This is a genomic window from Parabacteroides merdae ATCC 43184, assembly GCF_025151215.1.
GTDB classification, from domain to species: domain Bacteria; phylum Bacteroidota; class Bacteroidia; order Bacteroidales; family Tannerellaceae; genus Parabacteroides; species Parabacteroides merdae.
The window spans coordinates 2,422,202-2,537,544 of the sequence record NZ_CP102286.1; the positions used below are offsets into that span (position 1 = coordinate 2,422,202).

98 protein-coding genes (2 of these 98 running past the window's edge) are annotated in these 115,343 nt (G+C 45.1%); 53 read left to right on the forward strand and 45 right to left on the reverse strand.

From position 1 onward, the window contains the following. A protein-coding gene (locus NQ542_RS10050) for a DNA alkylation repair protein (RefSeq protein ID WP_005636694.1) crosses the window boundary here: on the reverse strand, window positions 1-373 show its 5' portion. 311 nt of this gene lie to the left of the window's left edge; the window shows 373 of its 684 coding nt (coding positions 1-373); its start codon is at window positions 371-373; the stop codon falls past the left edge of the window. 8 nt (window positions 374-381) lie between these two features. Further along, a complete protein-coding gene (locus tag NQ542_RS10055; RefSeq protein ID WP_005636696.1) occupies window positions 382-2,439 on the reverse strand; it encodes a dipeptidyl-peptidase 3 family protein in 2,058 nt (685 codons plus the stop codon). Between the two features lie 224 nt (window positions 2,440-2,663). On the opposite strand from NQ542_RS10055, the gene NQ542_RS10060 reads away from it, so the two are divergent. The 3 genes from NQ542_RS10060 (at window position 2,664) to NQ542_RS10070 (ending at window position 5,764) form a co-directional block, all read left to right on the forward strand. Continuing rightward, window positions 2,664-4,454 (forward strand): aminopeptidase P family protein, encoded by a 1,791-nt coding sequence (locus NQ542_RS10060; protein WP_005636699.1) that lies wholly within the window; start codon window positions 2,664-2,666, stop codon window positions 4,452-4,454. A gap of 93 nt (window positions 4,455-4,547) precedes the next feature. After that, window positions 4,548-5,069 (forward strand): gamma carbonic anhydrase family protein, encoded by a 522-nt coding sequence (locus tag NQ542_RS10065; RefSeq protein WP_005636701.1) that lies wholly within the window; start codon window positions 4,548-4,550, stop codon window positions 5,067-5,069. 38 nt (window positions 5,070-5,107) lie between these two features. Next, a complete protein-coding gene (locus NQ542_RS10070; protein ID WP_005636703.1) occupies window positions 5,108-5,764 on the forward strand; it encodes an HAD hydrolase-like protein in 657 nt (218 codons plus the stop codon). On the opposite strand, the gene NQ542_RS10075 is transcribed toward NQ542_RS10070, so the two are convergent. Beyond that, window positions 5,758-6,348, reverse strand: coding sequence for a YIP1 family protein (locus NQ542_RS10075; RefSeq protein WP_005636705.1), 591 nt, complete (start codon window positions 6,346-6,348; stop codon window positions 5,758-5,760). The two genes, NQ542_RS10070 and NQ542_RS10075, sit on opposite strands and share 7 nt — an antisense overlap. Window positions 6,349-6,351: 3 nt before the next feature. Next, complete coding sequence (locus NQ542_RS10080) at window positions 6,352-6,633, reverse strand: DUF2089 family protein (protein WP_005636707.1); 282 nt, start codon at window positions 6,631-6,633, stop codon at window positions 6,352-6,354. Between the two features lie 263 nt (window positions 6,634-6,896). Between NQ542_RS10080 and NQ542_RS10085 the strand changes: the two genes are divergently transcribed. Continuing rightward, entirely contained in the window at window positions 6,897-8,291 is a 1,395-nt protein-coding gene (locus NQ542_RS10085; protein WP_005636709.1) for a C1 family peptidase, read from the forward strand. Window positions 8,292-8,386: 95 nt separating this feature from the next. Here NQ542_RS10085 and NQ542_RS10090 read toward each other — a convergent pair whose 3' ends face one another. The 5 genes from NQ542_RS10090 to gltX form a co-directional block, all read right to left on the reverse strand. After that, the gene (locus tag NQ542_RS10090; protein ID WP_005636710.1) at window positions 8,387-10,252 is read right to left on the reverse strand and encodes a RagB/SusD family nutrient uptake outer membrane protein; all 1,866 of its coding nucleotides are present in this window, start codon (window positions 10,250-10,252) and stop codon (window positions 8,387-8,389) included. Between the two features lie 30 nt (window positions 10,253-10,282). Further along, window positions 10,283-13,348 carry a SusC/RagA family TonB-linked outer membrane protein gene (locus NQ542_RS10095; protein WP_121955710.1) on the reverse strand — a complete coding sequence of 1,022 codons (3,066 nt, stop codon included), beginning with the start codon at window positions 13,346-13,348 and terminating at the stop codon, window positions 10,283-10,285. Between the two features lie 738 nt (window positions 13,349-14,086). After that, window positions 14,087-16,411, reverse strand: a complete 2,325-nt coding sequence (locus NQ542_RS10100; RefSeq protein ID WP_005650854.1) for a GH92 family glycosyl hydrolase — start codon at window positions 16,409-16,411, stop codon at window positions 14,087-14,089. 104 nt (window positions 16,412-16,515) lie between these two features. Then, on the reverse strand, window positions 16,516-17,742 hold the full coding sequence (locus NQ542_RS10105) for a 3-deoxy-D-manno-octulosonic acid transferase (RefSeq protein ID WP_005636722.1): 1,227 nt from the start codon (window positions 17,740-17,742) through the stop codon (window positions 16,516-16,518). A 20-nt stretch (window positions 17,743-17,762) separates the two neighbouring features. Continuing rightward, on the reverse strand, window positions 17,763-19,289 hold the full coding sequence (gene gltX, locus NQ542_RS10110; RefSeq protein WP_005636724.1) for a glutamate--tRNA ligase: 1,527 nt from the start codon (window positions 19,287-19,289) through the stop codon (window positions 17,763-17,765). 172 nt (window positions 19,290-19,461) lie between these two features. Here gltX and NQ542_RS10115 point away from each other — a divergent pair, with 172 nt between their 5' ends. Then, a complete protein-coding gene (locus tag NQ542_RS10115; protein WP_005636727.1) occupies window positions 19,462-21,492 on the forward strand; it encodes an HD family phosphohydrolase in 2,031 nt (676 codons plus the stop codon). Here NQ542_RS10115 and NQ542_RS10120 read toward each other — a convergent pair. The 3 genes from NQ542_RS10120 to NQ542_RS10130 form a co-directional block, all read right to left on the reverse strand. Further along, window positions 21,467-21,976, reverse strand: coding sequence for a low molecular weight protein-tyrosine-phosphatase (locus NQ542_RS10120; protein WP_005636733.1), 510 nt, complete (start codon window positions 21,974-21,976; stop codon window positions 21,467-21,469). The genes NQ542_RS10115 and NQ542_RS10120 overlap by 26 nt on opposite strands. 77 nt (window positions 21,977-22,053) lie before the next feature. Beyond that, window positions 22,054-24,516, reverse strand: a complete 2,463-nt coding sequence (gene priA / locus NQ542_RS10125) for a replication restart helicase PriA (protein ID WP_005636736.1) — start codon at window positions 24,514-24,516, stop codon at window positions 22,054-22,056. 113 nt (window positions 24,517-24,629) lie between these two features. Then, a complete protein-coding gene (locus tag NQ542_RS10130; protein WP_005636741.1) occupies window positions 24,630-25,217 on the reverse strand; it encodes a porin family protein in 588 nt (195 codons plus the stop codon). 484 nt (window positions 25,218-25,701) lie between these two features. On the opposite strand from NQ542_RS10130, the gene NQ542_RS10135 reads away from it, so the two are divergent. Both NQ542_RS10135 and NQ542_RS10140 read left to right on the forward strand, forming a co-directional pair. Continuing rightward, entirely contained in the window at window positions 25,702-27,045 is a 1,344-nt protein-coding gene (locus tag NQ542_RS10135) for an AAA family ATPase (protein ID WP_005636744.1), read from the forward strand. Between the two features lie 209 nt (window positions 27,046-27,254). Further along, on the forward strand, window positions 27,255-28,475 hold the full coding sequence (locus NQ542_RS10140; protein ID WP_005650368.1) for an IS256 family transposase: 1,221 nt from the start codon (window positions 27,255-27,257) through the stop codon (window positions 28,473-28,475). A 2,698-nt stretch (window positions 28,476-31,173) separates the two neighbouring features. Here NQ542_RS10140 and NQ542_RS10145 read toward each other — a convergent pair. From NQ542_RS10145 to mobA (NQ542_RS10175), 7 genes are all read right to left on the reverse strand, one after another. Beyond that, complete coding sequence (locus NQ542_RS10145; protein ID WP_005636754.1) at window positions 31,174-32,496, reverse strand: sigma-54-dependent transcriptional regulator; 1,323 nt, start codon at window positions 32,494-32,496, stop codon at window positions 31,174-31,176. After that, complete coding sequence (locus NQ542_RS10150) at window positions 32,489-34,798, reverse strand: hybrid sensor histidine kinase/response regulator (protein ID WP_005636755.1); 2,310 nt, start codon at window positions 34,796-34,798, stop codon at window positions 32,489-32,491. Before NQ542_RS10150 ends, NQ542_RS10145 begins: the two co-directional genes overlap by 8 nt. Further along, window positions 34,795-35,421, reverse strand: a complete 627-nt coding sequence (locus tag NQ542_RS10155; RefSeq protein WP_005636756.1) for a CatB-related O-acetyltransferase — start codon at window positions 35,419-35,421, stop codon at window positions 34,795-34,797. The genes NQ542_RS10150 and NQ542_RS10155 overlap by 4 nt, the downstream gene beginning before the upstream one ends. A gap of 12 nt (window positions 35,422-35,433) precedes the next feature. Continuing rightward, a complete protein-coding gene (locus NQ542_RS10160) occupies window positions 35,434-36,723 on the reverse strand; it encodes an MATE family efflux transporter (protein ID WP_172676538.1) in 1,290 nt (429 codons plus the stop codon). Between the two features lie 250 nt (window positions 36,724-36,973). Beyond that, window positions 36,974-37,594: a CatA-like O-acetyltransferase, family 2 gene (locus NQ542_RS10165; protein WP_005636760.1), complete on the reverse strand. Its 621-nt coding sequence runs from the start codon at window positions 37,592-37,594 to the stop codon at window positions 36,974-36,976. A gap of 80 nt (window positions 37,595-37,674) precedes the next feature. Then, window positions 37,675-38,496 carry a helix-turn-helix domain-containing protein gene (locus NQ542_RS10170; protein WP_005636762.1) on the reverse strand — a complete coding sequence of 274 codons (822 nt, stop codon included), beginning with the start codon at window positions 38,494-38,496 and terminating at the stop codon, window positions 37,675-37,677. Between the two features lie 252 nt (window positions 38,497-38,748). Further along, complete coding sequence (gene mobA, locus NQ542_RS10175; RefSeq protein ID WP_005636763.1) at window positions 38,749-39,171, reverse strand: conjugal transfer protein MobA; 423 nt, start codon at window positions 39,169-39,171, stop codon at window positions 38,749-38,751. A 790-nt stretch (window positions 39,172-39,961) separates the two neighbouring features. On the opposite strand from mobA (NQ542_RS10175), the gene NQ542_RS10180 reads away from it, so the two are divergent. Together NQ542_RS10180 and NQ542_RS10185 are read left to right on the forward strand one after the other, a co-directional pair. Further along, window positions 39,962-40,273: a helix-turn-helix domain-containing protein gene (locus NQ542_RS10180; RefSeq protein WP_039849936.1), complete on the forward strand. Its 312-nt coding sequence runs from the start codon at window positions 39,962-39,964 to the stop codon at window positions 40,271-40,273. Between the two features lie 53 nt (window positions 40,274-40,326). After that, window positions 40,327-40,632: a helix-turn-helix domain-containing protein gene (locus NQ542_RS10185; protein WP_005636771.1), complete on the forward strand. Its 306-nt coding sequence runs from the start codon at window positions 40,327-40,329 to the stop codon at window positions 40,630-40,632. A 150-nt stretch (window positions 40,633-40,782) separates the two neighbouring features. Here the strand turns inward: NQ542_RS10185 and NQ542_RS10190 are convergent, their stop codons facing one another. The 5 genes from NQ542_RS10190 to NQ542_RS10210 all read right to left on the reverse strand — a co-directional run bounded on the left by NQ542_RS10190 (window position 40,783) and on the right by NQ542_RS10210 (window position 46,567). After that, window positions 40,783-41,007 carry a hypothetical protein gene (locus NQ542_RS10190; RefSeq protein WP_167454922.1) on the reverse strand — a complete coding sequence of 75 codons (225 nt, stop codon included), beginning with the start codon at window positions 41,005-41,007 and terminating at the stop codon, window positions 40,783-40,785. Further along, a complete protein-coding gene (locus NQ542_RS10195) occupies window positions 40,976-41,350 on the reverse strand; it encodes a hypothetical protein (RefSeq protein ID WP_005636776.1) in 375 nt (124 codons plus the stop codon). The genes NQ542_RS10190 and NQ542_RS10195 overlap by 32 nt, the downstream gene beginning before the upstream one ends. A gap of 2 nt (window positions 41,351-41,352) precedes the next feature. After that, window positions 41,353-42,588 (reverse strand): site-specific integrase, encoded by a 1,236-nt coding sequence (locus tag NQ542_RS10200; protein ID WP_005636778.1) that lies wholly within the window; start codon window positions 42,586-42,588, stop codon window positions 41,353-41,355. A gap of 603 nt (window positions 42,589-43,191) precedes the next feature. Continuing rightward, window positions 43,192-45,594, reverse strand: a complete 2,403-nt coding sequence (locus NQ542_RS10205; protein WP_005636783.1) for a S8 family peptidase — start codon at window positions 45,592-45,594, stop codon at window positions 43,192-43,194. Window positions 45,595-45,607: 13 nt separating this feature from the next. Continuing rightward, window positions 45,608-46,567, reverse strand: coding sequence for an AAA family ATPase (locus NQ542_RS10210; protein ID WP_005636785.1), 960 nt, complete (start codon window positions 46,565-46,567; stop codon window positions 45,608-45,610). 323 nt (window positions 46,568-46,890) lie between these two features. Here NQ542_RS10210 and NQ542_RS10215 point away from each other — a divergent pair, with 323 nt between their 5' ends. Then, window positions 46,891-47,754: a toprim domain-containing protein gene (locus tag NQ542_RS10215; RefSeq protein ID WP_005636787.1), complete on the forward strand. Its 864-nt coding sequence runs from the start codon at window positions 46,891-46,893 to the stop codon at window positions 47,752-47,754. A 96-nt stretch (window positions 47,755-47,850) separates the two neighbouring features. Here NQ542_RS10215 and NQ542_RS10220 read toward each other — a convergent pair whose 3' ends face one another. Next, entirely contained in the window at window positions 47,851-48,630 is a 780-nt protein-coding gene (locus tag NQ542_RS10220; protein ID WP_032558345.1) for a DUF4121 family protein, read from the reverse strand. Window positions 48,631-49,046: 416 nt separating this feature from the next. Here NQ542_RS10220 and NQ542_RS10225 point away from each other — a divergent pair, with 416 nt between their 5' ends. Further along, the gene (locus NQ542_RS10225) at window positions 49,047-50,345 is read left to right on the forward strand and encodes an ATP-binding protein (protein ID WP_005636793.1); all 1,299 of its coding nucleotides are present in this window, start codon (window positions 49,047-49,049) and stop codon (window positions 50,343-50,345) included. A gap of 11 nt (window positions 50,346-50,356) precedes the next feature. Beyond that, window positions 50,357-53,212 carry a TOTE conflict system archaeo-eukaryotic primase domain-containing protein gene (locus NQ542_RS10230; protein WP_171030713.1) on the forward strand — a complete coding sequence of 952 codons (2,856 nt, stop codon included), beginning with the start codon at window positions 50,357-50,359 and terminating at the stop codon, window positions 53,210-53,212. A 219-nt stretch (window positions 53,213-53,431) separates the two neighbouring features. Here NQ542_RS10230 and NQ542_RS10235 read toward each other — a convergent pair whose 3' ends face one another. Then, complete coding sequence (locus tag NQ542_RS10235; protein WP_005636797.1) at window positions 53,432-54,535, reverse strand: hypothetical protein; 1,104 nt, start codon at window positions 54,533-54,535, stop codon at window positions 53,432-53,434. A gap of 16 nt (window positions 54,536-54,551) precedes the next feature. Next, window positions 54,552-54,878, reverse strand: a complete 327-nt coding sequence (locus NQ542_RS10240) for a hypothetical protein (RefSeq protein WP_005636798.1) — start codon at window positions 54,876-54,878, stop codon at window positions 54,552-54,554. 233 nt (window positions 54,879-55,111) lie between these two features. Between NQ542_RS10240 and NQ542_RS10245 the strand changes: the two genes are divergently transcribed. Beyond that, on the forward strand, window positions 55,112-55,360 hold the full coding sequence (locus tag NQ542_RS10245) for a hypothetical protein (protein WP_227945676.1): 249 nt from the start codon (window positions 55,112-55,114) through the stop codon (window positions 55,358-55,360). Window positions 55,361-55,537: 177 nt separating this feature from the next. Here NQ542_RS10245 and NQ542_RS10250 read toward each other — a convergent pair whose 3' ends face one another. Then, window positions 55,538-55,837: a helix-turn-helix domain-containing protein gene (locus NQ542_RS10250; protein WP_005636800.1), complete on the reverse strand. Its 300-nt coding sequence runs from the start codon at window positions 55,835-55,837 to the stop codon at window positions 55,538-55,540. A 7-nt stretch (window positions 55,838-55,844) separates the two neighbouring features. Continuing rightward, complete coding sequence (locus tag NQ542_RS10255; protein ID WP_032558344.1) at window positions 55,845-56,129, reverse strand: helix-turn-helix domain-containing protein; 285 nt, start codon at window positions 56,127-56,129, stop codon at window positions 55,845-55,847. Between the two features lie 469 nt (window positions 56,130-56,598). Between NQ542_RS10255 and NQ542_RS10260 the strand changes: the two genes are divergently transcribed. Next, window positions 56,599-56,892: a helix-turn-helix domain-containing protein gene (locus tag NQ542_RS10260; RefSeq protein WP_005636803.1), complete on the forward strand. Its 294-nt coding sequence runs from the start codon at window positions 56,599-56,601 to the stop codon at window positions 56,890-56,892. Between the two features lie 56 nt (window positions 56,893-56,948). After that, window positions 56,949-57,653: an NYN domain-containing protein gene (locus NQ542_RS10265; RefSeq protein WP_005636805.1), complete on the forward strand. Its 705-nt coding sequence runs from the start codon at window positions 56,949-56,951 to the stop codon at window positions 57,651-57,653. Window positions 57,654-57,736: 83 nt separating this feature from the next. On the opposite strand, the gene NQ542_RS10270 is transcribed toward NQ542_RS10265, so the two are convergent. From NQ542_RS10270 to NQ542_RS10315, 10 genes are all read right to left on the reverse strand, one after another. Then, window positions 57,737-58,528, reverse strand: coding sequence for a PRTRC system ThiF family protein (locus NQ542_RS10270; protein ID WP_005636807.1), 792 nt, complete (start codon window positions 58,526-58,528; stop codon window positions 57,737-57,739). Beyond that, window positions 58,525-59,226: a prokaryotic E2 ligase family D protein gene (locus tag NQ542_RS10275; RefSeq protein ID WP_011965215.1), complete on the reverse strand. Its 702-nt coding sequence runs from the start codon at window positions 59,224-59,226 to the stop codon at window positions 58,525-58,527. The genes NQ542_RS10270 and NQ542_RS10275 overlap by 4 nt, the downstream gene beginning before the upstream one ends. Before the next feature lie 10 nt (window positions 59,227-59,236). Further along, window positions 59,237-60,346 (reverse strand): hypothetical protein, encoded by a 1,110-nt coding sequence (locus NQ542_RS10280; RefSeq protein WP_005636810.1) that lies wholly within the window; start codon window positions 60,344-60,346, stop codon window positions 59,237-59,239. Between the two features lie 36 nt (window positions 60,347-60,382). Continuing rightward, window positions 60,383-60,604: a PRTRC system protein C gene (locus NQ542_RS10285; protein WP_005636813.1), complete on the reverse strand. Its 222-nt coding sequence runs from the start codon at window positions 60,602-60,604 to the stop codon at window positions 60,383-60,385. 22 nt (window positions 60,605-60,626) lie between these two features. Beyond that, a complete protein-coding gene (locus NQ542_RS10290) occupies window positions 60,627-61,682 on the reverse strand; it encodes a PRTRC system protein E (RefSeq protein ID WP_005636815.1) in 1,056 nt (351 codons plus the stop codon). Window positions 61,683-61,701: 19 nt separating this feature from the next. Beyond that, a complete protein-coding gene (locus NQ542_RS10295) occupies window positions 61,702-61,911 on the reverse strand; it encodes a hypothetical protein (protein WP_005636817.1) in 210 nt (69 codons plus the stop codon). Between the two features lie 18 nt (window positions 61,912-61,929). Next, window positions 61,930-62,142, reverse strand: coding sequence for a hypothetical protein (locus tag NQ542_RS10300; protein WP_005636819.1), 213 nt, complete (start codon window positions 62,140-62,142; stop codon window positions 61,930-61,932). Window positions 62,143-62,443: 301 nt separating this feature from the next. Further along, complete coding sequence (locus tag NQ542_RS10305) at window positions 62,444-64,216, reverse strand: DNA topoisomerase (protein WP_005636823.1); 1,773 nt, start codon at window positions 64,214-64,216, stop codon at window positions 62,444-62,446. 72 nt (window positions 64,217-64,288) lie between these two features. Further along, window positions 64,289-64,564 carry a DUF4099 domain-containing protein gene (locus tag NQ542_RS10310; protein ID WP_005636825.1) on the reverse strand — a complete coding sequence of 92 codons (276 nt, stop codon included), beginning with the start codon at window positions 64,562-64,564 and terminating at the stop codon, window positions 64,289-64,291. 54 nt (window positions 64,565-64,618) lie between these two features. Next, a complete protein-coding gene (locus NQ542_RS10315; RefSeq protein ID WP_005636827.1) occupies window positions 64,619-66,457 on the reverse strand; it encodes a DUF3945 domain-containing protein in 1,839 nt (612 codons plus the stop codon). Window positions 66,458-66,551: 94 nt separating this feature from the next. Here NQ542_RS10315 and NQ542_RS10320 point away from each other — a divergent pair, with 94 nt between their 5' ends. The 26 genes from NQ542_RS10320 to NQ542_RS10445 all read left to right on the forward strand — a co-directional run bounded on the left by NQ542_RS10320 (window position 66,552) and on the right by NQ542_RS10445 (window position 97,642). Beyond that, window positions 66,552-66,734 carry a hypothetical protein gene (locus tag NQ542_RS10320; protein WP_005636829.1) on the forward strand — a complete coding sequence of 61 codons (183 nt, stop codon included), beginning with the start codon at window positions 66,552-66,554 and terminating at the stop codon, window positions 66,732-66,734. 580 nt (window positions 66,735-67,314) lie between these two features. Further along, window positions 67,315-68,538 (forward strand): tyrosine-type recombinase/integrase, encoded by a 1,224-nt coding sequence (locus tag NQ542_RS10325; protein WP_005636834.1) that lies wholly within the window; start codon window positions 67,315-67,317, stop codon window positions 68,536-68,538. Between the two features lie 493 nt (window positions 68,539-69,031). After that, on the forward strand, window positions 69,032-69,580 hold the full coding sequence (locus NQ542_RS10330) for a UpxY family transcription antiterminator (protein ID WP_005636842.1): 549 nt from the start codon (window positions 69,032-69,034) through the stop codon (window positions 69,578-69,580). 24 nt (window positions 69,581-69,604) lie between these two features. Beyond that, window positions 69,605-70,711, forward strand: a complete 1,107-nt coding sequence (locus NQ542_RS10335) for an MraY family glycosyltransferase (RefSeq protein ID WP_005636844.1) — start codon at window positions 69,605-69,607, stop codon at window positions 70,709-70,711. Between the two features lie 26 nt (window positions 70,712-70,737). Beyond that, complete coding sequence (locus NQ542_RS10340) at window positions 70,738-71,532, forward strand: polysaccharide biosynthesis/export family protein (RefSeq protein WP_005636845.1); 795 nt, start codon at window positions 70,738-70,740, stop codon at window positions 71,530-71,532. 41 nt (window positions 71,533-71,573) lie between these two features. After that, a complete protein-coding gene (locus tag NQ542_RS10345) occupies window positions 71,574-73,940 on the forward strand; it encodes a GumC family protein (RefSeq protein WP_005636847.1) in 2,367 nt (788 codons plus the stop codon). Between the two features lie 59 nt (window positions 73,941-73,999). Beyond that, window positions 74,000-74,704: a tyrosine-protein phosphatase gene (locus NQ542_RS10350; RefSeq protein WP_005636849.1), complete on the forward strand. Its 705-nt coding sequence runs from the start codon at window positions 74,000-74,002 to the stop codon at window positions 74,702-74,704. Window positions 74,705-74,785: 81 nt separating this feature from the next. Beyond that, window positions 74,786-75,991 (forward strand): UDP-N-acetyl-D-mannosamine dehydrogenase, encoded by a 1,206-nt coding sequence (gene wecC, locus NQ542_RS10355; RefSeq protein ID WP_005636852.1) that lies wholly within the window; start codon window positions 74,786-74,788, stop codon window positions 75,989-75,991. Between the two features lie 818 nt (window positions 75,992-76,809). After that, complete coding sequence (locus NQ542_RS10360) at window positions 76,810-78,153, forward strand: lipopolysaccharide biosynthesis protein (protein WP_005636855.1); 1,344 nt, start codon at window positions 76,810-76,812, stop codon at window positions 78,151-78,153. Next, window positions 78,141-79,343: a hypothetical protein gene (locus NQ542_RS10365; protein ID WP_005636858.1), complete on the forward strand. Its 1,203-nt coding sequence runs from the start codon at window positions 78,141-78,143 to the stop codon at window positions 79,341-79,343. The genes NQ542_RS10360 and NQ542_RS10365 overlap by 13 nt, the downstream gene beginning before the upstream one ends. A 6-nt stretch (window positions 79,344-79,349) precedes the next feature. Continuing rightward, the gene (locus NQ542_RS10370) at window positions 79,350-80,519 is read left to right on the forward strand and encodes a glycosyltransferase (RefSeq protein WP_005636860.1); all 1,170 of its coding nucleotides are present in this window, start codon (window positions 79,350-79,352) and stop codon (window positions 80,517-80,519) included. Window positions 80,520-80,524: 5 nt separating this feature from the next. Continuing rightward, the gene (locus tag NQ542_RS10375; RefSeq protein WP_005636862.1) at window positions 80,525-81,598 is read left to right on the forward strand and encodes a polysaccharide biosynthesis protein; all 1,074 of its coding nucleotides are present in this window, start codon (window positions 80,525-80,527) and stop codon (window positions 81,596-81,598) included. A 174-nt stretch (window positions 81,599-81,772) separates the two neighbouring features. After that, window positions 81,773-82,927 (forward strand): capsular polysaccharide biosynthesis protein CapF, encoded by a 1,155-nt coding sequence (locus NQ542_RS10380; RefSeq protein WP_005636864.1) that lies wholly within the window; start codon window positions 81,773-81,775, stop codon window positions 82,925-82,927. Between the two features lie 6 nt (window positions 82,928-82,933). After that, window positions 82,934-83,332: a WbuC family cupin fold metalloprotein gene (locus NQ542_RS10385; RefSeq protein ID WP_005636866.1), complete on the forward strand. Its 399-nt coding sequence runs from the start codon at window positions 82,934-82,936 to the stop codon at window positions 83,330-83,332. A gap of 6 nt (window positions 83,333-83,338) precedes the next feature. Further along, the gene (wecB, locus tag NQ542_RS10390) at window positions 83,339-84,520 is read left to right on the forward strand and encodes a non-hydrolyzing UDP-N-acetylglucosamine 2-epimerase (protein WP_005636869.1); all 1,182 of its coding nucleotides are present in this window, start codon (window positions 83,339-83,341) and stop codon (window positions 84,518-84,520) included. A gap of 31 nt (window positions 84,521-84,551) precedes the next feature. Beyond that, window positions 84,552-85,733 (forward strand): glycosyltransferase, encoded by a 1,182-nt coding sequence (locus NQ542_RS10395; RefSeq protein ID WP_005636871.1) that lies wholly within the window; start codon window positions 84,552-84,554, stop codon window positions 85,731-85,733. Between the two features lie 209 nt (window positions 85,734-85,942). Beyond that, window positions 85,943-86,143, forward strand: a complete 201-nt coding sequence (locus NQ542_RS10400) for an acyltransferase (protein WP_005636874.1) — start codon at window positions 85,943-85,945, stop codon at window positions 86,141-86,143. A gap of 4 nt (window positions 86,144-86,147) precedes the next feature. Continuing rightward, window positions 86,148-86,552 (forward strand): serine O-acetyltransferase, encoded by a 405-nt coding sequence (locus NQ542_RS10405; protein ID WP_005636876.1) that lies wholly within the window; start codon window positions 86,148-86,150, stop codon window positions 86,550-86,552. 440 nt (window positions 86,553-86,992) lie between these two features. Continuing rightward, the gene (locus NQ542_RS10410; protein WP_005840881.1) at window positions 86,993-87,115 is read left to right on the forward strand and encodes an LbetaH domain-containing protein; all 123 of its coding nucleotides are present in this window, start codon (window positions 86,993-86,995) and stop codon (window positions 87,113-87,115) included. A gap of 6 nt (window positions 87,116-87,121) precedes the next feature. Next, window positions 87,122-88,315 (forward strand): glycoside hydrolase family 88 protein, encoded by a 1,194-nt coding sequence (locus NQ542_RS10415; protein ID WP_005636881.1) that lies wholly within the window; start codon window positions 87,122-87,124, stop codon window positions 88,313-88,315. Window positions 88,316-88,327: 12 nt separating this feature from the next. After that, the gene (locus NQ542_RS10420; protein WP_005636883.1) at window positions 88,328-89,026 is read left to right on the forward strand and encodes a WecB/TagA/CpsF family glycosyltransferase; all 699 of its coding nucleotides are present in this window, start codon (window positions 88,328-88,330) and stop codon (window positions 89,024-89,026) included. An 11-nt stretch (window positions 89,027-89,037) separates the two neighbouring features. Beyond that, entirely contained in the window at window positions 89,038-90,198 is a 1,161-nt protein-coding gene (gene wecB, locus NQ542_RS10425; protein WP_039849930.1) for a non-hydrolyzing UDP-N-acetylglucosamine 2-epimerase, read from the forward strand. 895 nt (window positions 90,199-91,093) lie between these two features. Then, window positions 91,094-91,402: an Arm DNA-binding domain-containing protein gene (locus tag NQ542_RS10430; RefSeq protein WP_005636892.1), complete on the forward strand. Its 309-nt coding sequence runs from the start codon at window positions 91,094-91,096 to the stop codon at window positions 91,400-91,402. A 24-nt stretch (window positions 91,403-91,426) separates the two neighbouring features. Beyond that, window positions 91,427-93,688, forward strand: a complete 2,262-nt coding sequence (locus NQ542_RS10435; RefSeq protein ID WP_005636894.1) for a Helicase associated domain protein — start codon at window positions 91,427-91,429, stop codon at window positions 93,686-93,688. 329 nt (window positions 93,689-94,017) lie between these two features. Then, window positions 94,018-96,393, forward strand: coding sequence for a hybrid sensor histidine kinase/response regulator (locus NQ542_RS10440; RefSeq protein ID WP_227945677.1), 2,376 nt, complete (start codon window positions 94,018-94,020; stop codon window positions 96,391-96,393). After that, complete coding sequence (locus NQ542_RS10445) at window positions 96,338-97,642, forward strand: sigma-54-dependent transcriptional regulator (protein WP_005636898.1); 1,305 nt, start codon at window positions 96,338-96,340, stop codon at window positions 97,640-97,642. Before NQ542_RS10440 ends, NQ542_RS10445 begins: the two co-directional genes overlap by 56 nt. A gap of 5 nt (window positions 97,643-97,647) precedes the next feature. Here the strand turns inward: NQ542_RS10445 and NQ542_RS10450 are convergent, their stop codons facing one another. The 4 genes from NQ542_RS10450 to mobA (NQ542_RS10465) form a co-directional block, all read right to left on the reverse strand. Continuing rightward, entirely contained in the window at window positions 97,648-98,142 is a 495-nt protein-coding gene (locus NQ542_RS10450; RefSeq protein WP_005636900.1) for a dihydrofolate reductase family protein, read from the reverse strand. A gap of 221 nt (window positions 98,143-98,363) precedes the next feature. Next, window positions 98,364-100,400 (reverse strand): conjugal transfer protein MobC, encoded by a 2,037-nt coding sequence (gene mobC, locus NQ542_RS10455; protein WP_005636903.1) that lies wholly within the window; start codon window positions 100,398-100,400, stop codon window positions 98,364-98,366. 36 nt (window positions 100,401-100,436) lie between these two features. Beyond that, window positions 100,437-101,684 (reverse strand): conjugal transfer protein MobB, encoded by a 1,248-nt coding sequence (mobB, locus tag NQ542_RS10460; RefSeq protein WP_005636905.1) that lies wholly within the window; start codon window positions 101,682-101,684, stop codon window positions 100,437-100,439. Beyond that, on the reverse strand, window positions 101,669-102,091 hold the full coding sequence (gene mobA / locus NQ542_RS10465; protein WP_005840900.1) for a conjugal transfer protein MobA: 423 nt from the start codon (window positions 102,089-102,091) through the stop codon (window positions 101,669-101,671). The genes mobB and mobA (NQ542_RS10465) overlap by 16 nt, the downstream gene beginning before the upstream one ends. Before the next feature lie 724 nt (window positions 102,092-102,815). On the opposite strand from mobA (NQ542_RS10465), the gene NQ542_RS10470 reads away from it, so the two are divergent. From NQ542_RS10470 to NQ542_RS10485, 4 genes are all read left to right on the forward strand, one after another. Further along, window positions 102,816-103,610, forward strand: coding sequence for a ParA family protein (locus NQ542_RS10470; RefSeq protein ID WP_005636912.1), 795 nt, complete (start codon window positions 102,816-102,818; stop codon window positions 103,608-103,610). A 7-nt stretch (window positions 103,611-103,617) separates the two neighbouring features. Continuing rightward, on the forward strand, window positions 103,618-104,067 hold the full coding sequence (locus NQ542_RS10475; protein ID WP_005636914.1) for a DUF3408 domain-containing protein: 450 nt from the start codon (window positions 103,618-103,620) through the stop codon (window positions 104,065-104,067). Then, entirely contained in the window at window positions 104,055-104,723 is a 669-nt protein-coding gene (locus NQ542_RS10480; RefSeq protein ID WP_005636916.1) for a DUF4122 family protein, read from the forward strand. Before NQ542_RS10475 ends, NQ542_RS10480 begins: the two co-directional genes overlap by 13 nt. A gap of 397 nt (window positions 104,724-105,120) precedes the next feature. After that, on the forward strand, window positions 105,121-106,284 hold the full coding sequence (locus tag NQ542_RS10485; RefSeq protein WP_005636919.1) for an IS4 family transposase: 1,164 nt from the start codon (window positions 105,121-105,123) through the stop codon (window positions 106,282-106,284). Between the two features lie 239 nt (window positions 106,285-106,523). Here the strand turns inward: NQ542_RS10485 and NQ542_RS10490 are convergent, their stop codons facing one another. Together NQ542_RS10490 and NQ542_RS10495 are read right to left on the reverse strand one after the other, a co-directional pair. Further along, window positions 106,524-107,663 (reverse strand): AbiH family protein, encoded by a 1,140-nt coding sequence (locus NQ542_RS10490; protein ID WP_005636924.1) that lies wholly within the window; start codon window positions 107,661-107,663, stop codon window positions 106,524-106,526. Between the two features lie 32 nt (window positions 107,664-107,695). Beyond that, window positions 107,696-108,706: a hypothetical protein gene (locus NQ542_RS10495; RefSeq protein WP_005636926.1), complete on the reverse strand. Its 1,011-nt coding sequence runs from the start codon at window positions 108,704-108,706 to the stop codon at window positions 107,696-107,698. A 556-nt stretch (window positions 108,707-109,262) separates the two neighbouring features. Here NQ542_RS10495 and NQ542_RS10500 point away from each other — a divergent pair. The 8 genes from NQ542_RS10500 to NQ542_RS10535 form a co-directional block, all read left to right on the forward strand. Then, window positions 109,263-109,649, forward strand: a complete 387-nt coding sequence (locus tag NQ542_RS10500) for a DUF4134 domain-containing protein (protein WP_080707039.1) — start codon at window positions 109,263-109,265, stop codon at window positions 109,647-109,649. 5 nt (window positions 109,650-109,654) lie between these two features. Further along, entirely contained in the window at window positions 109,655-109,981 is a 327-nt protein-coding gene (locus tag NQ542_RS10505) for a DUF4133 domain-containing protein (protein WP_005636934.1), read from the forward strand. Beyond that, a complete protein-coding gene (locus NQ542_RS10510) occupies window positions 109,978-112,512 on the forward strand; it encodes a TraG family conjugative transposon ATPase (RefSeq protein ID WP_005636936.1) in 2,535 nt (844 codons plus the stop codon). Before NQ542_RS10505 ends, NQ542_RS10510 begins: the two co-directional genes overlap by 4 nt. Continuing rightward, entirely contained in the window at window positions 112,509-112,865 is a 357-nt protein-coding gene (locus NQ542_RS10515; protein WP_005636939.1) for a DUF3876 domain-containing protein, read from the forward strand. Before NQ542_RS10510 ends, NQ542_RS10515 begins: the two co-directional genes overlap by 4 nt. After that, window positions 112,862-113,491: a DUF4141 domain-containing protein gene (locus tag NQ542_RS10520; protein WP_005636941.1), complete on the forward strand. Its 630-nt coding sequence runs from the start codon at window positions 112,862-112,864 to the stop codon at window positions 113,489-113,491. The genes NQ542_RS10515 and NQ542_RS10520 overlap by 4 nt, the downstream gene beginning before the upstream one ends. 2 nt (window positions 113,492-113,493) lie before the next feature. After that, complete coding sequence (gene traJ / locus NQ542_RS10525; protein ID WP_005636943.1) at window positions 113,494-114,507, forward strand: conjugative transposon protein TraJ; 1,014 nt, start codon at window positions 113,494-113,496, stop codon at window positions 114,505-114,507. Between the two features lie 123 nt (window positions 114,508-114,630). After that, a complete protein-coding gene (gene traK, locus NQ542_RS10530) occupies window positions 114,631-115,254 on the forward strand; it encodes a conjugative transposon protein TraK (RefSeq protein WP_005636947.1) in 624 nt (207 codons plus the stop codon). Further along, window positions 115,251-115,343, forward strand: partial view of a TraL conjugative transposon family protein gene (locus tag NQ542_RS10535; RefSeq protein ID WP_005656892.1) — the beginning only. It continues 207 nt past the right edge of the window; only the first 93 of its 300 coding nucleotides appear in the window; its start codon is at window positions 115,251-115,253; its stop codon lies beyond the right edge, outside the window. Before traK ends, NQ542_RS10535 begins: the two co-directional genes overlap by 4 nt.

The window sequence follows — 115,343 nt, forward strand, 5'->3', positions numbered from 1 at the left end:
CCACATTAAAAATCAACCCGAGCAGCAAATCCTCCACATCCGGCAACTTATAAAACAAATTGTGGCTGCACTGCTCTGCAATTTCCAAATAAGGGATTTCTTTCACCCATTGCTTCGCCTCTTGGGACGAGAACTCGTCTACCGGCTGCAAGAAAGAAGCCAATATCTTGAATTCACGGATGTCTTCTTTCCACAAAGCAGCGGCCAGCTCAGAGTCCGGTTTATGTGTAGTGGCAATCTGCTTGATTTCAGGCAAAGGAACACCGAAATTCAGCTTATAGACAATACCCTTCTCGCGCATGCTGGTAGAGATCACTCCATTCATCGCCAGGCGAAGCTGGGTCCGTATTTCTTTTAATTCATTCTGTAACATACGCTTTATTATTCATTATAGGAAGGTAAAAACGAATACTCCTTGCTGTAACGAAGCATCTGATCGGTATACCCTTCGGTATAATCCAGCACAATATCCGTTACATCTCCCTTATCGTTCTTGACTTCCTTCATCACCGGATTCACGAATCCCTTATACGGAGCCAGGTTCAATTTGGCATAGCGTTCGAGCACTTCGGCATGAAGAGCTGGGTCGACCTTTACGGCATACTCTTCCACCAGTTTCTTTCCGGCGGAAAAATCACCTTCACTCTTGATACGCTGCACTTCCGCCAACAAAGTTCCGAACAGTTCACGCAGCTTGGCATAGTCATTGACCACCACGTATGTCTTGCCATCCCGCTGTTTCAGTTCAATCACGTTATCAGCCTTTCCTTTTTCATATACCCATTTGGCAATCAGCTGACGGTTGCGCATATGGGCTTCTTCAACATTCTTGCCTTGCTCGATCCGGACCAGCTGTGTCATCAGGCCATTCATTATATATTTATAGTATTCAGCCTTATAAGCCTCTGCATCCGGCACAAGTCCGAGTTCCACCAGCTTGGCATCTCCGAGATAGTACAAACCGAAAAGATCGGCACGCGCCTCTTCCAAAGTCGAACTGTAGGCCTTCAAAGCATCCGGATCGGTATCGGGAAGCAATTTACCGGAACCATGTCCCAAGCATTCATGCAAATCGGTATGCAGATTGTTGGTGATGAATCCGTATTTCTTCAATCCTTCGCGCTCCTTATCGCTCCAGACAAATTCATCATTGAAACCATTTCCCTGAGAAGCTTTGTCATATGCCTCAGTGATATTCTCGATCGTAACGGATTTCGAACCATGATCGCGGCGAATCCAGTCGGCATTCGGCAAGTTGATGCCAATCGGAGTTGCCGGATAGCAATCACCTCCCAACATGGAAACCGTAATTACTTTGGCACTGACTCCTTTTACTTTTTCTTTCTTAAACCGTTTATCTACAGGAGAATGATCTTCGAACCACTGCGCATTATCGCTGATCACTTTTGTTCGCTTCGTTGCCTCCTTATTGATAAAGTTCACGGTCGACTCCCAGCTGGCTTTCATTCCTAACGGATCTCCGTATGTTTCGATAAAGCCGTTCACAAAGTCAACATCCGATGCCGTATCTTCCACCCATAGGATCGAATAGGCATCGAAGATTTTCAAGTCGCCGGTCTGATAATATTCGATCAGTTTCCCGATGATTGACTTTTGCGCATCGTTCTCGGCAAAAGCCACGGCTTTCTGCAATTCCGACACGATCTTTTCGAGTGCCGGCGAATAGAGGCCGCCTACCTTCCACACTTTTTCGACCAACTTGCCGTTCTCTTTTACCAAACGGCTGTTCAAGCCGTAAGAGATCGGAGAAATCGTGTCTTTCCCAGCTTTCATCCGGGCATAGAAATCCTCAACTTCTACCTGGGTAACTCCTTCGCCATAATAATTGTTGGCCGAAGCCCGGATCAGGTCGACATCGCCACTCTGCACCGTACGCTTCGCCATCACAGCCGGATCAAAGATCACGGGACTGATCTCGGCGACAAACTGTTCCACCGTCTGCCCTTCACGTAGCGGAAGTGCGGAAGAACCGATCTGCGAGATACAAGTCCGGAAGAACTCAGGCGTAAAGCCGGGAACAAATTTGTCTTCCGCATAATGGTGATGGATGCCGTTGGCAAACCAAACCCGTTTCAAATAAGTTTCCAAAGCAACAAACTGCGGATCCGTACGATCTCCTTTATAGCCGGTATAAACAGCCTCCAGCGCACGGCGGATCGGCAGATTATAACGACAGTTCTGGTCGAACAAAATATCCCGGCCCATCAGGGCAGCTTCCGACAAATGATATAATAATTGTTTCTGCTTCAAAGAAAAGGATTCAAATCCCGGAACCTGATAACGCAATATCTGAAGATCAGCAAACTGATCCACGACATAATTGAAATTATCCTGAGTAGCTTCCACCTTCTCAGCCTTCTGCCCCGTACAGGCAGTCATAACCATTGCAGTCATAAGCGATAACATTATATTTTTCATATACTAACTTTTAGCTTTTCCTAATATTATTATTAAAAAGGTTTTCTCGCAAAGGTACAGATATTTCAGAAATTATACTAGTCATCTTCCTTTATTGCAATCTGAATACAGATAACTTATAAAGCAGAAATATGAGTAGATTTGATTTTTTTATTCCAAGGACATAGAAAGAGAAGAAATTTAATAACTTTGCCAATAGTAATGTTGACATAAAACAAAATGCGATGAAAACAAACATTCCTGAACGTATTGCCGCCCTAAGGGAAGCAATGAAACAGCATAAAATCGATGCTTATATTATTCCGACTTCCGACCCTCACATGAGTGAATATCCTGCCGACTGCTGGAAATACCGTGAATGGATTTCCGGATTCACAGGTTCGGCCGGAACAGTTATAATCACAGCCGATAAAGCCGGGCTTTGGACCGACTCCCGATATTTCCTGCAAGCCTCCACCCAACTGGAAGGGACAGGTATCGAACTTTTCAAAATGATGTTACCCGAAACCCCGACAATCCCGGAGTTCCTGACACACGAACTGAAAGAGGGACAGACAGTCGGCCTGAACGGCGAGACATACAGCCTGGCAGATGCCCGCTCACTGGAAAAGGCATTAGCGGAAAAAGAGATCAAACTGAATACAAACGCTTCGCTGATCGATCCGATCTGGAAAGAACGTCCCGCCATCCCTGAAGCTCCGATGTTTGAAATGCCGATCGAACTCAGCGGAAAATCAACAGAAGACAAACTGATAGATATCAACAAGATGCTACACAAGGCAGGAGCCGACTGCACCATTCTCTCCGCATTGGACGAAGTGGCCTGGACCTTCAATATCAGGGGTACGGACGTTGCCTATAATCCGGTCGTCATCAGTTATGCATTCGTTTCCGAGAAGGAAAGCGTACTGTTCGTGAATCCGAAGAAGATACCCGCTGAAATAGCAGAACATCTAAAGAAAGAAGGAGTGACACTAGCCGACTACGGCATGTTGGCAACCTTCCTGTCACGACTGCCGGAACGGACACGGGTGTTCATCGACAGCAAACGAACCAACGTAGCCATCTACAATGCACTGCCCAAAAGCAGTATCCTGATAGAAGGAACCTCGCCCGCCAATCACCTGAAAAGCATCAAGAACGAGACAGAGATAAAAGGATTCCGCAACGCCGTCCTGAAAGACGGCATCGCCATGACCAAATTCTACTTCTGGCTGGAAAAGATGCTTAAAGCCGGAGAAAAGGTGACGGAGCTGAGTGCCGCTGCCAAGTTGACGGCTCTGCGCTCCGAACAGCCCCAATATGTCATGGACAGCTTTGCCAGCATATCTAGCTACGGTCCTCACGGAGCGGTCGTACACTATTCTCCCACACCCGAAACGGACACGGAGTTGAAAACGGACAGTTTGTACCTGCTCGACTCCGGAGCCCAGTATTTGGACGGAACGACCGACATCACCCGTACGATCGCCCTTTGCGACGAGCCGAGCGAGCAAATGAAGAAGGACTTTACCCGCGCCCTGAAAGGCACTATCGGAATTGCCAAATGCAAATTCCCCGCAGGCATACGGGGCTGCTTGATCGACGCCTTCGCCCGTAAAGCTTTGTGGGATGCCGGCATCAACTATCTGCACGGAACCTGCCACGGCATCGGCCATTGCTTGAACGTACATGAAGGGCCGCAAAGCATCCGCATGGAAGAAAACCCGGTAATCCTGGAACCGGGCATGGTGATGAGTGACGAACCGGCCATATACCGCCCCGGCGAATACGGCATCCGTACCGAGAATATGATCCTGATCCATGAAGACAGTGAAACGGAATTCGGAAAGTTCCTCGGTTTCGAAACTTTGACGTTATGTTACATCGATACGAAGCTGGTTATCCCGTCCATGCTTTCTGTACGCGAGCATGCATGGCTGAACAAATACCACCAGATGGTATACGACTTGGTAAGCCCGCATTTGACTGAAGAAGAGAAGGCTTGGTTAAAAGAAAAAACGGCAGAAATTTAATCAACAGACGATTGACAATTGACAATAGGTTTGTCGTTCTCTCTTAAATTGTCAATTGTCAATTGTCAATTATTAATTGTCAATTAAAAAGTTATGGCTTTAATAAAATCAGTAAGAGGCTTTACTCCCCAAATAGGTAAAGACACGTTTTTAGCAGACAACGCCACTATTATCGGCGATGTAGAGATAGGCGAAGGTTGCAGTATCTGGTTCGGGACTGTGTTGCGAGGCGATGTAAACTCCATCCGGATCGGCAACGGGGTGAATATACAGGATGGTTCCGTCCTGCACACCTTATACGAAAAATCGACGATTGAGATCGGCGACGATGTGTCGGTCGGTCATAACGTCACGATCCACGGGGCAAAGATATGCAACGGCGCCCTGATCGGGATGGGCTCGGTCGTACTGGACCATGCCGTGATCGGTGAAGGAGCGATCGTCGCTGCCGGTTCGGTCGTACTGAGCAAGACCATCGTCGAGCCGGGAAGCATCTACGCCGGCATACCGGCCAAGTTCGTAAAGAAGGTGGACCCAGAACAGGCAAAAGAGATCAACCAGAAGATAGCCAAGAACTATCACATGTACTCATCCTGGTATAAAGAAGAGCACTGACCCGCTATCACGGGACAGGATAAACAATACAATTGCAAATGAAAGAGTACAAATACATCCTGCTGGACCTGGACGGGACGATTACAGATCCGATGATCGGCATCACCCGATGCGTCGAATACGCATTGAATCATTTCGGCATACAAGTGAATGACCTTCGCGAGTTATGTCCTTTTATCGGTCCTCCTCTTCTGGACTCGTTCCGGGATTTCTATCATTTCACAGACGAACAGGCCAAAGAGGCTACAGAAAAGTACCGGGAACGTTTTGCCGACACCGGCATTTATGAGAACAAACTGTATGACGGCATGAAAGACTTTTTAGAAGAGGCAACCCGGCAAGGGCGCATCCTGATGCTGGCGACATCCAAACCGACAGTCTTCGCCAAACGCATCCTGGACTATTTCGATATCGCCCGTTACTTCACTTTCGTCGCGGGCAGTGGCCTGGACGGTTCCTTCTATACAAAAGGAGATGTGATCCGTCATGTATTGGAAAGCAATAACCTGACGGATCATCTATCAGTCGTCATGATCGGCGACCGCAAACATGACATCATCGGGGCCAAAGAGAACAGGCTCGATTCGATCGGTGTGCTTTACGGTTACGGTGACCGGGAAGAGTTATCGCAAGCCGGGGCGGACTATATCGTAGAGGATATCGCCGGACTGCGCAATCTGCTGTTCCATCAATAGCACACCCATTTTATCAGATAGCGGCAAAACACGTCTCCGCCGAAGATCCCCACGCAGTAGAGGATTCCCAACCTGTAGCCTTTCAGGTTACAGGACACTTTCAATGCCTGGAACATCCAGACCAGTGCCCAGATCAAAAAGACAAAAGAGACCAGCGACAGCCATATTCCGACAAGGAATCCGGGCTGTTGCATGATCTCTGCCGGAGGCATGTTCACATCTATCTGTGCGAGTTTCTGCATAGGCGGCAAGAAGTTGAAAAGGTTCATGACGATCAACGGCAATTGTGCGAAAACGACCGTTCCCAACACATCGACCATCCGTATGCGTGAACGGGAAAGCAGCAATCCTCCCAAATAAAACATAACAGCCGGAATCAGCCAGACGGCAAGGTGCTCCACCGCATAACACCACCACGCCGGATTCGGAGCCGGACCAAAATGCAGCAACCCGTGATAATGCCAGCCGGAATAAAAAGAAAGAGCTGTCGATACCACCATTCCAGCCAGTCCCCAAAGCAATGCTTCCAGACCGGCAATCCGTTCAAAAGGATTAATCAATCCATAAAGATGTTGTTTGTTCATAACCTATTCGATTTTATTTAGTTTATCAATCAGATCGTCTAATACATTCCGGACAGTAGGGTAACTGACTCCCATATTCTTCGCCATATCCTTCAGGCTTCCGCTGGATTTGATGAAGTCGATTACAAACTGCTGTTCCTTATCCGTCAGTTTTGCCAGTACAGGCTGTTCAAATGTACCGCACACCTCCGTATCGCATTGCCCACAAAACATCCGACCCACTTTCAAAGGCGCGTCACAAGCCGGGCACTGCAAGGGGAGTCTTCTTTTGATCTCGTTATTCATAGATTTATTTCTTATTCTTGTTTATACTTGACTAAAAGATTACTTTACAACAAAAGTATTCAATAATTTATAAACATGCAATAAATAATAAATATTATTCATTACAATGTAAATATTATTCAAATACATATACAATTATATCATTCATCCTCGTTCCAACATGAACCAGGCAAGGGAGCTAAATGAGCCACCGAGTAACCTCCATATAAAGAAATTAAACTACTTTTGTGACAAAACACTTAAAAAACTAAACAAATTATATCATGAGAAAGAACAATCTGTGGATAACAGCCCTTGCATTCGGGCTATCGTTATCGGCTTACGGACAGCAGGCAGAGGGCGGCATCTCGTCCGGAATGTTGCAGGAAATCAAGCAAGCCTACAAAGGAACGCCGGCCGACAAAGCCATTCACAATGCAATCGCGGGCAACGACATCAACAAACTGGCAGTCAACAATGACAGCAAAAACAATTTCGACACCTACTTTTCAAACAAAGTGAACAGTAAAGGGATCACGAACCAGAAATCCTCCGGCCGTTGCTGGTTGTTTACAGGATTGAATGTTATTCGTGCGCAGGTCATCGCCAAGTATAACCTGCCGGAATTCGAACTCTCGCAGAACTACAACTTCTTCTGGGACCAGCTTGAAAAAGCAAACCTTTTCCTGCAAGGAATCATTGATACACGGGAAAAGCCGATCAACGACAAAATGGTGGAATGGCTGTTCAAGAATCCGATCGGAGACGGCGGACAATTCACCGGCATATCCGACAACCTGATGAAATACGGCATCGTTCCTTCCGGTGTCATGGTCGAAACCTATAGCAGCGACAATACCAGCCGTATGTCCAACCTGATCGGACTGAAATTGAAAGAATACGGATTGGAACTACGCGACGCAAAAGGCTCGAAACCGGAAGCGCTGGCAAAACGCAAAACCGAGATGCTGGGCGAAATCTACCGTATGCTGGTCCTCAACCTCGGAGAACCTCCTACGAAATTCACCTGGACACGCAAAGACGCAAGCGGAAAACCGGTCGAGACAAAAGAATACACCCCGCAATCATTCTATCAGGAATTCGTGGGCGAAGATTTGAAGAACAACTATGTCATGCTGATGAACGATCCGAGCCGCGACTTCTATAAACTATATGAGATCGACTTTGACCGCCATGCCTATGACGGCAAGAACTGGACATACGTCAACCTTCCGATAGAAGATATCAAAGAGATGGCGATCGCCTCCATCAAGGACAGCACCATGATGTATTTCTCCTGCGACGTGGGCAAATTCTTCGACCGCAACCGCGGAGTGCTCGATGTCAACTATTATGACTACGGCTCGTTGATGGGCACGACTTTCGGTATGGACAAGAAACAACGCATCCAGACATTCGCCAGCGGCTCTTCCCATGCCATGACACTGATGGCGGTAGATTTGGATGCCAACGGCCAACCTAAAAAGTGGATGGTGGAAAACAGTTGGGGACCGGGTGCCAACAACGGCCACCTGATCATGACGGACGAATGGTTCAACGAATACATGTTCCGCTTGGTTGTCAACAAGAAATACATCACCGACAAAGTCCGGGAAGTATTGAAACAGACACCGACACGGTTACCGGCTTGGGACCCGATGTTTGCAGAAGAAGAGTAATGGAAATTGAAAGTTGAAAATTGAAAATTATAAAAACGGTCATTGTTCTTGGAACGGAATTTAATTTTCAATTTTCAACTTTCGATTTTCAACTATCAATAGTATCCTTCATTCTGCGCCTCTTCGGCAGATGGCTTCGGAGACAGGCGGTCGATATGGTTCTGCGGAATCGGACGTAGTTTGTGATATTCCTTTATGTTCGGAGCGGCATCCGGATTAAACTCTTTCACACGCTCGTACAACGTTTCCGTACGCACCAAGTCTTCCCAGCGGTTCATCTCGCCGTATGTTTCACGGGCACGCTCATCCAGCATAAAACCGATAAAATCGTCACTGATCTCTGCCGGCGTCACCAGCATCGACTTTTCAGTCGAACCAGCCAGGTTAGCCATATCGCCACCATCTATCTGCCACCACTCCTGCGGTTTGGCTTCTCCTTCTTTGTAGGCGGCACGTTTACGGACGACGTTGATCAGCGAAGCCGCTTTCTCGAAATCCCCCTTTCTGCCATAAGCTTCGGCAGCTATCAGATACGTCTCACCCAGCCGCATACGGACAAAGTTACGTCCTCCCTGTTCATAGTTCATATCCGGACGTTGCGTATCGAGCCATTTCTTCAGGCAAGGGAAAAAGTGGTTCGTGTTTTCATCGATCGGAATCAATGTATAAGGCGCCTTTGCGATGTCCAATTGCATCTGGCGGTCTTTCGCTTTGTCGATCACAGCACCTTTATAATCTTTCGCGCCATAATATTTCGGGATAAAGTAAGCCGCCGTATCTCCTAAAGCGAACTTTGGTTTGCCAACCAGTTCAGCAGGCGTTTCATAAAGCAAATCACCCGTCTCCTCTCCATTTTCATTTACGTAATAATATTTGTCTTTCCAGACAGGGATGGAAGATTCTTTATTCGCATAGAACACCCAACTGAACATCTTATACATACGGGAGTCATTCAGGTGGTCGAACAACTGGGTTTGCAAATAAGGAGTCGGCCGCATACGTTTCCAAGCACGCCCTTGCTGAAGGTCGCGTTGCAAACCCGGCAATTTTTCGTAAGTCGGAACCCAATACAGGTGCATCTTGTTTCCTTCCGAACCGTTAAACAACACATCGTTTGTAAACTCGACACCCCAGATTGTTTCAGAAAACACCTTCTGTCTGTCCTGATCGAATGTCATTGAATAATCCGAATCCAAGGCGAACTTTCCGGAGTTGATAACCGCTTCGGCAAAATAAGCCGTACTATCCATATCGGTTGGTTGTTGTCCGCGCTGATCTTTGATAGCGCTCCCCCTTGTCAAATAAACTTTCGACAACAAATTAGCCGCCGACCATTTGGTTGCACGACCACGATCCGCCTGCATGGCCACATCAGGCAACACTTCATAAGCCTGACGCAAATCGCTAATAATAAACGCATACACATCCGCCACCGAAGCACGTTTAAAGTCGGTCTTGATTTCAGAAACGTTTCCTTCCGTCAATAAAGGAATACGTCCAAATTGCTGAACCAGATCAAAATAGAAATAGGCACGCATGAAACGAAGTTCACCTTCACGCGCCGTTTTCTCGGCATCGGTCATATCTCCCACTTTCGGCAGATACATCAAAGCCGTATTGGCCCGTGTAATACCTTTATAAGCATTTTCCCAAAATTCATACAACATACCGAAAGAAGAGTTCAACTGATTGCTGTATTTATTGAAAGCATCCTTATTACCGCCATCGGCCCCTTCCCAGACATAATCCACGCCATACTCGGTCAGGCAATAATAACGCTCGCCACCGACATACCAGCGCATAGTCGAATAAACGCCGTTCACAGCAGTTTCTATACCGGTCTTTGTTTCCAGATAATCATACGACACCCCGCTGACCACCTTTTCATTCAGGAAAGATTCACACGACACGCCGGCCGCTGCCACTAAAGACAGCAAACCATATTTTATTATATTTTTCATACTATCGTCTATTTATCATGTTAGTTATTATCAAAAGCTCAGGTTCACACCAAACAGATACGTCCTCGGCATCGGTTCATTGAAGTCACCGCCACTTTCCGGGTCCGTACCTGAATAGCCCGTAAAGACATACGCATTCTGTACGGTTGCATATACACGCAACTTCTGGATACCGACATTCTGCAACAATGCCTTCGGCAACGTATAGCCCAATGTCACCTGGCCGATTCTCAGGAACGAAGCGTCTTCCTTATAAAGGGAAGAAATGTAGTTCGGGTTCTCGAAGTCGATATTCGGGCGCGGAGCTTCGTTACTGCGGTTACTGATCGGGTTGCCGTTTTCATCCTCGCCGATAATACGCCAGTAATTTACTTTCGCACCACTATAACGTCCGCTCAAACGGAGTTCACGGTTGAAAGATTTCGTCTGTCCGAAAGCACCATTCAGGAAGAAACTGAAATCAAAATCCTTATAATTAAAATAATTACTCATGCTCAACGTCACGTTCGGATTCTCATGACCGAGAATAAAGCGGTCTTCGGAAGTGATCTTATAGTCGCCATTGCGGTCGACAATCTTGATATCGCCGGGCTTAAAGACGCCTCCCCACTTTTCGAGTTCGGCAGCATCTTCCAGTTGCCAGATACCGTCGGCCTTATAATCATAGAACACTTTCACGGGCTGGCCGATAAACCATTTATTTCCTTCGTCGTCGACTTTCCCGTTATAGAGTTCCACGATCTCTTCCTTGTTGACGGAGAACATGAAGTCGGTCGTCCACTTGAAATCTTTCGTATCGATATTGACCGTATTCAAGGTTACTTCCAGACCTTTGTTACGAATCTGCCCGATATTGGTCGTCACATTGCCGAAACCGGAAACGATCGGTAACTGCCGGTCCATCAAGAGGTCGTTCGTATTCTGAAGATACAAATCCACGCTCCCACCTATCCGGCCGTTCAAGAAACCGAAATCGATACCGGCATTCCATTGCTCGGTCTTTTCCCATGACAAGTTCGGGTTCGGCATCTCCTTCTGATAGAAGGCCAGCACACCGTTCGAACCATAGCTGTAACGCCCGTACTCAAGGTTACCCTGCGTCTTATAGGGATCGATAGCCGTGTTGCCGGTGATACCCCAACCCAGGCGGAGCTTCAAATTGCTCAGACAGTCGACATCTTTCAGGAACGATTCTTCCTTGACACGCCATGCAAGGGCAGCAGAGGGGAACAACACCCATTTATGCCCCGGAGCCAGACGGGAAGAACCGTCGTAGCGGGCAGATACCGTCAGCAGATATCGGTCCTTATAGTTATAATTCACACGTCCCATGAAAGAAGCCAGATTCCAACGCTGATAATCGCTCGATACGGACTCGATCGTCTGGGCCGAACCGACATTGTTCCAAGTCTGGTTCTCGTAAGGCAGGTCTTTCACTTTGATTTCCGACTTCTCGTATGTTTCCTGCTGGATGGATTGCAGGAAAGTCAAGCCCAGGGTATGATCTTTTTTGAAGGTCTTGTTATAGAACAACAGGTTTTCCCACGTGTACATACGGCGGTTGTCACGGGCATTGACAGCACGCGCCGGACTGCCGGAACGGTCCGAACTCAACGCTCCGTAGAACTCGTTGCCGTACCAGGGACCTATGTCGATACCGACATTCGAACGGTATTTAATATCGAACGGAAGCGTAACATCCAGATAATAACTTCCCAGGAAACGGTCTTTCTTTATCTCCTTCTTCTCATGTTCTATATTCAGGAATTTATTCCACAGCTGCGGATCATTACCGGGACGGGCTTCAATAATGTTTCCATTTGCATCATAAATGTCAGCCAATGGATATGTCAGTTTCACTCCATCATAAAGATTCCCCCCGTTGTTACGATCAAGATGAGAGAAAGAGGTTGAACCGCCGACCTTCACATATTTATTCAAAGTCCAGTCGAAATTGACGCGAACCGAATAGCGCCGATAATCTTGTCCCTTCACGACACCATCTTGTCCGAAATAAGTTGCGGAAGCGAGCATCTTCAGCTTCTCCGTACCACCTCGAACACTGACTTCATGATTGTGGATCGGAGCAACACGCAAGGCCTCCTCTGTCCAGTCGGTGTAAGGGACACGGTCAGAATGCCAGACACCGTTTTCGTCATATCCCTGTTCGATCTTGTTCATTATACTCGGATCTGCATTGAAATAACCGATCTTACGATCCCAATCCAATGTCGGGACAAGCGGATACGGAGTAGTCTTGTTTGTGGCACGATTCGCCTCGCGTACCATTTCGACCCACTCTCCGCCATCAAACATTTCAATCTTACGGGCAGCTTGCTGTACACCTACATAGCCGTTATAATCGACCTGCACCTTACCCTCTTTCCCCTTCTTTGTTGTTACCAGAATAACACCATTCGCACCACGCGACCCATAGATAGCCGTGGCAGAAGCATCTTTCAACACTTCGACCGATTCAATATCGGATGGACTCAATTCGCTCAATGCCACCACGATAGGAATACCGTCCACGACATATAACGGATCGTTTGTCGCTTTTAAAGAACGGTTACCACGCACACGAACCTGCACATCCTCGCCCGGTTTTGCACTCGTTGACAAAATCGTCACACCGGCAGCCCTTCCTTGCAACGCCTGTGCCGCACTGAAAGAAGCCGTCTCCTGCAACTTCTCTCCCTTCACGGAGGCAACCGAACCGGTCAAGTCCCGCTTCTTGGCCACACCGTAGCCGACAACCACGACTTCGTCCAGATTTTGCAGGTCCTCTTTCAAGATGATAATCACACTCCCTTGTCCTTTGTAAGCATAGTCTTGCGGCTGATACCCGATGTAGGAAACAGACAACGTAACAACCGGTTTAGAGATGGAAAAAGAGAATTTACCGTCGATGTCGGTAATGGAACCATTCGTAGTCCCTTTCTCGACTACGTTCGCCCCGATGATAGGCTCACCGGTCACATCCTTGACTACGCCGGAAACCATATGCTGGGCATAGGAAAGCGTGGTCGTGCACACAAAAAACAAAAAGACTAACATGGGCAGATGCAGCCTTTTAAACGTTTTCGTTTTGTTCATAATAATAAAGAATTAAATTATCCGGCAATTCCCGAACCGGATGATTTTTTCATAAAAAGAGGCGTGGGAACTGTTGATATACCTGATATTGAGGCCTTCGACTGCCCGACCAGTGATATAAACAACAGCCCACGCCCTTCTATTCTTGAAGACATACCCATGCCAGGCATGAATATATATAACAAGGAAGGTACGTGAGCGTTCAGTTGCCTATTATCCTCTGGTCTGAAAGTGTCGAAGTTTCAATATCCGGATAATATCTTTTAAACGCTTCTTGTAATCAATAAAATGCAGGGACCTGCAACGCCATGCAAGTGTACGGACACAAATATAGAGAGAAGAAACTATACAGGCAAACAAAAGTAAGTATTTCTCGTTTTTCTTACGAACAGGCTATATTTAGAGGATAGCAATCATATTACTATTGCAAAACCATGCAACCTATAAACATTTGACCTTTGTCGAATACGTTTTTGACCTTAGTCAAAAGGGCTTTCGACCTTAGTCAAAAACCTTTTCGACCAAGGCCGAAAACTAAAGAAGTTAGCAAAAACGACATAAATATCCATATCATTGCATATTATACAATATCAAATACCACTTTAGGACGGGACAGTTTGTCTGTTGTTTACATTTATGAATAACCTATAACAGGATTTTTTAATACACAGTCAACCTATTTCAGGACGAGACAGGGTGAAGCCAGAAAACGCCTCTCCGCCGAAAGGTATCATCCGATCAATCTTTTCCCCAATCCGAAGGTTTGACACCCATTTGGAGGACAAGCGTTCCACCGGCCGCCAGATCATCGTGCGTCAGGTAACATTTATCATACTTCTTCCCGTTGAGCGTCGCACTTTGGATATAGATATTCTCCGGACTGTTGTCACGGGCTTCGATCACAAAAGAGCCACCGGCAGCATAAGCCGGGTCCAGACGGAACTCCACCCGGTCGAATACCGGACTGGTGATCTCATAGCGGCCATCGCCCGGACATATCGGATGTATGCCGGCAGCCGCCAACACATACCAAGCCGACATCTGCCCGACATCTTCGTTTCCTACCAAGCCGGTCACTTTGTCGTGATAAGCGTTTCGGCAAATGTCGCGTGTCCATTTTTGGGTAAGCGAAGGCATCCCTAACCTGTTGAACAGGAAAGGCACATGATGGACCGGTTCATTGGCATGGTTATAATAGTCATTCCAGAGATAGTCGCCCGGTGTTTTCTCAAACATATCCGTCAGGTCGGCCAAAACCTTTTCACGGCCTCCCATCAGGCGGATCATCCCCTCGACATCGTGCGGCACGAACCATCCTTGCTGGTAAGGATTGGATTCCACGCAGCCATAGCCCTCTTGCAAACGTCCTTTTTCAGGCAAAGAAGAAAAGACGCCTTTCTCATTACGCGGACGGAACCATCCCGATTCAGGATCGAAGATAGTTGCATACGACAGGGCACGCTTGTCAAAATGAGCCCGGTCGCCCTCTTTCCCCAACCACTCGGCCAAACGGGCCATGCACCAATCCGTATAATCGTATTCCAGCGTGCAGGATATATTGCCGGGCGTATAGCCGTCGTCATTATTGCTAAAGCGCCGGGAGGTGTTCAGAGCATAGCGGTATGCTTTCTCCACGTCATAATCCCGAATACCTTTCCGGTAAGCATCACACAAAACCGAAATGGCGGGATTGCCCACCATGCAGCCGGAGTAAGCATTCAAGAGCTCCCACCGTTCGAGATATTCGTTACCACTCTGGTCGGCTATCTCCACAAGCGAGTTGACAAGATCGTTCACCATCTCCGGGTTGATGATGGTCTGAAGAGGCATCTGGCTACGGAAGACATCCCATCCGCTGAAGATCGTCCGTTTACGGAACTTGCCAGTCTGATGGATCTTTTTATCCGCCCCGGTGTACTCACCGTTGATGTCGCTGCAAAGGCGCGGATCAATCAACGTATGATAAAGAGCCGTGTAGAAAACCCTCTTTTCCTCGTCGGTTCCTCCCTCGACGGAGACTTTCGCCAACTCGTCATTCCAAAGACGGACACACTCGGCATGCGTCCGGTCAAAATCGAAGTCTTTCATCTCCGCCGCCAAATTCTCCTCCGCATTCTTCAAACTGGTATAAGAGATACCACTCTTTAGCAAGATCACTTCATCTGGTTTGGTTTCAAAATTGGCATAAAAGCCTAAGTGCTTGCCTTCAAATGCCGAAACGGAAGGATGGATGGCTGCTTGGCGGATTGCTTCGCGATAGCGCTCGCTACAAACATCTTCACGTTTACGTCCCCAATCGTCCGGAATATCGGCAGACCAAACGCCATGTCCGGAAAAAGGTTTGGAAAATTGGGCATAGAAATAGACCGTATAGTCGGCCTTACCGTCACCGTTTCCCCAACCGCCTCCATCAGGCGTACATTGCATCCAGCCCTTGATGGTATGGTCGTCCACCACCTCTACGCTCTGAAGTGTCGATGTTCCTCCTACCCGCCGGGCCAGATCGACTTGTATGCGGGCCTCCTTGCTTTCCGGGAAAGTGAAACGAAGCATTCCGCTATGAGGCAAAGCGGTCGCTTCCGCCTGAATCTTATAATCGGAAAGAAAAACAGAGTAATAGCCTGCCGAGGCTTTTTCGGTCGACTTGTCATACCGGGAACGATATCCTTCTTCCGGCTTGTCTTCCGTGCCGGCGAATGTATGCAAATCCCCGATTGTAGGCATCACCAAGAAGTTCCCCAAATCGCCGTACCAGCCGATACCGGACATTTGCGTAAATGCGAATCCTTCGATAGTCGTATGCTCATAACTATAGCCGGGACCGTTGTCGCCTCCGGTAATCGTGTTGGGGCTGACCTGCACCATACCGAAAGGAGCTGTCGCCCCGGGAAACGTTTTTCCAAGTCCATGACTCGCGCCCGCCAGTTCTGTATTCGTTGAAGCTCCTACAAACGGATTTACATAAGAGGACAAAGGACGCCCGACTGCTTCCTTCTCCACCGTATGGCAGGAAAACAAAGAAAGGGGCAAGAATAGCCCCAACAAAGAATGTCTAATATTCATTATTACCAGATTAAAAAAAGGCGGCATCAAAAGTCGTCATCCGTCATCCCCGGATCAAGTCCGCCATGACAGAACACTTTTGATGCCGCCTCGTTCTACAAAGCTTATAAAGCCAATTCCTTCAATATCCCATCCGTCGCACCCGCATTGCCTTTCACAAACTGGCCGGCACTCTCGCCGGCAGCCTTCAAGACCTCTGCATAGGTCAACAGCTCATCCATCTTGGCCACGAACTCATCTTTTGATGCGACCGAGAATCCTCCGCCCACTTTGATCAAGTCACGGGCCTCCTTGAACTTCTGAAACCGGGGACCGAACAACACCGGAATACCGTAAACCGCCGCCTCCAACGTATTATGGATGCCGGCTCCGAAACCGCCGCCGATATAGGCGATCGTCCCATACCGATAGATGGAAGACAACAGCCCGAAACTATCCACGATCAAACAATCTTTCCCTTCGAGCAGGCTCTTGTCCTGCATCACATCGGACAAGCGGACAGACGGGCGTTTCAACAACGACTCGATATACATCAGATGTTCCCGGTGAATCTCGTGCGGGGCGATGATCAGCTTCATCTCCGGATGCTCGTTGAAATAAGGGATCAGTATCTCCTCATCCTGCGGCCAGGAACTCCCGGCGATCAGCGTCTGACATCTTTCCCCTACAAACCGTTCGAATTCTGGCAACTCACGCGCCTGATTACGCACGTCCAACACACGGTCGAAACGGGTATCGCCGTAGACCGTCACGTTACGGATGCCATATTGCCCAAGCAGTTCCTTCGAACGTTCGTCCTGCACAAACAAATGCGTAAAGCAGTACAGCATCTTTCGATAAGGAACTCCGAACCATTGAAAGAACAACTGGTCGGGACGGAAGATCGCTGAAATGATATAAACCGGGATTCCCCGCTTCTTCAACTCACGCAAATAGTTTCCCCAAAACTCATACTTGATGAAAACAGCCACAGCAGGATTCGCCAGATTCAGGAACTTCTTTACCCGGTAAGGCGTATCGAAAGGCAGATAGCAAACGATATCCGCCCCGTTATAGTTTTTCCGCACTTCATAGCCTGAGGGAGAAAAGAATGTAAGCAATATCTTATATTCCGGATATTGCGCCTTGACCTTTTCGATCATAGGACGCCCTTGCTCAAACTCTCCCAACGAAGAAGCATGAAACCAGATGTACTTCGCATTCCGGTCTATCTTCTCACGCAAAATGCTATTCGTCTTCCACTGGCCGAAACGCATCAGGCGTGCCTTCCGGTGGAAAGGAGAAATCATAGCGACAATAAAGGCATAGAAATGTATGAGTAAGCTGTACATGATAAAAGAATTGTCAATTATCAATTGTCAATTGACAATTTATCTATCGCTCTCTGGATGCGGCGGATAGACTCTTCCTTACCCAAGGCTTCCGTTATGTCGAAGATATGCGGACCTTTGCCTTCACCGACAAGGGCCAGACGAGTCGCATTCATTATATTTCCCAAATGGTAGCCTTTGCTTTCGATCCAGGCTTTTACCTCTTCTTCCGTACCTTCGATATCGAACGGTTCACGTGCGCGAAGCACTTCGATCAGTTCGGCAAGCTGGGCGGCACTGTCTTCCTTCCAGCGTTTTTTGCGTGTCTTTTCATCATATTCCGTCGGAGCGATGAAGAAGAACGAGCAAAGATCCCACAAGTCCTTGATAAAGGTGGCACGGTCTTTCATCATGGCTACGACCTTCTCCACATAGGCTGGGTCTGCTTTCACACCGTGGCTTTCGAGGATCGGCATAAAGAGGGCGGCTGCTTCCTTATTGTCCATAGCCTGGATATAATGATGGTTGAACCATTTTCCCTTTTCATAATCAAATTTGGCTCCGCTCTTGCTGCAACGGCTCAGATCGAAGCTATGGATCAGTTCGTCCATGCTCATTACTTCCTGATCATTACCAGGATTCCATCCCAACAAGGCCAGAAAGTTGACAACCGCTTCGGGCAGGTAACCGCTCTCGCGATAACCAGAAGAAACCTCACCGCTCTTCGGGTCATGCCATTCCAACGGGAACACCGGGAAGCCCAGGCGGTCACCGTCACGCTTGCTCAACTTGCCGTTGCCTTCCGGTTTCAAAAGCAAAGCCAGGTGTGCAAACCGGGGCATCGTGTCTTCCCATCCGAAATAACGGTACAACAGTACGTGAAGCGGGGCACTCGGCAACCATTCTTCACCACGGATCACATGCGTCACTTCCATCAAATGATCGTCCACGATATTGGCCAGATGGTAAGTAGGCAACTGGTCGGCTGATTTATATAAGACTTTATCGTCCAGGATAGAAGAGTTGATAATCACTTCGCCACGGATCAGGTCGTTTACATGGATATCTTCATCCGGTTCGATCTTGACGCGGACCACATACTGGTTGCCGGCATCGATCAAGGACTTCACTTCTTCTTCGGAAAGAGTCAGCGAGTTGCGCATCTGCATACGGGTAGACGCATCATACTGGAAATTGGGGATTTCCTTCCGTTTGGCATCCAGCTCTTCGGGGGTATCGAATGCGATATAAGCACAACCGGCGTCCAACAACTGATCGACATACTTCTTGTAAATATCCCTGCGTTCGCTCTGACGGTAAGGCCCGTATTCGCCTCCGAAGCCGACACCTTCGTCAAACTTGATCCCCAACCAGGTAAGCGCTTCTATAATATAGGCTTCCGCTCCGGGAACAAAACGCTGCGAGTCGGTATCTTCAATACGGAGAATCAGATCTCCACCATTCTGTTTGGCAAATAGATAATTGTATAAAGCTGTACGAACACCTCCGATATGCAAGGCCCCAGTGGGACTCGGTGCAAACCGGACTCTAACTTTCCTTTGAGTCATAATCTTTCTATGTGATTTATGATTTGTGATTTATGAATTGTGATTTATAACGACGCATAAATCACAATTCATAAATCATAATTCCGTTTACTGCGGCAAAAGTAGCCCTTTTTTTTCTCTTAGTAAACTTTTTTATGTACATTTCGCCTTTCAATACATAAAACAGAACATTATGAAAGCAAATAACTATAGCATACATCCGAGTGTCTATTTTATTGTGGCGGCCTTGTTGATCGCTTACTTCTTTCCGAGGGAAGGAAAATTCCGTTACCAATTCTATGAAGGAAAACCTTGGCGGTACGGGTTGCTTACCGCTCCGAGCGACTTCCCGATCTACAAGACTGATGCGGAAGTACAGGCCGAACGCGACAGCGCTCTCAAAAAGTTCGAGCCTTATTACCGACTGGATACCACAATCGAATCTGAAGAGATAGACAAACTACGCGCCGACTATCAGGGCACGCTGAGGAACCGGGCGACTCCGGCCTATATGCAGTATATCGAAAACAGCTTGCAAAAGCTATACCGGGATGGTATCATTTCTACCCAGGACATGGATGAACTCAAGAAGGAGGAATATCCCCGCATCAACCTGCTCGCGAGCAGCGTAGCGCACCCCCATTACAGTAGCGATTTTTTTACAGTCAAGACGGCGTATGAGTTTATCATCAACAATTGCCCCTCTTATCTGGACAAGTCGGTATTGCAATCTTGCGATATCAACAATTATTTGGTGGAAAATATCACATACGACAAGACGATGTCGGAAAAAGTCAGGGAAGATATCCTGAACAGCATCCCGCTGGCCAACGGCATGATACAGGCAGGAGAACGTATCGTCGACCGGGGCGAAATCATCGACAACCATACTTACAATGTGCTCCGTTCCCTTAAGATCGTACACGAGACCAAGTCCGGAGGAGCCCAACGGCAAGGTATCATCATGGGAGGCCAGTTCGTGCTGGTATTCGGTATTCTCTTCTGCTTCTGGCTGTACCTGTGGTCTTTCCGGTTGAAAATCCTGCATAACAGGAGGAATGCGCTTTTCCTCGTACTATGCGTATTCGTGAGCTGCATACTAACAGAGCTTTGCGTGACGTACGGGTTGTTCAATGTCTATATCCTCCCGTTCGCTATCGTGCCGATTGTCGTGCGCACGTTCTTCGACTCGCGCACGGCGCTGTTCACACACCTGATCATCGTGCTGATCTGCTCACTAATGGTGCCTTTCCCACACGAATTCCTGTTGCTACAGGTGATTGCCGGCATGGTCGTGACATTCAGCTTGAGGGATTTATACGAACGTTCCCAACTGATCCGCTGCGCTTTCTTCATCTTCATGTCCTATGCGCTCTGCTACATCAGCCTGTCCATCTACCAGGAAGCGGACTTCAAGAAGATCAACTGGATGATGATGCTCTATTTCGGCATCAATTTTATCCTGCTGATGTTTACTTACATATTAGTCTATATGCTGGAAAAGACATTCGGTTATGTGTCCAGCATTACGTTGGTCGAACTCTCCAACATCAATACGCCGATCCTAAAAAAGCTGTCCGAAATATCTCCGGGAACCTTCCAACATTCTTTGCAGATGTCGATCTTAGCGTCGGAAGCGGCTGCCGCTATCGGAGCAAACGCGCAGCTCGTACGTACAGGAGCCATGTATCATGATATCGGTAAGATGGCGAATCCGGCATTCTTTACCGAAAACCAAAGCAGTATCAATCCGCACAGCCAGCTATCGTTCGACCAAAGCGCGAAAATCATTATCAATCATGTGAACGACGGTGTCAAGATCGCAGAAAAAGCAATGTTGCCAAAAGCCATCATCGATTTTATCCGTACCCATCACGGACGCGGAAAAGCCAAATACTTCTATAACTCTTTCAAAAACCAGTATCCCGACCGCGAAATAGACGAAGAGGCTTTCACCTATCCGGGGCCGAACCCGTTCTCGAAAGAGACTGCCGTCCTGATGATGGCTGATTCCGTAGAAGCGGCCTCCCGTAGCCTGAAAGAACACACGGAAGAAAACATTCGTGCCTTAGTCGACAAGATCATAGACGGACAGATTGCCGACGGACTGATGCGTAATGCCCCGCTGACGTTCAAGGATGTGGAAACGGTTAAGAATGTCTTTGTGGAAAAACTGAAGATCATGTACCATACACGAATCAGTTATCCGGATTTGAAGAAATAAACTGTACAAGCTCATCCAGTAGCCCAGCGCAAGCATCCTCCAGCAGATCAAGGACCAGCTCGAAACCTTCCGCTCCACTATAGTACGGATCGGGGACATGGTCATACAGCTTGTTCTGGGAATATTCCGTCATCTGATGTATCTTTTCCACGGATTCCAAATCCGGGGCTTTCCGTTTCAGATCGTCTATGTTACGGTTGTCCATTCCGATAATCAGGTCGAAGTCGAAAAAGTCTTCCGTACATACCGGACGGGAGACCGAATCTAACTTATATCCCCTACGGGCCGCATGCGAGCGCATACGCGGATCGGCTTTTTCTCCTGCGTGATACCCAATAATACCGGCAGAATCGATCTTGATCCGGCCATCCAGTCCCGCATCCTGAACCAACTTCTTCATCACGGCCTCAGCCGACGGTGACCGGCAAATATTTCCCAGACACACAAACAATATCTTATATTCTCCTTTCTTCTCTTCCATCATTCTTAATTTACAATTTACACCGGGGGATTAATCCCCCGGCTATTGACTCGGGATTAATTTCTCCTGACAACCGACTCTCAAGCCGGATCTACATCATAGTGCACGATCAACTGCTTAAACGGCAAGTAGCGTTGCATTTCAGTGTGTACCGATTCCAGTATCTCACGTACCGGAGCAATCGCGGCGGCAATCTCTATCTTTAAAACGATTTTCCGGATATGGAGAGTTTGCACACGGGTTATCGGCGGAGTGACCGGACCCAGCACGCGTTCGCCCAAACGACGGCGCAGGTTCTCGGCATACAAAACAGATAGTTCCTGCAGGATCGAATCATTCCGGCTACGCAAGACTATCACTATCAAACGATAGTAAGGCGGATAACGGAACATGCTCCGCTCACCCAATTGAAGACGTACCATTTCCTTATAGGCGAAACGTTCTACCATCCTGATTAGCGGATGGTCAGGCTGAGAAGTTTGCAGGACAACCGTTCCCCGCTTATCCCGTCTTCCGGCACGGCCGCTCACCTGTACCATCAACTGGAAGGCGCGCTCATGGGCACGGAAATCCGGGAAGTTCATCAGGCTATCGGCATTCAGGATACCGACCACACTGACGTTCCCGAAATCCAGACCTTTCGAGAGCATCTGAGTTCCGATCAATATCTGTGTCTTACCTTTCTCAAAGTCCGCGATGATCCGCTCATAGGCCGCACGGGTGCGGGCGGTATCGAAATCCAGACGCTCGACCTTGGCGGAAGGGAAGAGAGTAGCAATCTCTTCCTCCACCATCTCAGTCCCGAACCCCATCGTACGAAGTTCCGGGCTCTGGCATTCCGGGCAGTGATGAGGCAACTGGATTTTATATCCGCAATAGTGGCATACCAACTCATTACGAAACTTATGGTATGTCAGGCTGACATCGCAATTGACACAATGGGGAACCCAACCGCACTCCTTGCACTCGATCACCGGAGCGAATCCCCGGCGGTTCTGGAACAGGATCACTTGCTCTCCCTTTCCTAACGCCTCGCTCAACTTTTCTACCAAGACCGGCGAAAAAAGCGTGTCTTTCATTATCTTCTTACGCCTCAACTCCTTGATATCGACCGTCAGTATTTCCGGCATCAGCCGGTCGCCATAACGGGTAGTCAGTTCCACCAGGCCATATTTGCCGATAGTGGCATTAAAATAAGAATCAATGGAAGGGGTAGCGGAGCCCAACAATGTTTTCGCCCCATGCATACCGGCTAACACCAAGGCTGCATTGCGAGCATGATAACGCGGAGCCGGGTCCTGCTGCTTATAGGTATTCTCATGCTCCTCGTCTATAATAATCAGACCTAGATCCTTGAATGGCAAAAACAAAGAGGAACGAACGCCTAACACTAGCATCGGCTCGCCCGTATGCAGCAAACGGTTCCAGACTTCCACCCGTTCGTTATCAGAAAATTTGGAATGATAAACCAGCAACTTGTCGCCGAACAACTTGGCCAGCCGTTCCGTGATCTGGGTGGTGATGGCAATCTCAGGCAGCATATACAAAACCTGGCGTCCCATCTTCAGCACCTCATCGATCAGCCACACATAGACTTCCGTCTTTCCACTGGAAGTAACACCGTGCAAGAGACAGACTTCTTTCTCCCGGAAAATATCATGTATTTCCCCGTAAGCCTTCCTCTGCGCCTCACTTAAAGGGTTCAAGGGCTGTAAACGGCAAACCGGAACCTGCAACCTTCCTACCTCTTTTTCATAACTTTCCAGCACACCTCGCTTCAGCACACCGTCCAATATGGCTGGAGAACAACCGCAGTTCTCCAACAATTCCTTCTTCGACAATTCGCGTACCAGTGCCGGATTAAGCGCATGACTGAGTTCTAGAAAACAGATCAGCAAGTGTTCCTGCTTCTTCGCCCGCTTGAAGTCCGCAAACACGGCCTGTAATTTTTCTTCATCCTTATACACCTCGGCAAGACGAATAAAGGTCTGCATTTTCGGCATAAAGCCCCGTTTCAATTCCTCGCTCACCTCAACCGCACCTTTAGCCATCAGGGAGGCGACAACAGGTACGACATTCCGTAGCCCGGTTTTCTTTTCCAATTCGGAAACCGTCAGTTTCAAAACACCGGTAAAGGCATCCAGCACAGCCTGCTCATTTGGACGCAAGGACCCATCGGCTTCGAAATCTTCATTATAAGTAACAGCCGTTTCACTCTCCAGTTTTAGCCCGGAAGGCAAAGCGGCCTTGTAAACATCTCCTAATTTACACAGATAATAGGATGCGATCCATTTCCAAAAACGAAGTTGCGGACGACGGAGCACAGGCGTGGCATCCAGCAAAGCATAAATCTCCTTTGTCTCGTACTGGCTATCGATCCCACACTCATGCACATCCATGACGATAGCCGTATAATAACGCTTCTTTCCAAAATGGACGATCACTCGGCAACCGGGTATTACCGCTTGTTCCAGATCGGATGGTATGCTATAGGTATAGCTATTCTCCAACGGGAGCGGGAGTATAACGTCTGCGTACTTCATTCTTATTCTTATTTATACGAACAATGTTCATAGCGATGCCAAAAGTAACAAAAAAGGCCGGACTTTAGCAGTCCGGCCTCTGTTTATCTGCTATCAGATATTCTTTATTCTTTTTAGAACAGGATGGCAGCCGTAATCGACCACCCTCGGTTCTTACCGTTTAATTCCAATTTTGATGCACTATAATCATCCGTCAAACCAAGAGCATAATTGAAACCTACCTGCAAATGTTTGATCAGCTCCACACCGGCACCCAGATTCAAACCAGCATTAAAGCTTTTTGCCTTCAACTGGTCTCCGACTGATCCCGGAATATCCCATAACTTATCGCCACCCACACGGAAACCGACATACGGACCAGCCGCCAGATATCCTTTGATAATAGGCAAGCCGAATTTCCATTTCAAGTTAACCGGAACATCTATATAATCGTTCTTTATGTCTTTCTCACTCTTCACACCTATCCCTTTTTGCGAATATAGGATAGCTGCATCAAAACCGACTCCCATTATCGGAGCCATTACCTCCACCATCGGACCAATATTAAATCCAGTCACATTATCCTTTCCGACGAGATCTTTGTTGAAATGGACAGAGGAAATATTCAAACCGCCTTTTATACCGAACTTAATCTGGGATTTCGCAGGTACGGCAATCAACACCATCACCGCCAACAATATAAGCCCAACAATCTTCTTCATACTTTTTTCCTTAATTAGTTAATACGAATTACAAATAAACGCACTTTTCCTATAATAAACAAATATCACCACCTAAGTGTTGCTGCTGTGTAGAATTTTGTGTAGTACCAAAGTAGCATCAATTATCCAAATCCGAAACAAAGCAAAAAATACTAATCGCCTTATTATCAGCAATTAGCATTTTACCAAGTGGTGCCACCAGGAATCGTAATTTGTTTCCAAGTGGCTGAATATCACTAATTTTCAAAAGCTACTCAACTGTAATCTCCTCCGTTTGCTCCACCAGTGACTTGCTGTGTTTTGCTTATCATTACAGCGGATGATTTCGTAACACAAAAGTAATAAACTTAATCGAATTGGCAAATTAGTAACCGAAAAAATACAATACAGAGCCTTTTAAGAATATTTTCTTGAGTTTTTTTCTGTTTGTGTTGCATGGTTGCTCGAAAATGATTATCTTTGCACATATAAAAAAGTATATCTTATGATTGAATCATTAACTGTCACAAACTTTTATTGCTTTAAGGAGCGTACAACAATTCTATTTACGGCGAAAAAAGAGCGTAATAGAATGTTGGATAATAATTTTTGTGGGTTTACGACTCAAAACAAGATAAATATCTTAAAACTAGTATTTTTATTAGGGAATAATGGTGCTGGAAAGAGTAAAATTCTGAGCGCATTTGATGCATTACAGTATCTTATTGCCCAAATTCGTGAACGTAAAGATGAATCTTTACGTTATAGGCCATTTGCTTTTGACGAAGAATGTTTAAACAAGCCATCTGAAATAGAGATAGTATATCATATTAATGATTCACGGTATTTATATAGTATTAAATGGGATAAATATGCTATATATGAGGAGATTTTAGATGAATTACGAACCAAAACTAATATCAATCTATTTCATCGTTGGTATGATAAAGTTAGTGACATCGTAAAAGTTGACTTTACAGATAAAATACAAGTTAGTGATAATGAGAATTATATTATCAGCAGTTCGTTATTGAAAAATAATTCAGTATTTAGTACTATTATTAAAACGAATATTTCTCATGCGTTGCTAAATTCACATTTGTTATTTTTTATGGAAGGTTTTGAAATTGTTGATTTAGAAGATGTTGATTTAAATGAAGAACTTCCTGATGATAAAACAGAAAATAGCAAACAATTAAAAAATGTCATTTGTTCGTTTTTAAAATCTGTAGATACTAATATAATGTCATATGAGAAATTGAAAATTGATGTAGAGTATCCTGCTGAGTTATTGCAAAAACTAAAGTCATTGTCGGACAAACAAGAAGCAGAGTTAAGAATGCTGTTTAGGATGGATGAGGAAAAACACATTGTGAATACGTTTCATCGTTTGGATAAAAAAACAGGAAATAGAAGAGGGCGTTTGCCGCTATCAGAACAATCTGATGGCACTAAGGAGATACTTCGATTTTTAATTGTATTAGATGAGGCTATTAGAAAAGAGAAAACGATAATTTTAGATGATTATAGTAGTGGAGTTCAAAGAAATACGTTGAATCAGCTACTGAAATTTTTTTTAGGGGCGGCACAAAATGCTCAACTAATAATATCAACTCAAGATTATAGTTTATTGGATTTTGATATTATAAGAAGAGATTCTATCCGTTTTTTGGTAAAGGATGACATTGCTTCTGCTCATGTTCAATCTATTAATTTATCATTACTGCATAAGAATTCTAGTTTACATCATTATGTAAGCAAAATGAATGTATACGAGCAGTTACCCAAAATGGATGAAGCATTATTTGAAGAACTGTTGAGAATGTACAAAATTATTGCTATGAGATAGTTGGGTATCGTCATTCGGTAAATCCATATGTTAATCAAAAAAGCGAAATCAATTTGTAATCAATAAAAACTAATAACACCTTAAAGGTCTGTTTGGAAGCAAGTTCTCGATATGTGGCACTATAAAATATTTTGTGTAAATGGAAAATACGGGATTCAAGTTTGAGTCTCGTATTTTTTATTTTATAGATTTGCAAAATGAAGAAGATTATGAAAGAAAAGAATCAAGTAGTGCCCGATGAGGTGTTAAGCAAGGAGTTCCTTAGCCAGTTCAAGACAGAAGCGGATGTGAGCAAGTTTCTGAAACAGTTGCATGCCCAGGTGCTGGAGAAGATGCTTGAAGGCGAAATGGATGCCCATTTGGGCTATGAAAAGAATTCTGTGACAGGGAACAATACCGGCAACTCCCGGAATGGCAGTTATCCGAAGAAAATCCAGACCGAACATGGAGAGTCTGTCATTTCTATTCCACGTGACCGTAACGGCCAGTTTGAGCCGATAGCAGTGCCCAAACATGAAAGTCGTGGACTTTCTATAGAAAAGCTCGTTATCTCCCTATACGCCAAAGGAATGAGCGTTTCTGACATAGAGGAAGAGATGCGTGAGATTTATGAAATAGAGCTCTCTACATCGGCCATTTCCATCATTACCAACAAAGTCAATCAGGCTGCCCAGGAGTGGCAGAACCGTCCCCTTGATCCTGTTTGCCTGATAGTCTGGATGGACGGTATTGTCTTCAAGGTACGGGATAACGGCAAGATCATAAACAAGACCGTTTACCTTTGCGTCGGACTGAAACAGAACGGCCTGAAGGAAGTTCTTGGCATGTGGGTTGGCAAATCGGAAAGCTCTTCTTTCTGGATGGGTGTCCTGACCGACTTAAAAGCCCGTGGAGTGCAGGATATACTGATTACCTGTACCGACAATCTGAATGGATTTACGGATACTATCCGCAGTGTATTCCCTCAGTCATCCACTCAAGTCTGTGTGGTACATCAGATCAGAAATTCCTGTAAATATGTCGTTTATAAGGATAAGAAAGAGTTTACAGCGGATATGAAGAATATCTATAATGCACCCAACAAAGAGGTTGCAGCCACAGAACTTGACAATCTGGAAAAGAAATGGGGAGGAAAGTATCCTTATGCTATACTTTCATGGAGAAACAACTGGGATGATTTGACTGTTTTCTTCCAATTCCCGCTGGAAATCAGAAAAATAATCTGCACAACCAATCTCATTGAGAACCTGAATGGAAAAATCAGAAAGTACACGAAATCAAAACTTTCATTTCCTTCGGACGATGCTGTAAAAAAGACCGTATATCTTTCGCTTATGGAGATTGAAAAGAAATGGACAATGCCTATTTCAAACTGGGGCTTGATTATGAATCAATTTATGCTTATGTTTGAAAACAGAATCCAGATATAAGAACAAACTTACAACTGAATCCTGTTTTCATTTACACAAAATTCTGGACAGTGTCCGATATGTTTTTTCTACTTTTGTTTTCTGATTTCGAAAACTATCTTTCGTACGCACTGTTCGGTATACAGCGATTTCTATTTTGAGGTAGTAGTCAATTAGTTCCACAAACTAATCCTACGCAACTTGTCATTAGAAGCAATTGACTGTGTGTTGCATGCCAATAACCAAGGGAGTGTTTCTCTCCGATGTGCTTACCAGTCAAGAACACTGCGTTTCTTTAGAAGCGTAACTTTTGCCTTGACTTTCTTCCATGCATTTCCAAATGCACATACATATCCAGTGCCTTAACCATTCGTTTGCATCAATACCGAGACGTTTTATCTATGTAAGATATAATATTCAGTCTATACTCTTATATAATGAGCTTCTACTTCCTAATTTCGTACCCCATTACAGACTTGGTAACTCTTAGAGTTTGGCTTTCATCTTAATTAAAGATGTATACTCGGAAGGCATTCTCTCCTCATTACATAAAAAGGATATTCCAAGAACTCTACTTTTCTTACATACGATACAACAATCTTTTTACGGTTCACTTTAAGGAAGAGTTTGCTTTCTATGAACCGAGTTATTGACTCCTTTACACATTGGACACTACGTTTGGATTTACTGAATATCAGCGCAGCGTTTGCTTAATAAGTAATAGGATGTTCACATCTTTCAGGTTCCTATCCAGTTCATTGGTATGATATTCCCCAGTAGAGGACTTAAAGAACCTCTTGGGGGACTCTCTTGGGTGCTCATTTCGAACAATTCTTCGTTTATTATGTCACTACGCAGATATTTGTGTATCAGATTTATTACACCTTTCCATATTTTACGCCGCGACTGAGTATTTTTATTAGTTTACTATGACTTACCATGTCAAAGAAGCGTTCGAGGTCGAAGTCAACTACGTACTTATCTTCATCCACTATCTTTTGTGTTCTCCGCAGGGCATCACGTCCCCCCCCTCTTTTTTTGGGGGGGGGATAACCGTAATTTGTTTTAGGAAACTGACGCTTGTATAGTGGGGACAATATTTGATTTAAAGTTTGTTACACAAGTCGGTCTATTACAATCTAGGTGTTCTGAAGGCGTTTCTTGCTATCATCCTTAAGGTTTTCTACTCTAAAACCGGGTAGGAACAATAAGTACCGGGCTGCAAGGAACATATTAACTCGTTTTTATTTATCAGGAGGTCTTTTCTTATTTTGTGTTTTTCTGTGTTGTTTATTGTAGGGAAATTCAGTAATTAATAGGGCCGAAAGGGTGAATACATGATAATATATTGTCTGTAGTTGAGTTTTTTTCGGTAAACTATTTGTGATATTGAAAAAAAGTCATATATTTGCAAACGAAAACATCTTCCAAGGGGGGGGAGTCTTGGAAGATGTTTATACCAAGTTCTACTTGGAGGATACTTATCCTTTAAATAAGTGGCCAAGTATGGCTGGTCAGGTGCCTACAAATATTCACTAAATCATATATAATATGACAGCAAAAACAGGAGAAAAATGTCCAGTAAGTGGTGTTTGGAAAGTTGATGGCTTTCCTACAACGACGGCACCTATTGCGAAAGGCAACACAATGCCTCCCTACTGTGGTAAAGCGGTAACTTGGAGACTAATCCAATACGCTTAATTTTTAATGATGAAAGTTTTGGCAGGTATGTCAAACCTGCTAGAACTTTCAAATCATCAAAACAATTAATGTTGTTATCGTTATATAGCAAAGCGATAACCAACAAGGCGAATTATTATCCCTGAAGAACGATGGCTATAGGTAATGAGTATAACATTAATAGGCTGCAAAAGTAATAATTCGTTTAAAAGTATGCAAGTAATATTGTAAAAAAGCCGAGCCGTCACTTTATTTTAATGATTATGGGCATAAAACCTGGTCCTAAAAGAATTGCCGTGTCAACAGGTAAACCAGACAGAAGGCAAAGGGATAATAAGAAGACTCCTGGCAATACGCCATCTCTTAAACCTCACAATCACAAAAAAGGTGATTAAAAAATGGCGTTCAATTTAAAGTGAACGCTAAAATTATACTATTGTGATTTACTATTTTTATATTTTGTAATGAATAAGAGAGAGGAGTCCTTTTTTTAGGAATTTGCCTCTGCTACAGTTATCTGAGCAGGGGTAAATCTTTCTATTTAGCATTATGACATTCTCTATCATAGCTTTATTCTTGATAAAATGATATTATATTATTTTGTCATTGATTCAATGAATGAAATCTCTTCATCTGATAGTTTGTATTTAGCATAGAGTTGTGTATCTATCTCAGAAATACTTTTGCTCCAATCAATATAAGATTCATCTGTAAAGTTTTGTAATGGAACAAAACGAAAAACGTCTTGTGACACTTGCATTGTTCCTCTTCCAAAAAACAAGAGTATTCTGAAAAAATTGGATTTAATATATTTGTTTACATTTTGCTGTTTCACATTTGTTGCACTAACTAATGTATGATTGATATCAATAAATTACAAGCTAATAATAGAGATATAGGTAATGGTTTAGAAACCACCTGTCTTCATCATTTTGCATGATTCCCAATCATTTCAAACAGCTCAATACGAAGATAATATTATTTTGAGAATTAACCAAATTCTGATAATCAAAATCATACAAATCCAGTGAATTACTGGCTATGGTTGCTGAAATTTATACTTCAATCCATATTCTTCCAGTTTGTTGTACAGCGTCGTGCGTCCTATCCCGAGCAGTTCGGCGGCAACCTTGCGGTTCCCGTTCGCCTGCTTCAACGCGCGTAAGATACGCTCCTTGTCTTCCGCATCGCTGCGCAGGGCGAAGCTGACGGGTGAGGTCGCCCTCGTCACGGCAAGTTCCAGATGCTCTTTCGTGACAAGACCCGTCTGTGCCTGCAACACCGCGCCCATGATTTTCTGACGAAGCTCGCGGACATTGCCCGGCCACGCATGGGTCAGCAATGTCTTTCGGGCTTCTCCGTCAAAGCCGATGACATCGCATTCCAGTTCCTGATTTGCATTTTCACGGAAGAACTCAGCCAAAGGCATGACGTCCTCCTGACAGTCGCGCAACAGCGGGACGGTTATCTCGAAGTCATGCAGGCGGTATAATAGATCCTGCCGGAAACGCTTTTCATTGACCGCTTTCTCCAGATCCTCGTTGGTGGCGGCGATGATGCGGACATTGAAACTACGGTCAGTTCTGTCACCTACCGGACGGTATCTCCGTTCCTGTATGGCACGCAGAAGCATCTGCTGGGTTTCCGGTGCGAGGTTGCCCACCTCGTCCAAAAACAGCGTGCCGCCTTCCGCCTCATGGAAATAACCTTTCCTGGCACTGTCCGCACCCGTGAACGCCCCTCTGACGTGTCCGAAGAAAGCCGACGGCGCAAGCTCTTTGGTGAGCGATCCGCAGTCCACAGCAACGAACGGCTTTCCTGCCCGCTTGCCCTTGTCGTGCAGCAGGTGGGCGATATGCTCCTTGCCCGTGCCGTTCTCACCGAATATCAGCACGCTCATGTCGGTTGGTGCTACCAGCCTTATCCGCTTCATGATGGCTTGAAACGCCGAGCCGTCACGCGAGAACAGAGGCATACGGCTTCGTCCGATATTTCGTTCTTTTAATATGGTACGGAACAGGGGGACGAGTTTGTCTTCCACAAGCTGCTTGGGTATGTAGTCCAGCGAGCCGAGTTTCATGCTTTCAACCGCCGTATGCACTTCGGCATAGTCGGTCATAATGACAAAGGGCTGCATCCTGCCCTCCTTGCGCATCCAGCGCAGCAGGTCGATACCGTTGCCGTCGGGCAGGCGCAGGTCGGAAACCACGATGTCACCGTCTGTGGCTTGTTGCAGATATTTCTTCGCTGTCGAGAGGTGGAAAGCCTGCACGGTGCGGAATCCCTCGCGTGCCAGCAGGTTGCAGACAAACTCGCAATACACGATGTTGTCCTCCACCACGATGATTTTTGTCTTATCCATTTTCGTATTTTCTCCTTTCTTCTTTTGCCAGCCGGATGATTTCCGAACCCTTATCCAGTACAGCTTTTACAGCATTGCCAATTGTTTTATCGTCAGGTGTACCATCACAATGAAGCAGTTTATAAAGTTTCCTTAACGGTTGGTCGGTACGGAGTATCTCCCACGAGCTGCGCAGGTGGTGTGTCAGGGCGTCCAGTTCCTGAAGGTCTTTCCGTTGTTCTGCATTCCTGACCGACTGTATTTCCTTTTCAGTTTCCGTTATCAGTTTCTCCAGCATGACGGCTTCATTCCCGTATGACAGCAGGGAGGTGAAATCCGGCTTTTCATTCCGGTTGCCTTTCATGGCGCATTTGTCTGAAACCTCCAACAGTTCCGATATGGAGAACGGTTTGAGCAGGCAACCGGAGAAACCACGTTCCATAAGTTCCTCCTTGCTGCAACTGCCCGAAGCGGTTGTCACGACTACCGGGATAGTCTTTGAATTGCCAACGTTGGAGGTGCGTAGCAGTTCCAACAGCTCGAAACCGTTGATTTCCGGCATGTTCAGATCCGTCAGAAGCAGGCTGTATTCCTTTTTTCGTATCAGTTCCATCAGTTCCGCAGCATCGGTGCAGGTATCGCAATGTATTTCTTCTTGGGCATACATTTCTTTCAACATAAGGAGCAATACCTCGTCATTGTCGATGGCTATCACATCGTGGAATGTACGGTCATGATGAATCCGTGTTTGATTTATCTGTTCCGGCAGTTCTTCGGCTGTCTGCATGGGTATTTCCACCGTAAAACGGCTACCTTTGCCTTTCTCGCTCTCCAGCCATATCGTGCCGCCGAGCATTGTCACGATACGCTGAACGATGGAAAGTCCCAGTCCGAATCCGTCTTTTGCAGCGGCGTTTGCCAGACGCTCAAACGCGCTGAACACCCGTTGCTGTTCCTCTTCGGTCATACCTGTGCCCGTATCTTCGACGATAAGTTTCAGGACACCGTTATCGTAGTCTGTTGTCAGAGAAACGCCACCGTTCTCCGTGAACTTGATGGCGTTTGACAGCAGGTTATTGCCGATTTGCAGGATACGTTCCTTGTCGGTCAGGACGACTGTATCCGTTTGATTGGTTATGGCAAGAGCCAGCCCCTTGTTCATGGCGATGGGCGTAAACTCCGTTTCAAGAATGTGCGTGATTGCCGAAATCCGGCAAGGAGAAATATTCGGCTGCTCCTTGCCGTTATCCAAGCAGAAGAAACTCAGCAGGGTGTTGAGCATTTCGCGCATACGGTCGGAGGATTGCCGGATATTACAGATATAACGCCCGATTCGTTCTATGTCATTCTCTTTTTCCACCATTCCGGCATAACCCGTTATCGCTGTCAGCGGCGTGCGCAGTTCATGCGTGATAGTATGTACCGCTTTCTTGCGGGAGGCTATCAGTGCCTCGTTTTTCTCTACCGCTTGTTGTAGCTGTTTGATTAAATTTGTCGTTTCCCGTTTGTACCGCTTGATACGGTTAGTATTTCGGTGAATTATGATATATGAAATGATTAATAGAAGAAGAACGAACCCTGTCAAGCCGCCGATTTGTATAAATGATTGCTCACGCATTGCGGCTATCTCTGTTTCTCGCTTTTGAAGGTCGGCTTGTACTTTCCTGTCTATTTGGCAAATCAAACCTTGTAACAGACGGTTAAGTTCTGCATTCCGTGCAGCAAGGCTGTCGGTGTGTTCCGACAGACGGCGGCTTTGCGCCCGTTGCTCGGCTATCATGTTCCGGTTGAGGGAACGGAGCATTGTTGTGGTCACGGTTGGCTTTGGCTTTTCTTTCTTGCCGAATATGCCGAGAAATCCTTTCCGCTTCGGTTTTTGCGGCTGTTCCTGTACACTTTTCTGTACGATTATGGGTACTTGACGAGTGATCTTATCATTGGTGGCTTGTTGCTGTTCAAATACCTGCACGATTTGACGCATTTGTCGTTCCTTATCTTCAAGAAGATGGCGTACACTGTCTATGCGCTCTGTCGGATAAATCGTTTTGAAACGGCATAGCATACTGTCCATTGCCATTCGTTGATAATGGTAATGTTCCAAATCTGCATATTCCCATTCCAATACTGTCTCGCCCGATAAAGAAAGTTCAATAAGAAGAACAAATATTTTGTGCGATTCTTGGCGAAAAGTATCTATATGACGATTTTGAACTTCCAATTTCTCTAAATCGCACCATTCTTTATACCAAATATACATTATGCCGATAACCAATAATGCCATCAGCAAATAGCCGAGTGAAATTAGATTCTTGATTGATTTCATACTGCCTGTAATTTATCCCAACGTCCATCTTTCAGATAAGGCAAAAATTCCCGTATCTTATCTACCGACCAGTTCCACCATTTCAAAGTCTGCATCTGTTCTATTATATCAGAACTGAACCGCTTTCGTATCTCCTTTGCGGGGATACCACCTACAATGGTATAGGGCGGAACATCTTTCGTCACAACCGCCCTTGTACCAACAATAGCCCCGTCACCGATATGGACACCAGCCATAATAACGGCTTCATAGCCTATCCATACATCATTGCCTATTACGATGTCGCCTTTGTTGTCCCAAGCGGAAGCCACATTTGCCTTATCCAATTCCCAATCTTCATAAAACAGCGGGAACGTGTAAGTCGATAGTGATTTCAGGGTATGGTTGGCACAGTTGAACAGAAATTTTGCTCCACAAGCAATAGAACAGAACTTTCCAATTATCAGCCGTTCGTGGTTAATGGGATAATGATACAATACGTTGTTTTGCTCAAACAGACACGGGTCTGAAATAAAGTCATTGTAAATGGTATAGTCGCCTATTTCGATAGACGGGTCTTTTACGACAGCATTCAAATAAACGGTTTGCGTGTCACCCTTGCGGGGATATATCTTGTTCATCATAATTTTCAGTTCTTAGTATTGTTTATATTTAAGATAAATGACGGCTTGTGTACCAAGCAGCATTACGTATAAGTATTCCACTGCCCAATATGCCGCTAATGGAGCATCACAAAAATCTAATCCCCATAAGCAGAACAGATAAGCAATAGTAGTTATCACCTGAAAAATGAATACCGTCCGAGTCGCTCCCGTTCCTGTTGTAGCATTCAGATAGACGTAACCGGGTAGTGCAAAGAAGTAATTCAATAGCATGACAAGAAAAGGCGGCCATGCAAGCTGTATGATAGCGGGATTTTCCGTATAAGCCCCTATAATGTGCTGGTGAAAGAACAACGCAAAAACAATCAATGGAATGCCTATTGCATATCCTAAACGGATAATCTTATGGCAAAGCGGAAAAACTTGTTTCTTTTCACCTGCTCCAATCAGGTTACTCACCAAAGAACCGGTGACACCAGCCAACGCATTGACGATAACGGAAAACAGTGCGGAAACACTTCTTACAATGTTCGATACAGCCAATTCTGTTTCTCCCAAACGTTCGATAGCCACGAAGAACAGAAACCAAATGGCTACACTTGTAAAGAACTGGAGCATACTCCATACCGAGATAGAAAATACCTCTTTCAATATAGTTATATCAATATGCCAGTATAAGCCATATGCTTTTTTATCAATGTGCCGAAACATATATGCAGCCAATACAGCCAGCGAACACATTTCGGCAAATGAAGATGCGATAGCCACTCCCGATATACCCATGTCTAAGCCGAATATCAGGAGCCAGTTCATCGGAATGTTCATCAGTACGGCAGTGAAAGCTGCCATGTTCAGAGCTTTTGTCTGTGTGATGCCTACCAAAAACGAGCGTAACGCAAGGAACGGGAAAGAGAACAACAATCCCCAAATACGCCAATCCAAATAGCGGATAACCGCATTATAAACATCATCCGAAGTTATCAGATGTTTCAACAGAACGGGAGAAAATATCTTGGATAGCAGACAGAGGAGTACCGCCAGTATTAGCAAGAAAAACAATCCCTGAAAGAACGTTTTTCCCGTTTCCGCATACTGCTGTTCTCCGTTACGGCGGGCAATTACCACTTGCAACCCTAAACTGAACCCGAAGCCAAGCATATAAATTGCCAAGAACCATATTCCGGCAAGGGCAGATGCGCCCAGTTCCACATCACCCACATGCCCTAAAAACAAAGCATCGGTAATATTTATCAGTTGTTCGATAAGGATGCTCATCATTACAGGAAAAGCGATGAGCCAGATTTTCTTATAGGTATAATTCATTTGTTCAAACCAATATGATACAATACATCCTGCCGCTTTAAGCAGCACGACAATCTTATAGATTTATAATAAGGGATAATGACAAAACAATGACAGGCAAACTTAAAAACATAAGCCTGTCTATTGCTGAATAGCAATAATTGGAAGTGCTATTCGTTGAGCGTAGCTATATGCACAACTGCCATTTCATATTGTTGAACAACTATTTATTTTTCTGTTAGTTCTGCAAAGATAGCGTTTTTCCCTGAACTTATATTCTCAATTTATCAATTTCTTTCTGAACCCCGTCTAAAAAGCGGGAAGCGTGCGCCCCGTCCATTTGCGTGTGGTGGAACTGGAAAGAAACGGTAAGTGTCGTTTTCAGCAGGCGGCGCTTGTATTTGCCCCAAATGAGGAACGGATTATTAAAAATGCCGCTATACATCCCGACAGCCCCGTCTATTTCATATTGTGCCAATGCGGAAGTTCCGATAACCATGCTTTCCGTCAAGTCGTGATTGACGCAACTTTCAGCCACTTGTTTGGTAAGTCGCAGATAGTGTTGATTAAATAAAGATAAATCATCGCAGAAAGGAATATCACACGAACTTACCTCGCCCTTTCTGTTGGCGACAATGGTGTTTACTGCAATGGTGTCGTACTGCATCAGTTTACCGCCAACGGGCAGCATATAAAATTCTTTCACGTCCCTTGCGGCTTTGCCGATACACCAGCACATCAACATATTAAACTTCATGCCCGATTTCCGGCTGATTTTCGCAAGGCGTGACACGTTAAGTGTCTTAAAGAACGTCACCATCGGCATGGGTGCGTTCATCCACATTTCAAAGGCGTATGCCCGGCTGGTTTCTTGGGGATTTACTTCTTTCATACTTAATGCTATTTTCGTTCAATGAATCAGGTAGCAAAAGTAGGAGAAGCGCTTGACCTCGGATAGAACAAACGGGACATTTATACGGGATTGGTGAACAAATCGGAATATGGATTTGATACTTTCAGCAAAGACACGGGCGTATATCCGCAGAATTTCTTGAACTCCCGGATAAAGTGCGACTGATCGGCATAGCCGCTGGCGTATGCTATTTGTGCCTGGTTGATTTCTTTGCCCGCTTGATGCTGCATCTGCGCCAAAGCCTTTTGGAAGCGGACGATACGGGTATATTCCTTGGGATTGATGCCTACAAATGAATGAAACAACCGCTCGAACTGTTTTTTACTTAGGCAGGCAATGGAAGATAATTCGTTTACAGAGATTTGCGGAGTAATATATATTCGCTGTATGGCGGCATCTATCCTTTTAATTCTGTATGTGGTATCAGCTAAATTATCGGCAATTTGTGACAACAGCCATTTTTCTATATAGCTTATGCAAATAGAATTATTCTCACAGTCGAATATTCGTGTAGCCAGTTCATTCAAACTTTTGTTTTCAAGGCTGTAACCGGACACTTCTTGATTGTAAAAGAGCGATGTCGGTATGTTCAGAAACATACTCATGGCGTGAGGGTGGAATACGACCACTATCATTTCTATATTTCCGTCTGCATATAGGTGTGACGAGAAATTAACTTGTCCGCTCACAGTCAGTTTGTCTTGTGTAACATTTAGTTCAGGGATATATAACGGTGCTTGTTTATGGAAAATGATTTGAGAGCAACCGATAGGAAAAGTCAGGGTATTCAAAAACTGGTTACTTTTGAATACCCAATAATATCTCACGTAAGGTTGCAATAGCTTACATGGTCTGTAAAAATCGAATTCTTCTTGAATCATTTTACAAAAATAGCAATTTCGTGTTGGTTACGAAGTAAAAAGAGGTAAATGAAACATAGAAACGACTGTGCATAATGACAAAGTCGTTTCTATGATAAGAATTATATTTTCAATCCTTTCGGTCGATTCCCATCTTTCGCATATAGTTCCGAACGTCCGATGATGATATGCCGGACCCTATGAAATTCTCGGCGTTTCGCGTTATTTCACAGGGTTGTGTATCTACCGTATTTTTTAGGTGTACAATGGAATTTATCCTTTCTGTTGTTCCCACTTGGCATACATCTCCTTTGAAAGTTCCACAATCTCCCGGCTCAGTTTCACAAGATCGATGGTATGTTTCTCCAACTTGTAGAGCAACGCCATCGCCTTCATCTCCGAAAAGTGGATGCGCAACTCTTTAACGACCTGATTGTAGTTCGTAGCGATGCCGCGGAACTGGGCATGAAAGTCGGACAGCTTGGTGTAGTATTCCAACATCACCTTGTCCACCTTCAACACTTTGAATTTCTGTCCGAAGAAATGCGCCTTGAGAAAGACGGCTTTCGCATACACGTTCGATTCCTCGTACATCGTCAGGAACCTGTTCCACTCCACATCATCGAAGCGCACCATCACGCAGTGCGTCTTCGGATTCAACTTGGGATTTCTCCCGTACTTGCTCTTCTTTTTCATTCTTCTTATTCTTTTAATTTTATGGCTTGTCCATTGTTTAATCTTTGATTAAGGAACCCCGAAATTATCCGACTGCGGAGGATAATTCTGCCCACGGCAGTGCTGGGATTTTCAGTTACTCGGAATCATTCGAGTAACTGAAAATATACCTTGCTGTGTCTTTGAGGACACAAGAATCCTCCGCTTGTCGGATTGGAATAATACTTTTCAAACTCCGGATTGCTCCATCTGCGGGACCCTTACCGTTTGGGTGCAAAGTTACGCTCTTAATACAGTATCGGACAGAGGTTTGAATCGGACAATGGCTGCCTATCAGCGCAATATACTGCCACTTGTCGAAATGCAGGTTCAATCATTTTCTTATTCAAGTGGACAATAATTCAAAAAATGAAAAACCGGAATACATGAAAAACGAGAAATTCAAACACTTATCAAAAGGATTTATCGAATACCTGCCAAAACGAGTATTGAAGAAAATAAAACAATGGTTGTCCGGCAATTTGATGATACATTGATTTAATGATTTCATGACGTAATGTTGTCACTCTCCAAACAACCAAAACTTTGTTTCAACACACAACCATATATATTAAATAAGCGGATTATGAAATAGCCAACCTTTCCGTTTGGACGGCATTCATGCGAAAAGAACCGTTTCTGTATAATCTCCCCAGACAATGGCTGCCGTATCGGCGCAACACGCTGCCACTTTTTGAAAATCCATTGCAAGGCAGTAGATTATATATTCCTTTGTAGCAAAAGAAAACAGTAACAATAAAAAGTTATGTATATGGAAATCGTATCAATTGAAAGAAAGACTTTTGAGGCGATGGTCGCCAAGTTCGACTGTTTCGTCAGTCGCATGGATATCATCTGTCAGAGGCACGGAGAGAAGACAATGGGAGAGTGGATGGACAATCAGGACGTTTGCCGAATGCTCAACATCAGCGCACGCACATTGCAGACGCTTCGGGACAATGGGACGCTGGCTTACTCGCAGATAAACCACAAGACCTACTACCGTCCCGATGACGTACAGCGCATTGCTTCCGTTGTGGAGGACAGGCGCAAAGATGCAAAGTTCAAAGGAAGAACTATATAAACTTGATGAAATGAACGAAGTAAAATAACAATACCCACTAAATCCAAAATAACATGAATGAACTGATTAGCAAGGACAACGAGTGGATAATCCACTTCATGGGCAGTCTTGACCGTCTTTTGGACAGCTTCGAGCATCTGACCGCCAATTACCGACTGACACTGAACGGAGAGCGTTTCTTCACCGACAAGGAGGTGTCGGCACGGCTGAAAGTGAGCCGCCGGACACTTCAGGACTACCGCAACGAAGGGCGCATAGCCTATATCCAGTTAGGCGGTAAAATCCTCTACCGTGAATCCGACATTGAAAGGATGCTGGCTGACGGCTACCGCTCCGCTTACCGATTGATGGCAACCTGATTTTCTTGAAGGAGCGCAGTTTGCCGTCTGCCCTGTGATTGTGTTAACAACGGACTTTCGGCAAAAAGAAAAAGGAACGGCTTACGGATGGAGCATTAAAATCCCGCTTCGTCTGTAAGCTGTTCCTCTTTCCTGTCTTCTGATTTCCCATCAGTCGCTTGTTTCCGTTGCCGGATGCTCTTCAAGCGTATGGCAGGCAGTGGCAAGGTTTTCGGGCTGAATACGCTCCGCAGGAGGAAGATTCCGCCCGAAACGGCTCTGCCGCCCAACCTTGCCGCTGCCATCAAGCCATACGCTACCTTTGCATCCGTACATCGGGAACGAGTGGCTGACGGAATGAACCTCAACTATACCATCGGTTGTCGCCTCTGCCACAGGAAACAAACAATGTTATTATAGATGTTGCTTTGGTTGCACTCATTTTATTGATTATACACTGCCTGAACAAAATACTCTCTTTACTGCATATCCTGAATGCAACGGCTATAATCACTTCAATGTTATAGACATCGTAACTGATGCCATCCGGTTGCTTGAGATATTTCATCGTGTCAAATTCGTTCAGTTCTTTGCTCTTGTAAATGGTATGAATCGCCTTGCGGAGATCGCATGAGAACACCCCGAACAGGTCGGCTATCTCGAACTTGGTCATCCACACGGGTGCAGTCGGTATGGTGACTACACCTGTTTCACTGATTGTTATTATTCCTCTATCCATATCTATCGCATAACTTTAGACATTACGTTCTTTACATTATTCATATCGCGCAAAATGGAGGAATCCAACACACGTGCATAGTGCTGCGTCATTTTTATATTGGAATGGCCGAGCATTTTTGCCACATTCTCTATGCTCACACCGTTGGCGAGACATACAGAGGTCGCATACGAGTGCCGGGCTACATGTGTGGTCAAGGTCTTGTTTATCATACATAAGTCTGCGATTTCTTTCAGATAGCTGTTCATCTTCTGATTGCAGGGGACTGGCAGCAGTCTGTTTTTCTTTTGGCAAGCTGGATGTTCCGCATATTTACGGAGAATCTCCAATGGAATATCAAGCAAAGGAATGTTACACATGTTCTTCGTCTTTTGCCGAGGTTTGCGAATCCATAGGTTGCCATTAGAATCCTCCACGATATGTTCCGGTGCCAGTTGTTGTACGTCTATGAATGCTAATCCGGTGAATGCCGCAAAGGTGAAAACATCACGGACAATAGTGATACGCTCTAACGAAAACTCCTTGTGATAGATCGTGAGTAGTTCATCCATTGTCAAGAACTCACGGATAACCTCTTTCTCATGAAACTTGATGCCGATGAACGGATCTTTGGTAATCCATTCGTTAGCAAGCGCAAGATTGGTTATCTTCTTCAAGCACTTCATGTAGCGGATAACCGTATTCTGCTGGCACTCCTTTTCCGTTTTGAGATAGAATTCAAAAGAGCGTACCAGCTCTCCATTGACTTCCGATAATGGCAAATCCTCCTTGCCGTATTTCAGTTTGATAAGTTCTGCAAGATAACGCTTACAACTTTCATAACGGCGGACGGTAATCAGCGCATAGTCCTTTCCGACAAGTTCACGGCATTGGTCGTTATGCTCCTGCATGGTTCCGATAAGTGTACGGATAGCTTCAGAGGCTTTGTCTTGTCCGAAGAACTTTTCTTGCAACAGGCGAGCGGTGATGAATTGCCCTTGTTCTTCCAGTTCATTGAAAGTCTGGTGGAGTTTGATTCTTGCTTCCTCGATATAAGCATTCAAGTCGCAGGATTTACGGCTCTTGCCTTTGGCGCACTCCTTCGCCTGATTCCACAAGGCTGGTTCGATGCTCTTGCGGATATTGTTTTCCACTCGCGCACCGTTCACCGTGATGCGCATACACACGGAGGCTTCTCCGTTTTTCAGCAGTTTGGCTTTCTTGATAAAGAAAAGCACGTTGAATGAGTCTCTTTTCATGTTCCTACAGTTTTTCGTTGTACAAAAGTAGGAAACCATGCACGCTTTCTTGATACGCAAAATGTTGCAAATCAGAGAGAAGTAATCTTATTCGGTGGAGATTTGCGCTCCACCTCTTTTGCTCCACCTTTTGGAACACCAGCAACTGTAATATTCTGCCGTTTTTTGCGTCCTCTCGGAAAACAAAAAATCCCGATTTCGTTTGGAAATCAGGATTTTACTGTCTTTTGCTTTTCTTCTAAGTGGTGCCACCAGAAATCGAACCTTTTGCTTCGGCTTATTCTAACTCCTTGAGTGACTGTACATTTATTACTTTATCTTTTATGAAAGCCATTGAATTAGCATCACACTAAATTCATCGTTTTTCTTGACTAATCTTGTAATCTTTATCTCTTTGACGTTGCAAAGATAAATAAAAGGTTCGATTTCTGCAAACTAATGCATATTTTTTTGCCTGTTTTTGTCAACGATGCTGTTTATATCTATAGTCTCTGCCTACAGTGTCATTGAAACAGTAATTTGTATCTGATGTAAATAAAGACGTTGTGTTTCCGTATATGCTTTATTAATAATCAAGTGCTTATTAGATTTTTTCTTTATTTCCTATACTTCTTGCATTATTTGTACTCCTATTCTATTACTGATAGCCGTTTCTACGGCATCGTAAATTTCAGTTTTCGTTGTCTCTATTGATACGATAAGTGAATATTTGATAACATTATCAACATTAGCTAATTTCCTTTCTTTCCACCATCCTTGGCCTGGATAAACAATTATCTGCCCACAAGAAGCCAATTCAGCGGCCGTACATTCGATCCAGTCAGATTGTACAGTACCTTGTTCTCTTCGTTGTTGTTTGATGGTCCATCTGTTAGTATCATTGTCAGTTCTCTTTTCTCCTTCACTTTTATTTCTTCTGCAAAGAAACTCTTCCATACTCTCGCTTGCACTTTTCAAGTCGAAATGCAGCGTAGCAGATGGATAACGATACTTGTTGCTTCTTCCCGCATATCCAGGAGACGGCTTTACATAATAAGATAGTGTGATTCTTATTTTTACATTTTCTTCTCCCATTTGTTCCAGCACCTCTGTTGGCCAAGGCAAATCATAAAAGTGCAATTGATTATAGGTGTTTGAACCATCTTTTTCCCAATAGGGTATTAACTCATTTTCAAATATAAACGTTGCATATTTTTCATTACTGAATAAGGCCGTCTCTTCATCAGGAACACCATAGCCGCATAAAGGTATAATATCCTTGATATTACCGATACGTATCATTTCCGGTGTCCATTTGGCAGAATGTACCATCATGCCACGAACAGACAACATGGAAAGAGTTGGTGTTGCTGTTTTTATTTTTGCCGCAAGACGTGTCGCTAATGCTGTAGCCGCACTTGTAGCATGGAACTGTTCCAATGATTCCGCCAAATCTTGGCAGGTAGTAATCAAACTTAAATCAGGATGTGTCGTTGTTTGAAAAACAGGATGATAGGCTATATTACCTCCTTCCATGACTATTTCAGGCTTATTGCAACCATTTCTCCAACTCCACGAACTTCTTGACATGGGTGACAGATTCCCTGGAGCTGCCAGTGCCTTGTAGCTTTCATCTGTTACTATCGTTTTCTCCGTATATGCTCCGACTGTTAATGCGTTCCATGCTTGAGCCGGACTTTGTACAGCATTGGCTTTGCAGGACTCCAGATAATTTGTGGCATCTACTTCAGGGGGCTCAATGTTGCCCGCTGAAACGAGCACTAAGCGGTCACACTTGCCATTATGGTATATGCTTTCATCCAATGACGCAGAACTTGACGTTGACTTTCCGTCATACGATGTACCATCAGTTACAGCCATACATTGTATAGACGCCCCCATAGCCTGAGCCTGATAGATAGCATCTTCAATTACCGCTCCATAGAAATCCGGATCTGTTGTATGACCGTTCTCTACAATCTTCACGGAAGCCAAGTCCTGTTCTATGATTATCGGACCTCCATGTCGATAAGTTATATCCGTCAAATCTCCATAAAGCATAAGTCCGGCCATACCTGTACCATGGTCACTGTGGTCTGTTGTATCCGGCACGCTGATAGCACTTTTCATTCTGTCATTAGGAAGAGCAGGTGCCAGCAGTTTATGGGCATTGTTGACGCCTGAGTCCAACAAGCCTATTCTTGTACTGTCTTTATCAAGCGCAAATTGGATTTCTCCTTCAATCAGTTCACTCCACTCGCGACTTTCGCTCCGATTTTTTATAAGTATCGATGGCTGATGATAGGGACGCACTCCTTCTATATAACCGATAGATAGCGGTAATTCACATAACTGTTGTTTGGTTGCTTTTATCATCCAAACATCTACTCCATCAAAATCCAAATGATTTTTACCTGCTTTTAAGATAGCAAGTTTATCCAAGACATCTGATAATTTTACTGTGTCATATTCCTTTGTTTTAGTTATCCACAACTCAAATAAAAAGGCCTTATTATCAGGTAGTTTGTCGAAATCTTCTATAGATGTATAGAGCGCATGTATATCTGCCGGCTTAATGGCGTTGATAGGTTCAATCAAGCCTGTATTTTTAGGTTTGCCTGTTTTCGTATTATACTTTTCATCGGCATACTCGTCTGCCTTCTTGCTCAGCCAATCTTTTTTCTCATTTTTGATATATACGGTTACATCAACATTTCCGTCACTTTTATCTTCAGAGATTTTCAGAATGGATGCTCCACTACTTTGGGCTAACTTTTGGGGAACCAATTTGGGAGACATGTCAAGGTTTATATACACACCATCCGCAGACGGTAAACCACACTTTTCCCTTTCAGAAAGAGCCGTGATGGCAGATTCAACGACTGCATTATAGCTTTCCTTGATAAATGCAGCATGTTCTTGTCTGTTCCTTTCAGGAATAACAGGTGGTGGTACAACCTTTGCTCTTGGCGTGAAAGAACGGGGTTCTGCTATTTGGTTACCTAAGAAAAAATGTTCCTTTTGCATATTATCTCCTTATTCAACTTATTTCACGACAAAGTTGATTCCGTTTGTCAACGACCATCTTTACCAATTCTATATTCATTGGCACATCATTTAACAAAGATTCTTTGAATATATCAGAACATACCATTTTTATCTCTGCATGGCTCATACCTTCAAACAGAGGTGCTGCCATGGAATAATCAAGTTCTTTAGCCGCATATAGATATTCACGCAACAGATGAATACGTTGTCTGGAGTCTGGCAAGCGATATTCAATAACGTCATCAAAACGTCGAAACATCGCTTTGTCTATCGAATCAATGGCATTTGTCGCTGCAATAATGAAACTGTCTGATGAGTCACGTTCCAACAATTGAAGAAATGTGTTGAGTATTCGGCGCTGTTCACCTACTTCATTTTCCATTCCACGCTGAGCACCGATAGCATCGAATTCATCAAAAAGATAGACTGCAGGAACCTCATCTATAAAATCAAAGATACGGCTAAGTTTCTGTCCTGTCTCACCCATGAATTTTGTAACGACTTTCTCTGTCCTCACAATAAATAAAGGAAGATTCAACTCTTTAGCCAATACTCCTGCTGTCATAGTCTTGCCTGTCCCAGGTACGCCATAGAGCAATAATTTGCGGCGGTTGGCAAGTCCATATTTCCTAAGTTCTTCTCTCTTTGTAAATTCTTTGATGACTCTTTCTATCTTTTCTTTCAATGCTTTGTCCGTCACCATATTTTTCAGGCAATCGTATGTCTCGACTTGAAGCAATAAGTCATCCACATCTTTATTACGTGGAATAAGCTTTAAAGCACTAAAAGATGTTTTTCTTTGACTTAAAAGCTCCTGGATGGTTCTTGCTAATACTGCATGACCATTCTTTGCCTCTACAGCAGAAATCTGGAGAGCAACTTTTCTAAATTGTGCATCATCGTTATTCAGATGATTACGTATCAAAGACAATATTTGGTCTGCATTTGCCATCTATAAATCAATAATTATTGATTTGCAAAATTACTATTTTTTCGTCTAATTCCCTAATATATTATCAAATATCACCAATGTCGCCAAACTTTTTGAGGAATGTTTATAGTTTGTATAACAGATTTATGATTTAAGGAGTGTATGTAAAACACACAAATAGTAATGGAGATGATAAATCATATGGTAACATGTTTTTATATTAGGTTGCTTGTCGTCTGATGACTTTTGATGCCATCTGATGACACTGTTTTGTCTGTTTCGGGTATAAAGCGGTTCTTTGTCCTATGTGTTAATCGTGAATTAATTCATGAAAAAGATATGTCATGAACATGCAAGAAGCAAAGAACATCAGGCTTGTTGATTTTTTAGCCGGATTCGGACATGAACCGGTAATGCAGCGTGGGAACAGCGTATGGTATAAATCGCCCTTCAGAACGGAAAAGGAGGCCTCTTTCAAGGTAGACCTCCATAAGGAACTGTGGTATGACTTCGGACTGGGAAGGGGTGGGGATATTATAACGTTGGCCAAGGAGATTTATCGGACACAGGACATAAGCCATGTGTTACGGTGTATTGAGGATAAAAGGACGGTTTTGAAACCGGTTACTGTATCCTGCCCTTTTGAAAAAGCGTATCCCGCCTTTCAGGACTTGAAAATCACTCCTCTTGCCAACCGGATACTGCTTACCTATCTGGAGGAAAGGTGCATTGATACGGAAACGGCCCGAAAAGTATGCAAGGAGGCTCATTTTAATCGGAACGGGAAGAATTATTTTGCCATCGCTTTCCCTAATATTTCCGGAGGGTACGAAATCAGGAACAGGTATTTCAAGGCTTGTATCGCTCCCAAGGACATCACCTGTATTATTAGCACGCCGGAGAGCAGGATTTGCTATATTTTTGAGGGGTTTATAGATTTTCTGTCTTTCAGGCTGGCTTTTCCATCTTTGGAAGAGGGGGATTATATAGTGTTGAATTCTGTCAGTAACTTACAGAAGGCTTTTTCTTTCCTTTCACGATATGACGGCATCTGTTGCTGTCTGGACAATGATACCGCCGGAAAAAATGCGGTGCAGGCATTAAAGGACAAATACGGAATCCGTATATGCGATCTTTCGCATGAATATTCCGAATATAAGGATCTGAATGAATATCTGTGCGGGAAAAACAATCAGCTCCATATATAATAGAGGTATTGAAAAGACTGTTTGATGATATATCCTTATTTTTATCCTGCCGCATGTGGCAGGAAGCAGGGTGATTTTTAATGTGGCGATACTGTGTTAATAGTAGAATGTGGTCAGATGTGTTTTATGATCTTTTACAATCTTTACTTTCTGCATCTGTCCGTATATTTCACGCACGGATACCGGACAGTTCATCTTTTCCCACTCTTCCGGGGAAATCCTCATATCGGAATGCCTGAAACATAGTATGACCATCTCCTGGGAATCCTCTTCTACGAATATGAAACCTTCATGGTCATTGACAAACTGCTTGAGTCCATCCTCATCCTTACAGGATATTTCTCCGATGTACATATCCCCGCCCGACCGGGTGTTTTTGCGGATATGGATTTTGAACCATTCCTGACTTTCCGGCTGTTCAGGTGCGCCACATTCCCACAGGGCTACTTTCGCATCGTAGTAAACTTCCCCGTTTTCACATGCCCCGTAATGTCCCCAGTGCTTGAAACGGCCGGTAGTCCAAGTCTTGAACCTTACATCACCGGTCTTTATCAGCACGCACTCGCCGCCATGCATATCGCATTTGATGCCCTTCTTATCCCAGGACACGAATGGGACACGGGAGAAATTCCGGAGCACAATGTTATCTCCATACACGGCATCTACGAAGAACGGCCGGGAACGTTCACCGTATCCAGAAATAAAGAACAGGCTGTCACCTGTACGGGGATATCGGTTGGAACGTGTTTTTTCGATGTGTTCCACCATTGTGTTCACTTTCTCTATGTCTTCCCGGACAAGCCCGTGTATCCGGTCATACCAGTAGTTCAAACGGATGAATGTTTCCTTGCAATACTTGTTTTTTGTTTGAATCATGATCTTTTTTATTTTATGGTTAAACATGCCCGGCTTTGGTAAAGCCGGTATTTCTTTTCTTACATGCATCCGTTTGTCTTTTGCCCTGATTGTGCAAGGCTTGGCGAAAAAATACCGCGGCGAAGCGAGGATGATTTTTTCAGCCAACCGGTCCGAAGGACCGCCTTGCACGATCAAGGGCAAAAGGCTACCTTTGCAGGTAAGAAATAGAAATGCGGAACATTGCTTGATTCTAAGGTGGAAAAACTTTAACCCGCTAACCTGATATATCTATCAAAAATTCTTTGCTATCCTCTGAAAAATGTAATATTTCCCTTGGATTATCATCGAAAAAGTGTGTTATATATTGGTTCCTATCCTCGAAAAAATGTATCTTTGCAAGAAACAAGTGAATAATTCTTATTTTGAAGGAATCGATGAAACGGAAGATTATACAACAGTTGAAACTTTGGAAAGATAATCCTGCGAGAAAACCTTTGATACTGTTAGGTGCTCGTCAGGTTGGTAAAACTTGGGTGATGAAACATTTTGGTCTGACTGAGTTTGAGAACGTAGCCTACATCAACTGTGATGTCGAGCCACTGGCCAAGGAGTTATTTGCAGCCGACTATAACATCCCCCGTATTTTGCTGACACTTCAGGCTATCACAGGAACGAAGATTGAAGCAGGAAAAACGTTGATTGTATTCGATGAGTTGCAGGAGGTGGAACGGGGATTGCATAGCTTGAAATATTTTCAGGAAAATGCGCCTGAATATCATGTGATGGCGGCTGGCTCCTTGTTGGGAATTACTTTGGGGAAAGGTCAGTCCTTTCCAGTGGGTAAGGTAAATGTAATGCATCTATATCCGATGGATTTTGAAGAATTTCTGATGGCTGCCGGCGAAACTGATTTGTGCGATTTGTTGCATCAGCCCGATTGGGAAATTTTAAAGATTCTCAGTTTAAAATATGTTGATTTGCTTCGCCAATACTATTATGTAGGTGGCATGCCTGAAGTGGTGGATTGTTTCTTTCAGCATCAAAACTTGCAGGAAGTACGTGACAAACAGACTGAAATCCTGGATGCTTATCGGCGGGACATCTCCAAGCATACGACACCTACTGAAAGTATACGTATCGGACAAGTGCTGCAATCCTTGCCTTCGCAGTTGGCCAGGGAGAACAAGAAATTCATCTATAATGTGTTGAAGAAAGGAGCCAGAGCTACGGAATATGAACTCGCCATTCAGTGGCTGATGGATGCAGGTCTGGTACATAAAGTCAGCCGGGTAAAAGAGCTGCAGATGCCTGTCAAATTTTACGAAGATCTGGGTGCCTTCAAATTATTCCTGCTTGATTGCGGTCTTTTAGGTTGTATGACCGAGGCGCCCGCCAGCCAAATGCTGGTAGGAAATAATGTATTCAAGGAGTTCAAGGGCGCTTTTACCGAACAGTTTGTCTTGCAGCAATTAGTGGCCCAAGGCTTTTCGCCCTATTATTGGAGCAGTGACAAAACACCTGCGGAGATTGACTTTGTGGTACAGACGGAGCATCGCGTGATACCTGTGGAAGTGAAAGCCGAAGAGAATGTACGTGCGCGTTCCATGTCGGAATATATTAAAAAACATCCCGATTATCAGTTGAAAGGACTGCGCATCTCCATGATGGGTTATCAAGATCAGGGTTGGATGGAGAATATTCCGCTGTTTGCCATTACGAAGTTCTTTGGATGAATGGTACTTTTATGGATATGAGATACACCTATGAAGAACTTCGGGAGGCTTATCAAAACCTTCTGAAGGAGAACGCTGTTTTGAATCAGGAGATTCAGCGCCTCAAAAGCGGGAATGCAGGGGGAGCTGTCGGATGTAGCACACTTCTCCCAAAGGAACAGCCAGATGTCCGCCTGTCTTTAGAGGAGAAGGTAGCTTTGTTCAGGAGTCTGTTCCGAGGTAGGGAAGATGTATTTGCCCGACGTTGGTATAGCCGTACGTCCGACAAGTCCGGATATCAGCCGGTATGTCTGAATGAATGGAATCGGGCATACTGTGACAAGAAGAAGTTTAAGTGTGCGGAATGTCCCCACCGCCAATTCAAGGCACTTTCCTATGAGGATGTGTATAAGCACTTGGAGGGAAAGCATCCGGAAGGGGGGGATGTAATAGGGGCATATGCTATTCTTCCTGATAATACTTGCTGCTTCTTATGCGCCGATTTCGACGATAAATCCTGTGTCCATGGCTATCAGACTGATGTATTGGCCTATGTGAAGGTTTGCAAGTCATGGGGAATACACTGTTATATGGAACGTTCCCGTTCAGGTAATGGAGCCCATGTCTGGATTTTCTTCGGGCAACCTGTACCTGCCGTAAAGGCAAGGAAGTTAGGCTTTGCCTTGTTGACTCATGCCATGGAGCGGAACGTGAAGTTGACTTTCAAGTCTTATGACCGTTTATTTCCGAATCAGGATTATCTCCCGGAGGGTGGATTGGGGAACCTGGTTGCTTTGCCTTTGCAGGGGCAAGCCCGTAAACTGGGCAATAGCGTCTTTGTCGATGAAGACTTTGTAGCCTTTAAGGACCAGTGGAGTTATCTGCAGCAGGTCGTTAAGGTTTCAGAGGAGGAAGTGGATGTCCTTCTTCAACGGAAAGGGCTCTCAACGGATATAGGCGGATTATCCACCACCAGTGAGAATGTTCCTTGGAAAGTGCCCGAAGTGCAGGCTGTCACCCGATATGATTTCCCCAAAACAATGAATATTGTCCGTTCCAATCGGATTTATGTGCCGTTGAAGGGCGTTTCAGGGAAAGTGCTGTCACATCTGAAGCGGGTCGCTTCGTTCAGGAATCCGGAATTCTATGCTAAACAAGGAATGCGCCTTTCTACCTATAATATACCGCGTGTCATTTCCTGTGCGGAAGTTCTGGAGGATTATCTGGCATTACCTCGGGGCTGTGAGGATGCGGTGTTGGAACTGTTAAATGCCAATGAGGTAGCTTATTCCATTCAGGACGAGCGGGAAAAAGGGCAAGTTCTTATGGTACATTTCAAAGGGCAGTTACGTGAAGAACAAGCCGAAGCCGTACGCATACTGATGCAGCATGATCAGGGTATCCTGAATGGAACAACAGCTTTCGGCAAAACCGTAACAGCCATCGGCCTGATAGCAGAACGTAAGGTAAATACCTTGATTCTGGTACATACAAGGACCTTGCTGGAACAATGGGAGGTGCGGTTGGAGGAATTTCTGGAGTTGGAATATCCGGTAGAAGAAGCCGTTCCGAAGCGGGGAAGGAAAAAGTATTTTTCTCCCTTTGGTACGTTAGATTCCAAAGGAAACAGCTTGCATGGATGGGTAGATGTCGCCCTCATGCAATCCTGCTTGACCGATGAGGGGGTAAAGTCTTTCGTCCGCCGGTACGGCATGGTGATTGTCGATGAGTGCCATCATGTTTCTGCGGTCAACTTTGAGCAAATCTTGAAATCGGTTCCTGCCATGTATGTGTATGGGTTGACAGCTACTCCCATTCGGAAGGACGGCCATCAGCCTATTATTTTTATGCAGTGTGGGCCGATACGCTATTCGGCAGATGCCAAAAGTCAAATAACCAGGCAGACTTTCAAGCGATGGCTGGTGCCTCGGTTTACAGCGTGCCGGGACCTTTTAGATGAACCGCCAATATACGCGCGAATCGTACAATCCCTTGCTACGGATGAACAGCGGAATGCACAGATTGTGGAAGATGTGCGTATGGTTCTGGCAGACGGACGGACACCGATCGTGCTGACCGCGCTCACTTCACATGTGGAGCGGCTGGGGCTGCTGCTTTCTGTATATTGCAGGCATGTCATTACCTTGGTGGGTGCCGAATCCATGAAGGAGAAGCGTGAAAAGATGGAACGGTTGGCAGCGCTTCCTCCAGAGGAGCCTTTGGTGATTGTGGCAACCGGACGTTATGTAGGTGAAGGCTTTGATTATCCTCGTTTGGATACCCTATTCTTGGTTTCTCCTGTTTCATGGAAAGGCATTGTGGCACAATACGCCGGACGTTTGCACCGCGAGTATCATGGAAAGACTGATGTCCGCATTTATGATTACATCGACATTCACTTGCCATTGTGCGACCGCATGTACCAGCGCAGGCTGAAAGGATATGCGGCTATTGGCTATCAGTTGTTAGAGAAAGGAGTGCTTGTAACCGGTCATCATACGCAAAGTATATTTTCAGGTAATAACTATCTGTCCCCCTTGGTTGAGGATATAGCTCAAGCCAGACATACCGTAATTATCTCTGTAACGAAAACCGGATTGAAAAAGCGTTCTCAATTAGGAATCGCCTTGAAGGAAGCTATGCAGCGGGGAGTACAGGTGGTTGTGTTCGTGAGAAACAAGACTGAAGAAGCAGAGTGGTTGCAAAGGGAGGGTTTGACGGTTCGTGTATCCGAACGTTTGACCTTTCAATTGGTGATGATTGATAAAAAAAAGATGTGGTATGGCAGCATCAATTATATGGGTTATGCCACGGAAGAAGAGTGCGCAGTAAGGTTTTCTGATGAACACTTGACGGCGGAAATGCTGGATGTGTTGTATGGTGAGTGAGCAGATTTTGGGAGGAGAGAGTTTGCATCAACAATGGTAAGTGTTATACTGATGAGAAAGTTACTCATACAAGATGACCGATTTATCATAGCCCCATAAAGTTTCGGCCTGTTATATCAGAAATTCTTGATAATAAGTGACATTATATTGAAGATTAAAGCGTAATTATGATGCGTTATCAGTACAATGACAGTTAAAAATAGAGATCGAGAAAGAAAATTATGAAATAATTCTTCTAAACCGCTTACATGCTCGGGCACAACTGGGAGGCGTTTTTTGAGGAACACTTATACTTTTCCATGCTCCGCAATTGGCATAACCATTACGGTTAGCCCACTGGAGATTGTATTCGCATTGAAAACAAGTGCGCGACGAAGGGTCTGACAATGCTTCCTGCTCATCAATTATTCTACGTTTTTCTGCTAATTCAGCTTTACGTTTTTCTATGGAGATTTTCAGCTCTTCTTCCTCCTTTTTCTTTCTTGCTTCAGCTTCTGACCTTTCCTTCTCTTTGATTCGTTCCTTTCTCTCGTTCTCGGATTTAATACGTTCATATTCTTGCTGGTAATTTTGGAATAACTCAGACTTGCAGAGCCTATATTTATGTCCGCTTTCTTCAATGACTAAGTATTGATTTATACCTGTCAAACTGTAAACAGGAACACCTGCACAATGGTACGAACATCCCAATTCACATTGCCTGCATTCAGATTCATCAACCACCCGTACGGGCTTTCCGGCCTTGTTGTACAAAGATCCTACTTGAGAAAAATAAGTCACGTTATTCATCCATTTCCTGTCCTTTGAAGAAGATAACAGAAAAGATTCCAGTGTTTCCAGACTTTGGTTGGAAAGGTCTATTTCCAAGCAATTCATGTTCTTATAATCAATAGCGGTCTTGTGTTGGATCTTGTACTGGAAAAGGAATTCAATAAGATATTGCTGACCTTCTTTTGTTGTCGCAATTACGTCCGGTTGTTTATCTGCCCGTTCAAAGCAACTGTCAATTCGTACATCAACGAATTCAATATCCATTTCAGGAAATATTCCATAATAAGAAGGTGCATGAATACGTTTTGCGTTTTGAATAATCTGCTCTGCCAATTTATACATGGTGACCACATAGCATATCTTAAGGTTGGCTCCACGTGTATCACTGTGATGGGCAAAACCGTGCTGTCTCACTTCACCGTGACGGGCAAGCAAGCGTTCGTGACAATAAGGACACTTGCATCCGCATTGAATACCTCTGGGCACGTTGTCAACATGGACCATCTTGCCTTGTTCATTTTCAGCCCAGGAGAAAACAAAGTCAATATTCATACTTCAAGATTTATGTTTAATCAGTCAGGATTGAACTTTGGATAACTTTTCCAGTAAAGTCCGGCATTACGTCATACATTTTGCCGGACAATTCTGACTGTTTGTTGAAAGAAATGCATCCATATTCCTCTTTGGAGTCGTGAAAGACACCAATAATCTGCTCGATGTATACATCGGCGGATTTTTTGTTTATGAAATAGGCATCGAATTCCTTTAGGAACCGGGCCTTGACAACCGGTCTACATATTATTTTCTCTAAGAAGGAACGCAAATCCTTTTCGGGTATCTGCTGTAAAACCTCGATTATTTTTTCTTTCTTTATGCTGTTTTTCTTTTTTGCCATGTTATAGTGTATAATAGGTTACAGTTCGGTTTTTGGCTTTCCATTTGACTTGTCAACACGTAATTATGACAAAGATAAGTCTTTTGCTTCTAATTAGCTTCTAAAAAATGGTATATTTGCAGACTGATTGTTTGAAAACAGATGTAAAGTATGGTACAAATAGAAAAGAAGATGTAATGTTTAACGGAAACATGAGGGTAAGCCAACCGCATGCTTCAAAATATTACATCAAAATGAGCAGATCAAGAAAAAAGTTCCCGGCTGGGGTTAATTGTTGCTGCAAGTCTCAGAAGAAGGGAAAGAAAGTGGCATCCAAGCGGTTCAGACGAAAAGTGAAAGTACTGATGCACCAGGAAAGTTATGAGCGACTGCCTTTTTTCTCCATCGAATTGACTTCTCCGTGGGATTTGGGTGGAGACGGAAAATCTTTCTATGGTTTTCGCTCCGAGTGTGACTGGTATGAAAAGGTAATGCGGAAATGACGGAAAGCTTTGATTCCACGGTAAAAAGCTACCTTGTTCATAAGTAGTGTGCTTGCTAGCCCAACTTTAACGCCCCGAAAAAGGCTGATTTTTCGGGGCGTTAAAGTTGCAAAATCGTTGATACCTAATATTTCATTTTTCTAATTAAACATGTCTGGCATTTGTGAACATGTGGGGTTATACATCAAAAGCTTCCATTCTGTTTTTTTCCAACAAAGCAAGGATGTCCTTTTCCTTGTATAATAGTTTGCCTCCTATTTTGTAGTAAGGCAGTTTGCCGTTTATTCTGTACTCTGCCAGCGTCCTGCGTGTCAGTTTCAACTGTTCGGCAAGCTCACGGTCCGTAATGTAACGTTCTCCGTTCAGAACCGGACGTAATTTCTCCTCCTGCTTGTCCAGCATTTCGGACAGGCTGTCTATGTTCCGGAAAAAACGAATGATTTCCGGGGTTTCTTTGGTTAACAGGGATTGAATCATAGCACTTCTAAAGGGTTATACGGTGAATATTGTTTTCCATAAAACGGATAATATCCTGACGCTTGTAATACACCTTACGGTCTATATGACTGTAAGGGATGGCACTGCTTCTGCGAAGCTGCAACATCTTTCCGGGAGAGACGTCCATGAGCATGCAAGCCTCCTGGTTGTCAATCCAGTCGTCCATACCGGATACGCAACTTCCGCATGTTTCACACATTTTTTTTACAACGGCTTCCAGAGCCTCATTCATTTCCATGAATGTTTTAGCCTCGATACATACAAACTCCATAAACTTCATTTTTGTCGGATACGAAAATATGAAAGGGAATATTCATGTCCAAAAGGATGTCGTCAAATGACATCAGATGTCATTAAACGTCATATGTAACAAAGGGTTGCAGGGGCAAACTTCAGGAAAATGCTCTGAAATAAATATTATCAACCATATATGTTGAATACCTTGTGTGGAAACGTCTTCAGTTTACCCGGTTTTAAGAATATAGGCGGAGTGGTATCTGTAAATTGTAAAGTTTACATTACGGACTTTACAGTTTTACACTTCAAAATTTTACGCTTACCATCCACTGATAAAAATTACGCAATACTATTCACTTGATTATAAATAAGATGTAATATGCAATTAAGTTAATACCGGCACTCCGGCATAGATTTTTCACTAAAGATGGCATATACTCTCGAAAGTGCGCACAAGAAAGGGTATTTCAGTAAGAACCTTTAAAAGACAGGAGAGATACGCCATGATGTATATAGACAATGAAGTGCTTGAGAAAATGATAATGACCATAGTGGAAGGTTTTGACCGCATAGAAAAGAAACTGGACAGGATGGGGCGTGTGAAGGATTTCATGAACGGGGACGAGCTGTTGGACAATTATGACATAGCCAGGCTGCTCAACGTGTCGTTGCGGACAGTCGCCCGTTACCGGGAAAAGGGGCTGATCCGCTATTACCAGACGGACGATAACGGAAAAAACTTCTACAGAAGCTCGGAAATACAGGAATTCTTGCTGAAACGCGGAAAGAAAAAATGAGCGTGGGAGTATCAATATGCGGAAGTTATGCTAACTTTGTTTCATAAACAGTTGTTATGAAGACAAATACCAATTCTAGATATGCCGTTGCGGTCCTTATTGACGGGGATAACGCCTCCTTTGAGAAGATGGAGGATATAATGGGCTTTGTTTCCCGTTATGGGGATGCCGTTGTGAGACGAATTTATGGAGATTGGACGAGAAAAGCGCTTTCCGCATGGAAGGGAATTGCCCGGGAGCATGGATTCAGGCTTGTACAGGCTTCCTCCCATGCTCCCGGAAAGAACACGACCGATATCGCGCTGGTCATAGACGCGATGGACATTCTTCGTGACGGTCGGGCGGACTGTTTCTGTCTGGTAGCCAGTGACGGTGACTACAGCCTGCTTGCCCAACGGATACGTGAGGCCGGATTGAAGGTGCTGGGATATGGGGAGGATAAGACTCCCGTATCATTGGTGCGGTCCTGTTCCGTGTTCCTGTATGCCGACCGGAAGGAAAACAGGGTTTCGGACAATACTCCCGAATTTTTTATCCAAAGGGACATGGAGTATTTTGACAAGGCTTTTGAGCAAGCGGCTGACGGTAAAGGGGAGGTGTCCCTTTCGCTGATCGGCGGCGCATTGAAAAAAATGATGCCCAAATTCAAGGTCAGAAGATATGGATGCAAGACATTGGGCAAACTTTATGAAAGGCTGGACAGGTACGAGCTGGTCATGACAGACAAGGGAGTGGCAAGTGCCGTGCGGCTGAAAGACTGAACCGCATGGCGGGAACAATCAGGAACCGTCAGTTTCCTTTTATGCATGGCAAGGATGCATAAAAGGAAGCTGACGGTTGTTGTCTATACCGGAATGGGATTAATCCGTAGCGTATCGAGATTGAGATAGGCACCCCGGTAGAATGTCCTTCCTTCCCTGAGCATACGCCACAGGATGTCGCAGCCGGTTTGTGCCAGTATGGAATTGATGAAAAGGTCCTGCTTCTGCAAGGCTTCCGCCAGCGAGCAGCTCGGTCCCGAATCCTTTTCCTTGATGGTGGAGTAGCGTACCTCTTCGGTAATGACGTTCATGCGGGGAATGGGCAGGTACTCGTTGGAGACGGGCTGGAGAATCTTGCCACGGATGTTCCCTATCAGGACCTGTCCGGTGGTCCGGGCGTTGCCGAAGTCCATCCAGTATATGGGCGACCGCTCGTTGTTGGAAGTGTGTTCCCTGTGTTTCTTCAGGAACCGCCAGAGGTTCATCCTGGAGCGGGTGTTGTCGGTACAGGTGACGATGATGTTCGCCAGGGCGGGTTCTTCCCGGTCTGCGGAGGCTTTCAGCGGATAACGCTGCCCCTTTGCCTCCCACGAGAAGCCGAAAAAACGGTTGATGCGGGTCGCGAGTGCCGCTGCCTTGTTCAATCCGAGTTCCGATCCGCTGAACAGCTGGCGTCCGATGTTCGCTTCCGTGACGGTATCGGGGTCAAAGACCGTCACGTGCAGTCCCGGATGTCCTAGCGCCTGTAATGCCACGCTCATCCGCGCCAGGCCGGTGGCCACCTGTGAGCCTGTTCCGCCCGCACCGATTACGAAGACGGTCACGGGATGGTAGGGATTGAGCAGGTATCTGTCTGTATAATGAATCTTTTTCATGCCAGTAAGTCTTTAAGTTGTTTGCTCATGGGTTTCAGTTCGTTCTCGTCAAACGGATTGGCGCGTGCCTTTTCCGTTACCGAGACCAGGTTGCTTCCGGTCGGGTTCCTGCTTCCTCCCAGATGGGAGAACTCGCTGAGCCAGAAACGTTTTTCCCAATACTCGAGGAGTTTTGAGAAAGTCATGTCTTCCGGGGGAGTCAACGCGGCGTTTCCCAGACAGACACTGCTGCCCGTGACATTGAAGAAAGGGGCGAGGAAAAGCGGGCTGTTCTCCGCCGGTTTTTCCCCCTTGTAGGAGAAAATGTCCAGCCTGTCACCGGAAACCTTGTAGATCACGCCGGGCACATGGAATGTCCCGTCAGGAATATTCAGGCTTCCGGCAAAGAACATCCGCCGTTTTCCCGGAGGATTGTACCAGATGTACCTCTCGTGCCCCTTGCGGGTATCACACCACAGCATGTTGGCGGGGATTTTCCCGTGCGGCACGTTCCGCCTGTCATCCGTATAGGATTCCACCAGGGAGTCCATGAACTCATAGGTGACAGGCATGGCAGCCTCCATCCTGCCCCTGTCATTGATGGGATGCAGTTCGAGGTAATGCATTCCGTTCCCATAGCGGTTCTCACGGTATTCATACGCGATCAGTGCCGCCTTGGGCACCATCACCTGTTGCAATTTATTGGTCAGTTCATTCATATCGTTCATTTTAGAAGTTGTCAGCTATATGTTTTGTAAAACGTGCCAGCCATTTTGAAAGCTTTTCCGGGTAGTCGTCCATTTGGAAGAGACAGTCCGTTTCCGGTGTAAGGAACCTGTATGTGACCGGTGTAAGGGCATAAGTCTCCTGGTAGTCCGAGTTCATGAACCCTTCCATGCATTCAGCCAGCGTGTCGCGGGTAGAGTAGACCAGCATGACCTGGCTTTCCATTCCCACCGGGTAAAAATCACGCTCCTCCTCATACGCCCAATCGTACAGGTAGTCTGTGAGGTTCGGGCTTTCCGGGGTGATCAGTGCCATGCCCTCCCTTATCAGGTCCAACAGTTTTTGCTCCTTCTCCTTTTTTGTCCGGTAATTCCGTACAGCCTCTTCCAGAGAATTGCAGAACGGTTTTCCCGACATCCGTTTGAGCGCTTTCGCCCGTTTTCCTGACTGGTAGGAATCCGCCAGTCGCCTGTTCGCCCTGATTTCTTTCGGGGAAGCGTCGGAATCCCGGTTTTCCCAGTCTTCCAGTTCCTCTATGGCGAAGTCATAGCAAAACGCCTCGGTGACATTGCAGACTCCGTGATGCCGGACGAATTGCCGGATGAACTCCTTGACAATGTTCCTCAATGGTACGGGAAGCCGTTCCGTAAAGTCGATGGGAATCCAGAACAGCTCGGGTTCCGGCCAGTCGTGATGGCGGAACAGACAGAAATGGAGCCTTCCTTCTTTCTCTTCCAGATTGACACATTCCGGCACGCTCTCGTCCATCGCCTTGTACAGTTCGGTGATTTTCAGACGGGGGCTGCCCCCTTTCCTGTATCGGAAAGGAAGCTTTATACCCATAAGTCCGGCATAGTTCGATGCCGATTGGTAGAGATAGTCAAAATTCTCCGGTGTCGTGAGATTGACCGGGGAACCGTCATATCCGTCTTTATGCCAGAAATCCGGTGCGAGGGGAGGAATCTTATCTGTCAGAAAATCATGACGCTTCCCGGTGGCGGCAGTATCCTCCTTTTTTGTCCCAATGTTCCTCTTCGGATGTCTGACGGGCCGGCCAAACGGATAATGAGTCCTGCCAGATTCTCCTTGGCTGATTCTGAGAGCTGTCTGCATGGTTTGTCCTCCTTTTTCTTTCTCTTGTCCATACGATTATCCTTTCACTCCGATGGTTGTCTTGAAGCGGTAGACCGCCTTGTCCTCCTCCCATTCCGGTCCGTGAACGGTCGCCGTTGTCAGTTCGGGATAGGTCATGGAGTAGAAGTCCATCACCTCGTTTACGGACAGTTCGTTGTTCGGGTCGCTCAATACCAGTTCCTTAGAGTCCTTCTTGAATTTGAAGACTCTCTGCAATCCTTTGATTTCAAGTGCCATAATTTCTCTTCTTTTATAAGGTTTAACAATATACCATGTCCATTTGTGCCATGTCCGTCATGCGGCATTCCTTCGGGAAGTCCGGATATTCCGCGTACGGGTCTTCCCTGAGCAGTTCCCGGTCATCCTCGCAGTCCTTGTCGAAGTTGTACATTGCAGCCTCTTGCGGTTGCCGGAGGTATTCACGCTCCTCATGAGTTCTTGCGGTCTCCTGCGCCGGTGCATACTGTGACGAGGCCGGTTGCATCCATTGCTTTCCGTCCATCCGTGCCTGTGGCATCTGTACCGGTTGATGGAATTGGATTCCTTGCGGTTGTGGAACTGCCTGTTGCGGGACCGGTTGCGCTTGTGGTGCGGAAATAGTATATTGTACGGGTTGTGTTTGCGGCTGTCCGGCAAATGGTGTTTGCTGTCCTGAATGTACAGCCGGCCGGGGCGGTTGCGGTTGTGAAATGGGTTGCGGAACCGGAGCCGGCTGCTCGGGCAAAAACATCGGGATTTGCTCTCCGCTTCGGTATTGCGATGTCGGGGCTGCCGCCGGTTGCGGCTTGGGCATTGGCGGTTGTTCCATGCCGAACAGGCTTCCCTCCGATGCCTTTTTCTGTACCTCCGCCATCTTCTCGTCAATTTCCTTCTGCTTGTCCGGAAGTGCCAGTATCCTAGCCTGCTTGAGCCATGTCAACGCTTCGGAATAGCGTTTGCCGGTCATGGCATCCTCCGCCTTCTTAAGCAGCTTTTCCATCTTTTCCCGTTTCTCGCGGACCTCCTTGGACTCTTTCTCAGCCGCTGACCTGGCGGCTTTGCTTTGTGAGGCCGCCTGTTCTGCCTGCTTCTCGAACGCTTCCAGGTTGGTAAGGATGCCCTGCGCTTTCTGTACGGGCGTGCCGACAGCCTGCAGGAAGCCCGCATCCAGCTCTTCCGGCGTACCGTTCAGGATGAGCGGGACGATGCGTTCCCCGTCCTTTACCCCCGACCGTCTGGGAACAACGGCCACCGTCAGATTGTTGTTTACTCGTCTGATGTTGATACTCAGGTCTGTGCCTGCCGTGATCATTTGGTTGATTGCTTGAAAAAACATAATGGTAAAATTTTAAATGTTATACATAGGTTTCCTTGAAAAAATCCTTTAGGATTCTCTGCCTGTCCGGATTCGAGGCGATGCCCCTCAACGGTTCCAGATAGTAGCCGATACGTTTCGGTCCGTCTGTCGTATCGGGAATCCGTTTTTTTACAGGTCTCACACGGCTTGTGGCGGGCCATGCGGCCGGCATGGCTGGAGCCGGCGGGGTGAATGCAGCTGTTCTCATGCCTTTATGCTTTAAGGGTTATACAAGCATGCCCATGACGGTCAGGGCGATAATTATTTTTACAATGAGGGTGAACGTCCTGAAAAGGAGGCTGATGAGCGTTCCCGACAAAAGGAACAGGACGAGCAGATACACGGGAATGATTCCCTTGCTGTAGAGCAGGCATATTCCCGTAAGCAGGACCAGTGAGACCGTCCGCTTGCAGATGTTTTCGATAAGTCGCAGTTTCATGTCTTTAAATTTTTAAGAATGAATAATCCCATCGGGATATGTTTTCCCGATTTTATAGGCCTCCGGCCCTTGGATTGCCTTTTTGCGCAAGGCTTGGCAAAAGAAAATACCGCAGCGAAGCGAGGATGATTTTCTTTTGACCAACCAAGCCCCCAAAGGGGGCCGCCTTGCGGCAAAAACGAGGCAATCCAAGACCTTTGCCGCTTAAAATCGGAAAAACGTATCTTGCACATATAAAAAATAAAAAGGAAGTACAGACAGACGTCTGCACTTCCCTTGTCTTGTTGGCTTTGACATTTGTTTATATGGTTCCCTGTGGCCGCTTTTCCACCGGATGGTTCCGGAATATCTCGCCTGTCACCTCATTTACCGTTTCCAGCACGCCGTCCAGGAACTCTTCCTGCGAGAGTTCCCCCCGTTCTATCCGTGCCAGTTCAGTTTCCCAGCCCGAGGTGAGGGAGGCGTCGGCCACCTTCATACCGCGTACCGTCTCATACAGGAAAAGCCCTTTAGGGGTCGGGACGACATATTTACCCGAATAACGGATGTATTTACGTTCCAGCAGCGTGCGGAGGATATTCGTGCGGGTGGAGACGGTGCCCAGTCCGGCCTTGTCCATGTAGTCCACCAGTTCCTCGTCTGTATAAGGGGAGACCGGTAACGATTTCTTATGTATAAGGCTGCACCCTGCCACCGGCAGTATCTCTTCCTGAAAAAATTCCGGCAGCATCGGGCAGGGCATACAGCCTTTTGCGACAATATGTTCCCTCTCGAAGATTCCGAGCCATCCTTTTTCCAGGATGCGGTATGTACGGATGCGGAATTTACGTGCGGCGCACACCGCATCGACGGTTGTGTATTCCACCTTGCAGGGCGGCATGAACGTTTCAAGCACCCTGCCGACAATGAGCGTGTAAACCTGCATTTCCTCCCGGCCCAATTTACCGGGCTGTATACCTGTAATGATGATGGCATGATGCTCCATGGTGTCTTGTGCCCCAATGCTGTCCTGCGGCGCGGCAAGGTCAACCATACCGGCATATTGTCGGAACTCCTTGCGGGAGAGCATCTTCTCCATGACAGGCGGCAACGTGTCATATACATCCCCCGGCAACAGGCGACTGGAGGTGCGCGGATAGGAAATCAGCCTCTTCTCGTACAGGCTCTGTGCAATCTCCTGCACCTGTATGGCCGTCAGGCCGTGGTAACGGTTCGCGTCTTTCTGCAGTTCGGCCAGGTTGTAAAGTGCCGGTGCCCCGATTTCCTCCGTCCGTTTCCTTACCGCTGTGATGCGGGCGTTCTTTGCCGCCTTGCAATCCTCGTACAATGCCAGTGCCTCCCGGCGGGCCACAAGGTCGTCCACGTGGCGCATCTTTAGGATACGGTCATTCTTGCATAGGCTGATGAATACGGGCCAGCTGTCAGCCGGCATGTGGTTCTCCCTCTCCCGGTACCGTCTGCATATCTCCGCCAGTACGGGGGTCTGTACCCTGCCCAGCGAGTTGTTCCCGAAGCCTACCGCCTTGCAGATGGCATGGCTTGAATTGACGCCCAGGAGCCAGTCCGCCCGGTTACGGCTGTCCGCCGCCAGGAACAGGTTGTCGAACCGGTCACATGGAAGGAGGTTCGCCATGCCTTCCGTGATGGCCTCGTCCGTCAGAGACGAGATCCAGAGGCGGAGGCAGGGTTGTTTGCACCCCAGAAAGCCGTAAAGATGGCGGAACAGCATCTCTCCCTCCCGGGAAGCGTCGGTTGCCGCGATGATGGTGTCGCATGCGTTGAGTACCTTGGCTATCACTTTCAACTGGAGCACCGCATTGATGTCGGGATTCCACCCGGTATCCGTCTTCACGTGCCTTACTGTCAGGACGGAAGGCGGCAGCAGGGGAAGGTCCTCCCGCTCCACACGGGCTGTTCCTGAATCCTTCGGCATTGCCAGGGAGAGCATGTTGCCGTATGTCCATGTCACCATGTAGCCGTTCCCGGTCATATAGCCGTTCTCCTTTCTGCCTGCTCCCAACACTCTTGCTATCTCTCTGCCCACGTTGGGCCTGTCAGTCACTATTGCGATCATATTCTTTTTCTTTTTGATGCCCCGTACCGGATTGGGCGATACGGGGACATGTTAAACTTGTTTTATTTTTTGTTATTTCTTTGGAGATTCCTCCTGACGGATGCCGTTGATTTCCATGATTGGCCTGTTGTTGTCACCGGGTACCAGTTTGAATGTGGCATCCATGGCCAGGCTGATTACCGGGGTACGGAGTCTCAACGGGATGATTTCCGACTCCTTGCCTTGCAACAACAGGTCAAGGTTGCCGTCCGCTTCCAGTTGCTCCTTGCTGATACCCACGGCCTTCAGGCCGGGCCAGTCAATGTCTTCTACATTATAGATATAAGGGATGTTCCGATTCATATTCATACGGTTCAGGGATTTGATGTTTGTAAAACTGATTTTGTTTCTCTCCGATCGGGGTCATACCGCTTGTTTTGCGCCATTCTTTTGTTCCTGCTGCTGGCCTTGGGCGGTGTCCGCCTGTGCCGCACGACGGGAAGTGTCCCTGCGGATATCCGGGTTCTCCTGGAAATACTGCAACTGCCCGGAATAAGGGTTTACTTTCAGGTAGGAGCTGAACGTCTGCCCATTGTTTTTCAGCCCTTCGACAAGGAGGGTCTTCCCGTCCTGGAGGTTTGCCTTTTCCTGCGCCGTGAACACATGGCCGTAAACCTCCGCCGGGATACGTGGCGCCTGCTGCTCGTTGAACCCGTCCGGCGTGCGTGAGTACATCGTCCTGCCGGTATTCATGTCCAGCTTGACAAACGCGGAGAATTCCTCTCCCTTACGGTTGATCATGTTTTCCAGATAGACGGCCTGCCCCTTGCGTAAGGTTTCCTTATCCTCGGGGGTCAGTTGCACGCTGCATATCTCCTTGGGGATATAGATTTCTCCGGTTTCCGGATTATGACGGGTGTAATTCGGCCGTCCTGTCGTCTGGTCTATCGTGACAAACGCGGAGAAAGCCCCGTCCCTGTTCTTGAACTTCATGTCCTCGACCAGGATGGTATGTCCCTCGCTGAGCATCTTTATCTGGGTGGGTGAGAGCGGTACGCCCCCGATGGATTTCTCGTTGAATACCTGGTTCTTCGGGAAGATGAACTCCAGCCCCCTGCGCTCGGCGCTGTATTGGAGCGTGGCGTCAAATTCCTTCCCCGTCTTGGAGGTCATCCCCTCCACCTTGACGGGTTGTCCCTCCTTCAGCAGTCTGATCTCCTCGTCCGTAAGTCTTACCCCGCTCACTTCCTGCGGGATGTAGACATGCTCCTGCCGGACGGCGACCAGCTCGTTGGTGTTCTTGTCGATGGAGATCAGGCAGGGGGTGTACTCACTGCCACGCAGGTTGAGTTCCACCGCACGTCCCATGTTGCCGGTCTCACGCAGGTTCTTCTTGTCCTCCTCGCTGAAGTTGAATCCGAAATAAGGGCGTTCCAACTGCGGTTCCTTGCGTATGCCGTGAATGGCCAGTCCCACCTGTCCATCCTGTTGCGGGATGAGTGAGAGCCTTGCATCCAGTTTGGCTGTCAGCAAACCGGAAAGATGGATTGTCAGGGGCACCAGCTTGTTGGTCTTGTAGCCCTTCAGCATGGAATCAAGGAGTCCCTGCTGTTCCAGCGAAGCCTTTGAGATTCCGACCTTTTCCAACTCCTCCCAGTTGACCATGTTCTCATTATACCGGTAATGCGGTCCTTGTGACTCCTGCGCTGCCTGTTGAGCCTGGGGCTGCTGCTGTTGCTGTGCCGCCTGCTGTACCTCGCTCTGTTGCAGGGGTTCCTGCGGTTGTGTCTCTTTGTCTACCATAGCTGTTTTTTCTTTTTGGTTTACACTTTGTTCCTTCTTGTTTTCTCTCGGACGGATTTCGTAGCGTTTGAGGAACTCCTTCACTGCGTCCGTCTTTTTCCCTTCCGCCAGGTCCTTGATCGCCTGCTTGTTCACCTTGTAGTCGTGGAAGGTCATGCGGAGCAGGCGGAAATGGGTAGGTTCCTTGAACTGGCTCCAGAAATTCTTGATGAAGTTTTCGAGTATGCTCGAGTTCTTGTCGAATTTCAGGAATGAGTTCTCATTCTTCTCGTCCGCCGGAACCGTCTTGACCTTCCCGTCCTTGTCGATCTCGCTGACTACTTGTACACCGGCTTTCGGGTCACTCTTGTTATGAACCATCATCAGCTCGGTGATCTGTTCCACCAAAGGGGCGTCGTTCACGGCCTTCGGTTTCCGGGTTCGTCTAGGCTTCCCATTCGGGCTCTTTTCTTGTGCCATACCTTTTCTTTTTGGGGTTAATAAATTGCTTTGACGCTTCAAATGTATGGGCTAAATCCGAATAAAACACTGATTTTCAAAAAGGTGTCATCAGATGTCATCAGATGTCGTCAAATGTCCGAAAGACTGGTTTTCCGTGAGGGAAACATGCCGTGAAAACAAGGATATGGTATGCGGAGGAAGGGCGAAGAAGCCGGCACGGGCGCAAAGGGAGGATTATGCAGAGCAGAGGGAGCTGAAGTCCCTGTCTTCTCATGGGGCGGCGTTTTTTTCATAAGACATTGCCAGGCCTACCCATATATCCCGTACTTCCTGCCGGATTTATTAGGGATATAAAGGAGGCCCTCCTTTTTTCATCAATGACACGGTCATGCGTCGCGTCGGTCGCAGTGAGTCCCTATAATCTTTCCCGAAATCAAAACCATTGTCCGGGCGTTTGTTTCCATGTGTATTTTCCGCGACTTGTCGCAAGGAAAATACTCATGGAAAGCGAAGCCGGAACGCCCGTGACAATACGGTTTTGATTTATCTTTGATTATAGGGAACTCGCTGGTATCCGCCTGTTTTTCACGAATTTCCCAGAAAACATATACTGTCTTGTTGTTTATGCGATATAAATATTTTTGGACTTGTTCCACGGAAAAACCGTCGCTTTTCATTTTCGGACTTTGATTCTTTACGAGGCTATTCGGACTGTCTTTCAAGAAGATTTACAGAGTTTGGCATCGGCATCAGGTGATATTCGGTGTTCCAAGCGGAGAAGCGGAATCTAGGACTAAATATTATTTTCTTCCTTCAACAATATAGCCCACGGGTTGTATCTATGTACCTATTATTCATCATAAAACAGACTATATATGGCTACCATTAAATTAAAATTCCGTCCATCGACGGTACGGGGTAAGGCCGGCACGCTCTGTTATCAGCTTTGCCACCGTCAGGAGAACAGGCAGATTACCACCGACATGAGGATATTTCCCGAGTGGTGGAATGAGACGAAACGTGAGCTTGTCGCTGTCCCCGGCAATGAGAGGGTCCTGACCGCCTACCGGAAACGGGCGGAAAAGGAGATGCGTGACATCCGTGAGATTATCCGCGAGCTGGACTGTAGCGGAGAAACATACACCTTGTTGGAAATACTCAACCGCTATCGCTCCCTGCCTTCCGAGCCCGGTTTCCTATACTACATGAAAAAAGAGATGGAAGCGCTTTGGGAGAACGGCCAATACGGTACCTCGCGTAATTACCGGCGTGCACTGAACAGCTTTTCCGCTTTCCTGGATGGTGATGACGTTCCTTTCTCATTGTTGGATTCCGCCCTGGCGTGTCGGTATGAGGCATGGCTGTGGCAACAAAAGGTAGCGAGGAACAGCAGCTCGTTCTATATGCGGATTCTGCGTGCCGTCTATAACAAGGCCGTAAGGCAAGGTCTTGCGTTGCAGACTTTCCCGTTTCGTGAGGTTTATACAGGAGTGGCTCGTACACCGAAACGCGCCGTGGATGAGGAAACCATCCTGAAGCTCCAAAGGATTGACCTCTCGGACTCACCGGCCCTGGCACTTTCCAGGGACATGTTCGTGTTCAGCTATTGTGCCCGTGGAATGGCGTTTGTGGACATGGCATATCTGAAAAAGGAGAATGTGGACAGCGGGCGAATCACCTATTGTCGTCATAAGACAGGCCAATACCTGACACTCCATATCGAACCGTGTATGGCGGCGATACTGGAACGATATGGGCGGGTTTATCCGGAAAGTCCATATCTTTTCCCCGTCCTTACAGATGAACAGCCGGATCAGGCTTACCGGCAATATCGGACCGGATTGAACTACCATAACCGAAAGTTGAAACGGTTGGGCAAATTGCTTGGCGAACCATTACCTTTGTCCTCATATACGCCTCGCCACAGCTGGGCTACCGCCGCACGCAACCACAACGTACCGATTGCCGTCATCAGTGCGGGGATGGGACACAGCAGCGAAAGGACTACGCTTATTTACTTGGATTCTTTGGACAATGCCGTGATAGATAATGCGAACGAGAAGATTTTGAAGGGTTTGAACGATACCATTTCTATGTAAGAGAGGGTAAAAACACACTGCAAAGGTAATGATTCTCAGTAAAACTGAAAAGTAAAATAAACGTTTTTATTTCCTTATTTTACCCCCCCCCATTTATAAATGACTGATTATCAATTATTTGCATTACTAATTTAATATAAATCAAAATAGTACCGTAATAAGAATATAAAATAAAAGGAGAACGTTGCATTATCCTTTCGAGCGTATTTTCGAGTCTAAAACCGAGCAAACCGAGCAAAAATGTACTTTTATAGCAATGTATATGCCTAATTATCAGCAAAAACAACATGTGTACCCTCTCTTACATAGAAACGGTACGAATACGGGGTTACGGTATCCGCTCACTGTAGTCAGGAGCGGCCCGCATTCCGGAAGTCCTATGAAGGAAAAAACCGGATTAACCTTGATTGCTGTATCTTCCTTATTTGAAAAAGCAGAAGGTGCAGGAATGGAAATTATATCCTTTTTATCAACCCGGTAACATTACTTTTCGTTGAACATAGAAACACACACACACGAACATTGGTTCGCCCTAAAAGTATTTTATAACAAAGTTTTCGAGATTGAGGATATATTGAAAAAAGACAAGATCGAGACTTACATTCCTTGTGAGGAAACCTTGATGGAACGTAACGGCATAAAGAAGAAACTCCGTCGTCCGGTCATTAATTCGCTTATGTTCTTCCGTTCAACCGTTTGTCGTGCTTTGGAAGTACAGCGACAATTCACCAATAAGGTAATCCTATATACAAGACAGAAGGGATTGAAAAGACTTCCCCTTGCCATTCCTGATCGGGAAATGAACATTTTCATGCTGGTCACCTCGTCCGGCGAGCAGGGAATGGAATATTTCGGGGAGGACAATTCCAAGTTTCAACAGGGAGAACGTGTACGGGTCATTGACGGAAAGTTCAAGGGAGCGGAAGGGGTTATCTGCCGGATTAGGAAGAATCGCCGTTTGGTGGTCACCGTCCAAGGCGTATGCGCCGTGGCTACTTCCTATATTCCACAAGCCTTTCTACAACGGATAGGGCAAGATTAAGAAAATCATCAAAAGAATCATATAGTGGACATTCTTCATTTTATCGAATTTGCCTTTATAGTCATAGTCGGCTGGACATTGAGTGCGATGGTCCTGCCTCGCATTTCGTTGGTCTCTTTCCGACGTCGCCTGTTCGACTCAGTGGACGAACGTAAGTTGCATACTGCCCATATACCAAGGTTAGGCGGTATCGCCTTTTTCCCTTGTATCACAGTTACGGTTTCGCTTGCCATTATCGGTTACAACCTTTGGCAGGGCTATAACATACTCGACATGGACTTGACGAACCGTCTGCTTTCCATGCTCTGTTGTCTGTTCATACTTTATCTTATAGGTATGATGGATGACCTTATCGGTGTACGTTACCGTTCCAAATTTGTAGTGCAAATACTTTGTGGCATACTGTTGGTGATTTCCGGGTTATGCTTCGACAACCTATACGGGTTGTTCGGTATTTATGTCATACCTTATTACATAGGAGTGCCGTTCACAGTATTCGTCATCGTCTATATCCTGAACGCCATCAATTTGATAGACGGCATTGACGGACTTGCCTCTGGGTTGAGTATTATCTCATTCCTCGCTTTCAGCTGCATGTTCATCCATTTGCAATGGTGGATGTATGCCTTTATCAGTCTAGCTGCTTTCAGTGTGTTATTGCCGTTCTTTTATTATAACGTATACGGTAAGATATATCGGGGACGCAAGATCTTTATGGGTGATACCGGTTCGCTCACTATCGGGATGCTGCTGGCAGTGATGGTCATCCGTCTGAGTATGTCCGATCCAGTGAAAGAGAGTGCCTTTCCCGGTAGCATTGTGATAGCTTTTTCTTTTTTGATTGTACCAATGTTTGATGTGATACGTGTGGTTATTCACCGGTTGCGTAACGGTAAAAATCCATTTCTTCCAGACCGGAATCATATCCACCATAAATTTATAGCCTTAGGAATGTCCCAACGTAAAGCTATGGTAAGCATTATTATTATGGCAGCTTTTTTTGCATTGGGAAATTGTTTTTTGATTCATTGCCTTTCCGTAACAAACTTGTTTCTGTTGGATGTGGCTGTTTGGACGGTGATTCATTGCTACATAACTATGAAAATCAAACGAAAACATAAAGTAGAATAATTAACTGTACAGAAAAAAAATCAGATATGAAATTTCATTTAATTAAATTATGTTTCTTGTGTGTCTTATTGGTGTCCTGCAATACCTCCAAAGAAATTGTCTATTTTCAAGATATCGTAGTTAATCAACCCGAGGCGATTATCGGGGCACGGGATATTACCGTACAACCCAAAGACCAGATTTCCATTATGGTGTCCAGTAAGGATCCGCAATTGGCGGCTCTGTTTAATTTGACACGGGTGCAATACCGTGCCGGATCTTCTGATTTACGTTCTGGCAACATCAATGGAGAAATATCAGGTTACACATTGGATGATAAGGGGAACATTGATTTTCCTGTTGTCGGAACATTGCATATTGCCGGTATGACCAAGAGCCAGATTGCCACCCTGGTAAAAAAAAGGCTGATGGAAGAGAATCTGGTAAACGATCCGGTAGTTACAGTTGAGTTTATGAACCTTTATTTCTCCGTGTTGGGCGAGGTGAAAACTCCAGGTAAATATGCCATTACAAAAGATCAGATTACCCTTTTGGAAGCCATCAGTATGGCGGGTGACCTAAGCATCTACGGAAAGCGAGATGCGATATTTGTCATCCGTGAAGAAAACGGCGAGCGTGTAACCCATTGGGTGGATATCCGCTCGAAAGATCTGTTTAATTCACCGGTGTATTATCTGAAACAGAATGATGTGGTGTATGTACAGCCCAACAAGGTACGTGCCGGACAAAGCACCATTAATGAGAACAGTGTAAAATCGGTATCGTTGTGGATCAGTATCGGTTCGCTCCTATCCTCGCTGGGTGTTTTGCTGTTCAAGTAATGTATTGAATTTTATTTTATAAGATATTAAAGAGAGCCAAAATGATAAAGAATAGAACGAACACAGGCAAACCTACCGATGATTTTATACGGATACAAGATTTATGGGGTATGTTTATCCCGAAATGGTATTGGTTTGCCACTTCCTTGTTCGTTGCGTTGGCAACGGCATCATTATATTTGTTGAGTACTCCTAATGTCTATACCCGGACGGCTGCCATTTTAATTAAGGATGACTCCAAGAACAATTCTCCGGCAAGTGCAATGAATGAGTTTGCAGATATGGGTATTTTTAAATCAAACACCAATATCAACAACGAACTGCTCACCTTGAAATCCCCTACGCTGATGACAGAGGTGGTGAAGCGTTTGGGGCTAAATGAGATATATACTATTCGTAGGGGCTTAAAAAGAATAGAATTATATAAATCAAGCCCGATATTGGTGACTTATCTTTTTGATAATAAAAAAAGTGTAAGTTTTGATATAGAAGTTGGTGCACAAAACAAGTTTTATCTTTCAAACTTTATCGTTGCTGGAGAAGAAACTGGGGAACGGTTTGAAGGAATTATAGGAGATTCCATTCAAACATCAGCAGGAACATTGGCCATCAGCTTAACTTCTCAATATGAGAATTTTTTTACAGGCAGCACTATTCAATATAGTAAAGAACCGGCTGATATGGTGGCAGACAGCTATACGCAAAAATTGTGGGCTGAATTAGGCAATGAAGATGCCACCATTATTAATTTGAGCATTGATGATGCTTCTGTGCAAAAGGCAGAAGATATTTTGAATACACTGATTGAGGTTTATAACGAGAAATGGATCCAGGACAAGAACCAGATAGCAGTAAGTACCTCACGGTTTATCGGTGAACGTTTGGGCGTGATTGAAAACGAATTGGGTCATGTGGATGAGAATATCTCCAACTACAAGAGTGAACATCTGTTGCCGGACGTACAAGCCGCTTCCAGTCTGTATATGAGCCAGTCTGCTGAGAATAAAAAAGAAATTCAGACACTCACCAACCAGCTTGCGACGGCTCAATTTATTCGCCGCGAATTGGGGGGGAAAGAGATGAACCAGCCTTTGCCAACCAACTCCGGTATAGCCAACGTAAATATCGAAAGTCAAATCGGAGAATACAACAAGATGGTGTTGGATCGCAACCGGCTGATAGCCAACAGTAGCGAGAAAAACCCGTTGGTGAAAGATTTAGGGAACTCAATGCAGAGTATGAAACGTACGATTCTTCAATCGGTTGATAATCTGATCGTATCGTTAAATACTCAGATACGCAGTATTCGCCAACAGGAAGCAACAACAACTCAACAGTTGGCTTCTAATCCGAGTCAGGCCAAATACTTGTTATCGGTAGAACGTCAACAAAAAGTAAAGGAAGAGTTATACCTATATTTGCTCCAGAAGCGTGAAGAGAATGAACTGTCACAAGCGTTTACCGCTTATAATACGCGAATGATTACAGCTCCACGTGGCAGTGCTTTACCAACGGCACCAAATAAGAAAAACATTTTATTGGTGGCTCTTGCTCTCGGGCTTTTAGTACCGGCAGTTATTATCTTTATGCAAGAAAACATGAACACCAAGGTTCGGGGTAAGAAAGATTTGGAGAATTTGAGTGTGCCCTATTTGGGTGAAATACCGTTATATTTCCGAAACAAAAAAAAGAAGAATAAATTTTCGGAATATGCAATTGTGGTGGAAGAGGGTAACCGGAATATTATCAACGAAGCTTTTCGTGTGCTTCGCTCCAACGTGGACTTTATGAAAAGCAAGAATACCGAGCAGAAAGTATTTATAGAAACCTCTTTTAATCCGGGTAGTGGAAAAAGTTTTCTGTCCATGAACATCGCCATGAGTTTTGCCATTAAGGGAAAAAAAGTATTGGTGATAGACGGGGACTTGCGACATGGAACGGTTTCGGCTTATGTAGGGTCGCCTAAGAAAGGTTTAAGTGACTACTTGGGAAACAAGGAAGTCGTTTGGAACGAGTTGCTTGTGATAGACAAAAAGTATCCTAATCTGCATATAATTCCAGTAGGAACCATTCCTCCTAATCCGACGGAATTGTTGGAGGATGGAAGTCTGGCAACCTTGATGCAAGACTTACGCGATGAGTATGACTATATCTTTATTGATTGCCCGCCGATTGATATTGTGGCAGATACACAAATAATCGAGCAATATGCCGACCGGACACTCTTTGTGGTACGGGCGGGATTATTGGACCGCTCACTGTTACCTGAATTGGAAAGTATTTATCAAGAAAAGCGGTTCAAAAACCTTTCGGTGATATTGAATGGTACGGAAAGTACAGGTGGACGCTATGGTTACCGCTATGGTTACCACAATGGGTATGACTCTTATTACGGCAACACAAAATAGAGGGGTATTCCAAAATAAACAAGGAAACTGTTTGCTATTATTCCCAACAGTCAACAGAAATGTGTTTTTTCCGACAGAAAAAAGTATTAGCGGAAAGCGGTTTTTTCCGTGGTTTCACTGATTGCCACAGCCATCTTCTTCCCGGGGTAGATGATGGGGTGAAAACGTTGGAAGAGTCGTTGGCGATATTGGAAGAAATGGAACGTTTAGGCGTTCGTAAGGTTTGGCTTACCCCCCATATAATGGAAGACATACCCAATGAAACAGTGGATCTGCAACAGAAGTTCCAAGAATTAAAGCAAATGTATCATGGAAAGATCGAATTGGCTTTGGCAGCGGAATATATGATGGATAACCTTTTTGAGGAACGGTTGGAAAAGGATGACTTGTTACCCTTTGAGGAAGGAAAACATTATCTGTTAGTGGAAACCTCTTATTTCAATCCACCAATGGGATTACTGTCTATTTTGCAACGCATCCAAAAGAAAGGTTATCATCCTTTGTTGGCCCATCCGGAACGATATGAGTATATGCAAATGATGGATTATAAAACGTTAAAAAAGAACCAAATTTCTTTTCAATTAAATATACCGTCATTAGTCGGAATGTATGGTAAGCACATAGAGAAGAAAGCGAAGATATTATTAAAAGCAGGAATGTATGATTTAGGAGGAAATGATGTTCACTCCCTTATTTTTTATGTGACAACTTGTAAGCAAAAAATAGACAATCTGTCTTTCTTGAAAAATGTGTGTAAAATATAGCGTATTTACATTCGGGAAGACTTTGCCCTAATATGTGTTTTTTTATGTAAATGAATGATTTAATATTTAATACAAAGATAAATGAAAGCATGTTTCATGGGCTTGGGTTACATCGGACTACCTACAGCCATTATTGCCGCAAAGCACGGCATTCAAATAACAGGAGTTGACATTAATCCTCATGTAGTGAAAATGACCAATGCGGGACATTTGCACATCATTGAACCCGGCATGGAGGAAATGTTACAGGAAGTAGTGAAAGCTGGCATGTTGAAGGCTTCGGTTACACCGGAAGTCAGCGATGCATACTTCATGGTGGTCCCAACCCCGTTCAAGGGAAACCACGAGCCGGATGTGAGTTACGTGGAAGCGGCTACACGTGCCGTATTGCCGTTACTGAAAGAAGGGGATCTTTATGTAATAGAATCCACTTCACCTGTAGGAACTACAGAGGCTATGGCACGCATCATTTTTGGTGAACGTCCGGAATTGGAAAGTAAGATTTTCATAGCCTATTGCCCGGAGCGTGTATTGCCAGGTAATGTGATCTATGAATTGGTACACAACGATCGGGTCATCGGTGGTTTGAATCCTGAATCTACCGAAAAGGCAATAGCATTCTATTCGCAATTTGTGCAGGGCACACTTCACAAGACTAACTGCCGTACAGCGGAAATGTGTAAGCTGACGGAGAACTCCAGTCGCGATGTACAGATAGCTTTTGCCAATGAACTTTCGCTTATCTGCGACAAGGCTGGTATCAATGTTTGGGAACTTATTAACCTTGCCAACAAGCATCCGCGTGTAAATATCCTGCAACCCGGTTGCGGTGTAGGAGGTCATTGTATTGCGGTAGATCCATACTTTATCACTGCTGATTTCCCGGCAGAAAGCAAGTTAATCAGCGATGCACGTGATATTAACAACTACAAGAGTTTCTGGTGTGCTGAAAAGGTGAAGAACGCCATGTTGAAGTTTGAGTTGAAGAATCATCGTAAACCAGTTATAGCCATGATGGGATTGGCATTCAAACCAAATATTGACGATTTGCGTGAAAGTCCGGCGAAGTATATTACCACGAAAGTGATGCAGAGCTGCAACAATGCCGACATTTTGGTCGTAGAACCGAATGTAAAAGAGCACAACGTGTTTAAGCTGACTAACTACTGCGAAGCCTACGACAAGGCAGACATCGTGGTGTTCCTTACGGCTCACAACGAGTTTAAAGAGCTATCTTGGAGGAAGGATAAAATGATATTGGACTTTTGTGGAATATTCAAGAAATAATGGATATTTCTAAATAAGTGCAAATACAATTATCACCGAAACTAATGAAAATTGCACATAAAATAGTTCAAGTACCGGAAATGAAATTTTTATTAAGACCTTTTATACACAATGTAAAAAGGAATAATCAAAATATACATGAGATTTTCCAGGAAAAATCTCATGTATATTTTCGGAGTTTGATAAGATTTTGCCACAAAACAATATCTTTTGCAGCGTATTTACCAATATATTATTGGGGGCGGTTCGTAAAAAAATATCAAAAGCGTTTCGATATAATAATCACCAGTGCCTGATACAAGAATTATGCATCCAAATTAAAATATATACTCGAAAAAATAGGAATTTATGTTTATCCGAAGATTTGAAGTGTTAGCTGGAAATAAGACTTGTGAAGAAACATACAGGAAACGTCATATCGACATAGAATATATCTTACATATATGAAGACTATCCATCATGTCTGTGTGATTTTGGTTACGTTGACGGTACGGTATCGCATTTAGAATTGATGAAAAAAATTCGGTTGGGCAAAATTGGAAGAATCGAATTCCCTATCAGTCACGAAATAACACATTTTTTCGAAAACATAGAATCAACGTATTGGCTAATACAAATGAATGGATCTTGCAAGATATGAACTACTATATAACTTCCTATTCAGACTTTCACGACGATGACACAAAGCCAAGGATGTTTGAATAGAAAGAGGGTAAGGCGATATTAATGCATAGTGAGTATGAGGAGAAGTGGAATATTATTCCTGTATAAAATTCTTTTAGATAATCCTATTATTAGGTGATTTTAGGTTTCAAGATATGAAAGGGTTGAGTTTTATTAAGTCATCTTCAGGCAGAACTCAAAAGGCACAAAAGAATATTTTGGGGATGTTGCTCATAAAAATTTGCAACATCATTATTAATTTGGCTTATGTTCCATTGTTGATTAATAGTTTGAATCAAGATAGATATGGAATATGGTTGACAATTACTACAATTGTTTCTTGGATTGCATTTTTTGACATTGGGTTAGGTAATGGTCTGAGAAATAAATTGGCGGAATCAATTGCTTGTAAAGATGAAATAAATGCTCGAAAATATGTGAGTACTACTTATGGTGCAATGGGAATCTTATGTTTCTTGTTCTTTATCATAGAGGCCTGCATTGTTCCATTTTGCAATTGGAATAGTCTGCTAAACGCTCATTCGATTCCTAATGGTGAACTTACATTATTAATGTTATGGGTTCTTTCAAGTTTAGCATTTCAAATGCTACTAAAACTTCTAAATTCTGTATTGTACGCTTTACAAAAGCCGGCATTATCCTCATTGATATTGATGCTTAGTCAATTGTTCGCTTTCATTGGAATTTTTATTTATACAAATGTTTGCAATGAAGTTTCTCTTTTGAAATTGGGAATGATTATATCAATGGCTCCAGTCGTTGTATTGATGATTTTTTCATTGATACTGTTTAGAAAAATGATACCCCAATATATGCCAACCCCCTCTTTCTTTGAGCGTTCTAAAATAAAAGAGATTGTTATTCTTGGGAGTAAATTCTTTTGGATTCAATTGACGACTTTATTATTATTTCAGTCAAACAACTTGATAATCGCCCATACTTGTGGAAATACTTCTGTGGCTGAGTATAATATTGCCTACAAATACATTGGTTTGATAGAGATGGCCTTTATGATTATCATGACTCCTTTTTGGTCTGCTGCCACTGATGCTTATGCGAGAAAGGATTATCAATGGATTAAAGGAATATTAAAAAAACTACAATTCATTTCATATATAATGATTGCCGCTGGAGGAGTTTTGATTTTATTATCAGATTTTGTATACAAATGGTGGTTATCATCAACTATCAAACCCGATAAATCATTAATGTTTCTTCTATTATTGTATTTCTGCATCCAATTATCATGGGCTAGATATGGGAGCATAATCAATGGTATTGGGTGTGTAAAGCTCCAATTCTATATTACAATGATAGAGGCTTTTGTGCATATTCCATTGGCTTTATTGCTTGGTACTTATTGGGGTGTAAAAGGAGTAATTATTTCACTTATTATATCAACATTTGCCAATACTATTTGGCCTAAGATACAGATCAAAAATATTTTTTTAGGAAAACGAAGTATATGGGTAAAGTAAATTCTATTACAAAGCTAGAAATAGCGATATTTGTTTTTCTCACTATGATGATATCAGGAGCATCGTCCATTGCTAGTAATGATTTTATTAGAATTATAGTTGTGGGATTATTAGCTCTTTATAGCTTTATAAATCATAAGAATTTATATAATAATATTCTTTTTTATTTATTAAGTGGATGGATTTTAATAAACCTAATATCCTCATTATATTTTGGTAAAAATATAGATTTTTTTCCTTTTATAGGGAAAATTGTTTTGATCTATCTTGCATATTTATGTTTATCTTGTTGCAAGGATAACTTTTGGGATAAATATGAGCAATTTTTGTATAAACTGGCGTTAATTTCTACAATATTTTATATCTTATCCTTGTTCTTTCCCAGTATGTTTAATAGCCTTACTTCTGTATTCCGTCCTTTTACCGCTGATATTTTTTATCAGAAGGAGTCTCAGAAATACTATTTCTATGCTTTCTTTTTTACATATATGGGTAATGGAAACTTCAGGAATAGTGGTTTTATGTGGGAACCGGGTGCATATGCGATGATTTTAAATATCTTGATTGCATATAATATATGTCGACAAGGTTTTCAATTGAATAGACACATTAAGGTATATACTATAATCCTTTTAACTACATTTTCCACAGCAGGATATTTGGCATTTTTTATCATTTTGCTACTGTTTCTTTTGAAAGGACAAAATATTTATATAAAAGCACTTATTCTTATCTGTACTGCTTTTTCAATAGGTTGGTTGATGAATGCAGACTTCCTTCTTCCAAAAATCGAAGAATTTATATCCTCCGCACAAAAGGGAATAGTACACCATCAAGGTTACAGGAAACTATATGAAGCCAATAGAATCCTTTCTTTCAAATTGTTGACGGATAAATTTTTGATGTTTCCAATAGGTTGGGGTTGCGTCCAAGATACAACTTCATATATGGCTTTGAAACATATTGTTACTGTTAATGGCTTGGGAAACACATTAGTGACATGGGGTATTTTCGCATTCTCTTTTTTTATGTACTCGATTGGTAATTTTTTCTATCAATATAGGCAGTCAATTATTATTGTTACACTTTCATTATTAGTAGTATGTATTAGTTTTTTTAGTAATCCTATAGAAAATAACATACTACTCTATTTGTTAATTTTATCTCCTTATATCGTAGAATTTAATTGATAAAACATGAATATTGGCATTATTTGTAAATACCCTATTCCGTATGGAATGGCAGCCACAACACGTATCTTCTCATATTCTAAGGGCTTATTAGAATGTGGTGATAAAGTTGATGTATGGTCAATTGCACCTAATAATTTTAACGCGAATAATAATAATGAAGGCGTTTTTAATGGTATATCATATTTTTATTCATTCAGAAGCAAACGATTTAGTAATAAGCTATTCCATGCATATGAAATGATTTATTCTCTTTTTATCTTAGGTGTAAAATTACATAAAAGAGATAAAATTAGAAGATATGACGTGTTTATTATAAGCTCAGATAGTCTCATTTGCCTGCTGTATATGAGGGTATTAAATATATTATTTAAGAGAAAACTTATTTTTATTTTTGATGAGTATCCAACACCTATTAGAGGTAAATTAAAGAATAAAATACCATTTTGGAAAGAAGTGATTTATCGTGTTATTTTAAGTAAATATTCAGGATATATTTCCATGACCGAAAATTTATTGAAATATTATAAAAAAATCACAGACAATCCAGGTATTATAATTTCATCCATTACCGATGTCAATCGATTCCATAATATAATAAAAAAGCCTATAAATAAAACTAAGAAATTAATTTATATGGGAAATATGGAATTATCAAAAGATAATGTAGACAATATTTTGTACGCTTTATCTATCTTGCTAAGAGATAATTATGATGTTCATTTGTATCTTTTTGGAAAACCAAATTTAAAAGATAAATCTATATTGGAAAGGATTATTGAGCAAGAGGGATTAGCAAACAACACAAGTTTTAGATTTGCTCAATATAATGATGTTCCAAAGATTCTATCAGAAGCAGACATTTTAGTTTCCTCCCAACCTGTGACTGTTCGTGCAGACGGAGGATTCCCAACTAAATTGGGAGAATATTTAATGTCGGGTACTCCTGTATTATCAACCAATGTTGGAGAAACATCAAAATACTTTAAGGATGGCGAACATATGTATTTTGCAAAACCAGAATCGCCATTGGATTATGCTAACAAGCTCAAATATATCATAGATAATTATGAGAAAGCATTAGCTGTTGCTAAAAAAGGGAAAATGCTAATAGAGCAATCGTATTCTCATATATCTGCTGGAGAAAAGATGCATAAATTTTTAAAATCATTATAAATAGTATGTCAGTATTCAAAGACAAAGTCCTGTTAATTACAGGCGGTACGGGTTCCTTTGGGAATGCTGTGCTACGTCGTTTTCTTGACAGCGACATCAAGGAAATCAGAATTTTCAGTCGTGATGAGAAGAAGCAGGACGATATGCGTCACCGCTTGCAGAATTCTAAGGTGAAGTTCTATATCGGTAATGTCCGCAACAAGACTTCTGTAGATATTGCTATGCGTGGTGTTGACTACGTTTTTGCCGCCGCCGCTCTCAAGCAGGTGCCGAGTTGTGAGTTTTTCCCTATGGAGGCTACTCGCACTAATGTTCTCGGTACTGGAAACGTTCTTCTTTCTGCTATCGAGCATGGGGTAAAAAATGTTGTGGTCCTTTCTACTGATAAGGCAGCTTATCCTATCAATGCTATGGGTATCAGCAAAGCACTTATGGAGAAGGTTGCGATTGCTAAGGGTCGTGAACTTGGCGAGGGTGCGGCTACTACCATTTGTTGTACTCGTTATGGTAACGTTATGGCAAGCCGCGGTTCTGTTATCCCTTTGTGGGTTGAGCAGATGATAGAGGGTAATCCTATTACTATCACTGATCCGAATATGACCCGCTTTATGATGACTCTTGATGATGCTGTTGACTTGGTTATATACGCGTTTACCCATGGTCATAATGGTGATCTTTTTGTCCAAAAGGCTCCTGCCGCTACTTTGGAGACTCTTGCTACCGCACTGAAGGAAATATATTCTAAGGTTGATCCGAAATATGGAGATACTGAGGTTCGCGTTATTGGTACTCGCCACGGTGAGAAACTTTATGAGACTCTTGTCACTCGCGAGGAGATGGCTAAGGCTATTGATATGGGCAATTATTACCGTATTCCTTGTGATAACCGTGACTTAAATTATGACAAGTTCTTCTCTGAGGGTGATGAGGTGGTTTCTCGTATTGAGGATTATCATAGCCACAATACTCAGCGCCTTGATGTTGAGGGTATGAAGAAGCAGTTGATGCGTCTGCGCTTTATTCAGGAGGATTTGGGCTTGATTGAGAAGGCAAAGGCGCGCGAAATCCGTTCCGAATAGCCGGTGTGTGAAAACCGGCAATCTACTGCGTTGCCATCGACTTCGCAAAGTATTTTTTTTGGGGGGGGAACAATTATTCAAAGTGTTCCCGCTATTGAGAAATCACCAATAGGAAATCTTTTACACACAGGAAGACATTATCTTTCTTTTCCATCATAATTAAATTTTATCTCAATGAAAATATTAGTTACCGGAGCCAAGGGCTTTGTCGGTCGAAATCTTGTTTCGCAACTTTACAATATCCGCGACGGCAAAGCTCGCAATTACGGCATTGACAGTGAGGACTTGGCCGTTTATGAATATGATATTGACAGTGACCCTGCCGACCTTGAGGAATATTGCAAGAATGCAGACTTTGTTTTCAATCTTGCCGGTGTTAACCGCCCGAAGGACAATTCTGAGTTTCTGAAGGGCAATTTCGGCTTTGCGTCGGTGCTTCTTGACACTTTGAAGAAGTATGGAAACACTTGCCCTGTTATGGTTTCATCATCTATTCAGGCGGTTCTTGACAATCCTTACGGTGAGTCGAAGCGTGCTGGCGAGCAGTTGATGTTTGAATATTCGGCGGAAACTGGAGCGAAAGTGCTTGTCTACCGCTTCCCGAACGTTTTCGGAAAGTGGTGTCGTCCAAACTATAATAGTGCCATTGCAACTTTCTGCAACAATATAGCGAATGATCTTCCTATTAGCGTCAATGACCCGAGCATTGTTATGAATCTTGTTTATATAGACGACGTTGTTGATGAGATGATAGCGGCACTTAACGGCAACGAGCATTGCAATGAAAACTTCTGTGAAGTTCCAGTCACTCATACCCGCACACTTGGCGAGATTGTTGAGATTATCCGCTCGTTTAAGGATATGCCAGCAAATCTCGGCGTTGCAGATATGGGCGACGGTTTGGCTAAGAAACTCTATTCAACATACCTTACTTATCTGCCGAAGGAGCGTTTTGCGTATCCTTTGAAAATGAACGTCGACGAGCGCGGCAGTTTTACTGAATTTATCAGGACAGCCGATCGTGGTCAGGTTGCGGTGAATATATCCAAACCGGGTATTACCAAAGGTGAGCACTGGCACCATACAAAGGTGGAGAAATTCGTTGTAGTCAGCGGTCACGGCCTTATTCAGATGCGTAAGGTCGATTCAGACGAGGTCGTCAATTTTGAGGTTTCCGGCGATAAAATCGAGGTTGTTGAGACTATCCCGGGATACACTCATAACATTGTAAACCTTTCAGAAACAGAGAATCTTGTAACTCTGATTTGGTGTAACGAGTGCTTTGACCCGAACCGCCCAGATACTTATTTCGATAAAGTAGTAAAATAGCAGGTTATGTTGGTTATCGACAAAGAATTGCTTGACGGGGTAACGGCACAGGCAAAGGCGAGTCCCCGTTTGCGGATGAACTACAATCTGCATGACAGTCTTGAGGCAAAGGCGCAGAGACTGATGAACGCTATGGAACCCGGAACCGATTTGCCGATTCACCGCCATACCCATACTGCAGAAACGTATTTCGTTCTACGCGGTAGAATCAACGTGCTGTTTTACGGTGAAGATGGTCAGTTGGAAGAAAGCCGTGAACTTGACCCCTTGAAAGGATGTTACGGCGTTCAGATTCCTATCGGTCAATGGCATACGATTGAGGTCCTTGAAAGCGGAACGGTAATCTTTGAAGTTAAGGATGGACCGTACACACCACTTACTCCTAAAAATACAATGACAAAATAAAATATTATGGAATTAAAAACTGACTATTCAGATATAAAATTTGCGGAAAACGGCAAGTTGAAACTTTTGATAATTGTAGGAACAAGACCTGAAATTATCCGCCTTGCAGCCGTTATCAGTAAGTGCCGCATCTATTTCGACACAATCCTTGCTCATACAGGCCAGAACTATGACTATAACTTGAACGGCATCTTTTTCAAAGACCTGAAGTTGAAAGAACCAGAAGTGTATATGGATGCCGTTGGCGATGACCTCGGTTCAACAATGGGAAATATCATAAGTGCTTCCTATAAACTCATGTCGCAGGTAAAGCCCGATGCTGTACTTGTTCTTGGCGATACAAACTCATGCCTGTCAGTTATCGGAGCAAAGCGTCTGCACATACCTATCTTCCACATGGAAGCAGGTAATAGATGCAAGGATGAGAACCTTCCGGAAGAGACAAACCGCCGTATCGTCGATATCATCAGTGACGTCAACCTTGCCTATAGCGAGCATGCTCGCCGCTATCTTGCAGAATGCGGATTGCCGAAGGAGAGGACATACGTTACCGGTTCACCAATGGCGGAAGTCCTTCATAATAATCTTGAAGAGATTGAGGCAAGCGACATTCATAACCGTCTCGGCCTTGAAAAGGGCAAATATATCCTTCTTAGCGCCCACCGTGAGGAGAATATCGACTCAGAAAAGAACTTCACTTCATTGTTCCGGGCAATCAATGCGATGGCAGAGAAGTACGATATGCCGGTGCTTTATAGTTGCCACCCAAGAAGCCGCAAACGCCTTGCCGCAAACGGATTCCAATTAGACAAAAGAGTAATTCAGCACGAGCCTCTCGGATTTCATGATTATAACTGTCTCCAGATGAACGCATTTGCCGTTGTCAGCGACAGTGGAACATTGCCAGAGGAGAGTTCATTCTTCACATCAGTAGGCCATTCGTTCCCGGCAATCTGCATCCGCACGAGCACAGAGCGTCCGGAAGCCCTCGACAAGGCATGCTTCATATTGGCAGGCATTGACGAAAAATCATTGCTTCAGGCGGTTGATACAGCCGTAGAGATGAACAAGAATCAAGATAACGGCATTCCAGTGCCAAACTATGTTGATGAGAACGTATCAACAAAGACCGTTAAACTCATCCAAAGTTACACCGGCGTTGTCAATAAAATGATATGGAGAAAATAATTAAGAATTTTACCTAAATCATCAATAAATAATGAAAGTTCTTTATTCTCATCATGGCATGAAAGGAAAAAATGGATGGGGACGAACCTTTTATATGGCACAAGGATTAGCAGATTTAGGACATGATGTGACCTTATTAACAATCAATCCTAAATGTTCATTCTTTAAGATAAATACTATTATCTATCAAGGTGTTAAAATAAAAGTACTACCAGACTTTTTTCCTGCCAAAATGAAATCCTCAGGTTTTGCTATTTGGAGTACTTTATTTGGATTGATATACTCGATGTTCCATAAATTTGAAATATGTATAGCAGATTGTGGACATAGATTTACTTCCTTACCTTGTAAATTAAATAGATTTATTTATCATTCTGTTTATATTTCTGAGTGGTGGGATTTCTTTGGTAAAGGAGGTTATATTAAAAAGAAAAGTAGATTGTTTAGGTTAACATACGGTAGACTGGAATGCTATAATGAACTCAACGATAAAAGAAAAGCTGATGCTATAGTCGTATTATCTACTTTTATGAAAGATAGGGCTGTTGAAAATGGAATTGACTCAGAAAAAATTTTTATTGTTCCTGGTGGGTCTATAGTGAAAGATGTAAAGCCGTTATATCCATCCTATTCATCTGTTGAAAAACGAAAAATAAATATAGCATACATTGGCATTAATAATCACGAAATTGATTTGATAGCTCCGTTTATAGAAGCATTGAAATGTGAAAATGTTAAAAACAGTTACAGGTTGATTCTATATGGGAATACTATCTCAAACGAAAAGTGGAATCAATTAGGATTGTCTGAAATTGCTGAATATAGAGGATGGTTAGATTATTCTAAAGATGTTTCTACCTTAAAAGATATAGATGTGTTTTTGCAATTATTAGATGACAACAATGTTTCTAAAGCTGGATGGCCTAATAAATTAGGTGATTATTTAGCATTTGGGAAGCCCGTTATATTGTCACCTTATGGTGATATAATTGATTTTGTAAAAAATGAAAAAGGTTTTTTTATAGTAGAATACAATAAATACTCGATATTAAAAATTTTACAAGAAATTAAAGATATACCTTATAGCGATTTAAAGACCATGGGGTACGCTAATAGGCAATTAGCGGAAAAAATCTCATGGAAAAATAGAGCAAAAAATATAGAATATATATGCAATAAAATTAGATTTAATAATGAAACTGTCAAGAATTAAAAAACTTGTCTTCCTTCATTTGCAGCATTTGCCAATGAAGTCAAGGGGGTGGAGACCAACGCTTTGTAAATGGGGGGGGGGTAAACATCAAATGCCCTAAAAAGACCTTCATCGGAGAGGACGTTATTTTCGACACAAATTATCCCGAAGATATTGTCATTGAAGAGGGCGTGCGCCTGACTGTCGGCGTCCGGATTGTAACGCATTTCATGAACCCGAAGACAGGCAGTTATGACCGCGGTCAAGTGCATGTTGGCAAAGGAGCCTACATTGGCATGGGAACAATGGTTGTCAAGCCGGTCACAATCGGAGAAGGGGCAATCGTAGGCGCCGGGGCAATAGTGACGAAAGATATACCGTCAAACGAAGTATGGGCAGGAAACCCCGCCCGCTTTATCAGAAAACGATAAAATTATGCCAAACGCAATATTTTTTTACAGAATACAGAGGTGGTTATACTTACACCACATTCCATTTTTACCTAAATTAATTCAACTATTAATTTTTCTGATTTACAACACTAAAATTACTGCTGATTCAAAAATCGGTAAAGGATCTTATTTTGTTTGTAAAGGAATTAGCACTGTACTAATCCCAGGAACGGAAATTGGAGAAAACTGCGTATTAGGTTTACGATTCTCAACAGTAAGAAAATTTCCATATAAAAACGTTCCTAAAATTGGCAATAACGTTTTTATCGGTCCAAACGTTGTAATCTGTGGACCAGTAGAAATTGGTGATAACTGTATTGTTGCAGCTAATTCGTTTGTTGATAAATCATTAAGGGGGGGGGGTAATTGTTGCAGGCTCTCCTGCTAAAATAATCGGATATACTAAAGACTTAAACTATAATATTTCTTCAAATCAAAAAGATTTAGATGGAATAGCACCATATCTGCAACCAAAAGAGTAAATCAAAAGTTGCAATCGGATATAGTTTTAAAAGGATAAAACTATGTTGAATGCAATCTCTTTTTATCGGGTATCAAGGTGGCTGTACTTGCACCACATTCCTGTACTGCCAAAATTGATAACATTGCTTATTTTCCTAATTTACAACAGCAAGATTCCATACCAGGCAAAGATTGGCAGAGGGTCAACTTTTGGATACGGAGGTATGGGTGTTGTTATCCATTCTAAATCAATTATAGGGGTAAACTGCACTATATGTCAGCAAGTTTCCATAGGGGGGTAATTCAAGATTTCCGGAAGTACCAGTGATAGGTAATAATGTTTATATTGCGAAAGGTTCTATCGTTATGGGTGGTATAACAATCGGAAACAATGTTACAATAGGAGCAAACGCAGTCGTAACCAAACCAATTCCCGATAATGCTATCGTTGCAGGCGTACCCACCAAAATTCTAAGGACTAAAGAATAACATAATATGCATAAAGTTATCAACTCTTTTCGCTTGCTGAAGGAGTATTGCGAGAATGAGGGGTTCAAGGGTTGGGATCCCTATGACGGACTTAACTCGAAGGTTTTTCAGGCGTTGCCGTTCCTGAAGAAGTCGGCAATCTGCCGCCTGGTTGTTATCCAAGGATTTAAGCGCTGCCCAGTCAATCTCCGCAGGCTTGCGCTTGTCCCCAAGGAATATAATGCCAAGGGCATCGGGCTTTTCCTTTCCGGTTACTGCAACCTATATAATGCGGTTAAGGCAAACCCCAAACTTGCGGAAAGCCTCGGCTCTCCCGATTCCCTGAAATCACGGATTAACGAACTGGCTGAACTGTTGATCTCTCTACAATCAAAAGGTTACAGCGGTGCTTGCTGGGGATATAACTTTGACTGGCAGGCTCGCAGACTTTTCCTTTTCCCAAAGTTTACTCCAACCGTTGTTGCGAGCAATTTCTGTGCAACCGCTCTTATGGAAGCATACGAAATTACCAGAGAGAAAAGGTTTCTTGAAATCGCTCTCAGTGCGGCACATTTCGTTATCAACGACCTTCACCGCACGGAATATAAGGACGGATTCCTATTCTCTTACAGCCCGTTGCAGGGAAACGACACTGTCTTTAACGCCTCACTGCTCGGCTCAAGGCTGCTTAGTTTTTGCTACAAGTACACAGGCAACGAGGAATACTGCGAACTTGCAGAGCAAAGCATAAAGGCATGCTGCTCAGGTCAAAAGCCAAACGGTGCATGGGTATATGGCATGCTACCCGTTCAGAGTTGGGTTGACAGTTTTCATACAGGCTATAACCTTGATGCGCTTATTGCATATCAGGAGCTGACAGGCGACAATAAGTATCGCAAATATATTGAGAAGGGCTTTGAATATTATATTCAAAACTTCTTTGAAGCCAACGGAATGCCAAAATACTACGACAACCGCACTTATCCCATCGACATTCACTGCCCGGGGCAGTTGCTCGTAACGCTCGCAAGGTTGCACAAGATCGAAGAATACAAGGAAATTGCAGAAAAGGTCATTGATTGGACTATCCGCAATATGCAAGACCGGAAAGGCTATTTCTACTACCAGTTAAAGCCGGGGATAAGTTCAAAAATATCATATATGCGTTGGAGCAATGCGTTTATATTTAATGCTATGAGCCATTATTTACTTGCCGAATAATATTTTAATCTTATGGATAAAGTTTCATTAAACGGGGTCGAAATATTCCCTTTCGACTCCGAACAGCAACTATTGCATTATGTGGACACGCATAAGGGCATATTGGTAGCGATCAATGCAGAAAAGATATTGCATGCCACGGAACAGACACGTGCCATTATCAATCGAAATATTGGGTATTGTGATGGAGCCGGTGCACAAATGGCTTTAAAGCAGAAAGGTTATAAAGATGCCTATAAGATTCCCGGATGTGAACTATGGCTAAAGATTATTACTCGCTTTTACAAGGAAAAGACATTCTATCTGGTTGGTGGAAAACCGCAAATCGTAAATGAGACCGTAGAGAAACTGTGTTCTGAATATCAGGATATCCGAATAGTGGGTTATCGTAACGGCTATATCAAGACGGATGAAGAGAAACGACGATTGATAGACGATATTGTGGAGAAGAAACCGGATGTGGTATTCGTGGCTATGGGGTCGCCAAAGCAGGAATTGCTGATGGAGGAGATACAGCAACGGCATCGCGCTATCTTCCAAGGATTGGGTGGCAGTTTCGATGTCTATACAGGTCATGTGCAGCGCGCACCGAAATGGTGGGTGGAGCATAATCTGGAATTTGCTTATCGCTTGATAAAAGAACCCAAAAGAATTAAACGTCAGATCCACTTGGTGAAGTATGCTTGGTGGCTGATGAAGAAAAAATTATAAACAGAGGAAATATGAAGAAAGTGATGTTGGTCTTCGGCACCCGTCCGGAGGCAATCAAGATGGCTCCGCTGGTGAAAGAATTCCAGAAACAGCCAAAACGGGTAGAGACTGTGGTGTGCGTAACCGGACAGCATCGGGAAATGCTGGATCAGGTGTTGAAGATATTCGACATCAAACCGGATTATGATTTGAATATCATGAAGCAGGGACAGGATCTGTATGATGTGACCGCTCGTGTGCTGACCGGTATGCGTGATGTACTGAAAGAGGTAAAGCCCGATGTGGTATTGGTACATGGGGATACTACCACTTCTACAGCTGCAGCTTTGGCTGCTTTTTATCAACAGATACCGGTGGGACATGTGGAAGCTGGTTTGCGTACACATAATATTTATAGCCCATGGCCGGAGGAGATGAATCGGTTGTTGACGGGGCGTCTGGCGACCTATCATTTTTCTCCCACTCCGTTAAGTCGTAATAATCTGATTAAAGAGAGCGTTGATGACCGCAATATCATTATAACTGGTAACACAGTGATTGATGCACTTTATTGGGTAGTGGATAAAATCAAGAACAACAAGGAGCTAGATAATGAATTGGAAGATATATTGAGCAAAGCGGGTTATGATGTAAACCGCTTGAACAATGGCAAGAAGCTGGTATTGATTACAGGGCATCGTCGTGAGAATTTTGGTGACGGATTTATCAAGATGTGTACAGCTATTAAAGATTTGACGGTTAAATATCCAGATTTGGATTTTGTTTATCCTATGCACTTGAATCCTAATGTACGCAAGCCGATTCATGAGGTGTTCGGGGAGAATCTGTCCGGCTTAAAAAATATGTTCTTCATTGAACCATTGGAGTATTTGAGTTTTGTGTATCTAATGGAGAAGAGCAGCATCGTATTGACAGATAGCGGTGGCATTCAAGAGGAAGCTCCGGGACTGGGTAAACCGGTATTGGTGATGCGTGATACCACGGAGCGACCAGAAGCATTAGATGCCGGAACGGTGAAACTGGTAGGTACGGACTATAATAAGATTGTAAACGAAGTATCATCTTTGATTGATGATAAAGCAGCTTATGAAAAAATGAGTAAGGCTGTAAATCCGTACGGTGACGGATTAGCCTGCGGACGTATTGTAAATGCATTGTTATATAGGATATAAGCTGAGCTATGAAGCTGATACTGAAAAATATTTTTACAAATCGAAATACTTGTTATTACTTATGGTTTGCATTACCAAGAGCTAATAAACTTAAAGTGAAAGTTTTTTCTGGAGTTGAACTTCATTATCGGGACTTGTTTCATGGTAAGATATACGAATTGTTGCAAAACCTAACATCGGGTATAAAATGAAGAATGATAAACGAAAAAAAGAAATTTTTCGGTGGATATTCCTCGGAGGACTTTTGTTGTTTGTGACTTTTCCTGTTTTTACGCAGTAAATACAAGAATGAGTGGATTGATTTATGTGCCGAGCACGGACATAGATGATGGAGGAAAAACTCGCATAGGTGGTCACTTTTTCAGAAAAGAGTTCCTGCCCGATGTCAGCTTGAATTCGTTAGGAAAGTGGATGTATCATACAGGCAATCATTTTTTGAGCATCATTCCTTTTTCATAGATTGAGCTGGAATTATTTGTACTATACAGAAAAAATTAAAAGACAGCAATATAGATAATATGGATTTTGATCACAAGAATTGATATTTATCTAAAAGAATCAGGCCTATCAAAGAAAACGAATGATGATCATGTATTGCTATTGGAAGTAATGATCACATTACGACGAGTGACAAGGTGAAAAGAGATGATTGGCCGGATAGTAGAAGAACCATATTGGGGAACTATTATGTTGCTGCCACTAAATATACGAAAAAAAAACATATCATAGGTTTCTATGTCACCTACCGAAAATGAAAACGTGATTACAATTAAATGGAATGGAGTGGCAGACTGTATGACTTATCAGTCCTCTTTGCAAAACGGGAAATATTCTTCGGAAGGTATATGCTTTTACATCAACCTACTGTAAAATACTAATCAAGAAAATAATAAGGATGCCTACAGTCGTTGTCCGTTTTGAGACTTGTAAGAAAGCCATAGGGTACGGTACGGTTTATTACCGTATCTACAAAGGACATAACCGACGTATGGAATTTTCTTCCCACCTTCACCTACCAACTTCTTCTTGGGATGAAACCACAAAGACAATCCGGGGAGAGCATCCCAAAGCCTGTCTCTTTCGTGCTCAGATGGAAGCGGATCTTCGGCTTTTGAACCGGATTATAACGGAAGATGTTACCGGTCGACTGACAATGGGCGATATGATAGCCATCTTTAAACATCAAAGGACAATAATCAAATGAACTTTTGACTTGTAAGTCAATAGGATGGTACCGTCTTTGACAGATTGCTATCACCGTCTAGGTTTTCAGGTAACAGAATCCGAAGATGGATTACGGATAGGCTTCAAACCGGGAATGGCACATGCTATCGTGAAGGAGATTTGGAACGAGCAGCCTTTGACCCGTTCGGATGTTGAAAGGTTTTATGAAAAGCTTTCTTCACTGAACAAAGGATATCGAAATCTCTATTTCAGGATCGTGGCGCACGGTGGATTCCTGCCGGAAGCATTGGACTTTGAACTGCACGGGCTGACCGTTTCGGATGAAAGCTATATTGAAAGCCTCTTGTCCGGAAGACATGTGGAGCTTTATCCGCATAACGAAGCGGCTTACAGGGCGATCATGCGGGGATTCAAACAACACCGTATCGGTACGGTCGTGCAGGCTACCGGAACAGGGAAATCCTATTTGCTGGCACGCTATATCGCAGATCATGCAAAGGAAAATATATTGGTCTTTGCTCCGAACATCACGATTCTGGATGAGATCCGGAAAGCCGTCGGATTCTCCATTCCGCAAGTGACGTACCGGACATTCCAGTCACTGATTCGTAACCGGGAGGACAATGGGTTGTTACGGGCAGATCATATTCTTATTGATGAATTCCATCATTTCGGGGCGGAAATTTGGGGAAGTGCCTTGCAGGAAGTGATAGAAAACAATCCCTGTGCCTATGTCCTGGGAACATCGGCAACGCCAATCCGTCCGGAAGGAATGATCGATACGGTGGATCTTTATTTCGAAGGAAATTTGTTTTATGAACTTACCTTGCCGCAAGCTTGGTATTACAATATCTTACCAGTGCCGATCCTGGTACAAAGTGCTTACGGGCTGGACAACGAACTGGATCGGCTGCAAAGAAAGCTGGAACGCAGCGGTTGTTCAGTCCGCCGGAGAGAGCGCATCCAAAAGAAACTGGACCTGGCGCGGGTCGATTTCAAAGGTGCTTTGGGCGCGTCGTCGGTGATCCGGAAGTTCCTACCCGAAAGCGTACGCAAACTGCTGGTTTTCTGTCGCGACCTGGCCGATCTCAGACAGATGGTGCCGGAAGTGTGCGACTGGCTCACACAGGCAGGCCGATCGATTACGCCATTTGAAATCCATCATGCGCAAAGCGAGCAGGAGAATCAGCGGCTGTTGGCCGCTTTCCGAGAAGAGTCGGACCGGTTACACGTACTCTTTTCCGTCAATATGCTGATCGAAGGATTGCATGTCGAGGGAGTGGATGCCGTCTTGTTCCTGCGGCGCACCGAATCTTACATTGTCACCCTGCAACAGCTGGGGCGCTGTCTGGATGCCGGAAGCGGGAAACAGCCGGTCGTCTTGGATTTCGTGAATAACCTGTCGGGTAAATCGGTCTACGACGTGATGGCGTGCCACTGGGAGCGACTCTCTTATCTTCCATCGCCCCACGGATTTGAAAGAACAACCTCGTTCCTCGCTACCGGCTATTTGTCGGATATCCGGCTCCGCATCGAAGAGATCCTGGCCGAGCTGGAACCATGGCAGATTATGTACGAGCGGCTGGTCGAGTTCCACCGGGAAGAGAACGACTGGCCTTCAGTGACGGAAGGGAAACTGGGCCTTTGGTGCAACACGCAACGCATCGCCTACAAACGAGGCTGTCTTGCCAAGGAACGGTGCGACCAGCTTGATGCAATCGGTTTTGAGTGGAATCAGCTCGACTCCAAATGGATGAGGGAATACCATGCATTGAAAGTCTTCTTTGATACCTGCGGACGCTGGCCCAAACGTGAAGACGGCCCGCTTGCGACCTGGTGTTATACCCAGCGGGAAAGACGGAAGGATGGACGTTTGAGCAAAGAGCGCATCCGGGCTTTGAATGAGATCGGCTTTGTCTGGAATCAGAACCTCCAAGGGGAATGGATGAAGAACTACGAGGAGCTGAAGTCTTTTGTCAGAAAATATCGGCGTTTCCCTAAATCGACGGAAGGGAATTTGGGCGGATGGTGCCATACACAACGGAAAATGCGTAAACAGGGAAAGTTACCCAATGACCGCCGGCTCCTGTTGGATAAAATAGGATTTGTCTGGTCGGCGGAACAGGTCTGGCAAGGCAACTTCGAACAATTGTGCCTGTTCCATAACCTGCAAGGACGATGGCCGGGATGCCGTGAAGGAGCATTGGGACGCTGGTGTACCATTCAAAGACGGGATTACCGCAAGGGGAACATGTCAGACGAGCGAAAAGCACAATTGGAAAGAATCGGTTTCCCTCTTGCCTGATATGGAATATATTCGATTCTATCCGTTATGAAAGTTGTCTATTCAATTCCAATCAACATTGGAACAGTGTCTGTCATTACCCGGATTTGGAACTGCCAGCATACGGGTGGAACCAACTGATAAAACCGGAATAAGACCAATCTCATAAAGTAAATCGTTATTGATTCATCCCAATATGGAAGCCCTTGTCTGAAGCCGGTTATCGGAGAAGACAGGGGCTTCTTCTATATTTTATAAATGAATTATAGATAACTATTACACTGGCTTAACGAATCCGTTACAAATCCTTGGTGGTTTAAAGTGAGTGTTTACGTAAAATGAAAATATTTATGGTAGCAAGGAAAGTTTCATTACAGCATAAGGTTCTTTTAGGGTATATGATATTGATCATGGCTGTTTGCGGCATGGTTTCCATCTTGTTATACGAACGGAGCCGCATGCGTGAGATAAAAACGGAAACATCGGAGATACGCAGGATACGCCATGACATCAGTACGGCGCATCGCTATATCACGGAGCTTGCCACCTATGGAGAGTCCGTCATTGTCTGGGAGGATACCGATTTTCGTGAGTATCGCAGAAAACGCTTGCAAACGGACAGCTTGTTACAAATATTGAAAGTGAGTTGTGGCACGTTCGTCCTGCCAAAGCAGATAGACTCCCTATGTCATTTATTGGAAGCTAAGGAGATACATCTGCTCCGCATTATGGAGACCATTACCAGACAGGGGGAAGCGGACAGCCTGCTCGCAAATCGTCTGCCTATTGTTATCAGGGAAGCGGTTCGTACCCGGACAGTCACCCAAAAGAAAAAAGGGATTGCCGGTTGGTTCGGAGGGAAAAGGAGCGTACAGGTCTTCGAGCCATCGAAAGGACTGCAAGATTTGAATGAGAAGCTGATCGCCATGCAAGAGGAACGTGAACGCCGGATAGACATGTATACCGACAGTCTGCGCATACAGAATAAGGCCTTGAACCGGAAGTTGCAAATACTCATCACCCATCTTGACGGGCAAGCGCAGGCGGCGTTCATCAGTCGTGAGGAAAAAATCACGGAAGCCGGAGATTTTTCTTTCAAACTGTTTGTCTTGGTAATCGTCTCTGCTTCCTCCTTGCTATTCATCTCGTTCCTGATCATACGGCATGACATCAGGAAAGAAAGGGAAGGGCGGGCACAGCTCCAAAGGATAAACCGTGAGAACGAGGAACTGCTCGGTATGCGTAAACAGATCATCCTGACCATCTCGCACGATATACGAGGACCATTGGGTAATATCAACAACTGCGTGGAACTGGCCTCGGAAACCCGTGAAAAGAAAAAACGGGAAGGCTATCTGGAGAACATCCGCCATTCCTGCCGCCATATACTGAATCTGGTGAACAACCTGATGGATGTTTATAAGATCAATGAGACCAAGGATACCCGTAACGAGGTTCCTTTCCGTCTAAACAACTTGCTTGACAACATATCGAAGGAATATGCCCGCAAAGCGGGTGGCCGGGCCTTGCTGTTCGAGCACCGGCATAAGAATGTCGGTGATATTACAGTGAGAGGAGACGCAGACAAATTGGAACAAATATTGGACAATCTGCTGACAAACGCCATCAAGTTCACCCTGTCGGGTACGATCCGTTTCCATACCGAGTACATGGCGGGAAGATTATATGTGGAGGTCGGTGATACCGGTATCGGTATGGACGAGGAGACATTGGAACGTGTCTTCCGTCCGTTCGAGCGTGCGGCGCAGGAGATAAACTCGGAAGGTTTCGGTCTTGGGCTTTTTATCACGAAAGCTCTTGTAAAGGTACTGGACGGAAGCATTGAAGTAGAGAGCCGACCAGGTAAAGGTACAACATTCCGCCTGTCGTTTCCCCTTTCGGAAACGACAGGAGAACCGGAAACAGAGGAGCTTCCGGTACAATCTGCGACAATACTTCCCAAACATGTACTGGTAGTGGATGATGACAGCATCCTTCTGAAAATAACGGAAGACATGCTCGGGCGCAACGGGGTGGAATGCACGACCTGTCAAAATGCAAAAGAAGCCATTCTAGCACTCGACCGCTTGGATTATGATTTGGTATTGACAGATATACAGATGCCCGTGACCGATGGTTTCGGCTTGTTGAGATTACTGCGTAACTCGGATATCGGAAATTCCCGTACCGTTCCGGTCGCTGTCATGACGGCACGGGGGGACGGGGACTCGGGCGTGTATATGAAGTCCGGTTTTTGCGGTTGCATACATAAGCCTTTCTCTTCAAAAGGACTGCTGGCCTTTATCTCCTCCGTTACGGAGGGCAGAAGTGCAGGCATGTCTCCGTTCGACTATTCCCGCCTGATGGAAAGTACGGACGACCGTCGTCATATGTTCGGTCTTGTCGCAAAAGAGTCAGAAAAGGATCTTGCCGAACTGGAGGAGGCTTTAAGAGAAAACGATCGGGAAGCCATGCGGAGGATCGTACATCGGATGGCTCCGGTCTGGGAGTTGTTAGGGGCCAACGATGTACTGTTCGGTTATCGGAAGTTCCTGCATGACAAGACCTCGAGCGACGAGACGGTCAGAGAGTACACGATGAGAATTATGAAACAGATACGGTTACTGATAGACGAAGTAAATAATGAATTAAGAAAGAAAAATGACGGGGATGAAAAAGACTTTATTGATCGTGGAGGACAACCTGATTCTTTGCGATATTCTTGAGAGATGGCTACAGAAAGCCGGTTACAGGGTATTGACGGCCATAGATGAGCCTTCGGCACGCCGGAAAATCAAGGGGAATAACGTGGCGCTGGTACTGACGGATGTCCGCCTTCCCGAAGGGGATGGCATCAGTTTACTGGAATGGAGCATCTCCCAAGGGTTACATATCCCTTTTGTGGTGATGACCGAACATGCCTCCATTGCAGATGCGGTGCGTGCCGTCAAATTGGGCGCAAAGGACTACTTGCCCAAGCCTGTCCACGAGGAGTTACTGATGGAACTGTTACGGGGATTGATCGGTCTGCCAGTTTCCGTTCCCCCGAAGAAATCATTAATGAAAAGGCTTAGCGGGGCGGTCCGGGAGACCGAGCGGATAGCTTGTCGTGTGGCTCCTTTGAATTGTTCCGTCATGATCCTTGGACCGAACGGTAGCGGAAAAGAATCTGTCGCACAGCTGATCCAACAGCATAGCGGGCGTAAGGACAAGCCTTTTGTGGCGGTGAACTGTGGTTGTATCCGGGGGGAACTTGCCGCATCTGAGTTCTTCGGTCACGTGCAGGGGGCATTTACCGATGCGAAAAAGGATACTGCCGGCTATTTTGAGACGGCCAAGGGCGGTACGCTCTTCCTTGACGAGATCGGAAACATGCCTCCCGAAATGCAGACACTGCTGCTCAGGGTATTACAGGAAAGAGTGTATTGTCCAGTGGGCAGCCGCAAAGAACTTGAAGCCGATGTACGGATATTGTCGGCCACCAACGAGGATATGGAGCGTGCCATACGGGAGGGACGTTTCCGGGAGGATCTGTACTACCGTCTCGCCGAGTTTGAGATACGCCAGCCCTCTCTCTCCGAATGCCCGGAAGATATATTGCCACTGGCTGACTTCTTTCGTGAGCAACATTCAGAAGAGATACGTGTGGAGACCTCCGGTTTTACCGAACAAGCCAAAATCTCCATGCTTTCCCACTCATGGCCGGGCAATGTGCGTGAACTTGACAACCGGATAAGACGTGCTGTCCTGTTGGCGGTATCTCCATTGTTAACCCATAAAGATCTGAATCTTAATGCGACCATCTGTAGGACAGGCGAAAAATGTAAAAAAGGCTTGATGGAAGAAGCAGAAGAGAAAGAACTAATAAGGAAGATTCTGGAAGAATGTGGAGGTAAGATCAGTCGTGTGGCGAGAATGTTGGGGATGAGCCGTCCGACGCTATACAAGAAAATGGAAAGGTATGGGTTGAGATAGCATCTTCATCCGTTTCGTTTATACATAAGCCGGCAGATTCCGTTGGAGAAAGTTTTGCAGCCAAGAAGTTTCCAGCGGGCAGACCGGAATTCTCCCGTCAAGGGGATTCCACCACCATAAGAAAGAGGCAGCAGAAAAAGTACTGTCTCATCCACCAGATTATACCGAAAAAGTCCATCGGCATATTCCGCACTTCCTCCATCTCCCACTCCTGCCAGATAAATACAATCCTTGTCATGCTTTTCCTTTACATTCAGCAAGTCCATCAAACCGTAATGGGGGTAGATGTGGAATGTGGCCTGTCGCTGCCAGCGTGGGAAACCATACCGTTTGTTTTCCCTCACCCATCGCATAAGCATCTCGTCTTCATGCGGAAGGAACCCGTCCAAAGTGAGTGCCATGATAACTTGAATTTTTGCCATACCTCTTGTTAAAAAAGCATGAAACCCATGCTTATTTCGAACAGAGGCTCTGACAAAGCCCAACACAGAAACCCGCATGGGCTCATGCTATAAGGTATAGCATAAGCCTCACGCAATAGCCTCTGTGTTTTTGAATTTGTCAGATTCCTGTTCGAGACGTCTTGCGACTTATGTATAATAATGGCGGTCCCAATTGTCGAGACCGGCCTTATTTCTCTATTTCAAGTTTCAAATATACGGCATCTTTTTCAATAATCCGATCAGTCGGGGTATAATTTCTTCAATTACCCCTCCACTTGTCATGATTTGTCGGGGTCCTTTCCTTTTTCATCTTCCAGACCTAGTCGTTTACGGAGTTCAGGGTCATTTTTGATACGCCGCATCTCCTCATTGATAATAGCCTGCGCATCCGCCTTGATCTGGTCGTAATTGCGTTGTATCTGTTGCATCATGATGTCGTTACCGTTCCTGTCCTTGAAGTCGTTGATGACCGGGATTTTCTGATAAGCCTTTTCTTCTGCGCTGATCTTGGTATGGTCCACGACAATTTCGGCATGAAATATTTTTTGCTCTATCCTCTCATCAAAATTATCCGCCACAGCCCCGACAAACGTGCCTTGTGAGAGGTTGGCGATCTTTGATGCGGGAATGAGCGAGTCTAGCTGTGTGTTGATGGAGGTGGATACGTCCTGACGGTTGATGGATACGGACTGACGTTGCTGAAGCACCTTGCCGAAGCGCTCTGAAAGCGTTTTTGCGGTTTCACCGACCACCTGTCCGCTGAAAATATTCCCCACCGTGTTCTGGATGACCTTGGATTCTTTTTCTCCGTAGTCACGTGTCAATTGACTGAAATCCTGAAAACCCAGAAGCACACCCACCTTGTTGCTTCTCGCCGTCGCGATCAGGTTGTCAAGCCCACGGAAATAGATGGTGGGAAGCTCGTCAATGATAACGGCGCATTTAAGCTGTTTTTTCTTGTTGATAAGCTTGACGATACGGGAATTATATAATCCGAGCGCTGCCGAATAAATGTTCTGCCTGTCCGGATTGTTGCCCACGCAGAGCAGTTTGGGCTCTTTCGGATTGTTGATATCCAATGAAAAATCATTACCGGTCATCACCCAGTAGAGTTGTGGGGAGATCATGCGCGTAAGGGGTATTTTAGCCGAGGCTATCTGGCCTTGGAGCTGGTCCTGGGCATTTCCCTTCCATGCGTCCATGAAGGGAGAAAGATAGTTTTCCAGCTCCGGATAAGAGGTCAGAATGGTGAACAGGTCTGAGTAGGGTTTGTTGAGCAGTTCTACCGCATGGGGAAACGTACAGTAAATACCGTTTTTGTAAATCTTTAAATACCAGATTATTGCCGCAAGCAGAATGATAGGAGACTCCACGAAGAAGTCCCCCTGCTTTTCGATCCAGGTGCGATTGAGGTTGAGCATTATCGTATAGCTTGCCTCGTACGCATCGGAAATGTCCGTCATGAATTCCGGATTAATGGGATTGCACCGGTGAGACCTGCGCGGATCGTCGAAATTGATGACATAGAACCGGGGCTTTACCTCGTACTTGTCCATATTCTTCAACAAAGAATTATAGGCGATGGTGGACAGGTCATCAAACTTGTAATCATAGATGTAAATCGCAAAGCCTTTGGCTATAAGCTGGCGTATGTAACTGTTGACTATCGCATAGGATTTGCCGCTGCCCGGTGTCCCGATAACCATGCAGGCACGGAAAATATTGACAATATTGACAAATCCGTTATTCCAGCGTTTTTTATAATAGAATCTCGTCGGGAGGTTTACCGAATATTCATTCTCCATCAGTCGGGTTTCCTGCATGAAACTCTCATTTTCCATATTGAACACATCTTCCATGAGGTTGTGCCTGTAAAGGCGGCTCATCCATAATCCCGACATCAACAGGGCGAGATAGCCTGCCGTAAGAGTAAAAATATAGAATGCGGTATTTGCCATGTGTGGCAATGGCAGTTTAAGAAGCCACCAGTTCAGAAAAAACAATGCGCATCCTGCCACCAACACCGCATAAATTTTAGGCCAGGTTATTTTTTCACCTTTGACCCCATGCGTACCCAGGCAGGAAACGGCCAACAGAAGCACTGCCAACAGTTTGCTCCAGAGAATACAGTTGAAAATTCCGGTCGTGTTGTTGAAGTTTACCAGAATCCGGTCTATCACCTCAAGGTTCAGGTGCCATGCGGTGATACTCGGATAGCAGTACACATAGACGTGTACCACCAAAAGAAAAATACTCACGGCCCTGCCGAATTCCATTATCTTAGCGAGAGCCCTCAAATCATCTTCCTGCTGCATAAGAATTGTATATAAATGGGTTGATACTTGTTTTGTCTAAATGCCACGCTTGCGTCCGGTCTTCTTTTTTTTCTTCATGCGGCGTGCAAAGGCTTCCTCCTCGTAATCCCGCGGATTGGTTTCCAAGGAAAAAATGCCTGCCGCCAGTTCGAGCGTGCTAGAGGATTCGTGACGGTGATGCTGCCAAAGTTCTGTAGCGGAATGTCCGCCCCGTTCCTTTTCGGGTATGTTTTCCAACCATTTGAAATAGTCGTTGAACACATTGGCAGAAAACACCTTGCCCATGCGTGAGCCGTTGAACACCTCCCGATGGTTGTGATCAATAAAGGTGACACCATAGATACGTCCCCGCTCATTCTTGCGGAAAACCACATCAATACGCCTTTGCCCGAGCAGTTCCACAAACCGTTTCTGTGAATCCGCCTGCCGCAAGGCACGAACGATGTCCGCCTGTATGGAGGGGGCCCATTTCCCATCTTTGAGAGCTTTCAGATTTATCAGCATCCGCTTTTCCAACTGTTCATTTCCGAAGCGTTTCCCAAATCGGGAACTTTTGAACGGTGGGCTGACAACCTTGCCGGTATCATCCGTGACCGAATATACAATACTGGTATATGGGGTACCGTTGTATTCTCCCCTGACCTGTTTCGCCTCGATGTTGAGCGTGGAAAGCAGCGCATTGTATTCCCCGAAGGTTTGGAAACGGTAGCTTTCCAATACGGCTTTAAGGGTATTACCTACCTGATGGCGGACATCTCCCAAGGAAGCGTCCACCTTTCTTAGTTCCGCTTTTGGATTCCGCTTTTCCGCATCCGCTCCGTTTCGCAGACCGAAATCCACTTCCAGCTCCCGACAGGCGGTCATGGAACGCCGATGCTCGTAGGCATCGCTGATCTTTTTCCCCTGTTCATCCACACAGACACTGACAATATGGATATGGGTATTGTGTGTATCGGCATGTTTGTAGGTGATGTAAGGCTGATTCCCATACCCCATCTTCTGCATATAACGTTCCGCCAGTTCTGCCAGCCGCCCGTCGGTCAGCCGGTCTTCCGGTGCTGGGGAAAGGGAAATGTGCAGGACGGGCTTCTCCGTATTGCGGTTTGCCAGCAGGTAATTCTCAAAAGAGAGCAATGCCAAGCGCATGTCCTCGCTTGGCAATCCGAGCCGGTCGGAAATCATACGGTTACCGGAAAGAATCTCAGCCGTTCCGGCTGCTACCTTCTCGTAGTTATAAGCAAGCGCTCCGTAAAGACTCATGCCATGGCTTATTTTTGCAACCATTTCCGCTCGTATTCCTGGGTTAGCGCCATGACCTTTTTGCAGATGAGCATCAGCTCAAGACTCAATCTTTCCAACTTATAGAGCAATGCCATCGCCCGTTTCTCCCCGAAATTGTTCTTCAAGGCACGGACGACCTGGTTGTAGTTGTTGCCGACAGCCTGGAACTGTTTGTGGAATTCTGTCAGCCTGATGTAATAGTCCATCGTCGCCTTGTCTATTTTCACGACCTTTATCTGTCCCGAGAAGATGGATTTCTTGATGAACAGCGTGAGGTTGCCGGCTCCTGAATCCGCCAGCAACTTTTCAAATCTTGTGTTCTCCTCGGCGTTCAGGCGGAAACTGTACTTGTGGTCCGCCGGATCATTTTTAGGCTTTCTGCCCGTCCTTGTCCCTGTTGTTTTCTCCATACACATGAGATTTTTGGTTTGTACTTTTTTCTCTTCCAGAATCCGCGACTTTGGAGCGGATTCCCCCGCCCCTCTGGGCGGGCAAGTTGGTTCTTGTCGGACAAAAGACTTTTTGTCGGACAAGGACACAACTTGCTCTGTTCGCTTGAACAGAGAATCCTCCTTCGTCGGATTGCTGCGCGACGTTCACGGCGTGCTGTGGTCCGGCGAAGTCAGTTCCTTTCCATTGTCTGATTCCGGTTTTGCAAAATTAGACAGTGATAACCGATTGGTAAACAGCGTTTGATATGACATTTGATGACATCTGACGACATCTGATGTCAGGTAGGGGAAATGTTGGCGGAAGTTTCAAGAATAGCCGCTACTTTTGGCACAGTGCATGAGGGCATACATTGGAACATTGTCCTGTAAGGTGTATTGCTTGCCTGCCACAGGTGGTGCATGACGCGAATGCGGTATCATCCATGTATGCGCAATGCCATATATGCCGCATGGCAGTCCTGCATGACGGGACACATTGCATCCGTGCAATGCAGTATGGGGTACATTGAACTCCATATTGCATGAATGCAATGCACCTTATACGGCAACACCCTCCGGCAACCGGCATTACACTGATGCAATATGGTATGCAATGTATTCATGCAAACAGGCAAGCAATGCGTAATTGCCATATACCAACGGATGCATTGCCGTGTGATGAAACGAAAAAATCCAGACAGATATGAAACAAGTCATACACTCTAAATTCAAGCCTATGAAGAGAGAACCTTTATTTGTCGCTTTGAGCAACCAGAAAGGCGGTGTGGGAAAATCCACGTTCACCGTGTTGCTCGCCAGTTATTTCCATTACCTGAACGGATATAACGTACTTGTGGTGGATTGTGATTATCCACAGCACAGCATCAGTGCCATGCGGGACTGGGAAGTGGGGAACATTGAAAAGAACGTGCATCTGCAAAACCAGCTGGTGGAACAGTTCGGAACAAGCGGCAGGAAAGCCTACAGCATCCTGAACTCCACCCCGGAGGAAGCTAGGGAGACGGCCGGCCGCTTTCTCGAAAAGTCGGATCTGGACTATGACCTTGTCCTTTTTGATCTCCCCGGTACCGTGAATGTGCCCGGTGTCTTCCAGTCCGTGATCAATATGGACTATGTATTCACTCCGATTACACAGGAAAGGATGGTAATGCGGAGCAGCATGTCTTTTGTCCTTGCCATCAGGGAATACATGCACCGGCATGCGGACGTACCCTTGCGTGGCATCCATATGTTCTGGAACCGGATGGACAAACGGGTGTCCAAAGGGCTGTATAACGGCTATACCGAAATTTTCCGCTCTCTGAAACTGCCGGTGCTGGAGACCGTCATTCCCAGTGCGGAACGCTACAACAAAGATTCCGGGATGAAGGGGCCCCTGTTCCGCAGCACCTTGTTCCCTCCATCTCCCTCCGCAGTGAAAGGAAGCGGTCTGGACCTGTTGGTAGCGGAAATAGAAACCGTACTGAAACTTCAATAAAACAATTATGGCTACCAAAAGAAGAACGGATTACCAAGTGGACGAGGAGGCATTGAAACGCATGATGGCAGGAGATGTAACCGCTTTGGAAAAAACGGTTTCTCCGGAAGGGGAATCGGAAACAAAAAGTCAGGCTGGGCCTTCTCAGGAGAAACAGGAGAAGAAAAGCGGCCTTTCCAGACAGCAAATAAAGAAATCACCGGATGGAGTGGCTGATTCAGATGAATACCGGAGACGGTTTCTGAAAGTGAGACTGTCGGGAGCAAGAAGGCAGACCTATGTTAACGATGCATTATACAGGACTGTTGCCAAAGTATTGCCGGTCATTGCACCGGATATGTCCGTCCCGATGTTTTTAAGCTGTGTCCTGTCAGACCATCTGGAAAGGTACCAGGACATCATCAACGAGATATATAACCAGGAAGCCACACAAAAACCGATAGAATGGAAGAAATAGTTTATTTGTCAATACGGCTCGGCTGTACCGCTTATCTATTATATAAGGTATGGGAGCAGAAAAAGAGAATAGGTAAGATATGCGATCTGCTTTATACTCCCCGTAAAAAAACGGAAACGGAAAAGGACCACCGCCGGAATCCGGAAAGTGCGGCAGATGTGATGGGGGCCACCCGTTTTGTCTATCTGGATGAGAATGCCGGAAAGACCGTTGCCCCTTACATGAGCCAGCAGTTGGAAATGGGAAGCGACCTTATCGGCAAGGATGAGGATATTCCGGAAGATGAGGTGGAATGCAAACTGCCTTTGGAGGAGATGAGAATGCTGAAAGACGAACAGGAGGAGCTGGACAGCCGTTCTCCCGAGGCGGAAGCCATTGTTCCGGCAGTCACTCCTGCCGACCTGCTCAATGTAGGTGACGTGCTGCTTAATCTGGACGGTGCCGGTTCGGATGAGGACAAATCATACCGGGCCGCCATGACACTGCGTGCCATCCGGGAAACGGACATGTTCGAGCTGTTCTCCTCCCAGGTGGAGAACAAGAAACTGATAGAGGAGCTGATGGAAAGGTATGTGGATGAGGAAGGGAATGCTCTGCCTTTAAAAAAAGAGAGGAACGTTTCCAAACCTGTCGCAGATTGGAGGAAGCTGGTCTGAAAGTAATATGCTATTATGCCACAAAATTCCATATTGTTGAATATTATATATAGGATATTCATTATGTACCCAACTTTGTATTTTTCTATAATCTATGAAAAAGGTTGAAGTTTGTCTTTTGTTAAGGGTAATAGAAAGGAACAAACACTCAAAACATAGAAATCACGGGGACAACTCAGAAAATCGGATACTTCCTCACTGTTGCTTACGATTCAAAAGTAAAAGAATGAAATTATCCTGATTTGCTGACAGGAAAAACTATAACTCAATTTCATTACTGTCCCGTAAAAGTGGATAAATAGTTCTTTGAAATAATTGAAATATAGTCTATTAGATACTACTTTTTAGGCGCGACGATTTGAAATCATACCTTTGAGGTCAATTAAGGTGACCTCAAATGAACCAAGATAAATATGTTTTCGCTCAGTTAGTAGAATTCTTGAACAATGATAAGTTCAGAAGACTTGTAGACAAGTATGATGGCAATCGTTATGTGAAACATTTCACTTGCTGGAGTCAGTTACTTGCAATGATGTTCGGTCAACTCAGTAATCGTGAAAGTCTTCGTGACTTGATTGTAGCTTTGGAAGCACATCAAGGAAAGCGTTATCATTTGGGATTGGGTCGTGAGCCCATTGCCAAAACTACGCTTGCATCTGCCAATCAGAATCGGGATTACAGAATCTTCGAAGATTTTGCTTTCTATATGATGAAGGAAGCATGTGAAAAACGATCGACTCACATCTTGGATATTCCAGGAAGGAAGTATGCGTTTGATTCCACTACGATTCCTTTATGTTTGGCTATATTCCCTTGGGCGAAGTTCCGTAAGAAAAAAGGTGGAGTTAAGGCTCATGTCCTTTATGACATAGAAGCACAACTTCCAGCCTTTTATACAGTAACTACAGCATCCAGGCATGATTCAACAGAAATGTCCGCAATTAATTATGAGCCAAATGCTTATTATATATTTGACAGAGCGTATGACTCGTTTAAAGAACTTTATCGGATTCATCTTACAGGTTCTTTCTTTGTAGTCAGAGCGAAGTCTAATCTGAAATGCAAGTTCTGTAAATGGAAGCGTAGAATGCCGAAGAATATCCTTTCAGATGCGGAAGTGAAACTGATAGGGTACACTTCTGAAAAGAAGTATCCTGAATCATTCAGAGTCATCCGTTTCTATGATGAAGAGGATGATCGTGAATTCACATTCCTGACGAATGCCAAACACATATCTGCACTTGATGTTGCCAATCTTTATAAGAAAAGATGGTTCGTGGAACTTTTCTTCAAATGGCTGAAACAACACCTTAAGATAAAAAGGTTCTGGGGTACTACCGAGAATGCGGTTCGAATACAGATTAGTGTTGCTATCATCACCTATTGTTTAGTAGCTATTGTACAATATGATATGCAACTGAATCGTTCAACTTATGAGGTCTTGCAGATTCTTAGCATCTCATTAACAGATAAAACGCATTTACAAGAGCTGTTTAATAAGACTAATTTCAATGATGTCAAAGAACAATTTAATCCCCTTATTCCGGGATTATTTGATTAATTAATAACTCGTCCCGATTTTAACGGGACACTAGTGACTCAATTTATTAAATGAAATTTCTTTATAAGAGACCTATAAACGACTATAAAAAAGTAAGGAGCTGCTTACCAAGCCAGCTCCTTACTTTTTCTAATGGATGAAAATCCGTTTCCCTGCTTCCTTTTGCACAATATTTTTGTCGTACTTTATGTGCATAACAAGATATCATAGAAAAAATCACATTTAAATTTAGTGTTCCATTACATGGTTTTGCATTGCTCCTTGTTCACAACTCTATCTCTGAATAACTTCATATTAGTAAAGTTTCGGGAAATATTTTGAACAAGTTCCAAGTAATTATCTCTGCCATCTTCCCATTTATGATAAAACGGCTTTATGGAAACACAGTTTTCATGTTCAAAGACGGTATTTAGTAATGTTCGGTCTGAATTTCCGCAAGAATGCCCCATTATCAAAACTTGAAAAGGTGCAGCTAAAAGAAATTCGAGCAAATCATGATAATGTCTTGTTTCTAAATATTTAACGGATTTGACATATCTAAGTAACTCATTGTCATTCATATCAAGAATAGACTGGTAACTTTTGTCAAGTTCATCCCCATAGCCAAAAATTATATTTTCAGGTTTTTCTAATTCGCCATGAATATAATTGTGGGTAATATTAAAGTTACCATACATCTTAGCTGTTTTTGTATAGTTGAAACTCAGCAACATGATACGTTTAGGGATAAGTTTATCGCGTTCTCCATAATTGTATTCAACATCTGCAAGGCTGGATATATTCAGCCCAATGCTATCCAGAGCTTTCTTTTTTCCTTCTGTTGAGAAATCAGCAGGATCAAAGAAGTCAATTATTGCATTTTGAAGGTCATTCCTTACATTGTCTGTTTCTATTGTATGGAGGTATTCAATTAATTTTTCTTGAAGGAATGCAAATTGTTCATTCAACTCACTGATTGTATAATTACAACCAGGGCTATCCATGCCAACTTTCAACAGTTGGTAATAGTCGTTTTCAATATCCACCCATCCTTTGGTTTCTATTGATTGCAGAATAGTTTTAAAAAAAGGGCAACATTCAATAGAGAAAATGTTTGGTTGGTCCTTGATATACTGAATAACTTCGCTTCCTGAGTATCTTTCTTTACAATAGATATCCTTAAAAAAACATGAGTTGTTGAAGACAAAAACATTCCAGCAATTAATGCCTACATTATCTTTGATAACCAAACGGCAAAGGCAATCTTCTGATACATTTGTAGTATTACCGGAAAAAGTATACACTCGTTGGTCCCAATACCAGTTGATAAAATCCATATAACTTGTTTTAAAGCCATGTGCCATGTCAAATCCGTTTCCTATGATAACAAGTCTATTCATTCGGTTGTAATGATGATGTTAGTGTTATTGACTTAAATTATAGAATAATCTCCTTGCTCTTCATTTACAAGAAGTGGCTTTAAAAGCGTTTCCACCGACTCAAAAGTATCTTGTTTTGAGAAGTGTATCTTTGGTTGTCCCCACCATCCTCTAATGAATTGTTGGTATTGGTATTGCAAGGTACGGCGAGGTGCCTGCGCCAAGCAGCTATTATAAAAGGAGTCCACAATGTCAGAATGGTAATTGGTCAATGAAAAGAAATACTGCCAAGTTTCTGATATTTCATTCGCGTTGAATCCGGGACGTTCAATTATTTCCACTGCATCCAATCTATGAACACCATCATGTTTAGAGAATGCAGCTTTAAGTATTTCACTTGCCTCCTTATCAGAAGAAGGTGCGCTATACCCAAAGATTGTTACCTTGCCTGCTTTCGATATGTAGTACTTTGCAACACTCCATTGGTCACGGATAAAGCTGTCGCTGTTGTAATCCTTTTGTTCTACAGGATACAGCAAAGGAACAGCGTTGTATGGTTTGCCACACTTTCTGCAATAGTTTTGTATAAGACCAAAGGTCATACAGTCTTTGCACACACCAGCCCCCACATTTCCATGCAAGAACAGAATCTCTGGTCTGTTCCAGGTAATCTTTGCCACTCTGTTATATGCTTGGATAAGCAGACTATCCCAGTTGAAGGATACAATGCAGTCTTTTTCTGTGAGCGAAAGAATCAAAAGGTCGTAGATGGTCAAGAAAGATGGAAGCTGCACATTTGAAAAATATTCATAAAGTTTTTTTTCCATTGCTATCCGTGCGTTTTTACACTCATCACCACGTCTAAACAGCTCACTATATATATCTTCAAGATTCTTGCTTTTCGTTTCTAACATAAATCCTTCAAGGATTCTATCTAACCCGACCTGTTCAATGGCTTCATTCATCGTCGGGCAAGATTTTCCCATGACCGCTCTTGAAGCACCAGCTCCAACTATCACGACATGAGGGCGTTGGCAATACAAATCTTTAAGGTTTTTCTTCATACACTAACTGATTAAATATTTTGCCCATAAGCAATTGTTGCATCATGCTTTATTTTACGGCCTCATATTTTGTTCGCTTTGTTTCAGGCACAATAATTTCATTGTTCATACTTATAAGTATGAAAGTTATTGTTCTCTGTTTGGCTGTTCTTGAATATAAACAGATATATTACTTAAAAATGCCTTATCAAGGTGTGATATTGTTACTCTCTTTATACACTACTACATGATACACTATTTTTAACCTGTTTACATTGGCCATAAAACTGCGTTTGATATGCAAATATAGCTATTTTAATCCAATATCAATAATAGTCGTTTTTGACAAGAAATCAACTTTATGGAATTTGCTGGCTTTTGTATGGCAATTATATAAATGGTACAGAAAAACATGTAACCGTTTGAACAATCCATGTTTGTGCCAAAATCATCAATTAATCATGTATTATGCTTGAGGTAAGCGTCTCCGCAATGACGTAAAACAATGTTGAAAATCTCTGTAGAGACGCGCAAAAGCACTTGTTGGATGACATCTGATGACATCTGGCGACATCTGATGACACCTCTGAATCACAGCGTATTATCCCTTTTTATCTTCGCCGTCGAATTCAAATTTATGTCTTACCCAAACGATTCGACAATGAAGAGAAGAATCCTTTTTTCAGTGATGTGCGCGGCGATTGCCGCCGGTGCTTTCGCGCAGGGCCAAGGTCAGGGCCTTGCCGGTATCAACGAGGCGACCAGCCTCATGACCTCGTATTTCGATCCCGCCACCAAACTGTGCTATGCCATCGGTGCGGTGCTCGGCCTGGTGGGCGGCATCAAGACCTACGGCAAGTTCTCCAGCGGTGATCCCGACACCTCGAAAACCGCCGCCAGCTGGTTCTTTGCCTGCATCTTTCTGATTGTAGCCGCCACCATCCTGCGTTCCTTCTTCCTCTAAGCGGTATGGAGTATCCTGTAAACAAGGGGGCGGGCAATCCCGTCGAGTTCAAGGGGCTCAAGTCACAATACCTGTTCGTCTTCGCGGGCGGTCTGGTGACGGTGCTCCTGGCGGTGGTCATCCTTTACCTGGCAGGCGTGGACCAATGGATATGCATCCCTTTCGGGACCGTATCCGGCGGTCTGCTGGCATGGGCGGTGTTCCGGCTGAACGCCCGCTACGGCGAACACGGTCTTATGAAGCTGCTGGCGGAGAAACGCCATCCGCGCTACCTGATCCACCGCAAGAGAGTTTTCAGATTATTTGCAAAAAGAAAAAAACGACAATCATGAGAAATGTATTGAAAGCGGAAACGCTGGAACGCAAGTTCCCCCTGCTCTCGGTGGAGAACGGCTGCATCGTGAGCAAGGACGCCGACCTGACCGTGGCCTTCGAGGTGGAGCTTCCCGAGCTGTACACGGTGACGGCGGAAGAGTATGAGGCCATGCACTCCACCTGGATAAAGGCCGCCAGGGTACTGCCCGAGCACAGCATCGTCTGCAAGCAGGACTGGTTCACGAAGGAGAGCTACCGTCCCCAAAACGGCGGGGAGGAACAGAGCTTCCTCTCGCGCAGCTATGAGCGGCACTTCAACGAGAGGCCGTACCTGAACCACCGCTGTTACCTGTATCTGACAAAGACCACCCGTGAGCGCAACCGCCGGCAAAGTGACTTCAGCACCCTCTGCCGGGGATTCCTGCTGCCCAGGGAGATTACCGACAAGGACATGGCGGCCCGCTTTCTGGAAGCGGTGGAGCAGTTCGAGCATATCGTGAACGACTCCGCCCATATCCGGCTGCGCCGCCTGGAAACGGAGGAGATTACCGGCACGAAGGAACGTCCCGGGCTGGTGGAGAAATACCTCTCCCTCTCGATGGAGGACGAAACCGCCGTACTGCAGGACATCTGCCTCAAGCCCGGACGGATGCGTATCGGGGACAAGCGGCTCTGCCTGCACACACTTTCGGATACGGAAGACCTGCCGGGCAAGCTCTCCACCGACATGCGCTACGAGCGTATGTCCACCGACAGGAGTGACTGCCGCCTTTCCTTCGCCGCACCCGTGGGGCTGCTGCTCTCCTGCAACCACATCTACTCGCAGTACGTGTTCATCGACAATGCGCAGGAAATCCTGCAGATGATGGAGAAGAACTCGCGCAACATGCTCTCTCTGTCACGGTACAGCCGGAGCAATGCCGTGAACCAGGAATGGACGGAGATGTATCTGGACGAGGCGCATACCAAGGGAGTGCTTCCCGTCAGATGCCACTGCAATGTAATCGCCTGGGCGGAGGATGCGGAGGAGTTCCGCCGTATCAGGAACGACACGGGCAGCCAGCTTGCCATGATGGAATGCACCCCCCGTTACAACACCGTCGACACCCCGGTGCTTTACTGGACGGGCATTCCGGGCAATGCGGGCGACTTTCCTGCCGAAGAGTCATTCTACACGTTCCTGGAGCAGGCGGTCTGCCTCTTTGCCGGGGAGACCAATTACAGAAGTTCGCCCAGTCCGTTCGGCATCCGCATGGCGGACCGGCAGAACGGCATTCCGGTGCACGTGGACATTTCCGACCTTCCGATGAAACGGGGCATCATCACCAACCGCAACAAATTTATCCTGGGACCAAGCGGCAGCGGCAAGTCCTTTTTCACCAACCATCTGGTGCGCAACTATTACGAGCAGGGAGCGCATATCCTGCTGGTGGACACGGGCAACAGCTATCAGGGGTTGTGCCGGATGATCCACGACCGCACACGCGGCGGGGACGGCATCTACATCACGTATGAGGAGGACAATCCGATATCCTTCAACCCGTTCTACACCGATTCCGGACAGTTCGATGTGGAAAAGCGCGAGAGCATCAAGACTCTGATACTGACCTTGTGGAAACGGGAGGACGAGGCACCGAAACGTTCGGAAGAGGTGGCGCTCTCGGGAGCGGTGAACGCCTATATCCGTAAAATTACCGGGAATCGGGAGGCAAGGCCGGACTTCAACGGCTTCTACGAGTTCGTGGACGGTGACTACCGCCGGATGATAGCGGAAAAGAAGGTACGCGAGAAGGATTTCGACATCGACGGTTTCCTGAACGTGCTGGAGCCTTTCTACAAGGGTGGCGACTACGACTTCCTGCTGAACTCCGACAGGGAACTGGACCTGACAAACAGGCGGTTCATCGTGTTCGAGCTGGACAACATCAGCGGCAACAAGGTGCTGCTGCCTGTGGTGACGCTGATCATCATGGAGACCTTCATCGCCAAGATGCGCCGTCTGAAAGGAATCCGCAAGGTAATATTGATAGAGGAGTGTTGGAAAGCCCTTATGTCCGCCAACATGAGCGGCTATATCCAATATTTGTTCAAGACCGTCCGGAAATATTTCGGTGAGGCCGTTGTGGTGACCCAGGAGGTGGACGACATCATCAGCTCCCCGATTGTGAAGGAGGCCATCATCAACAACTCCGACTGCAAGATCCTTCTGGACCAGCGGAAATACATGAACAAGTTCGAGCATATCCAGCGGCTGCTCGGCCTGACGGAGAAAGAGAAAAGCCAGATACTCTCCATCAACCAGGCGAACCATCCCGGACGTTTTTACCGTGAAGTCTGGATAGGGCTTGGCGGCACCCGTTCGGCGGTCTATGCTACGGAAGTGAGCGCGGAAGAGTATTTCACGTTCACGACGGAAGAGTCCGAGAAACTGGAAGTGCAACGGCTTGCCGAGGAGCTGGACGGCAACCTGGAACTTGCCATCCGCCGGATGGCAGAGAGAAAACGAGAGGAACAAAGACAAGTATCAACCCCAAAAAGAGAACAATGAGAAACAAATCCCTTATGAGACTGGCGGTGTGCCTGATCGGTATGGCCGCCATGGTATTGCAAGGCTGCTCGGAGAGCGGCACCGACCGTGACAAGCTCTGCGGCTCGTGGAGCAGCGTGGAAGGCAAGCCGGACGTGCTGGTATATAAGGAAGGGGAAGCCTACAAGGTGACGGTGTTCGCCCGCAGCGGAAAGATGCGCCGTCTCAGGCCTCAGACCTACCTGCTGGTTGAGGAGAACGGGAACCTGTTCATCAACACGGGGCACCGCATCGACATCTCCTACAACGAGGCCGCCGACGTGCTGACCTTCTCCCCGAACGGTGACTATGTGCGGAAGGAGGAACGCCCATGAAAGCGAAGTCACTCCTGATCGGAACGGTACTCGCCCTGTGCGGCACCGGCGCCAATGCCCAGTGGGTGGTGACCGATCCCGGCAACCTTGCCCAAAGCATCATCAACATGTCGGACAACATCGCCCATACCTCGAAAACGGCGGTCAATACGGCCGACAGCTTTGCGGAGACGGTGAAGATTTACGAGCAGGCCAAGAAGTATTACGACCAGTTAAAGGCGGTGAACGACCTGATACAGGACGCCCGCAAGGTGCGCGACATCATCCTGATGGTGGGCGACGTGTCCGACATCTATGTAACGAACTTCGGCAAGATGATGAACGACGGGAACTTCTCGCCCCGCGAGCTGGACGCCATCGCCTTCGGCTACACCCGCCTGCTGGAGGAGAGCAACGGCGTGCTGCAGGATCTCAGGCAGGTCATCAACGTGAGCACGCTCTCCATGACCGACAAGGACCGCATGGACGTGGTGGACCGCTGCTACTATGAGATGCGCCGCTACCGCAACCTGGTGAGCTATTACACGAACAAGAACATCGCCGTGAGCTATCTCCGTGCCAGAAAGAAGAACGACCTGGACCGGGTGATGCGGCTTTACGGGAATGAAATCTCCAAATACTGGTAGCCATGATGCCGTTGTCGATAGATTTTGCCAACCTGCATACCATACTGGCGACCCTGTATGACGATATGCTGCCCCTTTGCAAGGACATGATGGACGTGGGAAAGGGACTTGCCGGGCTGGGTGCCCTGTTCTATGTCGCCGTCCGCGTGTGGCAGTCGATGGCCCGTGCCGAACCGATAGATGTCTATCCCCTGCTGCGTCCCTTCGCCATCGGCATCTGCATCCTGCTTTTCCCCACGCTGGTGCTCGGCACGCTGAACACCGTGCTCAGCCCGATAGTACAGGGTACGCACAAGATGCTTGAGGGGCAGACGCTGGATATGGAACAGTACAGGGCGCAGAAGGAGGAACTGGAAAGGGAGGCCATGCTGCGCAATCCCGAAACCGCCTACCTGGTGAGCGACGAGGAATTCGACCGTCAGCTGGACGAGCTGGGCTGGTCAACCATAGATACCGCCTCCCGCCTGGGCATGTACGTGGAGGTGGGGATGTACAATCTGGAGAAGAAAATCCGTGACGCCTTCCGCAGCCTGCTGGAACTGATATTCGCGGCGGCATCGCTGCTGATAGATACCGTGAGGACCTTTTTCCTTGTCGTGCTCTCCATTCTGGGACCGGTGGCGTTCGCCTTCAGCGTATGGGACGGTTTCCAGTCCACGCTCGGGCAGTGGTTCACGAGGTACATATCCGTCTACCTTTGGCTTCCGGTCAGCGACCTGTTCAGCACCCTGCTCGCCAAGCTCCAGGTGCTGATGCTCCAAAATGACATTCTGGAATTACAGAACAACCCCGACTACTCGATAGACAACTCAAATAGCGTCTATATCATATTCATGCTGATAGGGATTATCGGGTACTTCACCGTCCCGACGGTGGCGGGCTGGATCGTACAGGCGGGCGGAGCCGGAAACTTCAGCCGTAACCTGAACCGCACGGCCACGAAAGCGGGCAGTTTCGCTGCCGGGACGGGCGGTGCCGTACTGGGGAATATCGGGGGAAGGCTGCGGGGCAAATAGGCTCTATGGCAACCCGTTTCCGTGAGTCGGCAACTTGGATTACCGGGTTGGCGACTTGTCGGAAGGAGCCGCCCGGTCATACCGGAAACATTTATTTATTCATTCAAACCAATCATTCGCTAAATGGAATTCAAGTCATTGACCAACATTGAGAGCAGCTTCAGGCGTATCCGGTTGATGCTGGCTGTCTTTACCGGCTGCTGTGCGCTCATTACCGGCTATGCGTTGTGGAGCTCGTACCGTTTCGCCGAGAAGCAACGGGAAAAGATCTATGTGCTGGATAAGGGCAAGTCGCTGATGCTCGCCCTCTCGCAGGATCTTTCACAGAACCGCCCCGCCGAGGCGCGGGAACACGTCCGGCGTTTTCACGAGCTGTTCTTCTCGCTCTCTCCGCAGAAGGACGCGATCGAACACAATATAGGCCGTGCCCTGCAGCTGGCGGACAAGAGCGCCTATCACTACTATGTGGACTTTGCCGAAAAGGGATATTACAACCGGCTGATTTCGGGCAACATCAACCAGGTGGTACACGTGGACAGCGTGGTGTGCGACTTTGCCGCCTATCCCTACAAGGCGCGTACATACGCCCGGCAGCTGATCATCCGTGAGAGCAACGTGACCGAGCGAAGCCTTGTCACCTCCTGTTCGCTCCAGAATACGGGGCGTTCGGACGACAATCCCAACGGGTTCATCATCGAGCAGTTCACCATACTGGAGAACAGGGATATAAGGAGTGTGGAACGATGAGAGGGAAACCTGCCGTCTTAAAACGTGCGGACAGCCGTATCCGGCTGTTCTGCCGCCGGCTGACCGGGAAGCAGCGCATTGTCTTGACA

Coding starts and splice junctions, on each gene's coding strand:
- NQ542_RS10055 (WP_005636696.1), bottom strand. CDS start 2,439: ATGAAAAATATAATGTTATCGCTTATGACTGCAATGGTTATGACTGCC.
- NQ542_RS10060 (WP_005636699.1), top strand. CDS start 2,664: ATGAAAACAAACATTCCTGAACGTATTGCCGCCCTAAGGGAAGCAATG.
- NQ542_RS10065 (WP_005636701.1), top strand. CDS start 4,548: ATGGCTTTAATAAAATCAGTAAGAGGCTTTACTCCCCAAATAGGTAAA.
- NQ542_RS10070 (WP_005636703.1), top strand. CDS start 5,108: ATGAAAGAGTACAAATACATCCTGCTGGACCTGGACGGGACGATTACA.
- NQ542_RS10075 (WP_005636705.1), bottom strand. CDS start 6,348: ATGAACAAACAACATCTTTATGGATTGATTAATCCTTTTGAACGGATT.
- NQ542_RS10080 (WP_005636707.1), bottom strand. CDS start 6,633: ATGAATAACGAGATCAAAAGAAGACTCCCCTTGCAGTGCCCGGCTTGT.
- NQ542_RS10085 (WP_005636709.1), top strand. CDS start 6,897: ATGAGAAAGAACAATCTGTGGATAACAGCCCTTGCATTCGGGCTATCG.
- NQ542_RS10090 (WP_005636710.1), bottom strand. CDS start 10,252: ATGAAAAATATAATAAAATATGGTTTGCTGTCTTTAGTGGCAGCGGCC.
- NQ542_RS10095 (WP_121955710.1), bottom strand. CDS start 13,348: ATGAACAAAACGAAAACGTTTAAAAGGCTGCATCTGCCCATGTTAGTC.
- NQ542_RS10100 (WP_005650854.1), bottom strand. CDS start 16,411: ATGAATATTAGACATTCTTTGTTGGGGCTATTCTTGCCCCTTTCTTTG.
- NQ542_RS10105 (WP_005636722.1), bottom strand. CDS start 17,742: ATGTACAGCTTACTCATACATTTCTATGCCTTTATTGTCGCTATGATT.
- gltX (WP_005636724.1), bottom strand. CDS start 19,289: ATGACTCAAAGGAAAGTTAGAGTCCGGTTTGCACCGAGTCCCACTGGG.
- NQ542_RS10115 (WP_005636727.1), top strand. CDS start 19,462: ATGAAAGCAAATAACTATAGCATACATCCGAGTGTCTATTTTATTGTG.
- NQ542_RS10120 (WP_005636733.1), bottom strand. CDS start 21,976: ATGATGGAAGAGAAGAAAGGAGAATATAAGATATTGTTTGTGTGTCTG.
- priA (WP_005636736.1), bottom strand. CDS start 24,516: ATGAAGTACGCAGACGTTATACTCCCGCTCCCGTTGGAGAATAGCTAT.
- NQ542_RS10130 (WP_005636741.1), bottom strand. CDS start 25,217: ATGAAGAAGATTGTTGGGCTTATATTGTTGGCGGTGATGGTGTTGATT.
- NQ542_RS10135 (WP_005636744.1), top strand. CDS start 25,702: ATGATTGAATCATTAACTGTCACAAACTTTTATTGCTTTAAGGAGCGT.
- NQ542_RS10140 (WP_005650368.1), top strand. CDS start 27,255: ATGAAAGAAAAGAATCAAGTAGTGCCCGATGAGGTGTTAAGCAAGGAG.
- NQ542_RS10145 (WP_005636754.1), bottom strand. CDS start 32,496: ATGGATAAGACAAAAATCATCGTGGTGGAGGACAACATCGTGTATTGC.
- NQ542_RS10150 (WP_005636755.1), bottom strand. CDS start 34,798: ATGAAATCAATCAAGAATCTAATTTCACTCGGCTATTTGCTGATGGCA.
- NQ542_RS10155 (WP_005636756.1), bottom strand. CDS start 35,421: ATGATGAACAAGATATATCCCCGCAAGGGTGACACGCAAACCGTTTAT.
- NQ542_RS10160 (WP_172676538.1), bottom strand. CDS start 36,723: ATGAATTATACCTATAAGAAAATCTGGCTCATCGCTTTTCCTGTAATG.
- NQ542_RS10165 (WP_005636760.1), bottom strand. CDS start 37,594: ATGAAAGAAGTAAATCCCCAAGAAACCAGCCGGGCATACGCCTTTGAA.
- NQ542_RS10170 (WP_005636762.1), bottom strand. CDS start 38,496: ATGATTCAAGAAGAATTCGATTTTTACAGACCATGTAAGCTATTGCAA.
- mobA (WP_005636763.1), bottom strand. CDS start 39,171: ATGAAAAAGAAGAGCAAGTACGGGAGAAATCCCAAGTTGAATCCGAAG.
- NQ542_RS10180 (WP_039849936.1), top strand. CDS start 39,962: ATGGAAATCGTATCAATTGAAAGAAAGACTTTTGAGGCGATGGTCGCC.
- NQ542_RS10185 (WP_005636771.1), top strand. CDS start 40,327: ATGAATGAACTGATTAGCAAGGACAACGAGTGGATAATCCACTTCATG.
- NQ542_RS10195 (WP_005636776.1), bottom strand. CDS start 41,350: ATGGATAGAGGAATAATAACAATCAGTGAAACAGGTGTAGTCACCATA.
- NQ542_RS10200 (WP_005636778.1), bottom strand. CDS start 42,588: ATGAAAAGAGACTCATTCAACGTGCTTTTCTTTATCAAGAAAGCCAAA.
- NQ542_RS10205 (WP_005636783.1), bottom strand. CDS start 45,594: ATGCAAAAGGAACATTTTTTCTTAGGTAACCAAATAGCAGAACCCCGT.
- NQ542_RS10210 (WP_005636785.1), bottom strand. CDS start 46,567: ATGGCAAATGCAGACCAAATATTGTCTTTGATACGTAATCATCTGAAT.
- NQ542_RS10215 (WP_005636787.1), top strand. CDS start 46,891: ATGAACATGCAAGAAGCAAAGAACATCAGGCTTGTTGATTTTTTAGCC.
- NQ542_RS10220 (WP_032558345.1), bottom strand. CDS start 48,630: ATGATTCAAACAAAAAACAAGTATTGCAAGGAAACATTCATCCGTTTG.
- NQ542_RS10225 (WP_005636793.1), top strand. CDS start 49,047: ATGAAACGGAAGATTATACAACAGTTGAAACTTTGGAAAGATAATCCT.
- NQ542_RS10230 (WP_171030713.1), top strand. CDS start 50,357: ATGGATATGAGATACACCTATGAAGAACTTCGGGAGGCTTATCAAAAC.
- NQ542_RS10235 (WP_005636797.1), bottom strand. CDS start 54,535: ATGAATATTGACTTTGTTTTCTCCTGGGCTGAAAATGAACAAGGCAAG.
- NQ542_RS10240 (WP_005636798.1), bottom strand. CDS start 54,878: ATGGCAAAAAAGAAAAACAGCATAAAGAAAGAAAAAATAATCGAGGTT.
- NQ542_RS10245 (WP_227945676.1), top strand. CDS start 55,112: ATGAGCAGATCAAGAAAAAAGTTCCCGGCTGGGGTTAATTGTTGCTGC.
- NQ542_RS10250 (WP_005636800.1), bottom strand. CDS start 55,837: ATGATTCAATCCCTGTTAACCAAAGAAACCCCGGAAATCATTCGTTTT.
- NQ542_RS10255 (WP_032558344.1), bottom strand. CDS start 56,129: ATGGAGTTTGTATGTATCGAGGCTAAAACATTCATGGAAATGAATGAG.
- NQ542_RS10260 (WP_005636803.1), top strand. CDS start 56,599: ATGATGTATATAGACAATGAAGTGCTTGAGAAAATGATAATGACCATA.
- NQ542_RS10265 (WP_005636805.1), top strand. CDS start 56,949: ATGAAGACAAATACCAATTCTAGATATGCCGTTGCGGTCCTTATTGAC.
- NQ542_RS10270 (WP_005636807.1), bottom strand. CDS start 58,528: ATGAAAAAGATTCATTATACAGACAGATACCTGCTCAATCCCTACCAT.
- NQ542_RS10275 (WP_011965215.1), bottom strand. CDS start 59,226: ATGAATGAACTGACCAATAAATTGCAACAGGTGATGGTGCCCAAGGCG.
- NQ542_RS10280 (WP_005636810.1), bottom strand. CDS start 60,346: ATGCAGACAGCTCTCAGAATCAGCCAAGGAGAATCTGGCAGGACTCAT.
- NQ542_RS10285 (WP_005636813.1), bottom strand. CDS start 60,604: ATGGCACTTGAAATCAAAGGATTGCAGAGAGTCTTCAAATTCAAGAAG.
- NQ542_RS10290 (WP_005636815.1), bottom strand. CDS start 61,682: ATGTTTTTTCAAGCAATCAACCAAATGATCACGGCAGGCACAGACCTG.
- NQ542_RS10295 (WP_005636817.1), bottom strand. CDS start 61,911: ATGAGAACAGCTGCATTCACCCCGCCGGCTCCAGCCATGCCGGCCGCA.
- NQ542_RS10300 (WP_005636819.1), bottom strand. CDS start 62,142: ATGAAACTGCGACTTATCGAAAACATCTGCAAGCGGACGGTCTCACTG.
- NQ542_RS10305 (WP_005636823.1), bottom strand. CDS start 64,216: ATGATCGCAATAGTGACTGACAGGCCCAACGTGGGCAGAGAGATAGCA.
- NQ542_RS10310 (WP_005636825.1), bottom strand. CDS start 64,564: ATGAATATGAATCGGAACATCCCTTATATCTATAATGTAGAAGACATT.
- NQ542_RS10315 (WP_005636827.1), bottom strand. CDS start 66,457: ATGGCACAAGAAAAGAGCCCGAATGGGAAGCCTAGACGAACCCGGAAA.
- NQ542_RS10320 (WP_005636829.1), top strand. CDS start 66,552: ATGTCATCAGATGTCGTCAAATGTCCGAAAGACTGGTTTTCCGTGAGG.
- NQ542_RS10325 (WP_005636834.1), top strand. CDS start 67,315: ATGGCTACCATTAAATTAAAATTCCGTCCATCGACGGTACGGGGTAAG.
- NQ542_RS10340 (WP_005636845.1), top strand. CDS start 70,738: ATGAAATTTCATTTAATTAAATTATGTTTCTTGTGTGTCTTATTGGTG.
- NQ542_RS10345 (WP_005636847.1), top strand. CDS start 71,574: ATGATAAAGAATAGAACGAACACAGGCAAACCTACCGATGATTTTATA.
- NQ542_RS10350 (WP_005636849.1), top strand. CDS start 74,000: ATGTGTTTTTTCCGACAGAAAAAAGTATTAGCGGAAAGCGGTTTTTTC.
- wecC (WP_005636852.1), top strand. CDS start 74,786: ATGAAAGCATGTTTCATGGGCTTGGGTTACATCGGACTACCTACAGCC.
- NQ542_RS10360 (WP_005636855.1), top strand. CDS start 76,810: ATGAAAGGGTTGAGTTTTATTAAGTCATCTTCAGGCAGAACTCAAAAG.
- NQ542_RS10365 (WP_005636858.1), top strand. CDS start 78,141: ATGGGTAAAGTAAATTCTATTACAAAGCTAGAAATAGCGATATTTGTT.
- NQ542_RS10370 (WP_005636860.1), top strand. CDS start 79,350: ATGAATATTGGCATTATTTGTAAATACCCTATTCCGTATGGAATGGCA.
- NQ542_RS10375 (WP_005636862.1), top strand. CDS start 80,525: ATGTCAGTATTCAAAGACAAAGTCCTGTTAATTACAGGCGGTACGGGT.
- NQ542_RS10380 (WP_005636864.1), top strand. CDS start 81,773: ATGAAAATATTAGTTACCGGAGCCAAGGGCTTTGTCGGTCGAAATCTT.
- NQ542_RS10385 (WP_005636866.1), top strand. CDS start 82,934: ATGTTGGTTATCGACAAAGAATTGCTTGACGGGGTAACGGCACAGGCA.
- wecB (WP_005636869.1), top strand. CDS start 83,339: ATGGAATTAAAAACTGACTATTCAGATATAAAATTTGCGGAAAACGGC.
- NQ542_RS10395 (WP_005636871.1), top strand. CDS start 84,552: ATGAAAGTTCTTTATTCTCATCATGGCATGAAAGGAAAAAATGGATGG.
- NQ542_RS10400 (WP_005636874.1), top strand. CDS start 85,943: ATGAACCCGAAGACAGGCAGTTATGACCGCGGTCAAGTGCATGTTGGC.
- NQ542_RS10405 (WP_005636876.1), top strand. CDS start 86,148: ATGCCAAACGCAATATTTTTTTACAGAATACAGAGGTGGTTATACTTA.
- NQ542_RS10410 (WP_005840881.1), top strand. CDS start 86,993: ATGGGTGGTATAACAATCGGAAACAATGTTACAATAGGAGCAAACGCA.
- NQ542_RS10415 (WP_005636881.1), top strand. CDS start 87,122: ATGCATAAAGTTATCAACTCTTTTCGCTTGCTGAAGGAGTATTGCGAG.
- NQ542_RS10420 (WP_005636883.1), top strand. CDS start 88,328: ATGGATAAAGTTTCATTAAACGGGGTCGAAATATTCCCTTTCGACTCC.
- wecB (WP_039849930.1), top strand. CDS start 89,038: ATGAAGAAAGTGATGTTGGTCTTCGGCACCCGTCCGGAGGCAATCAAG.
- NQ542_RS10430 (WP_005636892.1), top strand. CDS start 91,094: ATGCCTACAGTCGTTGTCCGTTTTGAGACTTGTAAGAAAGCCATAGGG.
- NQ542_RS10435 (WP_005636894.1), top strand. CDS start 91,427: ATGGTACCGTCTTTGACAGATTGCTATCACCGTCTAGGTTTTCAGGTA.
- NQ542_RS10440 (WP_227945677.1), top strand. CDS start 94,018: ATGGTAGCAAGGAAAGTTTCATTACAGCATAAGGTTCTTTTAGGGTAT.
- NQ542_RS10445 (WP_005636898.1), top strand. CDS start 96,338: ATGAAAAAGACTTTATTGATCGTGGAGGACAACCTGATTCTTTGCGAT.
- NQ542_RS10450 (WP_005636900.1), bottom strand. CDS start 98,142: ATGCGGGTTTCTGTGTTGGGCTTTGTCAGAGCCTCTGTTCGAAATAAG.
- mobC (WP_005636903.1), bottom strand. CDS start 100,400: ATGCAGCAGGAAGATGATTTGAGGGCTCTCGCTAAGATAATGGAATTC.
- mobB (WP_005636905.1), bottom strand. CDS start 101,684: ATGGTTGCAAAAATAAGCCATGGCATGAGTCTTTACGGAGCGCTTGCT.
- mobA (WP_005840900.1), bottom strand. CDS start 102,091: ATGGAGAAAACAACAGGGACAAGGACGGGCAGAAAGCCTAAAAATGAT.
- NQ542_RS10470 (WP_005636912.1), top strand. CDS start 102,816: ATGAAACAAGTCATACACTCTAAATTCAAGCCTATGAAGAGAGAACCT.
- NQ542_RS10475 (WP_005636914.1), top strand. CDS start 103,618: ATGGCTACCAAAAGAAGAACGGATTACCAAGTGGACGAGGAGGCATTG.
- NQ542_RS10480 (WP_005636916.1), top strand. CDS start 104,055: ATGGAAGAAATAGTTTATTTGTCAATACGGCTCGGCTGTACCGCTTAT.
- NQ542_RS10485 (WP_005636919.1), top strand. CDS start 105,121: ATGAACCAAGATAAATATGTTTTCGCTCAGTTAGTAGAATTCTTGAAC.
- NQ542_RS10490 (WP_005636924.1), bottom strand. CDS start 107,663: ATGAATAGACTTGTTATCATAGGAAACGGATTTGACATGGCACATGGC.
- NQ542_RS10495 (WP_005636926.1), bottom strand. CDS start 108,706: ATGAAGAAAAACCTTAAAGATTTGTATTGCCAACGCCCTCATGTCGTG.
- NQ542_RS10500 (WP_080707039.1), top strand. CDS start 109,263: ATGACACCTCTGAATCACAGCGTATTATCCCTTTTTATCTTCGCCGTC.
- NQ542_RS10505 (WP_005636934.1), top strand. CDS start 109,655: ATGGAGTATCCTGTAAACAAGGGGGCGGGCAATCCCGTCGAGTTCAAG.
- NQ542_RS10510 (WP_005636936.1), top strand. CDS start 109,978: ATGAGAAATGTATTGAAAGCGGAAACGCTGGAACGCAAGTTCCCCCTG.
- NQ542_RS10515 (WP_005636939.1), top strand. CDS start 112,509: ATGAGAAACAAATCCCTTATGAGACTGGCGGTGTGCCTGATCGGTATG.
- NQ542_RS10520 (WP_005636941.1), top strand. CDS start 112,862: ATGAAAGCGAAGTCACTCCTGATCGGAACGGTACTCGCCCTGTGCGGC.
- traJ (WP_005636943.1), top strand. CDS start 113,494: ATGATGCCGTTGTCGATAGATTTTGCCAACCTGCATACCATACTGGCG.
- traK (WP_005636947.1), top strand. CDS start 114,631: ATGGAATTCAAGTCATTGACCAACATTGAGAGCAGCTTCAGGCGTATC.